The organism is Nonomuraea sp. NPDC004702, from assembly GCF_053601695.1.
This window is the reverse complement of the sequence record NZ_JBSGCE010000014.1, coordinates 77,093-187,629: the sequence shown is the minus strand read 5'-3', so window position 1 is coordinate 187,629 and position 110,537 is coordinate 77,093. Positions and strand designations below refer to the sequence as shown.

Here is a 110,537-nt window from a genome sequence, read left to right as displayed (position 1 = left end):
AGCAGGACCAGCCTGGCGCCCTGCCCCGGCAGCGCGACCGTCTGCCCGGCGGCCTTGACGTTGTCGGTCATGCCGTACGGGCGCGGGTGCCAGACGAAGCCGGCGCCGAGCACGTTCACGGTCCGGCCCGGCGTCAGGCCCGCCTTCTCCAGCGCCTGGCCTGAGTAGCTGCGGCCGCTGGTGGAGAAGCCACCGACGTTGGGGTTGAGGTCGGAGCTGACCGCGACGTTGTTGTACGCCTCCTCGACCGAGCCCGCCACGACCGGCGCGGTGGCCGGCCCGTTGTAGGCCCCGCGCGAGACCGTGCCGGCGACCGGGTTGCCGAAGTAGTCACGGTCGCCGAGACCGTCCACGACCGCGCCGGACGCGAGCGCGGGCGAGCCTTCGAGCAGCTTGTAGCCGTCCACGTCGGCGGCCCCGTCGGCGGTGCCGGGGGCGGCGAGCCCGGGGTCGGCGGTCACCGCTCGGGCGTCGGCCGCCGGCACGGCCACGCCGCCGTGGTAGACGTTGGAGTCGTAGCCGATGCCGGGGGCCGCGGGCAGCGTGCCGGACGGCGCGTAGAAGATGTTGTTGACGATCTTCGAGTTGCCGGTGGGCACGGCCACGTCGAGCTTCTGCGACGGGCAGAAGAAGGTGTTGTTGTACAGCCACAGCGGGCTCGTGTTGTCGCCGGAGGCGTTGCCCGCGATGCGGCAGTCGTCCTGGGCGATGTTGAACCGCAGGATGGCGGTGGCCTTGTAGTTGGGGAACTCGGTGCAGCTCTGGCAGCCGAGGTAGAAGCCGCCGGCGTTGTCGTGCGAGTAGTTGTACTGGTAGACGCACGAGCCCTTGATGCCGCCGTCGCAGTCCCAGGCGGTGGAGTCGAAGATGGTGGGCCGCTGCCGGGTCACCTCGTTGAACTGAAATACCGGGTCAACAGAGTTGATCGGCCACATTCCCGCGAAATTTCCGTCTACGTACGGATATTTCCCGGCGCCGCCCTCGTCGAACAGGTTCTGCTCCACCAGCGGCCGGTCCGAGGCGTGCACCACGATGCCGTCGCCGCCGACCGCGCGGATGGTGTTGCGGGCGATGAGCACGTTCCGGTGGTAGTCGGTGCCCTTGCGGCTGATCTTGATGCCGCCGCCGCCCGTGTCGTGCACGTAGTTGCCGGTGATCGTGATGCCGTCGAGGTAGCCGACCTTGCCCTCGGGCAGCGCCTGGACGCTGATGCCCGCCGAGTAGGCGAACCAGGAGCTGTTCGCCCCGGTCTTGTTGCCCCAGCCGGCGACGTCGGAGATCTCCAGGTCCCGCAGGACCAGCCCGGCCTTCGGCTCGGGGGTGGTGGAGTTGTACTGCACGCCGGTCCGCTTGGCCGTGGTGGCCGCCGGGTTGGTGATGTGCAGCTTCTCCAGCGTCACGTAGCTGTTGTCCACCAGGTGGACGGCCCACTCGCCGCCGTCGCCCTGGATGATCGGCTTGGGGCCCTCGCCGTAGGAGGTGAAGACGACGGGGTGCGCGGCCGTGCCGGAGCCGACGGGTTCGAGCCGGCCGGCGCAGACGGTCCCCGCCCTGAACTTGATCGTGTCCTTCTCGCGGAAGGTGATGGCGTTGACGGCGTCCAGGCTGTTCAGTGGCCCGGCGGCATTGCGCCCCGAGCCGCCGTCCGGCGCCTGGCAGTCGACGAAGAAGTTCCGGGCGGCGGCCGCTTCCGCGGGGGTGGCGACCAGTCCGGCCGCCACGACCAGGGCCGCGACTAACTGAAGGGGCATGTTTCCTCTCCGGGGGTGTTTCAGGCGAACTCTGAGCGGTTCAGAGCGGTTCAGAGGGGGCTTCAGGCGGACCGGGACAGCGTGCCGGGCTCGACGCCGTGCTCGAAGGGCAGGCCCTGCGCGTGCCGGGCCAGCTCGTCGAGCGCGAGGTCGGCCATCCTGGCCAGCTCGCCGCCCAGCGAGCCGGCGACGTGCGGCGTGACGAGCACGTTCGGCAGGTCGTAGAGGGGCGAGTCGGCGGGCAGGAACTCCGGCTCGGTGTGGTCGAGCACCGCGTACAGCCGTCCGGAGGTGAGCTCGGCGATCAGCGCGTCCTGGTCGACCAGGGCGGCCCTGGCCGTGTTGATCAGCGTGGCGCCGTCGCGCATGGCGGCCAGCCGGCCAGCGTCGATCAGGTGGCGGGTCTCGGGCAGGTCGGGCGCGTGCAGGCTGACCACGTCGGAGCGGGCGACCAGCTCGTCCAGCCCGACCCGGCGCGCCCCCAGCTCCTCCGTCAGGTACGGATCGCTGACCAGCACCTCGAAGTCGAACGGCCGCAGCAGCTCGATCACCCGCCGCCCGATCCTGGAGGCCCCGACGACGCCGACCACCCGCCGGTAGTTGCCGAAGCCGGGGAAGCGGGCGTCCCAGTCGTCGTTGGCCCGCCGCGCCCGGTAGGCGCGGGCGATGTCGATCACCCGCTTGTTCGCGAACAGGATCGCCGCGAGCGTGAACTCGGCCACCGGCTCGGCGTTGGCCGAGGCGGCCGAGGAGACCACGATGCCGCGCTCCCAGCAGGCGTCGGTGACGTGGTGCTTGACCGAGCCGGCCGCGTGCACGATCGCCCGCAGCCGGGGCGCGCGGGCCAGCACCTCGGCGGTCACCGGCGGGCAACCCCACGAGGTGAGCAGCACCTCGGCCTGCGACAGGTCGGCGTCGTCGAACGCGGCGACCTCGGCCCGGACGTCGGCCACCCGGGCCAGCCGGGCGCGCACCTCGCCGGTGAGCATGCGCCCGGCGACCTCGGCGGCCATGGCGACGACCGTCACCGGCTTGTTCATGTTCTCCCCCGAGAGCTCGTTCACTTGACGCTGCCCGCCGTCATCCCGGCCTTCCAGAACCGCTGCAGGGACACGAACACCAGCAGCAGGGGCACCACGGACAGCAGCGACCCGGTGATCACGAGGCTGTGGAACTCGGGGAAGGCGTTGCCCTGCTTCTCCCAGCCGTACAGGCCGAGGCTGAGCGGGTAGAGCCGCTGGTCGCTCAGCATGACCAGGGACAGGAAGAAGTTGTTCCAGATGGCGGTGAACTGGAACAGGAAGATCGTCACGTACGCGGGCAGCAGCATGGGCAGCGCCACGGACACGAACGTGCGCAGCTCGCCGGCCCCGTCGGACCTGGCCGCCTCCAGCACCTCGCCGGGCACGTACCCGGAGGAGAGCACCCGCGCCAGGTAGACGCCGAACGGATGCACCAGCACCGGCACGAACACCGACCAGAACGTGTTCACCACGCCGATCTTGGAGGCCAGCAGGTAGAGCGGCACGGCGGTGGCGGTGGTCGGCACCAGCACGCCGAGCAGCACCAGCCCGAACATCTTCTCCTTGGCGAACCAGGAGTACTTGTCGAAGGCGTAACCGCACATCACGGTGACGAACGAGCTGACCGCCGCGCCGGCCCCGGCGTACAGGACGCTGTTGAGGTACCAGCGGAAGAAGACGCCGTCGCCCTCCTGCGCGACCGCCCTGATGTTCTCGAACAGGTTGAAGCCGGCGAAGGAGAAGCCGGGCGTCGAGTACAGGTCGGACAGCGACTTGGTGGAGGCGAACAGCAGCCACGTCAGCGGCAGCAGCGTGTAGAGGGCGGAGATGATCAGCAGCACGTTGACCGTGGCGCGGGACATCCACTTCACCGGCGGTTCCCCCACTTCGTGACGGCGTAGGACAGCACGGCGGCGAGCAGCGCGAGCAGGATGGAGGCCGCGCCGGCCTGGCCGTAGTCGTTGTTGCCGAACGCCTCGTTGTAGGCGTACATGTTGGGCGTCCAGGTGCTGACGACGCCGTCGCTGACGTTGTCGAGCACCATCGGCTCGGTGAACAGCTGCAGCGAGCCGATGATCGTGAACAGCACGGTGGTGACCACGGCGCCGCGGATCAGCGGCACCTTGACCTGGAGGGCGACGCGCAGCGGGCCCGCGCCGTCCATCCTGGCCGCCTCGACGACCTCGGCCGGGATGGCCTGGAGCGCCGCGAAGTAGATGATCATGTTGTAGCCCACCCACTCCCACAGCGCGATGTTGACCACCGAGCCGAGCACGTGGTCGCCGCCGAGGAAGTCGACGTCACCGAGCAGGTCCACGATGGGGCTGATGCCGGGCAGGTACAGGTAGAGCCAGATCAGCCCGGCGATCACGCCCGGCACGATGTGCGGCATGAACAGCGCGAGCTGGAAGAACTTGGCCAGCCTGGCCAGCCCGGAGTCCAGCAGCAGCGCCAGCGTGAGCGCGCCGCCGATCATCAGCGGGATGTACAGCACGCAGTAGCCGAGGATGACCAGGAAGCCGTCGGTGAAGGCGGAGTCCTTCAGCGTGTCCAGGTAGTTGCCGAGCCCGACGAACACGGTCTCCGCGCCGCCGAAGCCGAGCCCCGACGACTTCTCGCTGAACAGGCTGAGGTAGACCGCGTAGGCCAGCGGGGCCACGATCACGGCCGCGAACAGCGCGAAGAACGGCCCGACGAACAGCAGGATCGCCCCCCGCCGCCGCCACCCCTCGCCGCCGCGACCGCTTCCTACTGGAGGAGTCACAAGCTGCCTTTCGGTGGGTCGCGGCGGAGCCGGCGCTCCGCCGCGAGCGTCGTGCTACTGCTGGGCGACGTTGAGGCCGCGGCTCTTGATCTCGCCGACGGTGGCCGTCTGGGCGGCGTCCAGCACGCCGGGGATGGTGGTGCCGCCGCTGGAGACCTTGCCGAGGGCGTCCTTGAACGTGGTCAGCGTCTGCACCATGCTCGGGCCCCACGTCCAGCCGGGCTGGACCGTCTTGTACGACTCCGCGAACAGCGCGTAGATGTCCTGGCCGCCGTAGAAGGAGGCGTCGAAGCTCTTGGCCGCGACCGGCACGAGGTCGGCGATGGCCGGGAAGCCGCTGGAGGTGCCCGAGGACAGGCGGGCGGTCCACGCCTCCTCCGAGCCGGTCAGCCACTTGACGACCTCGACGGCGGCCTTGGCGTTCTTCGACCCCTTGCTCACGCCGAACGTGGTGCCGCCGAGCATGCCGCTGGCCGGGGTGCCCCAGTTCGGGATCGGCGCGATGGCCCACTTGCCGGCCTGGCCGGCGTGGTTGCCCTTCATGACGCCCGCGCCCCAGTTGGCGCCGACGTAGCCCCAGAGGGTGTCGTCCTCGAAGGCGGCGTTCCACTCCTGGCTGAAGGACGGCTGGACCTTCAGCAGGTCGTCCTTGACCAGGCCCTGCCAGTACTCGGCGACCTTCTTGCTGGGCTCGTCGTTGATCGTCACCTTCCAGGCGTCGCCCTCGGTGCCGAACCACTTGCCGCCCGCCTGCCACGACAGCGCGGCCAGCACGCTCGGGTCGTCGGGGAAGAAGGTGGCGATGCGCGACTTGCCGTCGGCCTTCTTGACCTTCTCGGCGGCGGCGCGGAAGTCGTCCCAGGTCTTGGGGACCTCGATCTTGTTCTTCTCGAACAGGTCCTTGCGGTAGAAGAACACCTGCGGCGCGGCGTCCATGGGCAGCGCCCACGCCTTGCCGCCCAGCTCGACCAGGCCGAAGACCTCGGCCGGGTACTTGGACTTGACGTCGGCCACGTCGGCCGAGATGTCCTGGAGGGCGCCCTGGTTCACGAAGTCGGGCAGCTGCGGGTACTCCACGGACATGACGTCGGGGGCGTTGCCGGCCTTGACGGCGTTGGAGAACTTGGCGTAGCCGCCCGCGTTGCCCGAGGGGATCTCCTCGTACTTGATCTGGACGTCCTTGTGTGACTTGTTGAAGGCGTCCACGACCTGCTGGGTGCCCTTGGCCCAGCCCCAGAAGGTGACCTCGGCGGGCTTGCCCGCCTCGCCCGCGGGCTGCGCCGGCTCCGTGCTGCCGCACGCGGCGGCGAGCAGGCTCATACCGGCCAGCAGTCCGGCAATGCCGGCGCTCTTGCGTCCCATCGATGGCTCCTCATCGCTTTCGATCGATAAGGCATCATTCGCTCATACTCGATCGGTTGTCTAGAGAGAGGCCACAAATCGATCAATAACGAAATGGATGCGTAACGTCACGGACGTGGCGCGACCGTGGATTCCCGGACCCTCAGCTCGGGCAGCAGCGCCACGTGCTGGGCGGGGCGCCGCGGGCCCTCCTGGATCCGGCTCACCAGCAGGTCGACGGCACAGCGGCCGACCGCGGCCTTGGGGGGCGCGACGGCCGTGAGCGGGGGGTCGCTGAGCGCCGCCACCTCGTCATCGTAGGCGACCAGCGACACCTCTTCGGGAATGCGCACCCCGGCCGTCCGCAGGTGCTGGACCAGCAGCAACGTGTCCTCGTCGTTGTGCACCAGCATGGCGGTGACCCCGCCCCTGATCGCCGCGACCACGTCGGCCACCTGCTCGCGCGAGGGCCCCTCCTGGGCGACGTCGAGGTGGACGGGCTCGGCCAGCCCCAGGTCGCGGACGGCGGCGAGGAACCCGTGCCGCACCCGGGGGGCCGTCGGGCTGTCCCGCGAGACCATCGCCAGGCGCCGGTGCCCGAGCTCGGCCAGGTGCCGCGTGCCGAGGAAGGCCCCGTGGGCGTGGTGGGAGGCCGCCGCGTCCAGCAGCGAGGCGGGCCCGCCCAGCTCGGCCCGCCGTTCGACGAGCACCGCCGGCACGCCCAGCTCGGCCAGCCAGTCCTCGTGCGAGGCGTCCGGCTGCCTGCTCGGGGTGAGCAGCAGGCCCTCGATGCCGCCGTCCACGAGCTGCCTGACCTGGGTGCGGTCCTCCTCGTCGTCGTAGCGCGAGACGCCGAGGACGAGCCGCGCGCCCAGCCGTTCGGCCTGCTCGCGGGCGCCCCTGATGACCGCCGGGTAGTAGTAGGTGGCCGAGGGCACCAGCATGCCGAGGGTCAGGGAGCGCTCCCTGGCCGGGGCGGGCGCGGACTCGGGCCGGGTGATGCCGCCGTGCACGCGGTTGACCAGGCCCTGGCCGGCCAGGTGCTCGACGTCCCTGCGCAGGGTGACCATCGAGACGTTGAGCCGGTCGACCAGCTCGGCCAGGCGTACGGAACCGCGCTCGCGCACCTCGCGCAGGATCAGTTCATGACGTTGTTCGGCGAACACCGCGACTCCTTCTGACTCGACCCTACGATCCTAGCGGGAAGTGCTTTCGTTTTTGAACGGATGCTTTCGTTCGATCAGGATGCTAAGGTCCCGGCCGAGACCGGACGTCCCTTTGGAGTGCCGCATGTTCCCGCTTCCGCCGGAGGATCGAACGCTCAGCCCGTACACCGGCTGGACCCGCGCCCATTGGGAGGCGGTGGCCGACGGGCTGCTGGCCGCGGTGGAACCGTACCGCTCCGCGGACGGGGCCGTGATCACGTTGCCGGGACGCGAGAGCCGGTCGCGCTGCGACGGCCTGGAGGGGTACGCGCGCACCTTCCTGCTGGCCGCCTTCCGCGTGGCCGGCGGCGGCCCCGAGGAGCTGCTGGCCCCGTACGCGCGCGGCCTGGAGTCCGGCCCCGGCGTCTGGCAGCCGATCGAGGACCGCACCCAGCCCATGGTCGAAGCGGCCTCGATCGCCCTGTCGCTCTGGCTGACCCGCGAGCGCCTGTGGGACCGCCTGTCCCCCGCCACCCGCGAACGCGTCGCCGCGTACCTGGCCGGGGCGCTGCGCCACGAGCCGGTGGACAACAACTGGTGGCTGTTCCCCGCCATGGTGGGCGGCTTCCTGTCGGCCGCCGGCCTGCACGCCGAGGAGGCCGGCGCGGCGGTGGAGCGCGGCCTGGCCCGCATCGAGCCCTGGTACGCCGGCGACGGCTGGTACGCCGACGGCGACAACCGTTCCTTCGACCACTACAACGGCTGGGCCATGCACCTCTACCCGGCCCTGCTGGCCCACCTGGCGGGCCAGGGCTCCCCCGGGCCCCGCCTGCGCCGCTTCCTGGAGAGCTACGCCCTCACCTTCGACCAGGACGGCCGCATGCTCTACCAGGGCCGCTCCCTCACCTACCGCTTCGCCTCGGCGACCTCGCTCTTCGCCGGCGCCCTGCTGGAGGCCACCCCGCTCTCCCCCGGCCAGACCCGCCGCATCGCCTCCGGCGTCCTGCGCCGCTTCCTCGACGAGGGCGCGCTCTCCCCCGAGGGGCTGCTCACGCTGGGCTGGCACGGCCCGCACGAGCCCTCGCTGCAGTCCTACTCCGGCTCGGCGTCGCCGTACTGGGCGTCGAAGGCGTTCCTGGGGCTGCTGCTGCCGGCCGGCCATCCGGTGTGGACCGCGACCGAGGAGCCCGGCCCCACCGGCCTGGCCGCGCTGCCCGGTCCGGGACTGGTCGTCCAGCACACCGGCGACGTCGCCCGCCTGCTCAACCACGGCAGCCAGCACCACCCCGGCGACCCCCTGTACGACCGCTACGCCTACTCCACCCGCACCGCGCCGACGACGGGCGTCCCCGACAACCACTTCGGCGTGGTCGGCCCGGACGGCACGGTCGCCGGGCGCGGCACGATCACCCCTCGGGGGGCAGGCTCGGCGGGCGACCTGGCGTGGGCCGCGTCGGCGGGCGCCGGTGTGGAGAGCCTGAGCGTGATCAGGGGGGCCGTCGAGGTGCGCGTCCATCGGGTCGCGCCCGGCTCCGCGGTCCGGCAGAGCGGCTGGGCGCTCGTCGCGTCCGCCGACGCCGACCACGCCGACCACGCCGACCCGGCCGGCGGGCCCGGCGTCCGGGTCCGGGACGGCGACGGGCTGGTCTCCGAGCTGGTCGCGATGCGCGGCTACAGCCGGGCCTACGTCGCCGACGACCCCGAGGGCAGCGCCTTCGGGGCCCCGGCGGCCGTGCCGGTGCTGGAGGGGGTGGCGGCGGACGGCTGGGCGGTCAGCGCGGCCGTCCTGGACGGCGACCCGGCCGGGCCGCCGTCGGCGGCGGCGGCCGACGACATCACGCTGACGGTGCCGTCGGCGGCGGTGACGGCTGACGAGCTCACGCTGATCTGGCCCGACGGCACCCGCCACACCTTCCAGGTCCGCACCCCGGACACCGCCGCCTGACGACCCGCCCAGGCTGAGGCCCACGCGTCGGCCCTCCAGAAGGCGCTCAGGCCGGAAAGGCGCTCAGACCAACGCTCAGGCCCACGCTCAGGCCAGGAAGGCGCGCAGGAGGGCTGCCGTGCCCTCCAGGTGCTCGGCCATCGCCCGGCGGGCCGCGTCCGGGTCGCCGGCCAGGATGGCGTCCACGATGGCCCGGTGCTGGGCGGCCGCGTGCTCGATGTTCACCTGGAGCATCGGGATCGCGTTCAGCAGGTCGCTCACCCGGGAGCGGGCGTCGGCGCACGTCGCCGCGAGCAGCGTCGAGCCGGTCAGCTCGGCGATCGACAGGTGGAAGGCCGTGTCCAGGCGCCGGTAGTCCTCCAGGGGCGCCGCGTCCAGCTCGGCCAGCCGGCGCAGCAGCACCTCGCGCTGAGCCGGGGTCAGCTCGGCCGCGGCCAGCACCTGCGCCGCCCCGCACTCGACCGCCAGCCGGAACGTCAGCGCGTCCGACAGCTCGGCCATGCCCATGTCGGCCACCGCCTGCCGCAGGTCGCCCGCGTCGGGCCGCGGCGGGACATAGGTGACGAACGCGCCGCCGTACCGGCCGCGCCGCACGTCGAGGTAGCCCGCGTCCTGAAGGGCGCGGATGGCCTCGCGCAGGGTGACCCTGCTGATGCCCAGCCGCACGGCGAGCTCGCGCTCGGGCGGCAGCTTGTCGCCGTACGCCACCACGCCCAGTTTGATCGCCTGGAGCAGCCGTTCCACGGTCTCCTCGAAGGCGTTTCCCGCCTTCACCGGGCGCAGCACTGTCATCAAACGCGCCGAATCGTCCAAGGTGTCCTCAGGTCTTGACAAGCGATCCCGGCATGCACATCAATGGTCTGAGACTAGCCCAATCAACGGGAAAGCGCTTCAGAGCAGATCGGAGCGACCTAGGGTGAGCGAACCAGCGGGCAACGGATTCCTGTCCGTCGAGGAACTGCGGGGCGAGGTCGCCTCCGGCCGGATCGACACGGTGCTGCTCGCCGTCGCCGACATGCAGGGCAGGTTGCAGGGCAAACGGCTCTCCGCCCGCTACTTCCTGGACGAGGTGCTGCACCACGGCTCCGAGGGCTGCAACTACCTGCTCGCGGTCGACGTGGACATGAACACCGTCGCCGGCTACGACATGTCCTCCTGGGACCGGGGCTACGGCGACTTCGCGATGAAGCCCGACCTGTCCACCCTGCGCCGGGTCCCCTGGCAGGACGGCACCGCCCTGGTCATGGCCGACCTGGCCTGGGAGGAGGGCGGCGAGGTCACCGCCTCGCCGCGGCAGATCCTGCGCCGCCAGCTCGCCCGCCTGGCCGAGCGGGGCCTGGCCGCGTACGTGGGCACCGAGCTGGAGTTCGTCGTCTACGACGACAGTTACGAGGACGCCTGGCGGCGCGCCTACCGCGACCTGACCCCCGCCAACCTCTACAACGTCGACTACTCCCTCCTCGGCACCGCCCGCGTCGAGCCGCTGCTCCGGCGCATCAGGCGCGACATGGAGGGCGCCGGCATGTACGTCGAGTCGGCCAAGGGCGAGTGCAACCTGGGCCAGCACGAGATCGCCTTCCGCTACGACGAGGCCCTGCGCACCTGCGACAACCACTCGATCTACAAGAACGGCGCCAAGGAGATCGCCGCCCAGGAGGGCCGCTCGATCACCTTCATGGCCAAGCCGAACCAGCGCGAGGGCAACTCCTGCCACATCCACATCTCGCTGCGCGGCCTCGACGGCGGCCTGGCGATGGCGGGCGAGGGGCCGTACGGGCTCTCACAGCTCGGCGCGCGGTTCATCGCCGGGCAGCTCGCCCGCATGCGCGAGCTCACTTTGCTGTACGCCCCCAACGTCAACTCCTACAAGCGTTACGTGCCCGGTAGTTTCGCGCCGACCGCCGTCAAGTGGGGCGTGGACAACCGCACCTGCTCCCTGCGGCTGGTGGGCCACGGGCCGTCGCTGCGGGTGGAGAACCGGGTGCCGGGCGGGGACGTCAACCCCTACCTGGCGGTGTCGGCGCTGATCGCGGCCGGGCTGGACGGCATCGACCGGGAGCTGCCGCTGGAGGACGCCTTCGCGGGCAACGCCTACGACTCCGGCGCCGAGACCGTGCCCCACACGCTGCGGGACGCGCTCGCCCTGTTCGAGGGGTCGAAGCTGGCCAGGGAGGCGTTCGGCGAGGACGTGGTCGAGCACTACGCGAACAACGCGCGCGTGGAGCTGGCCGCCTTCGACGCGGCGGTGACGGACTGGGAGCTGTTCCGTGGTTTCGAGCGAATGTGACGGTAGGCATGAGGATCGTTAATCCGGCGACGGAAGAGGTCGTCGCCGAGGTCGAGATGGCCGACGCGGCCGAGGTCGACCGGGCGGTGGAGCGGGCCGCGAAGGCGTACCGAAGCTGGCGGGAGGTGGCGCCGGGCGACCGGGCCCGGCTGCTGCGCCGCTTCGCCGACCTGGTGGACGCCCACGGCGAGGAGCTGGCCCGGCTGGAGCTGGACAACGCCGGGCACCCGATCGGCAACGCGCGCTGGGCGGCCGGGGCCGTCCGCGACGTGCTGCACTTCTACGCCGCCGCCCCCGAGCGCAACCACGGCAAGCAGATCCCGGTGCCCGGCGGCGTGGACATCACGTTCCAGGAGCCGCTGGGCGTGGTGGGCGTCATCGTGCCGTGGAACTTCCCGATGCTGATCATGTCGTGGGGCGTCGCCCCGGCGCTGGCGGCGGGCAACACGGTGATCGTCAAGCCGGCGGAATGGACTCCGCTCACGGCGCTGCGGCTGGCCGAGCTGGCCCTGGCGGCGGGCCTCCCCGAGGGGGTGCTCCAGGTGCTGCCCGGGGCAGGGGAGGTCGCGGGGGCCCGGCTGGTCGAGCATCCCGGCGTGGCCAAGATCGTGTTCACCGGCTCGACGGAGGTGGGCAAGGAGATCGCCGCGAAGGCGGCGGCGCAGGTCAAGCGGGTGACGCTGGAGCTGGGCGGCAAGTCCGCGAACATCGTCTTCGCCGACTCGGATCTCGAAAAAGCAGCAAAAACCGCCCCTTATGCGGTCTTCGACAACTCCGGCCAGGACTGCTGCGCCCGCTCGCGCATCCTCGTCCAGGCCGAGGTGTACGACGAGTTCCTGGAACGCCTGTCGGCGGCGGTGCGCGGCGTCAAGGTCGGCGACCCGCTCGACGAGTCCACCGAGATGGGCCCGCTGATCAGCGCCGAGCACCTGGAACGCGTCCGCGGCTTCGTCGAGGGCACGCCCTACCTCCAGGGCGACTGCCCCCAGGGCAAGGGCTTCTGGTTCCCGCCGACGGTGCTCACCTCCAAGGTCACCGACCGCGCCTTCACCGAGGAGATCTTCGGCCCGGTCGTGTCGGTGGTGCCGTTCGCCGACGAGGCCGAGGCCGTGCGCATCGCCAACGACACCCCGTACGGGCTGAGCGGCTCCATCTGGACGCGCGACGTCGGGCGGGCGCTGCGGGTGGCCCGCGCGGTGGAGTCGGGCGCCCTGTCGGTGAACTCGCACTCCTCGGTGCGCTACTGGACCCCGTTCGGCGGCTTCAAGCAGTCCGGCCTCGGCCGTGAGCTCGGCCCCGACGCCTTGACGGCCTTCACCGAGACCAAGAACGTCTTCATCTCCTGGGAGTGACAGTGCAGCGTTTGCAGGACCGCGTGGCCGTGATCACCGGCGCGGGCAGCGGCATCGGGCTGGCCACGGCGCGCAGGTTCGCGCAGGAGGGCGCGAAGGTCGTCTGCGTCGACATCGACGAGGAGGCCGGGGCCAAGGCCGCGGGCGAGGTCGGCGGCCTCTTCGTCAAGGCCGACGTGACCAGCGAGGACGACGTCGTCCGGATGTTCGCCACGGCCCACGAGACCTACGGCAGCGTGGACGTCGCCTTCAACAACGCCGGCATCTCGCCGCCCGACGACGACTCGATCCTGGAGACCGGCCTCGACGCCTGGCGCCGCGTCCAGGAGGTGAACCTGACCAGCGTGTACCTGTGCTGCAAGCACGCCATCCCGTACATGCGGCGGCAGGGCAAGGGGTCGATCATCAACACCGCCTCGTTCGTGGCGGTGATGGGGTCGGCCACGTCGCAGATCTCGTACACGGCCTCCAAGGGCGGCGTGCTGGCGATGTCGCGCGAGCTGGGCGTGCAGTTCGCCCGCGAGGGCATCCGGGTCAACGCGCTGTGCCCGGGGCCGGTGAACACGCCGCTGCTGCAGGAGCTGTTCGCCAAGGACCCCGAGCGGGCCCAGCGGCGTCTGGTGCACATCCCGGTGGGCCGCTTCGCCGAGGCGTCGGAGATCGCCGCCGCCGTGGCGTTCCTGGCCAGCGACGACGCCTCCTTCATCACGGGGGCCGAGTTCCTGGTGGACGGCGGCATCTCCGGCGCGTACGTGACGCCGCTGTGACCCGTCCGGTCATCGGCGTCACGACGTACGTCGAGCCCGCCCGGTTCACCGTGTGGGACCTGCCCGTCGCGCTGCTGCCGTACATGTACGTCGAGAAGATCGTCCAGGCCGGCGGGCAGCCCGTGCTGCTGCCGCCGGCCGGCGATCCCGCCCAGGTCGTGGGGCGGCTCGACGGTCTCGTCCTGGCCGGCGGCGGCGACGTCGACCCGGCCAGGTACGGCCGGGCGGCGCACGAGCGCACCGGCTACGTCCGGGAGTTCCGGGACGAGGCCGAGTTCGCCCTCCTGGCGGCGGCCCTGGAGGCCGGGCTGCCGTTCCTGGGCATCTGCCGCGGCCTGCAGGTGCTCAACGTGCTGCTCGGCGGCACCCTGCACCAGCACCTGCCCGACGTGACCGGGCACACCGGCCACTCCCCCGCGCCCGGCGAGTTCGGCCACCTGCCGGTCACGCCCGTCCCCGGCAGCCGCCTGGCGAAGGTGCTCGGCACGGACCCGGTGGCGGTCCCGCACTACCACCACCAGGCCATCGACCGGCTCGGCCGGGGCCTCACGGTCACCGCCACGGCCGGCGACGGGACGATCGAGGCGGTGGAGCTCGACTCCGGCGGGTTCGCGGTGGCGGTCCAGTGGCACCCGGAGGCGGGCGAGGGACCGGCGCTCTTCGAGGCGTTCACGGCGGCCTGCTGAGACCGTTACTGGAAAGCTTCTTTACCTTTTCTGCGCCCTAAAATCCCGCGAAATCCCAGCTCAGGGGGCCATACCACCGCGTTATAGGAAACTTGTTGGGTACCGGGTCGCGCCATCCCGGTGTCACCCTGTGTTCATCCCCAGCCGGCCGGGGCTCTTCCACTCCACACCCCCCTGAGGAGCCAGAGAGTGAACCCCAAACTCAGGTTGGGGGCTGCCGCAATGCTCGCGCTAGCCCTGACCACCAGCTCGCTGGTGGGCGCCACGAGCGCCACAGCCCAAGCGTCGCAGGTGGCCGATCCTCCCAGCCCCGACGAGCGCAGGAACGCGATCGCCACCGCGCACAACGCGATCCTGGCCGACTCGGCGGCATTGCTGGCATCCGAGCAGGACACGTTCACGCTGACGTCGACCGTCGAAGGCGTCCGCGGCCTGCAGTACCTGACCTACGCCCGTAAGCACGCGGGCCTGCCCGTCTACGGCGGCGACGTGGTCGTCGCCACGGACGCCTCCGGCGCGGTGGTCGACACGGTCGCCACCGGGCAGCGCACGAAGATCGGGATCGGCACGAAGGCGAAGGTCACCGCGGCCCAGGCCGCCGTGACGGCCAGGGCCAAGGTGGCCAGGGTCGAGACCGTCGCCACGCCCGTGCTGTCCGTGCACGCCACCACGACGACCCCGCGGCTGGCCTGGGAGGTCCTCGTCACCGGCGCCACCGCCGCCGGTCACGAGACCAAGCTCCACGTCTACGTGGACGCCCTGACCGGCAAGGTCATCGACGACTGGGACGAGGTGCGCGACGGCACCGGCAACAGCTACTACGTCGGCACCGTCACCATCGACACCAGCCCCTCGTACACGATGCGCGACCCCCGCAGGAGCGGCGTCGCGTGCGGCGGCCAGAACGGCTCGCCGTACACGAAGACCACCGACACCTGGGGCAACGGCTCGGGCACGAACCTGGAGACTGCCTGCGTCGACGCGCTCTACGCCGCGCAGCGGGAATGGGACATGCTGAGCGCCTGGCTCGGCCGCAACGGCATCAACGGCCAGGGCGGCGGCTACCCGGCCCGCGTCGGCCTGGCCGACGTCAACGCCTACTGGAACGGCCAGTACGGCTCCTTCGGCCACAACTCCGCCAACTCCCAGCAGCTCACGTCGATGGACGTGGTCGGCCACGAGTTCGGCCACGGCATCTTCCAGTTCACCAGCGGCGGCTCGGGCAGCGGCAACGAGACCGGCGGCATGAACGAGTCCACCGGCGACATCTTCGGCGCGCTCACCGAGGCGTACGCCAACAACCCGAACGACCCGCCGGACTACCTGGTCGGCGAGGAGGTCAACCTCTCGGGGTCCGGGCCGATCCGCAACATGTACAACCCGTCGGCCCTCAGCCACCCGAACTGCTACAGCGCCTCCATCCCGAACACCGAGGTGCACGCGGCGGCCGGCCCGCAGAACCACTGGTTCTACCTGGTGGCCGAGGGCACCAACCCCTCGGGCAAGCCCGCCAGCACCCGCTGCGACAACGGCGCCGCGATCACCGGCATCGGCATCCGCAAGGCCGGTGAGGTGTTCATGTCCGCGCTGAACATGAAGACCCAGCCCTGGACGCACGCCAAGGCCAGGGTCGCCACCCTCCAGGCCGCCAAGACCCTGTACCCGGGCAGCTGCACCGAGTTCAACGTGGTCAAGAACGCCTGGGACGGCGTCAGCGTACGGGCCCAGTCCGGCGAGCCGACCTGCACCCAGGGCAGCAACGACTTCTCGGTCAACCTGAACCCCGCCTCAGGCAGCGTCACCCCCGGCCAGAGCACCACGACCACGGTGAGCACCACCGTGACCGGCGGCTCGGCGCAGTCGATCACCCTGCGGACCGGCACCCTGCCGGCCGGCGTGACGGCCTCGTTCAGCCCGGCCACCATCACCGCGGGGCAGAGCTCGACGCTGACGATCACCACCTCGGCGAGCAGCCCGCAGGGCAGCCACTCGATCGCCATCACGGCCGACGGCGCCGACGTGGACCGCCAGGCCACCTACAACCTGCAGATCGGGCAGAGCTCGCCGAACGACTACTCCTTCGGCGTGACCCCGTCGTCGGCCTCGGTGCAGGCCGGTCAGTCGGCCACCGCCACGGTCAGCACGCAGGTCACCGCCGGTCAGGCGCAGAGCATCGCCCTGGCGGCGAGCAACGTGCCCGCGGGCGTGACGGTCAGCTTCAGCCCGTCCACGATCACCGCCGGGCAGTCGTCCACGGTGACGTTCGCGACCACGAGCGGCGTGACGCCCAGCACGTACACGATCAGCCTGAACGCCGACGGCGCGAGCGCCGACCACTCGGCCTCCTTCAGCCTGACGGTGGGCGGCGGCCAGGGCACCACGTGGCAGACGTACACGGCCTACACGGCCGGACAGACCGTCACCTACCAGGGCACCAGCTACCGCTGCCTCCAGGCGCACACCAGCCTGCCGGGCTGGGAGCCGCCCAACACCCCTGCCCTCTGGCAGCCGGTCTAAGTCGCACGACCTGGGCGGCCACGCCGGGGTGGCCGCCCAACCCCCTTGAGGAGCCACAGATCGTGAACGCCATGCTCAGGCTGGGCGCCGCGGCCACCGCCGCGTTGGCCCTGACCCTCACCACGCCGGCCGGACCGGCCGGCGCCGCCGCCGACCCCGCGCCCGACATCCCCGTCGCGAACGTGACGGCGCATCTGAGCCAGTTGCAGTCCATCGCCACGAGCAACGGCGGCAACCGCGCCTCGGGCAGGCCGGGCTTCACCGCCTCGATGAACTACATCAAGGGCAAGCTGGACGCGGCCGGCTTCACCACCCGCGTGCAGAACTTCAGCGGCGGCAGCAACCTGATCGCCGACTGGCCGGGCGGCCCGGCCAACCAGACCGTGATGCTCGGCGCCCACCTCGACAGCGTCGCGGCCGGCCCCGGGATCAACGACAACGGTTCCGGCTCGGCCGCGCTCCTGGAGAACGCCCTCACCCTCGCCGCCCGCAAGCCCACCCTCACCAAGCACGTGCGGTTCGGCTGGTGGGGCGCCGAAGAGGCGGGCATGGTCGGGTCCAGGTACTACGTGCAGAACGGCGGCGCGAGCGGCGTCGAGGTGTACCTGAACTTCGACATGATCGCCTCGACCAACGCCGGTTACTTCGTCTACGACGACGACGCGGCGATCCAGCGCACCTTCAACGACTACTTCGCCACCATCGGCCTGCAGACCGAGGGCGACAGGGAGGGCGACGGCCGCAGCGACCACGCCTCGTTCAAGAGCGCGGGCGTCCGGGTCGGCGGCCTGGCCACGGGGGCCGGGGCGGTCAAGAGCTCGGCCCAGGCCGCCAAGTGGGGCGGCTCGGCCGGGCAGGCGTTCGACCGCTGCTACCACAGCGCCTGCGACAGCTACCCGAGCGCCATCAACACCACGGCGCTCGACCGCAACTCCGACGCCATCGCGTACGCCATATGGAAGCTCGCCGTGGGCACCAGCACGCCCACGGAGAACGACTACTCGATCTCGGTGACCCCGTCGTCGGCATCGGTCCAGGCCGGTCAGTCGGCTACCGCGGCGGTCAGTACCCAGGTCACGTCCGGCCAGGCGCAGAGCGTCGCGCTCTCCGCCGGGAACGTGCCGAGCGGGGTCACCGTCTCCTTCAGCCCGTCCACGGTTCAGGCGGGCCAGTCGTCCACCGTCACGATCGCCACCACCAGCGGCGTCGCGGCGGGGACGTACACCATAGGGATCAACGGCGACGGGGCGACGGCGGACCACTCCGCGTCCTTCACCCTGACCGTCGGAGGGGACGGCCAGGGCACCACCTGGACGGCTTACAAGTCGTACACGGCCGGAGACGTCGTCACCTACCAGGGGGTCAGCTACCGCTGCCTCCAGGCGCACACCAGCCTGCCGGGCTGGGAGCCGCCGAACGTGCCCGCCCTCTGGGCGCGGGCCTGACCTCAGGGCCTGTTGTCTGTAGGGCCTGATCCCGCGCGGGCCGGTCACCGCCGGCCCGCCCCGAGCTGCCGCGTGCGAGCTGACCTGCCATGACCGGCTCGCGCGCGGCCACCAACGCGGCCGCGACCCCGCCTCTCCGGGGCCGCGGCCGCTTTTCGCTGCGTGCGGGATGTCGCGGATGCCGCGGATGGTGGAGGGCGAAGCGCGACAACACCCCCATGACGGCACTAGGCTGACGGACATCACCGGCGAAACCGTGCGGGAGAGCACCCTGACAGCCGGTCAGGGTCCCTGAAGGAGCAAGCCCTCCCCGCGAACCTCTCAAGGCAAAGGACCGCGCGGCAGCCCTGTAAGGCGTTCTTACGGGGAGGTGACCTCTGGAAAGCAGGCCCTCGGGGCCTCGCCGAAGGTGAAAGTCCGGTAAAACTCGGGCGAAGCTCTCAGGCATCCATGACAGAGGGGGAGGATGCTGGCATCCAATCCTGTCCTGAGGTGCGACAAATGTCCCGACCTACGCCGCTACGAGACGTCCACGAGGCCCTAGGCGCCACGCTGACCGACTTCGCCGGCTGGCTCATGCCGCTCCGGTACGGCAGCGAGTCCGCGGAGCACAAAGCCGTCCGCGAGGCGGCCGGGCTGTTCGACCTCTCGCACATGGGCGAGATCTTCCTGACCGGTCCGCAGGCCGGAGAGGCCCTCGACTACGCGCTGGTCGGCCACCTGTCGGCGCTCGCGCCCGGCCGGGCCAGGTACACGATGATCGTGGACGAGCGCGGCGGGGTGCTCGACGACCTCATCGTCTACCGGCTGGCGGACGAGGAGTTCATGGTGGTGGCCAACGCCTCGAACTCCGACAAGGTCGCGGATGAGCTGAAAAATCGTACTAAGTCGTATGATGCGGCGGTCGATGACCGCTCCCAGCAGTACGCCCTCATCGCGATCCAGGGCCCGGAGGCCCAGGAGATCCTGGCCACGCTCACCGACGCCGACCTCGACGGTCTCAAGTACTACGCGGGCCTGCCCGGCGTGGTCGACGGCCGCCAGGCGCTCATCGCCCGTACCGGCTACACCGGCGAGGACGGCTTCGAGCTGTTCGTCGCCAACCAGGACGCCGTGCCGCTCTGGCGCGCCCTGGAGGCCGCGGGCGAGCCGCACGGGCTGCGCGCCGCCGGTCTGTCCAGCCGCGACACCCTCAGGCTGGAGGCCGGCATGCCGCTCTACGGCAACGAGCTGAGCTCCGACCTGACCCCGTTCGACGCGGGGCTGGGCAGAGTGGTGAAATTCGACAAGCCCGGTGACTTCGTCGGCAGGGCGGCACTGGAGGCGGTCAAGGACGACCAGCCCCGCCGCCGCCTCGTCGGCCTGGTCGCCCAGGGCCGCCGGGTGCCGCGTCACGGCTACCCGGTCACCCGCGACGGCGCCGTCGTCGGCGAGGTCACCAGCGGTGCGCCCTCCCAGACCCTGGGCAAGCCCATCGCGATGGCCTACGTGGACGCCGGGGCCGACACAGGTCTGGCCGTGGACATCCGGGGCAGCCATGAACCTATGGACCTGGTCGAGCTGCCCTTCTACAGGAGGAACAAGTGAGCAACATCCCTGACGACCTGAACTACACCAAGGAGCACGAGTGGGTGTCGGGCGTGGACGACGGCATCACCGTGACCGTCGGCATCACGGCCTTCGCCGCCGAGGCTCTTGGTGACGTCGTCTTCGTGCAGCTCCCCGAGGTCGGTTCGACCGTCGAGGCGGGTGACTCGGTCGGCGAGGTGGAGTCCACCAAGTCGGTGAGCGAGATCTACGCGCCCGTCGGCGGCGAGATCGTCGAGGTGAACTCGGCCGTGGCCGACGACCCGTCGCTGGCCAACAGCGACCCGTACGGCGACGGCTGGATGTTCCGCGTCCGCATGGAGGGCGACGCGGAGGACCTGCTGTCCGCCGAGGAGTACACGGCGCTCACCTCAGGCGAGTCCTGACACCAACGCCGGGGCCCGCCGCGGGCCCCGGCACTTCCTGAACTGAAGGGCGCCCATCAATGGCGATCAGCGTCTTCGACCTCTTCAAGATCGGCATCGGACCGTCCAGCTCCCACACGGGCGGCCCGATGGCCGCCGCGCACAAGTTCGCCCGCGGGCTGCACGACGACGGCCTGCTCCCCCGAGTGGCCCGCGTCGAGGTCATCCTGTACGGCTCGCTCGGCCTGACCGGCAAGGGCCACGGCAGCGACAAGGCGGTGCTGCTCGGCCTGTCCGGTGAGAAGCCGGAGCTGGTCGACGTCGACTCCGTCGACGCCCGCCTGGCCGAGATGCGCGCCGCGGGCACGGTCAAGCTCTACGGCGAGCACGAGATCCCCTTCGTCGTGGGCCAGGACCTCGTCTTCGAGCGCAAGATCTCCCTGCCCGAGCACCCCAACGGCATGCGCTTCACCGCCCGCGACGAGCAGGGCGAGACCGTGCGCGAGAAGGTCTACTTCTCCGTCGGCGGCGGCTTCGTCGTGGACGAGAAGGCCACCGGCGCCGACCGCATCAAGCCCGACGACACCGTCCTGCCCTACCCGTTCGCCTCGGGCGAGGAGCTGCTCAAGCACTGCTCGAACACCGGCCTGTCGATCTCCGCCCTGATGCTGGAGAACGAGAAGGCCTTCGGGCGCACCGAGGAGGAGATCCGCGCGGGCATCCTCAACCTGTGGCGGGTGATGTCGGAGTGCGTGCGGCGCGGCATCAGCAAGGAGGGCGTGCTGCCCGGCGGCCTGAAGGTCAAGCGCCGGGCCAACCAGCTCCACCGGCGGCTGCAGGCCGAGTCGGCCGAGAAGGACCCGCTGCAGGCGATGGACTGGGTGGCGCTGTTCGCCCTGGCCGTCAACGAGGAGAACGCCGCCGGCGGCCGCATCGTCACCGCCCCCACCAACGGCGCCGCGGGCATCATCCCGGCCGTGCTGACGTACTACACCAAGTTCGTCCCGAGCGCCGACGACGACGGCGTGGTGCGCTTCCTGCTCACGGCGGCCGCGATCGGCGTGCTGTTCAAGGAGAACGCCTCGATCTCCGGCGCCGAGGTCGGCTGCCAGGGCGAGGTGGGCTCGGCCTGCTCGATGGCCTCGGCCGGCCTGACCGAGGTCATGGGCGGCACCCCCGAGCAGGTGGAGAACGCCGCCGAGATCGGCATCGAGCACAACCTCGGGCTGACCTGCGACCCGATCGGCGGCCTGGTGCAGATCCCGTGCATCGAGCGCAACGCGGTGGCCTCCAACAAGGCCATCACGGCGGCCCGGATCGCCCTGCGCGGCGACGGCCGCCACTACGTGGCGCTGGACAAGGCCATCAAGACCATGCGCGACACCGGCCGCGACATGCTCGACAAGTACAAGGAGACCTCCCGCGGCGGCCTGGCCGTCAACGTCATCGAGTGCTGACCCGCCTCCGAGTGGTACCGTGAAGTTGTACCACTCGGAGGAGGCGACCATGTCCATCACCGCCAGCGAGGCTCGCCGTCGTCTGTTTCCCCTCATCGAAGAGGTCAACAACGACCGCACCGCCGTGGAGATCGTGTCCAAGAGCGGCAGCGCCTACCTGGTGGCCGCAGAGGAGTACGAAGCACTCCAGGAGACGGCCTACCTGCTACGTTCCCCGGCCAACGCCCGCCGGCTGATCGAGTCCTATCAGGAGGCGATCCAAGGGCGTCATGAGCGGCACGAACTGCTGGGCGACGAGGCTGCTCGGTGAAGGTGGCGTTCACCAGCCAGGGCTGGGAGGACTACGTCCACTGGCAGACGGCTGACCGGCAGGTGCTCAAGCGCATCAACCGGCTCGTCGAGGATGTCCTGCGCGATCCTTACGAGGGCATCGGCAAGCCCGGGCCCCTCAAGTACGCGTTGGCGGGCGCCTGGTCCCGGCGCATCACCGACGAGCATCGCCTGGTGTACCTCGTCCTGCACGACGAGATCGTCGTCCTGGAGGCTCGCTACCACTACGAGTAGACCCGCCCGGCCCCCTCCGCGTGGGAGAGGGCCGGGGGCCGGGGTTCAGGCGGATGAGCGGCAGATGACCGTGGTGGTGTGGCTGTCCACGCAGATCAGGCCGACCGCGGGGCTGAGGGCCTGGGCCAGCAGGCCGGGCAGGTGGTCCCCCACGCAGTGCATCTGGCCGTCTTCCCCGATCTTGCAGGGGATCAGCGGAAAGCCGTCGCCCGTCGCCGCGTGGGCGGCGGGCGCGGCGAGCGCGAGGGCGAGGGTTGCGGCGGCGAACGCGCCGATGATGCGGTGAATGACGACCTCCCGATCGGATTCGACGACGAAGGCGCCGAGTCGCGCCTTCTTCCTTCAGCTACGAGCAGCCGGCTGACTGGTCAGCGGCGCTCGGCCGGTTGGCGGCGGACGTGCACGCGGACGACCGCAGGCGTCTCGTCGTCGCGCACCTCACGGCGGATGCGGCCGACGATGTCCTGGTCGAGCTTGGTCACCACCGCGCCGACGTCCGCGTCGGAGGGGCAGGTCAGGGCGACGCGCAGGCCGTTGTCGGCGACCCGTACGCCCGCCCGGCCCAGGCCGTCCACGCCCTTGAGGCCCACGCACAGCATGGCCGTGCCGGTGCCGCTGGCCGCGCCCCGGCGTCCCCAGCCCAGGCTGAGCAGCAGCCAGCGCACGGCGAGCATGGCCAGGATCAGCATGGCGAAGGCCAGCAGCCACAACGTCCAGGGGTCGGCGGCCAGCGTGCGGGCGAACTCGGCGGGCAGCACCTTGGCGTTGCGCGGCAGGTCGAACAGCAGGCCCCGGCCGCGCAGCCAGCCGTAGCCGCCCACGGCGAGCAGGGCGAGGCCGACCAGGGCCAGGCCGACGCGGTTGCCCGTGTACTGCCGCATCACACGCCCTTCCTGCGCAGCCGGACGACGACCTCGCCGGTGCCGAGCGTGCCGACGCCGGCCAGCCGGTCGCCGACCGCCGTGCCGACCTGCCGGAGCATCGCGCCCGAGCTCTCCGGCCCGGTCACGACGGTGACCTCGATGGTGCGCCGGCGCAGCCGTACCCGGGCCCGGTCCACGCCGTTGACCTTCTGGGCGGCCGCGCGCAGGGTGCGCCGCAGCCCGGCGCGGGTGATGCCGATGACGATCAGCGGGTCGGACGTCTCGACCGGGACCGTCCTGGACCGTCCCGGCACGATCGCGAGCAGCAGCATCAGCAGCCCGGCCCCGGCGGTGAGCAGCGCGGCCGAGGAGACCTGCGGCCAGGTCCGCGCGCCGGCCAGCTCGACCGCCTCGTTCACCGGGACCCAGCCCAGCGGCTTGCCGAGCAGCGACGTCACCACCTCGGCGGTCGTCGCGCCGAGCACGGCGGCCAGGACGAGCGCGACGAGCGCGCCGGGCAGCGTGCGCGCCGGTCTGAGCGCCCGTCTCGCCCTGCGCAGCCCGGTGTGGTGCTGGGCGGTGATGGCTGCGGGCACCATCTGCTGAAGCGTGGTCATCACAACGACAGACGTACATGGGTGCGCGGGGGCCGCGACCGCGCCCTCGCCGCCCATTTGCCCGATCATTACGGCCGCACCAAGGAAAGTGAACCTCTCCCGCGCTCCGGAAAGGAATATGAACTTCACTCATATTCATTCGCCCGATATGCCGTTACCCTGCTGACATGGATGACCGCCGGCGCTACGACCGCGCCACCGCCGCGCTCGAACCGCCCTTCGCGATCCTCGACCTGGCGGCCATGCGGGCCAACGCGGCCGACCTGGTGCGCCGCGCCGCCGGCAAGCCGATCCGGGTGGCGAGCAAGTCCGTGCGCAGCCGCGCGGTCCTCGAACGCATCCTGGCCATGGACGGCTTCCGCGGCATCATGGCCTTCACCCTCCCCGAGGCCCTGTGGCTGGCCGGACAGGGTTTCACCGACATCCTGGTCGCCTACCCCACGGCCGACCGGCACGCGCTCGCCGCCCTGGCCGCCGACCCGCGGGCAGCCGCCGAGATCGCGATCACCGTCGACTCCCGCGAGCAGCTCGACTTCGTCGAGCAGGCCGTGTCGGACGTGCATCCCAGGGCCGAGCTGCGGCTCTCCCTCGACCTGGACGCCGGCTACGTCGCCCTCGGCGGCAAGTTCAGGGCCGGCGCGCTCCGCTCCCCCGTGCGCGAGCCCCACGAGGCCGCCGACCTGGCCACGGCCATCGCCAAGCGTCCGGGGCTGCGCCTGGTGGGGCTCATGGCCTACGAGGCGCAGATCGCCGGGGTGGGCGACGCCCCGCCGGGCAACGCCGCCTTCGCCCGCGTCGTCCGGGTCATGCAGGCCCGCTCGGCCCGCGAGCTGATCCTGCGCCGCGGCCGCGTCGTGAACGCCGTGCGCCAGGTCGCCGACCTGGAGTTCGTCAACGGCGGCGGCACGGGCTCGATCGAGACGACGGTCAGGGAGAAGGCGATCACGGAGGTCGCCGCCGGATCGGGCTTCTTCCACCCGCGGCTGTTCGACTTCTACCGGCGTTTCACCGGGCGTCCTGCGGCCCTGTTCGCGCTGCCGGTCGTCCGGCGGCCGGGGCCGGACACGGTGACGGTGCTGGGCGGCGGCTACCTCGCCTCCGGCCCTCCCGGGCCGAGCCGGCTGCCGCAGCCGTACCTGCCCGCCGGCCTGCGGTACGCGCAGGACGAGGGCGCGGGCGAGGTGCAGACCCCGCTGCTGGGCCAGGCGGCCCAGGAGCTGCGGGTCGGGGACCGGGTGTGGTTCCGGCACGCCAAGGCGGGCGAGATGTGCGAGCGCTTCGACACCCTCCACCTCGTGGACGGCGACACCCTGGCCGAGTCGGTGCCGACGTACCGGGGCGAGGGCCGGACGTTCCTGTGACCCCGGCCCCGGCCCCGGCACACCCGCTCAGCGCCGGCGGCGCCTGCGCCGGAACAGCACGATCGCGGCGCCGACGACCAGCACCGCGCCGACGCCGATGAGCACCGGCGCCAGGTTGGGCTGCTCGTCCTCCCACACCCCTTCGGGCTTGTCGCCGTAGTCGACCGGGCGGGCGGTCACCCCGAGGGCGTCCCCCACGGACGCCACGAAGTGGCCCGCCCGGGTCTTGACATCGGCGACCGTACGCTCGGCGACCCGCTTGGGGCTCACCCGGTCGGCGATGGCGTCGACCGTCTGCGCCAACTCCGCGCGCGTGCGCGCGATCCGCCGCTCCAACTCGTCGGGATCGGTGTCAGCCATGGCTCTCCTTTCGACCGTACGCGTGGTCGCGCCCGCTACGTTGTCCGTCGCGAGCTCCGTCCGTTCTGGTCGTGATCAGTCTGTCAGGTCGGCGTGCCGTACGGCACAGCGGCCGGGCCGGTAGGTTTGCCGGAGGAACTCAGGAGGGCCCATGACAGAGACCAAGCTCGCGCCCGGCGACGCCGCGCCCGAGTTCACGCTACCCACCGCCGACGGCGGCACCGTCTCCCTCGACAGCCTGCGCGGCAAGAGGGTGATCCTCTATTTCTACCCCGCCGCCATGACGCCCGGCTGCACCAAACAGGCCTGCGACTTCCGCGACAACCTCAGCCAGTTGACCGGCGAGGGTTTCGTCGTCCTCGGCGTGTCGAAGGACAAGCCGGAGAAGCTGGCCAAGTTCGTCGCCCGCGACGCCCTGACCTTCCCCTTGTTGTCGGACCCGGAGCTCGCCGTCCACCAGGCGTACGGCGCGTACGGCCCGAAGAAGCTCTACGGCAAGGAGATGATCGGCGTGATCCGCTCGACGTTCGTCATCGACGCCGACGGCAAGATCGAGCAGGCGCTCTACAACGTGAAGGCCACCGGCCACGTGGCCTCGCTCAAGAAGAAGCTCGGCCTGGCCTGACCCCGGCTCGCGGGCCCCGCCGACAGGGGGCCCGCGGTCGTCGCGGAAGGCTGCCCGGCCACGGCCGGAGCGCTAAGCTGTTCCCAGCCCGCCTCGGCGGGATCGCGGGCGTGGCGAAATGGCATACGCGGCAGGTTTAGGTCCTGTTGGTGGAGACACTGTGGGGGTTCGAGTCCCCCCGCCCGCACACGCGGCGGCTGCGCGGGCCGCGCCGTCCGGGAGGCCGGGTCGCGCGGTGCTTCCTCTTCACCGCGCGACCCGCGTCTCGATCATGATCCGCCATCACGATCTCCCTTTACTCGCCCGCGAGGGGCGCTCCCAGGTACCACCATGCCTGGTCCCCCGTAAGACCCATGTAAGACCTGGGTCGTAGGCGGACTTCCCCCTCCAGGCGGACAAACCCGCGGCGTGGCCTACATATCGTGATGATGTGTTCGGCAGGGTACGGGCGTGGTCGAGGCGCCACGGCGGGCTGGTGAGCGTCCTGCGGGTCGCCCCCCTCGCCGTCTTCAGCTTGCTTCTGGCGATCCCCTACGCCTCGCTCACCCCGGCGGGGGGCGGCCGGTACCTGGGCGTGGCGGGCTACGTCGCGCTCTCGGTGCTGCTGATCGCGCCGCTGCTGTGGCGGCGCAGGCCGCTGGCGGCGTACGCGGTGATCACGCTGGCCTCCTTCGGGCAGTGGCTGGCCCACGTCGACCCGCTGCCCGCCAACCTCGCGGTCATGGTGGCGTTGTGGACGGTCGCCTCCGAGTGCGCGTTCCGGTGGGCGCTGGCCGCCGGGCTGGTGGCCGAGCTGGGGATCTTCCTGGCGCTGGTGAACTGGTCCGTCGCCACCTTCGGCATGTTCTTCAGCGGCTCGATCTTCGTCGTCACCATCTGGCTGGCCGGCCTGTACGCCAACACCCGCCGGCGCTACCTCGAAGGGCTGGAGGAACGCGCCGAGCGGGCCGAGCGCGAACGCGACCAGCAGGCCAGGATGGCCGCGGCGGCCGAACGCACCAGGATCGCCAGGGAGCTGCACGACGTGGTGGCGCACAATGTCAGCGTGATGGTGGTGCAGGCCGACGGCGCGGGCTTCGCCCTCGACAGCGACCCCGAGCAGGCCCGGCTGGCCGTACGGAACATCTCCAAGACCGGGCGGGCGGCCCTGGCCGAGATGCGCAGGATGGTCGGCGTGCTGCGCGAGAACGAGGACGACGGCACCGACTACACCCCGCAGCCCGGCCTGGGCCAGCTCGAAGAGCTGGTACGCGGCGCCGGCGTGCCCGCCAGCCTGCGGATCGGCGGCGTGCCCGGCGAGCTTCCCGAAGGTCAGCAGCTCGCCGTCTACCGCATCGTCCAGGAGGCGCTGACGAACGCGCTCAAGCACGGCGGCCCGCACGTCCGGGCGCGGGTCGAGATCGACTACGGCGGGCCGGAGCTGGTCGTCCGGGTGACCGACGACGGGCGGGGCGCCGCCGCGCCGCGCAGCCCCGACGGGCACGGCCTGATCGGCATGCGCGAACGCGTCGGCATGTACGGCGGCGCGGTCTCGGCCGGTCCCCTGACCGGCGGCGGCTTCGAGGTGCTGGCCCGCCTCCCCACTGTCAGGGCGGCGTGATGATCAGGGTGATGCTGGTCGACGACCAGGAGCTGCTGCGGGCCGGGTTCAAGATGGTGCTCGGCGCCCAGCCCGACATCGACGTGGTGGCCGAGGCCGCCGACGGCGTCACGGCCCTGGAGCTGCTGGACCGCGTCGAGGTGGACGTCGTGCTCATGGACGTCCGCATGCCGCGCATGGACGGCGTCGAGGCGACCAGGCGCATCGACGGGCCGAAGGTGCTGATCCTGACCACGTTCGACCTCGACGAGTACGCCCTGGCCGCGATCAAAGCGGGCGCGGCCGGGTTCCTGCTGAAGGACGTGCCGCCGGCCGACCTGGTCAACGCCATCAGGCAGGTGCACGCGGGCGACGCCGTGGTCTCACCGCGCACGTTGCGCCGGATGCTGGACCGCTTCGCCGCCCAGTTGCCGGTGGAGGAGCTGCCGGCGGCGACCGAGCTGACCCCGCGCGAGCGGGAGGTGCTGCTCATGGTGGCCCGCGGCCTGTCGAACATGGAGATCGCGGGCCGCCTGGAGGTCGCCGAGGCCACGGTGAAGACGCATCTCGGCCGGGTGCTGGCCAAGCTGGGGCTGCGGGACCGGGCCCAGGTGGTCGTGTACGCCTACGAGGCGGGGCTCGTCGTGCCCTCGCATCGGCCGAAAGGCTGACGAGGGTCGTCTGAGGTCCTACACGAAGTCCCTCCTCAGGGCCCACAATTCCTGAAATTTCCACTCCTAACGTTGGTCGCGACGAGAAATTGCGACAAGGAGTGAAAGTGACCCTCACCGAGTCCTGGCGCGCGGCACCGCCCGCGGTGGTGGCCAAGGCCCTGACCAAGGTGTACGGCCAGGGCGACGCCCAGGTCCACGCCCTCCGCGGCGTGGACGTGGCCTTCGCCACCGGCGCCTTCACGGCGATCATGGGCCCGTCCGGCTCCGGGAAGTCGACGCTCATGCACTGCCTGGCCGGCCTGGACACCGCCACCTCGGGCACGGTGCACATCGGCGACGTCGAGCTGACCGGCCTGGCCGACCGGCAGCTCACGCTGCTGCGCCGGGAGCGGATCGGCTTCATCTTCCAGGCGTTCAACCTGCTGCCCACGCTGACCGCCGAGCAGAACATCAGGCTGCCCCTGGACATCGCCGCCCGGCAGGCGGACGAGGAGCTGTTCGCCCGGGTCATCGACACCGTCGGGCTGCGGAACCGGCTCGGGCACCGGCCGACCGAGCTGTCCGGCGGCCAGCAGCAGCGCGTGGCCGTGGCCAGGGCCCTGATCAGCAAGCCGCAGGTGATCTTCGCCGACGAGCCCACGGGCAACCTGGACTCGTGCAGCGGCTCGGAGATCCTGTCCTTCCTGCGCACCTCGGTCCGCGAGCTCGGCCAGACCATCGTCATGGTCACCCACGACCCGGTCGCGGCGGCCTACGCCGACCGGGTGGTGTTCCTGCGCGACGGCGAGCTGGTCACCGAGATCACCTCGCCGTCGCCGCAGGCCGTCCTGGACACGCTCGTGAAGCTGGAGGGCTGAGGTGCTGAAGACGGCGCTGGCCGGGCTGCGCGCGCACAAGCTCAGGCTGCTGCTCACCTCGCTGGCGATCACGCTCGGGGTGGGCTTCATCGCGGGCACGTTCGTGCTGAACGACACCATCCAGGCGGGCTTCTCCCAGCGCGTCACCGCCGACGCCGACAAGGTGGACGTGGCCGTCCTGCCCAAGGAGCGCGACGGCGTGCTGCCGGAGAAGGCCCTGGAACGGGTGCGCGCCCTCGCCGGCGTGACCGAGGCGCAGGGCCTGATCCGCGACCCCGCGCCGCTGCTCGGCAAGGACGGCAGGGCGGTCGGCAGCAGCCCGACCACGGCCCTGTCCATCGTCCCCGGCCCGCTGGACCGCACCGCGATCGTCGCGGGCACCGGCCCGGGCACCGACGACCAGGCGGCCGTGCTGGACAAGAACACCGCGAAGTCGCAGGGCCTGCGGCTCGGCGACACGATCACCGTGCTCGACCGCAAGCAGGCCCGCCACCAGTTCCGGCTGGTCGGCCTGCTCGACCCCGGGGTGGACCAGGAGCTCTCCTTCACCGGCGCGGTCGGCTTCACCGCGGCCACCGCGCAGCGCATGACCGGCGCCAAGGGCTACCGCGAGATCGACGTCGCCGGCTCGGCCCCCGGGCTGAAGCAGGCCGTGGCCGCGGCGCTCGGCGACGCGTACGAGGTCAAGTCCGGCACGGAGCTGGCCGACGACCTGGCGGCCTCGGCCGGGCTGTCGATGCGCACGCTGACCATCGGCCTGCTGCTGTTCGGGGCTGTGGCGATGATGGTGGCCGCGCTGGTCATCTACAACACCTTCACCATCCTGGTCGCGCAGCGCACCCGGGAGATGGCGCTGCTGCGCTGCATCGGCGCGACCCGCGGGCAGGTGTTCGGCTCGATCGTGCTGGAGTCGGTCGCGGTCGGGGTGCTCGCCTCCGCGCTCGGCCTGCTGGCCGGTTACGGGCTGGCCATGCTCGCCCTGACGCTGCTGGCCGCGTTCGACGCCCCCATGCCCACGGACGCGGCGGTCGCGCTGACGCCGGCCACCGTCGGGATCGGCCTGGCCGTCGGCCTGGTCGTCACCCTGTTCGCGGCCCTGCTGCCCGCGCGGGCGGCCACGCGCGTGCCGCCGGTCGCGGCGCTGCGCGCCCAGCCGGAGGAGCAGGACTTCCGCACCGGCCTGCTGCGCTCGGTGTTCGCGGGGCTGTTCCTGCTGGCCGGGGCGGGCCTGACCGCGTACGGCGTGGCGGGGCTGCCGGCGGGCGAGACGAGCACGCTGTTCGTCGTGATGGCGGGCGGCGCGCTGGTCTTCCTGGCCGTGCTGATCCTCGGGCCGGTGCTGGTCGGGCCGCTGAGCGCGGTGGTGGGCTGGGTCCCGGCCAAGCTGTTCGGCGTGCCCGGACGCCTGGCCCTGGACAACTCGGCCCGCAACCCCCGGCGTGCCGCGACCACCACGGTCGCGCTCACCATCGGCGTCACGCTGATGACGCTGATCTCGGTGCTCAGCGCCTCCACCCGGCTGACCGTGTGGAACAAGCTCGACGAGCAGTTCCCGGTCGACTACATGCTGGCCGGCCAGGTGCAGGACAGCGGGGTGCCGAGGTCGGTGGCCGAGAAGCTGCGCGGCCGTCCCGAGCTGGCCTCGGTGCTGCAGATCCGCGAGACCCCGGCCAAGGTGGGCGACCGGCGCTTCGACATCGGCACCTACCACGGGACCGTCACCCCGGAGGTACTGTCCGGCTCGATGGCGGGCCTGTCGGCCGGGCAGGTCGCGCTGCTCGACTACGCGGCCTCCGCCCTGGGCGTCAAGGTCGGCGACACGGTCACGGTGAAGACCGAGCTGGCCGGGTCCGTGCCGCTGAAGGTGGTCGCCGTCCTCGCCGGGACGAACTCCACCCTGCCGCCGCTCACCGTCGCCGAGCGGCCGTTCGACACCTACTACGACCGGGTGCCCGACTCCCGCGTGATGATCAACATCCGTGACGGCGTCGCGACCGACCAGGCCCGCCAGGTGGTCAAGGCCGCGATCGCGGCCCATCCCACCGTCCAAATGGCCAGCTCGACCGAGGTGCGCGGGCAGTTCGACGAGACCCTGGACATGCTGCTCATGATCGTGACCGGGCTGCTCGGGCTGGCGATCCTGATCTCGCTGCTCGGCATCGCCAACACCCTGTCGTTGTCGGTGCACGAGCGCACCAGGGAGTCGGCGCTGCTGCGGGCGCTCGGGCTGACCCGGCCGCAGCTGCGGCGGATGCTCTCGGTCGAGGCGCTGCTGCTCGGCCTGATCGGGGCGCTGGTCGGCGTGGTGCTCGGCGGCGTGTTCGGCTGGGCCGCGGTACGGGCGATGTTGCCCGGTGCGGTGTTCTCCGCGCCGCTCGGGCAGATCGCGCTGTTCGTGGTGCTCTCGGGGCTGGCGGGCGTGCTGGCCGCCGTGGTGCCGGCCCGGCGGGCGGCCAGGGCGTCGATCGTCGGCTCGCTGGCTACCGGTTAATCCCTGATAAAAGTGAATAAAAGCGAAAAATCAGGATAGAGGGTACGCGCAGGGGGCTGCGCGGCCTCATGGGACGGGTGTCGTGGGGGACGCCGAGGCCGCGCGGCCACATACGTGCCGCCAGACCAGAAGCCAGGTCGGGCGCCAGGTCGGACGCCCCATGGGGGGCGCGGCCACGTACGTGCCGCCAGGTCGGGCGCCCCATGGGGGCGGCGCCCGGCCCCGCGTGCGCCACGCGGTCAGCGCGGGGTGCGGCCCGGCCAGAGCTCGGCGACGGTCTCGGGGTCCAGCAGCGGCCGCACCACGACCTCCCCGGACGCCTTGTCGATCACGATGCACGCCCCGCCGACCGTGTCCGGCAGGGTGGCGGGGTCGTCGGGGTCGAGCTCCCGGATCCAGGCGACGTACCCGTCGTGGAAGCCGTACAGGCCCACCGACAGCGGCTCGTCCGGCGGACGCGTCCCGTTGACGTACTCCTCCGCCAGCGCCCTGGCCTGGTCCATGTTCATCGCGGCCGCCCCTGCCGGTCGAGGATCATGCAGAACACCCCCGTCACCGTCGCGTACGGCGGCTCGACCGACATGTGCCCGCGCTGGGCGTCGATCCAGATCACCTCGCTGCCGGAGTTGACCGCGTTCCAGACGTGCGATCCGCCGCCCGGCCAGCGCACCACGATGACGGCGCTCGCGCCGTGCCCGGCCTCCAGCAGCCGCCGGGCGATCATGGGGTAGGCGTGCCGCCCCTGGCCCGCATGCTGGAACCGCTGGCCGGTCCACCGCTCGATCCGGGCCGCTCCGCCCTTCTCGCCGGTCAGCAGCGGACGGCCGATCCCGTCGTACTCGGGGAGCCTGGGGGCGGCGGTGGCGGGCTCGCCGTGCCAGGTGGACAGCACGGCCAGGGCGCAGTCGGCGGCGTTGGAGGCCCGGAACGGGTCGTCCGCCGGGCCGCCGCCGTTGATCAGCCGGACCCAGGTGCCGCGCGGGTCGGGGAACCGGGTGCCGGGCTCCAGCGCCTGCCTCAGGTCCCGTTCCACCTGCGGGTCGGGCTGTGCCAGCCCGCCGGGCAGCCCGTACGGACGGCTGTCGGCCAGCCTCGGCGGCCGCCGCTCGCCCTCGAACCAGTCGACGGCGGCACGGTTCCTCGCCCGGTCGATCCGGGCCTCCAGCGGATGCCGTCCGTCCGCGCCACAGGCCCCGTCCCTCTCCCCGAACTCCAGCCGCCGCATCCCGCTGACCGCCGCCCCGAACCCCCGCGTCACCGCGCCCCCGGGTCTCTCCGGCCCGCCGGTCCCGCCCCCTGGGAACTCCCCCGGCTCCCGCGCGTCCAGCCCGGCTCCAGCCGGGCTGCCCTTGCCCGGACCGGCCGCACGCAGGCTGCCCGCGTCCGGACCGGCCGCACGCGGGCTGCCCGGCTCCGGGGCGGCTTCCCGCAGGTCGCTTCCGCGTGCCGCGCCTGCCTGCGGGGTGGCTCCGTTCAGGCCGATCTCGCGCGGGGCGGCCGGCGCGGGTGCGGCTCCGTGCGGATCGCGGGCCGGGTGAGCCGTCGTGCGCGACGCCGCCTCCTCCGGGAGCTCCCGCCCGTCGGGCGCGTCAGGACGTCCCTCCTGATGTCCGGACGTGCCGGTCCGACGTCCGGACGTGCCGGTCCGCGGCTCCCCGGCGTTCGGCACTTCTGTGGCGGCCTGCACGTCGGTCGCCGCGCCGACGTCGGCGTCGCAGCCGGTCGGCTCGGTGGAAGGCGGCGCCGGACCGTCCGGCACATCCGTCGGCGGCGGGCCGGGACGTGCGTCCTCCCGTTCGTCCGGGAGGGTGAGGCGGCTGAGGGTGTTCAAGCTGAACGTCAGGCCGTACGGCGTGCCGGCGCGGGCCGGGGCCGGGCGGGTGGCGAGACCGGTGAGCACGTCCAGGGCGGAGGCCACACCAGGGGCGGGGGCTGTGGCGGGCTGGGGGGACGGATGGGAAGGAGGAGGGGCCTGCGTACGGAGGCCGGGTGGCGGCGGCTCCTCGTCGGGGGCGCTGGAGGCGGCGGGCGTTAAAGGGGCCGAGCCCTCACGGGAGGAGGGGACCTCGGTCGTGGCGGGCGCTTCGCCGGGCACGTCCTCGGCGGCACGTTCGTAGTCGAGCCACCGGACCCCCTCCCCCACCACCGGGTTGTACTGCCCCTCCGGAAGGACCCCTCGGACGCTCGACTTGCGTTCGCGGACCACGTCCTGCCTCCTGTCCTGCTTGGACGACCGATCGTAGGGCCGCCGTCGCGTCCGAGAGGGGGAAGTGGGGAAGATTATCCGTCAGGGGGAACGGCTTTACCTGCGCAAACGTCCGCGAATCAGGCCACCTGGACCGTCACGGCCGGCCACCCGCTGGCGCCGTCGGGCGCGGGCGGCGCCTGCCGTTCGGTCTGGGTGTGACCCGCCGCGTCCGTGGCCCGCGCCTCGATCGTGTGCTCCCCGGGGGTGGCGTCCCAGTCGAGCGCCCACTGCCGCCAGGTGTCGGGCCCCGGCACGGCGGCCAGCCGCGCCTGCCGCCACTCGCCGCGATCGACCCGCACCTCGACGGCGTCCACCCCGGTGTGCTGGGCCCACGCCACCCCGGCGATGGTCGTGCGCCCGGCCTTGAGCGAGGCGCCGCTCTTCGGGACGTCGATGCGCGACTCCGTCTTGATCGGCCCCTTGGCGGCCCACCCGCGTGGCGTCCAGTACGCCTGGTCCCGGTCGAACCGGGTCACCTTCACGTCCACCACCCACTTGGTGGCCGACACGTACCCGTACAGGCCGGGCACCACCTGGCGGACGGGGAAACCGTGCTCGAACGGGAGCGCCTCGCCGTTCATGGCGATGGCGAAGAGGGCGTCGCGGCCGTCCATCACGACGTCCACGGGCGTGCCGCAGGTGAAGCCGTCGTCGGAGGTGGACAGCAGCATGTCGGCGCCCGGCTGGAGCCCGGCACGGCGCAGCAGGTCGGCCATGCGTACGCCGAGCCAGCGGGCGTTGCCGACGTACGGGCCGCCCACCTCGTTGGAGACGCAGGTCAGGGTGATGTCGGCCTCGGTGAGCGGCAGGTTCAGCAGCTGGGCGTAGGTGATCTCGACCGGCCTGTCCACCATGCCGTGGATGCGAAGCCGCCAGGCGCGCGGGTCCACCTGGGGGACGACGAGTGCCGTATCAACCCTGTAGAAGTCCTGATTTTTCGTGATGAAGGGGGACAGGCCGGGGATGCGGAGGTCCGTACCGGGGGGAAGGGGGCGGGCGGGCGTCGCGGGCCTGGGCAGCGCCAGGTTCACCCGCGTCGCAGCCAGCTCCCGCCGCCCGCCGAGCTGCCGGCCCAGCGCGGCCGACGCCCCCGCCACCACGATCCCGCCCGCCACCCCGGTGATCAGCCGCCGCCGGTCGAAACCGCGCTCCCCCGCCCCGGCCCGCATCACAGCCGGCCGCTCCACAGCCCCCTCACCCCCCGCACCGACCTCGGAGCCCGCACCGCCGCCCCCGCCGACACCGCCGACCCCAGGCGCCGCCTCGCCACCGGCCTCAGCGCCCGCGACCGGGCCACCGGCCTCAGCGCCCGCGACCGCGCCACCGACCTCGGAGCCCGCCGTGGCCGTACCGCGACCACCGCCCGCGCGCCGCAGCAGCCACCCCAGCGCCAGCCCCCCGCACAGGACCCCGGCCACCGTGGGCAGCACGTCCGCCGCCCCCGCCCCAGGACGGGTGAGCACCGCGGCCACCCCCACCACCCCGAACAGGGCCAGCCCCGCGTACCCGTACGCCAGCCGCCGCCGCGCCAGCACGCCGATGAGGGCCGCGATCCCGGCGAGCACCACGAGCACGCCCCCGATGAGGACGGTCTTGTCGTTCTCCCCGAACGTGTTGATCGCGAAATCCTTGACCGGCGCCGGCGTCAGGTCGACGGCGGCGTCCCCCACCGCCACCACCGGAAAGGTCTCAGGACCGGCGAGCCCGGCGACGAGCTGCGCGATCCCCAGCGCCAGCGCGCCCGCCGTGAGCCCCGCCAGGGCGCCGGCCCAGGCGGGCACCGTCTCGTTCTTCTGCACGGTACGACGTTACGTCGCCCGTGGTCAGCAGGTTCTTACGCGGTGGTTACGACCCGACGATGTCGCGCACGATCGGCGCCAGCGCGCGGAAGGCGCGGCCCCGGTGGCTGATGGCGTCCTTCTCGTCGGGGGACAGCTCGGCGGTGGTGCGGTCGTGGCCGAGCGGGACCAGGATCGGGTCGTAGCCGAAGCCGTTGGTGCCCCGCGGGGTGGTGATCAGGTGACCGGGCAGCGTGCCCTCCACCACCCGGTGCTCCCCGGACGGCAGCGCGAGCGCGGCGGCGCAGGCGAAGTGCGCCGACAGCTTCTCGGCGGGCACGTCGGAGAGCTGGGCGAGCAGCAGGTCGAGGTTGGCCTGGTCGTCGCCGTGGCGGCCGGACCAGCGGGCCGAGAAGACGCCGGGCATGCCGTTGAGCACGTCGACGCAGAGCCCGGAGTCGTCGGCCACGGCCGGCAGCCCGGAGCCATTGGCGACGGCGTGCGCCTTGAGCAGCGCGTTCTCCTCGAAGGTGACGCCGGTCTCGGCGACCTCGCCGATCTCGGGGAACTCCTCCAGGCCGACGATCTCGAACCCGGTGAGGATGCGCCGCAGCTCCGCGATCTTGCCCGGGTTGCGGGTGGCGAGCACGATCTTCATGCGCTCAGCGCCTCCTGCTGGATCAGGGTGAGCTCCTCGCACCCGGCGGCGGCCAGGTCGAGCAGCTGGTCGAGGGCCGCGCGGTCGAAGGGCACGCCCTCGGCGGTGCCCTGCACCTCGACGAAGGCGCCCTCGCCGGTCATCACGACGTTCATGTCGGTCTCGGCGGCGACGTCTTCGGTGTAGCACAGGTCGAGCATGGGGACCGAGCCCACGACCCCGACGGAGACGGCCGCGACCGAGCCGATCAGCGGGTCTCCCGGGCACATCTTGCGCGCCTTCATCCAGGCGACGGCGTCGGCGAGCGCGACGTAGGCGCCGGTGATCGCGGCGGTCCTGGTGCCGCCGTCGGCCTGGAGAACGTCGCAGTCGAGCACAATGGAGTTTTCGCCCAGAGCCTTGTAATCGACGCACGCGCGAAGTGATCTTCCGATCAACCGGGAAATCTCGTGCGTGCGCCCGCCGATTTTGCCGCGGACCGATTCCCGATCATTACGGGTATTGGTCGCCCGCGGCAGCATCGCGTATTCGGCCGTGACCCAGCCCTGCCCGCTGCCCCTGCGCCAGCGTGGCACGCTGTCCTGCACCGAGGCCGCGCAGAGCACCCGCGTGCCGCCGAACTCGACGAGGACCGAACCCTCGGCATGCGCCAGCCACTGCCGGGTGATGGTGATGGGGCGTAGCTGGTCGGGGTTGCGGCCATCCTGTCGGGACATGCAGATCACCCTATCTCCGCGGCACGACACTCTTGACCAAATGTGTCCGACACATGGATCCTTACGCAATGACAACGGGGGTGTTGCGAAACCCTGACTTCCTCCGGTTCCTGACGTCGCACGTGGGGAACGAACTGGGAGCGAATATCTCGCGCGTGGCCCTCCCGCTGGTGGCGGTCGTCACGCTGCACGCGCAGCCGGCCCAGGTGGCTCTGCTGTCCGCGCTGCAGACCGCCGCGTTCCTCATGCTCGGCCTGCCCGCGGGGGTGTGGGTCGACCGGATGCGCCGGCGCCGCGTGATGATGGTCACCGACCTGGCCAGGTTCGTGCTGCTGGCGAGCATTCCGCTGGCGGCGCACCTGGGCCTGCTGTCGATCGGGATGATGTTCGCGGTCGCCTTCCTGGCGGGTGCGGCGCAGGTGTTCAACGACGTCGCGGACCAGACGTACCTGCCCAGCCTGGTGAGCACGCGGCAGCTCAGCGACGGCAACTCCAAGCTGGAGGTGGTGCGCTCCGGCGGCTTCCTGGCCGGGCCGGGCATCGGCGGCCTGCTGGTGCAGCTCGTCGGCGCGCCGTTCACGATGTTCGCCACCGCGCTGGGCTCGCTGACGTCGGCGCTGTTCCTCAGCACCATCAAGACCCCGGACAAGCCACCGGCCGCGAGCGAGCCCGAGCCGTTGCTGCGCGGCATCGGCGTGGGGCTGCGCCACGTGTGGCGCGACCGCCTGCTGCGCATGTTCGCCGCGTCCTCGGTGCTGACGAACCTGACGGTCGGCGCGGTGCTCGGCCTGTCGGTGTTGTTCCTGGCCGATGAGGTGGGGCTGGCGCCCGGTCTCATCGGCGTGCTGCTCATGTCCGGCGGGTTCGGCGGCGTGGCCGCGGGCCTGCTCGGCGCGCTGCTGGCCAGGAAGGTCGGCACGGCCAGGATCACCTGGCTCTCCCTCACCGTTCCGGCGCCCTTCGCCCTGCTGCTGCCGATGACCCAGGCCGACTGGCGGGTGGCGTTCTTCGCCGTCACCTCGATCGCGTTGTCGTGGAGCGCGGCGCTGAGCACGGTCGGCCAGATCACCTACCGGCAGACGACGGTCCCCGAGCAGCTGCTGGGCCGGGTCAACGCCTCGTTCCGGTCGTTGATGTGGAGCTCGGTCCCGCTGGGCGCGCTGCTCGGCGGGATCGTCGCCCAGCAGTTCGGCGTGCGGACGGCCTTATGGGTGTTCATGATCGGCCGGGTCGTGTCGTTCGTGCCGCTGCTGTTCTCGCCGCTGCCCCGATTACGCGACTTCGACGACGTTCAGGCCAGGTCGTAGACCGCGCCGCTGCGGGCCAGCTCGATCGGCCCGGCGTAGCCGCCCCTCGACGCGTCCTGCAGCACTCTCGCGTTGTCGTTCCACGGCACCAGGTGGGTGAGCACCAGCTTGCCCGCGTTGGCCTTGGCCGCGTGCTCGGCCGCCTGACGACCGGTCAGGTGCAGGTCGGGCGGCAGATCGGGCCCCTCGACGAACGACGCCTCGCACAACATGAGGTCGGCCCCCGCGGCCAGCTTGACCAGCTCCGCCGACTCCCCGGTGTCCCCCGAGTACGCCATGCACACGTCGTCGCTGGCCACCCGGAACCCGTACGCCTCGACCGGATGGTTCACCAGGCCGGCGGTGACGACGAACGGCCCCACCTCGAACGAGCCGGGCGACAGCGGCGTGAAGTCGAAGGCGGTCTCCAGGCCGGGCTCGTCCGGCATCCCGTACGCGGCCGCGAGCCGGGCCGGCGCCCCCTCGGGCGCGTAGACCGGCACGGGCGGGTACGGCGCGTCGGGCCCGTACGTGCGGGCCACGTGGTAGCCGCAGACGTCGAGGCAGTGGTCGGCGTGCAGATGGGACAGGCAGATGGCGTCCACGTCGTAGAGGCCGATGTGGCGCTGGAGCGCGCCGAGCGACCCGTTGCCGAGGTCGAGCAGCATCCTGAACCCCTCGGCCTCGACGAGATAGCAGGACGCGGGGCTGTCGGGGCCGGGGTAGCTGCCCGAGCATCCGACGATGGTCACCTTCATGTGGGCCTCCCGCTAAAGGTAGTACCCCCCACTGGCGCGACTTCGACCACGTCGATCTCCGGGCCCAGGAACCGCCTGCCGAGGCGGGCGAAGAGCTGGGAGTCGCCGGTGGCGCGGAAGCGGTGCCGGGGGGTGGCCTCGCCTCCCGCCGCCAGTCCGCGGTCGTGCAGGATCCGGTAGACGTCCTTGGCCGTCTCGTCGGCGCTGGAGACCAGCGTGACCCCGTCGCCGACGACGTAGGAGATCGCGCCGGTGAGCAGCGGGTAGTGGGTGCAGCCGAGGATGAGCGTGTCGCAGCCGGCCGCCCTGATCGGCTCCAGGTAGTCGCGCAGGACGTCGATGAGCTCCTTGCTCATCGTCTCCCCGCGCTCGACGTACTCCACCAGCCGGGGCGCGGCCACGCCGGTGAGCTGCACGTCGGGGGCCGCGGTGAAGGCGTCGTGGTAGGCCAGCGACGTGATGGTGGCCTGGGTGGCGATCACGCCGACCCGGCCGGTGCGGGTGGCGCGCACCGCGCGCCTGGTGGCGGGCTGGATCACCTCGACGACCGGCACGTCGTAGCGTTCGCGGGCGTCGCGCAGCACGGCGGCGCTGGCGCTGTTGCACGCGATGACGAGCATCTTGACGTCCTGCTCGACGAGGTGGTCCATCACCTCAAGGGCGTAGGCGCGCAGCTCCGCGATGGGTTTCGGCCCGTACGGCTGGCGGGCCGTGTCGGCCACGTAGGTGATCGACTCGTGGGGGAGCTGGTCGATGATCGCGCGTGCGACCGTCAGGCCGCCCACCCCGCTGTCGAAGATCCCAATACTCTCGTCCGGCACGTTCTAGAGGGTAGGCGACCTGCTCGATCAACACCGCGTAAGAATGCTCACACCTGATGAAGGCGCGACTGTCGGGTTGCTCACATCAGCCCCTTCCGACCCTGGCGAGCTGGCGCGACTGGGCGACGAGCCGGCCCGCGGAGTCCCAGACCTCGACCTCCTCGTCGAACCAGCCGTCCGAAATGAGGCGGCCGCTCCCGATCAGGGTGAGCCAGCCGGGGGCGGGCAGGGCCCGCAGGTGCCAGGTGAGCTCGACGGTGGGCGCCCAGCCGCGGGCGCCGGCGGAGAACACCACGGGCGGCAGCGCGTCCACGGCCAGGGCCAGCACGTACGGGTCGGCGTCCTGCGGCTCGGCCATCCTGAAGTACGCCCGCGACTCCGGCCTGCCCGTCGGTTCGCCGGCCAGCCAGGCGATGGTGGGCGGGTCGAAGCGCATGTCCATCTGGGCGTTGAGGGTCATGTTGTTCTCGGGCTTGGGGTCGGGCAGCTTGACGCACTCCTCGACGGACGGCATGACGACCGAGGGCGCGTCGGTGTAGACGGGATCGGCGCCGCTCAGGGTGGCGGTGGTGATCAGGCTCTCGATCTGCGGCACGCCGTCCTGGACGAGGGTGGCCCTGGCGAAGGCGGCCGTGCGGCCCGACTTCAGCGGCTCGACCCGGACCTGGGCGGGGCCGGCGACCGGTGACTTGAGGAACTGCGAGGTGGTGCTCACCGGGTGCTCGAACGGCGAGGCGTCCACGGCGGCACGCAGGACGACGGCCATCAGGTAGCCGCCGTTGAGCGGGCCGCCGATGGAGTATCCGGGGTCGAGGCACACGTCATAGGTGGTCTCGTCGACCCTGATCGCCTGTGTGGCCTCGTCGAACTTGGTCATCCCGCCCTGCCTTCACCGTACGGAACTATATTCTAGTAGTCCCCCCACTTTACGCGGGGCTGCGGCCTTCGCACCACGCCGTTCCGACATCAGCGCGCCTACCTGCGGAAACACCACCCGGATGGGACAGTTCGATCATGGCAACTGTCACCGAACTCATCGGTCAGTCGGTGTGGGACTCCAACGGGATCTGGGTCGGTCACGTGGTCGACATCCGCGCGCACAAGCACAGGGGCGGCCTCCAGCAGAGCCAGACGGTCTACGGGCTGGTCGTCTCGGGACGGCGGGCGCCTGTGCTGCTCGGGCTCACCCGCGACCGTCAGGGTCGCTCGCCCTGGCTGTCCAAGACGCTGGCGCGGACGGTGTACGCCGGGTGCACATTCGTCCCCTGGGCCTGCGTGACGGACTGGACAGATGGCGAAGTCCACCTCGATGTGCTGAAAAAAGAGCTAAACCGGGCCTGATCCCGACTTCAGCACATTGCAAGCGGCCATCTAGCAACATCAGCTACCTTCTCTGTGGTCAAAAGTCCACATTGTGAGTTGAGTGATGTCTGCGAATAATCCCCCACCTGGCCAGGATCCTGAGCGCACCACGGCGTACCGAGGAGGCTGGGACCAGCCGCAGGAGCAGCAGCAGCCGTACCAGCCGCAGCAGCCGTACCAGCAGCCGTATGGTCAGCAGGCCCCGCAGCCGGGGCAGGGAGCTTCGTACGGGCAGCCGGCTTACAGCCCTCAATCCGCCTACGGCCAGCAGCCCGCCTACGGCGCCCCGTACGGCGGCCAGGCCCAGCAGGGCTGGCAACAGCAGCAACAACAACCGACCTGGCCGCAGCAGGACCAGCACGCCCAGCAACAGGGCTGGCAGCAGCAGGACCCCTACGCGCAGCAGCACCAGCAGCAGGGCTGGCAGCAGCAGGACCAGTACGGGCAGCAAGGTTGGCAGCAGCAGGGCCCCGAGGGCTTCGGCCCGCCCCAGCCGGCGAAGAAGGGCGGCCGCAAGGGCTGGCTGATCGCCGGCGCGGCCGCGCTCGCGGTGGTGCTGCTCGGCGGCGGCGCGGTGTGGGCCGTGGGCGCGATCGGCGGCGGCGGCACGCAGCCGAACGAGGTCCTGCCCGCCAACGCGATCGCCTACGCCCGCCTCGACCTCGACCCGGCCGCGAACCAGAAGCTGGCGCTGTTCCAGCTCGCCAGGAAGTTCACGGTCACCAAGGGCTCCTTCACCGGCGAGGACCCGCGCCAGGCCCTGTTCAACCTGGTCAACGACAGCGGCGAGAAGAAGGTCGACTTCGCCAAGGACGTGGACCCGTGGCTGGGCAGCAGGGTCGGCTTCGCCGCCGTGCCCTCCGGCAAGTCCGAGCCCGACTTCGCGGTGGCCGTGCAGGTCAAGGACCAGGCGCAGGCCAAGGCGGGCATCGCCAAGCTCATGGACGGCGACAAGTACGGCATCGCCTTCCGCGACGACTACGCGCTGCTGTCCTCGACCCAGGCGCTGGCCGACAAGTTCGCGAAGGGCGAGGCCACCCTCGCCGACAACAGCGAGTTCAACGACGACATGGGCGACGTCGGCGAGCAGGGCGTGTTGTCGTTCTGGGCGGACATGGGCGCGCTGGCCAAGCTCACCCCCATCCCCGCCGAGCAGGCCGCGAGCATCGAGCCCATCAAGGACGCCCGGTTCGCCGGCGCGCTGCGCTTCGACAGCGCCTACGTCGAGCTGGCCGGCCTGGTCAGGGGCGCCAAGGGCGTGACCTCGGACGACCTCCAGCCCGCCACCCTGGGCACGCTGCCCGCCGGCACCGCCGGGGCCCTGTCGGTCTCCGGCCTGGACCAGATGATCACCAGCCAGTGGGCCCAGATCCAGAAGTCGGCCGCGGCCGGCGGCGGCGCCGAGGTGCAGCAGCTCCTCGACCAGGCCAAGACCAAGTTCGGCCTCGACCTGCCCGGCGACCTCGCCACGGTGCTCGGCAAGAACTTCACGGTCGCGGTGGACAGCCAGGGCCTGGACGGCGACCAGATCAAGGCGGGCGTCCGCGTGGTCACCGACCCGGCCAAGGCCCAGGCGGTCGTCGGCAAGATCGAGAAGGCGCTGGCGGCCAGCGGGCAGCCCGCTCCGCAGCTCGCCAAGGTGCCCGGTGACGGCGTCTTCACGGCGGCGACGAGCGAGGAGTACGCCAAGAAGCTGGCCGAGGAGGGCACGCTGGGCGACTCCGAGACGTTCCAGACCGCGATCCCCGACGCCGGCGAGGCCACCTTCGCGCTCTTCGTGGACCTCGACAAGGTCGAGCACCTGTACCTGCAGAGCATGGAGGGCGACGAGAAGGCCAACGTGCAGGTCCTGCGGGCCGTCGGGCTGAGCGGCAAGCAGAGCGCCACCGAGGCGGACTTCTCGCTGCGGGTCCTGTTCAACTGACCGGGCAAGAAGGGGGGCGGCCGTCCCGGCCGCCCCCCTTCTTCATGTCCTCAGGCCCAGAGCTGGCCTTCGAGGCGGTCTTCCGCCTCCTCCAGGGTGCCTTCGTAGGCGCCCGTGGACAGGTACTTCCAGCCGCCGTCGGCCACCACGAAGACGACGTCGGCCCGTTCGCCCGCCTTGACGGCCTTCCCGGCCACGCCCAGCGCGGCGTGCAGCGCGGCGCCGGTCGAGACGCCGGCGAAGATGCCCTCGGCGGCCAGCAGCTCGCGGGTGCGCCGCAGCGCGTCGGCCGAGCCGACGGAGAAGCGGGTGGTCAGCACGGACTCGTCGTACAACTCGGGGATGAAGCCCTCGTCGACGTTGCGCAGGCCGTAGACCAGCTCGCCGTAGCGCGGCTCGGCGGCGACGATCTGCACGCCGGGCACCCGTTCCCGCAGGAACCGGCCGACGCCCATGAGCGTGCCCGTCGTGCCGAGCCCGGCCACGAAGTGGGTGACCGTGGGCAGGTCGGCCAGGATCTCCGGGCCGGTGGTCTCGTAGTGGGAGCGCCAGTTGGCCGGGTTCCCGTACTGGTAGAGCATCACCCAGGACGGGTTCTCCGCGGCCAGGCCCTTGGCCACGCGGACGGCCTCGTTGGAGCCGCCCGCGGCGGGCGAGGAGATGATCTCCGCGCCCCACATGCGCAGGAGCTGACGGCGTTCCTCGGAGGTGTTCTCCGGCATCACGCAGATCAGCCGGTAGCCCTTGAGCTTGGCCGACATCGCGAGCGAGATGCCGGTGTTGCCGCTGGTGGGCTCCAGGATCGTGCAGCCGGGCGTGAGCAGGCCGTCCTTCTCGGCCTGCTCGATCATCCACAGCGCCGGCCGGTCCTTGATCGACCCGGTCGGGTTGCGGTCCTCGAGCTTGGCCCAGACGCGCACCTCGGGCGAGGGCGACAGCCGGGGCAGCCCGACGAGCGGCGTGCGCCCGACCGAGTCGATCAGCGAGTCGAACCGCATGTCACCCGCCGGCGACGGCGGGCAGCACGGTCACCGTGTCGCCGTCGGACACCGGGGTGCCGAGGCCGCCGAGGAAGCGCACGTCTTCGTCGTTGAGGTAGACGTTGACGAAGCGGCGCAGGCTGCCCTGGTCGACCAGGCGGTCCTTGATGCCGGGGTGGCGCGACTCAAGGTTGCTGATCAGCTCGTCGAGGGTGGCGCCCTCGGCGTCGACGGCCTTGGCGCCGTCGGTGTAGGTGCGCAGGATGGTGGGAATGCGAACCTCGATGGCCATCGCGGTCATTCTCCTCTTATCTGGTCGTCGTCCCATCGGCGGCAACACCGATGGCTTGGTACGGATTCCAGATCAGCGACAGTCGTAGACGACGACGGCCGGGGTGTGCGCGAAGAGGTAGCTCTGCACCGGCCGGACCATCATGGGAGGAATCTTACCTCTTCCTCCTCGATCACTCCGTCGAGGATCCGGTAGGAGCGGAACTCGACCTCGTTCTCGTCCCTGGTCGAGACCAGGACGTAGTGGGCCTGCGGCTCGGAGGCGTAGGACACGTCGGTGCGCGACGGGTACGCCTCGGTGGCGGTGTGGGAGTGGTAGATCACGACGGGCTCCTCGTCGCGGTCGTCCATCTCCCGCCAGACGCGCAGTTGCTCCATGGAGTCGAACCGGTAGAAGGTGGGCGAACGCTCGGCGTTCTCCATCGGGACGAACCGCTCGGGCACGCCGTCGCGGCCCGCGATCACCCCGCACGCCTCGTCGGGATGGTCGGCCCGCGCGTGCGCGACGATCTTGTCCACCAGTTCCTGCGAGATCGTGAGCATGCCCGGAAGCTACCAGAGGGCGCGGACCAGGCTGTCTTGGAGGTAGGTCAGCCAATCGTAGGTGACGTAGGCCGGGTAGCGGGGGTCGTCCTCGGACATCATGGCGATCTCGTCGTGGACCTCCTCGGTCACGTCGAGCTTGGTGCCGAGCGTCAGGCGCACGTCGTTGAGCGAGCGCAGCCACGCCTGGGCCTGCTCCGGCGTCAGCTCGGCGCCGCCCGGTCGCGCGGTGTCCAGGACGGTCTGGGCGTCGGCGCGCTTGCCGTCGCGCAGCGTGGCCTCGGTGTAGCGGCGGAACTCCGAGGCCTCCTGCTCGTCCTCGTAGGCCGAGGGGAACAGCCGGGCCAGCACCGGGTCGGTGGGCGCCTGGGCCGCCCCGATGCCGAGCGCCCGCTCCAGCGGATCGTCGCTGGTCTCCCCCGGCGCGACCAGGCCGAGCAGCATCGAGACGAGCGAGCGCAACAGCGAGACCTCCGCGGCCTCGAACTGCGCGATGACCGAGCCGTTCCGCCCGGCCGAGAACCCCGAACTCACTGCCGCCGCCTCACTTGACCGAATCCGGCTGGACCGTCGCCCACAGGCCGTAGGAGTGAAGAATCTGCACATCGCGTTCCATCTCTTCGCGCGTGCCACTGGACACGACCGCCTTGCCCTTTTGGTGGACGTCCAGCATCAGTTTCTCCGCCTTCTCCTTGGTGTAGCCGAAGACGGTTTGGAAGACATAGGTCACGTAGGACATGAGGTTGACCGGGTCGTTCCAGACGATGGTCACCCATGGCAGATCGGGCCGGACGTCCGATGACGGACGCTCGACGGTGATTGGAGCGGTGCTACCCACATCCCCGAGTCTGCCCTATCTGGGTCGTAGTCTTCGAGTCGTGAGAATGACCATGAGCACTGCGTTGCTCACAGATCACTATGAGCTGACGATGCTCCAGGCGGCACTGCGCAGCGGCGCGGCGCACCGGCGCGCGGTCTTCGAGGTGTTCGCCAGACACCTGCCGGGCGGCCGCCGGTACGGGGTCGTGGCCGGCATCGGACGCGTCCTGGACGAGCTCGAACGCTTCCGTTTCGGTGACGAAGAACTCACCTTTCTCCGCGAGCAGGAGGTGGTCGACGAATCGACTCTGGCGTTTCTCGCCGATTACCGGTTTTCCGGGAACGTCTACGGCTACCGCGAGGGCGACCTGTACTTCCCCGCCTCCCCGATCATGATCGTCGAGGGCACCTTCGCCGAGGCCGTGCTGCTGGAGACGCTGACGCTGTCGATACTCAACCACGACTGCGCCATCGCCTCGGCGGCCTCCCGCATGACCAACGCCGCCGGCAAGCGCCCGCTCATCGAGATGGGCTCGCGCCGCACGCACGAGTACGCCGCCGTCGCCGCCGCCCGCGCCGCCTACATCGCCGGGTTCGCCTCCACCTCCAACCTCATGGCCGGCCACATGTACGGCGTCCCCACGGCGGGCACGGCCGCGCACGCGTTCACCCTGCTGCACGACTCCGAGCGGGACGCGTTCGAGGCCCAGATCGCCTCCCTCGGCGTGGGCACGACGCTGCTGGTGGACACCTACGACGTCGAGCAGGCGGTGCGCACGGCGGTCGAGCTGGCCGGCAACAAGCTGGGCGCGGTCCGCATCGACTCCGGCGACCTGGCCGCCGCCGCGCAGGAGGTGCGCGAGCTGCTCGACTCGCTCGGCGCCTTCGACACCCGCATCGTGGTCACCTCCGACCTCGACGAGTACGCCATCGCCGCGCTCGCCGCCGCCCCCGTGGACGGTTACGGCGTGGGCACCTCCCTGGTGACCGGGTCCGGCGTCCCCACGGCGGCCCTGGTGTACAAGCTGGTGGCGCGGGAGACCGGGGCGGGCCGGCTGGAGGCCGTGGCCAAGCGGTCGGTGGGCAAGCCGTCGCGCGGGGGGCGCAAGGAGGCGTACCGGCTGCTCGACGACGGCGGGCACGTCGAGACCGAGCTGATCACGACCGGCGGCGTCGTCCCCGACGGCGGCATCCCCCTGCTGCACGAGCTGGTGCGCGACGGCGAGGTCGTCGGCCGGGAGCCCCTGTCCGCCGCCCGTGACCGCCACGCCGCTGCCGTCGCGCTGCTCCCCCAGGAGGCGCTGCACCTCGGGAGGGGGTACGCGGCGATCCCCACGGAGTTCGTCTGACGTATCGTGCTCTTATGGGCACCGCGTTGATCATCGTCGATGTGCAGAACGACTTCTGCGAGGGTGGCAGCCTGGCCGTGGCAGGCGGCTCGGAGGTGGCCGCCGCGATCACCCGCCATCTCGGCGAGCACGGCTACGACCACGTCGTGGCCACCCGTGACCACCACGTCGACCCCGGCACCCACTTCTCGGACACCCCCGACTACGTCACGTCCTGGCCCGCCCACTGCGTGGCCGGCACCCCCGGCGCCGACTTCCATCCCTCCTTCGACGTCTCGGAGGTGGAGGAGGTCTTCAGCAAGGGCGCCCACGCGGCGGCCTACAGCGGCTTCGAGGGCGCCTCGGGCGACGGCGCGCCGCTGGCCGACTGGCTGCGCGAGCGCGGGGTGACGGAGGTCGACGTGGTGGGCATCGCCACCGACCACTGCGTGCGCGCGACGGCGCTCGACGCGGCGGCCAACGGGCTGGCCGTGCGGGTGCTGCTCGACCTCACCGCGGGCGTCTCCCCGGCGACCACGCAGTCGGCCATGGCCCAGATGGAGGCCGCGGGCGTGACGCTGGAGGGCACGCCCAAGGCGGGCTGACCGGCCCCGCCCGGGGACGACCCCCGGTTGTGCCGCACCCGAGCCTGATCACGGACGGTACACAGTGCGCAACCCTGCGGTCATGTGATATTCAAGGATGACCTAACCTCTCCGCAGTCGAAGTAGTACGTAGAGTCATATCTCTTCATCCTGTGCGAGGTTTCTCATGCTTGCCATCTCCCTGGGCGTGGCCTGGCTGCTGCTCGCCCCTCTCGCCCTCTGGGTGCTCGTCAAGGGCCGTCCGGGGGCGCGGGTGGGGGCGGTCGTGACGCTGGCGCTGCTGGAGGTCGCGACGGTCGCGATGGGCGACGTGCCCTCCGGCCGCGGCCCCGCCGTCGTGGCCCACGACATGCCGCCGGCGCCCGCGCTGCCCGCCTGCGACGAGCGCACCCCGATCCCCCAGTGGGCCAAGGTCGGGCGGCAGCTCGTGCTGTCGTGGTCGGCCGCGCCGCGCGAGTGCGCGACGGCCAAGGTGATCGCCCGCCCGGAGGGCCGCCGGCTGCTGGTGTGGGTGCACGAGGGGCCGCTCAACGGCGACCATCAGGGGGTGCGCACCCTTCCCGTCCGGGTCAAGGACGGCCGGGCGGCGCTGACCGTCCCGCTGCCGGGCGACGAGCGCTACATCCCGGTGGACGGCCGCTCCGGCAAGAGGATCCCGGCCCCCGCCGGCCTCTGAAGCCTCCTAGAGGGTCGCCACGGCCAGCCGCAGGGCGTCGTCGAACCTGACGAACACCTCGAACGCGTGCCGCAGCCCCGTGATCGACAACACCCGGGCCATCACCCCGTGCACCCCCGCGAGCAACAGCCTGGTGCCCCTCGACTCGCACCGCTGCATGACCTCGACGAGCTCGTTCATGCCCATCGAGTCGCAGAAGGCGACCGCGCCGAGGTCGAGGATCAGGAACGGCTTGGCCGGCAGCTCCCACACGCGCTGCATGTGCTCGCGCAGGATCGGGATCGCGTAGACGTCGAGCTCGCCTTCGAGCCGGATGATGACGGCGTTTCGGGAGAGGCCGGAAGCGACGGTGAGCGTCGACCTGCCGGGGGCCTCAGACGACATGGGCAAGATCCTTCTGGTATCCCAAGACAGCCAAGAGGGTTGTTGCCGTTCTGGCCGGCCTTCTAACGGAAGGTCACTGCTCTGTGTCCAAATGTGCAGGGTCCTCTGCCGGACCCGCGCCGGACCCCTTCGCCGGTTCGCGGGGAACCGGCGAAGGGGGCGCGGCTAGCGCCGCTGGGTGGCCCAGCGGCGGATGGCGTCGATGCGCTCCTGGATCTGCTCGGCCGTGGCCTGCGCGATCGGCGGGCCGCCGCACGTGCGGCGCAGCTCGGCGTGGATGACGCCGTGGGGCTGGCCCGTGCGGTGGTTCCAGGCGCCGACCAGGCCGTTGAGCTCGCGCCGGAGCTCGGCGATCTGCTCGTGCGGGGCGAGCGTCTCCTTGGGCTGCTCGGCCGGGCTCTGCCGGCGCTTGGCGGCCTGCTGGTCGGACTGGCGCTTGCGGAGCAGGGTGGCCACCTGGTCGGGCTCCAGGAGGCCGGGCAGGCCGAGGAAGTCCTCCTCCTCGGCCGAGCCGATCTCCGCGCCGGTGCCGAACTCGCCGCCGTCGAAGAGCACCCGGTCGAAGGTGGCCGAGGTCTCCATCGTCTCGAACGGCAGCTCGTCGCCCAGGACGTCGGGGTTGTCCTTCTGCCGGTTGGCCTGCTCCAGCAGGCTGTCGTCGAGGCCGTCCTCCGGGGGCTTCCTGTTGAGCACGTGGTCGCGCTCGACCTCCATCTCGTTGGCCAGCCCCATGAGGGTGGGCACCGAGGGGAGGAAGACCGAGGCGGTCTCGCCGCGCTTGCGGGCGCGCACGAACCGGCCCACGGCCTGGGCGAAGAAGAGGGGGGTGGAGGTCGAGGTGGCGTAGACGCCCACGCACAGGCGCGGGATGTCGACCCCCTCGGAGACCATGCGGACGGCCACCAGCCACCGGTCGTGGGAGGCGGCGAACTGCTTGATCTTCTTGGACGCCCCGGGGTCGTCGGACAGGACCACGGTCGCGCCCTCGCCGGTGATGTTGCGCAGGTGGCGGGCGTAGGCGCGGGCGGTCTCGTGGTCGGTGGCGATCACCAGGCCGCCCGCGTCGGGCACGCCCCGGCGGACCTCGGTCAGGCGGCGGTCGGCGGCCTGCATGACCTGGCGGATCCAGTCGCCCTTGGGGTCGAGCGCGGCCCGCCACGCCTGGGACAGCTGGTCCTTGGTGAGCGGGGTGCCGAGCGTCGCGGCGATCTCGTCGCCCGCGCGGGTGCGCCACTTCATCTCGCCGGAGTAGGCCAGGAAGATCACCGGACGGACGACGCCGTCGTCGAGCGCCGGGCCGTAGCCGTAGGAGAAGTCGGAGACGCTGCGCTTGACGCCCTCGGCGTCCTCCTCGTAGCCGACGAACGGGATCGGGTTGTCGTCGGACCTGAACGGCGTGCCGGTGAGCTGGAGCCGGCGGGTGGCGGGCTCGAACGCCTCGCGCACGCCGTCGCCCCACGACTTGGCGTCGCCCGCGTGGTGGATCTCGTCGAAGATGACCAGTGTCTTGCGGGCCTCGGTGCGCGCCCGGTGGAGCGCGGGGTGCATCGCGACCTGCGCGTAGGTCACCGCCACCCCGGTGTAGTCGCGCGAGGTCGTGCCCTGGCTGTTCTTGAACTCCGGGTCGATGCCGATGCCGACCCGGGCGGCGGCGTCGGCCCACTGGCGTTTGAGGTGCTCGGTGGGCGTGACGATGGTGACGGCCCTGATCACCCCGTTGGCCAGCAGCTCGCTGGCGATGCGCAGGGCGTAGGTCGTCTTGCCCGCGCCGGGGGTGGCCACGGTGAGGAAGTCACGCGGCTCGCGCCTGAAGTACAGGTCGAACGCCTGCTGCTGCCAGGCGCGCAGTTTGGGCGCGGTGCCCCACGCGGCGCGGTCTGGATAGGAAGGCGAAAGGTGGGACGCGGCGAAGGTGCTCACCGCATCACCTCTGGGGTTCGTGTGCTTCGCTCTCTCACAGTGACCCAAGAGTAATCGGGCTCACCGACAAGACGTGCCGTGCACCGAGGATTCTGGCCAAGGTCTTCCCTACGTGCTATGTGGCTTATCTGAAGCTCGTCATCACCGCGTCGAGCGCCTGTCTGCCGGTGGCCGCCTCGGGCTGGAGCAGGCCGACGAGCAGCACGGCGCGGCCCGCGCGAGTGAGAAGCATCACGCGCAGGAACGCGGGCCGGTTGACGACGTCCTGGTACTCGGCCCGCAGGGCCCGGGTGTGTCCCTGCGGGATGTCCCGGTCGTCCACGACCGTGACCTTGTCGCCCTTGAGCAGCAGCCTGGAGTACAGCTCGGCGGCCTCCCCCGCGGCCTTCTTGGCGTTCGGCACGGGCTCGGCGACCCGCCTGGCCATGACCAGCGCGCCGTTGCCGTCCCTGGCGACCGAGGTGAAGCCGGTGACGGGCGGGACCGTCCCGGCGCTCCAGCCGGGCGGCAGCCGCAGCGTCACGCCGGCCACGGCGTCGCTCAGCCGGTCGGGCCGCGGCGGCGGCGCGGTGAGCCGGGACGCCACCGCGCTCACCCCCGCGACCAGCCCCGCCACCGCCACCAGCGCGACCAGGACGCCGGCCAGCCGCCGTCCGCGCCGCGGCGCCTGCTCCAGCGGGCCGGGGTCGGCGGGGGTGCCGTAGAGGCGGGCCGAGGGCGGCAGCGGCTCGGAGGGGGTGGCGTGGCGGCGGGCCGAGGGCGGCAGCGGGCCGGCCGGTGGGTCGGCCGGCGGGTCGAACGGGACCGTCCTGCGGATCCGCGGGTTCCACGCCGTCCGCTCGTACGGGTCGCGCCCCCGGCGCGGCGGCCAGGGGGCCTCCTCGTCGCCGCCGTCGTCGTCGCCGTCGTCGCCGGTGTCGAGGTCGGGGTCGGGGTCGTCCGGGAAGTCCGCGTCCTGGGGAGGAGTGCGGCGGTGCCGGGGCCCGGAAGCGGGGGGCCAGACCCGGTGATCGTCCTCCATGACACCTCCTCGTCCCGTTGTCCTATCACTCCTCGGGACGAAGATCTGGCGATCCGTGATCGCTGTGGCGGGAGGGGCAGAATCACACGATCAGCGGGTGCGCGCGGCCAGGAACGTGGCGGCCAGCCCGATGAGCGCCATGAGGACCGAGATCACCACGAACCCGGTGGCGATCTGACCGGAGCCGTGCCCGATGAAGTTGATCACCGCGCCGCCCAGGCCCACGGTCAGGGCCGAGCCCAGCATGTCGGTGACCGACAGCGCGGCGGAGTTGGCGCCCTGCTCGCTGACCGGCGACTGCCTGAGCGCGGTCACGCTGACCGTGGTCATGCCGAGGCCCATGCCGAACCCGGCCGCGATCCAGGCCGGCACCGCGATCCAGCCGCTCACCGCGGGCAGCGCCGCGAACAGCGCGATCACGATCCCGGCCGTCACGCACACCGCCCCGAGCCTGATCCGCCGGTGCGGCTCGGCGGTCCGCCTGCTCTGCAGGAACGAGCCCGCCGACCAGCCGAGCGCGCCCGTGGTCAGCGCGATCCCGGCGGCCCTGGCGTCGAAGAGCTTGACCGACGTGAGCACCAGCGGGATGAAGGAGTTGACCCCGAAGAAGGCGGCCGAGAAGAACCCGCGCAGCAGCACGGTCGTGGGCAGCCCGCGCCCGAACCGCAGCGCGCCCGGCGGCAGCAGCCGCTGCAGGCCGTAGACGAGGAAGCCCAGCCCGCCGAGCGTGGCGGCCGTGCCGATCATCGGCTGCTTGTGCAGCTCGTCCACGCCCCACAGCAGCACGCCCGCGCCGCCGGCGGCGGACGTGGCGGCCAGCGTCATCGCCAGCGGCTGCGAACGCGGCCCGCGCGGGCTCTCGTCGGCCTCCCCCGGCGTGGCCATCCGGAGCGCGGGGACGAGCATCACCAGCGCGGGCACCACCAGCGGGATGATCCCGTAGAAGACGAAACGCCAGCCCCACTCCTTCGCGACGGCCCCCGCCACGGCGGGCCCGACCATCGAGGGCACGACCCAGGCGGCCGACAGCGCCGCGAAGACCTTGGGCCGCACGACCGCCGGGTAGACCCGGGCGATCATCACGTACAGCGCCACGATCGAGGAACCGGCGCCCAGCCCCTGGACGGCCCGCGCCACCAGGAACAGCTCCTTGGCGTTCGCCGCGCCGGCCAGCGCCATCCCGGCGACGAACAGCACCACCCCGACGAGGAACGGCAGCGGGTAGCCGCGCCGGTCCGACCAGAGCCCGGCGACCACGTTGGCGAACAGGCTGGCGATGAGGAAGGCGGAGAAGCTGATGCCGTAGAGGTTGAGCGCGTCGAGGTCGGCCGAGACCGCCGGCATGACGACGCCGACCGACATGCCCTCGAAGGCGATCAGCGTGACCACCAGAAGGATCCCCAAGGTGGCGGTGCGGTACTGGGGCCCGAGGATCGGGGGTGAGGTGTCGGGAGCGTCGATTGCCTTCGGTGCTGTCACCTACACATCGTAATTGCCCCCAAACTACGCATCTGCGCTGCGTCGGTAGGCCGTCCACATCTCGTGCATGCGGTCGGCCTGGCCCTGGGTGAACTCCGACATGCACCGGTCGTGGGTGTAGTCCATGTAGTTGCGCATCGGGTCGGAGCCGGCGTGGGCGCAGGTGTCCTTGCCCTCGGGGCAGCCCTCGGTCGCGCGAGCCTCGGGGGCGGTGTCGGCGATGCCGTCGCCCGGCTCGTCGCAGCCGTTCTCGAAGGTGTGGAACAGGCCGAGCCAGTGGCCGATCTCGTGGACGCCGGTGTAGCCCTTGTCGTAGTTGGTCATCGGGCCGCCGGGCAGGCTGCGCCAGTCGATCACGACGCCGTCGAGGGCGGGGGCGCCGGCGTACCAGTAGGGGTAGCTGGCGAAGCCCAGCATGAGCTCGCTGAGCTGGGCGATGTAGAGGTTGAGCGTCTGGGCGCCGCCCTGGTGCAGGCGGGTCTTCATGTCCTTCTCGCCGCCGACGGGGTCGGTGAACCAGCTGGCGTTCTCCTTGACGGAGACCGACTCCAGCTTGAAGCGCACGCCGGTGTCGACGCCTCCGTTGCGGCCGGCGTAGGCGGCGTTGAGCACGTCGATCTGGGCCTTGACCGCCTGCTCGGAGACCTTGCGGCGGCCGTCGGTGAGGACGACCACCCGGGTCGGCACGGTGATGTGCGCTGGCACGGCCACCCCGCGCAGCCGCACCTTCAGCTCGGCCATGACCTTGGCGACGTCCTCGGGGAGCGGCGAGCGCGGGCCGGTCGCCTTAGGCACGCCCGCGGTCGGGCGCGCGGCCGGGCGCGCGGTCGGACGCGCTGTCGGACGCGCGGTCGGGCGCGCGGTCGGGCGTGTGCTCAGGCGCGCGGCCGACGATCGGCAGGGCGACGTCGGGGTGGCGTCGAGCGGGAGCGGCGGGGCGAGCCCGGCCGCCAGCAGGCATGCCAACGAGACGGCGGTCGCGCGCCGGGCCATGCAATCCCCCCGTGACGGTATGGGCTGGTCAGATTACCGACCGTAGCCTTACCCGAGGGGATTGGGCTTCAGCAACACTCACTGCTTCTTGTCGTCACCCCCGCCGCCCGACGGAAGACCTTCGTAGATCTCCTTGCACTCGGGGCAGACCGGGTATTTCTTCGGGTCCCGGCTGGGCACCCAGACCTTGCCGCACAGGGCGCGGATGGGTGTGCCCGTCACCATGCTTTCGGTGATCTTGTGCTTGTCCGCGTAGTGGGCGAAGCGCTCGTGGTCGCCGTCACCGTGAGAGGTGCGCGGCGTGGTCTCCTGCTCTGGGAGGATCTTCGTGCTCACCCCATCGAGTTTATGCCCGCCGGCGAGCGGTCCCGCGTACCGCGCCGGCGTGGCAGCGCGGCGAGCCCGGGGAGCCAGCCGAGCACGATTCCCCAGATCAGCCCCACGGCCAGGCCGCCGCCGAGATAGCCCAGATAGGCGCCGATCCCGGCCTGGGCGACCGTGGCGAGCAGGGCCGCGCGCAGCAGGTTCACCACGACCGCGGCGGCCAGGAACCTGCCCCAGGTGCGCCAGAAGCCGCCGCGCGTGGCCGCCAGCGCGCCGACCAGGACGAGCGCCAGGACCGTGTCGGCGAGCGTGAGCAGCCACGTCGTCTCGCCGAGGGGGACGACGCGCAGGCCCGGCAGCGCGTACGGGGCCCCGACCGCGGACGGCACGGCCAGGTAGCCGACCCTCGTGACCAGGGCCGCGCCGAACAGACCGAACCCCAGGACGATCAAGAAGGCGACGATCGCCGGCAGGCTATTGCGAACAAGGCTCATGTTCGGCAGGCTAGCCGCGTCCATGATTCTGATGGAAGACCCCATTTCCCGGCATCCGCGGAGATCAGATGAAGCGTGCCAGGTTGCTCGCGACGACAGCCGTGCTCGTCCTGCTGGCCGGAGGCGCCGTCGCCGCCGCGACCAGGGACGCTCCCCCGTCCACGCCCCGCTACGTCACCGACGACCGGGGACGGGCGCTGATCCTGCACGGCTTCAACACGGCGGGCAGCGCCAAGGGCGCCCCCGACGCCCTGCCCGAGCTGACCCCGGACGACATCGACCGCGAGTACCGGGACATGGGCACCAACTTCGTGCGGTTCCTCATCCAGTGGCGGGCCGTGGAGCCCTCCCCCGGCACCTATGACACGAAATATCTGGACAAGGTGGCTGAGCGGGTGCGGTGGTACTCCGACCGCGGCTACCAGGTCATGCTCGACATGCACCAGGACCTGTGGGGCAACGGCATCACCCCCACCGGCGTCGCCGGCAACGGCGCGCCCGGCTGGGCCACCCACACCGACGGCCTGCCGGTGGCCACCGACCACTTCACCTGGGAGATGTACTACCTGGAACCCGGCGTCATCCGGGCCTTCGACCACTTCTGGAACACCACCGGTGAGCACCCCGAGCTGATGGACCACTACGCCAAGGCGTGGGCGGCGGTCGCGGCCCGCTTCAAGGACGTGCCGGGCGTTCTCGGGTACGACCTGATGAACGAGCCGTGGGGCGGCTCGGTCCAGGGCGCGGCGTTCGAGACCGGACCCCTGGCCACCCTGTACCGCAAGAGCATCGACCGGATCAGGGCGGTCGACCAGGACAGCTGGATCTTCCTGGAGCCGCAGGCCGTGGGCGTCAACTGGGGGCTGCCGTCGTCGCTGCCGCGCTTCGACGACCCGCGCGGCGGGCCGCCGCGCATCGCCTTCGCCCCGCACGTCTACCCGCTGCCGCTGGACCTCGGGGACGACTACGCCGCGGGCTCCAAGGAGTGGACCGACCGCACGCTGGGCTGGTGGCGCGAGAACATCGCGCGGACGGCCGAGCGCATGGGGGCGCCCGTCCTGCTGGGCGAGTTCGGGCTGGACATGACCCGGCCCGGCGCGTCCGACCTGGTGCGGAAGGTCCAGGGGCTGAGCGACGAGGTGGGCACCGGCATGGCCTACTGGTCGCGGGACGCCGACGCCTGGGGGCCGTACGACGTGAAGGGGAAGGCCACCGCGTTGCCGGGCGCGTACGTCAGGGCCTACCCGAGGGCGATCGGCGGCGTCCCGATCAGCGTGACCTACGGTGAGAACCGCCTCCAGGTGGTCTTCGACGCCAACGAGACCGGCCCCACCGAGATCTACCTGCCCGAGCGCGGCTTCCCCAACGGCGCCCGGGTGGACGGCGGCACCGCCGCCTGGAACGCCGCCAGGCGCATCCTGACGGTCACCACCAAGACCTCGGGCCGCGTCGTCCTGACCGTCACCCCCGCATAACGGGCCCCGGACAACCGTCACCCCGCACAACCGGCCCCGGACAACCGTCACCCCGCACAACCGGCCCCGGACAGCGGAACGGCCCCCGCCACGCAGGCGGGGGCCGTTCCGGCGGGACGCGGTCAGCCCATGTGGACCGGCGCGCCCTCGCTCTTCCGCCCGGCCTTGACGAACATCGTCAGCAGGGCCGTCAGCACCGCGACACCGGTGCTGACCAGGAAGGCGAGGTGCATGCCGTCCATGAACGAGTGGTGCACGGCGTCGGTGACCACCTGCGGCAGCCCGGGAGGCGCCGCGCCGAACGCGGCGGCCTTCTCCAGCAGCGGGAGCTGAGCGGGCGGGATCGCCTGCGCCGCCGGGCCGAGGTAGCCGGGCAGGGTGTCGGCGATCTCGCCGGCCATCACGGCGCCCAGGATCGCGGTGCCGAGCGCGCCGCCGACCTGCATGGCCGACTGCTGCACGCCGCCCGCGACGCCGCTCAGCTCGACCGGCGCGTTGCCCACGATGATCTCGGTCGCGCCGACGAACACCGGCGAGAGACCGAAGGCCAGCAGCACGAACGGCAGGCCGCTCTCGATGAACGAGGCGTCGATGCTGAGACGCGACATGAGGAACATCGAGCACGCGGTGATCAGCAGACCGGCGGCCATCGTGATCTTCGGCCCGAGCTTGCCGATCGCCATGCCGGCCAGCGGCGAGGCCACGATCATGCCCGCGCTCATCGGCAACATCCGCAGACCCGCCTCCAGCGGGGTCAGGCCGTGCACGCCCTGGAAGAAGAAGCCGAGGAAGAACATCGCGCCGAACATGGCGAACGCGACCATCATCATCAGCAGGGTGCCGATCGAGATCGAGGCGTTCTTGAACAGCGACAGCGGCACCAGCGGCTGCTTGGCCCTGCTCTGCCAGAAGATGAACGCGGCGATGAGCACCACGAACGCGCCGATGAAGGTCAGCGTCGTCGAGTCGCCCCAGCCCCACTCGGGGGCCTTGATGATCGTCCAGACCAGCGAGAACATCGCGCCCGACAGCAGCAGCACGCCGAGCCAGTCGATCCTGGCGAACGTCTGGACGCGGTTCTCCTTGATCAGGAAAATGCCCATGATCAGCGCGACGATGCCCACCGGGGCGTTGATGAAGAAGACCGACTCCCAGCTCACCTTCTCCACCAGCACGCCGCCCACGATCGGGCCGGCGGCGCTGGACAGGCCGATGATCGCACCCCAGGCGCCCATGGCCTGGTTCAGCTTCTCACCGGGGAAGGCGCCACGCAGCAGGGCCAGGGCGGCCGGCTGGAGCAGGGCGCCGAAGAGGCCCTGAAGCACCCGCAGGCCGATCAGCGCGCCGACCGGCGACACGCCGGGAACGATGTCGGCCAGTTCCTGGCTGAGACCGATGCCGATCGAGGACAGAGCGAAGCCGGTCACGCCGATCAGGAAGACGCGCTTGTGCCCGAACAGGTCGCCGAGCTTGCCCGCCGTGATCAGGAACACGGCCAGCGCGAGCAGGTAACCGCTGGTCACCCACTGCAGGTCGGACAGCGACGCCTTCAACTCCATCTGGATGACGGGGTTGGCGATGCCCACCACCGTGCCGTCCAGCATCACCATGATGACGCCGAGGCTGACCGCCAACAGCACCAGCCACGGGTTTCCGCCACCTGTCCCCGTCTTACCGAGGCCGGGCGACGACGGTTCGACGACCGCCTTCGCGTTAGCCATAAGGTCCCCCTCAGTCACATACCGCTCAACTGCGGCATAGGTCTCGTAAGCCTCAGGTAGGGTATGTCAGGCGATGACTTATGACAAACGATTTTAAAAAGACGCCGCATGACTTCTGGCACACTGTGACAGAAAGGTGGCGAAGGGGTGTCCGCTGTGGGTCTACGGGAACGCAAGAAGGAGAAGACGCGCCTCGCGCTCCTCGACGCGGCGCTCGACCTGTTCCTCGAACAAGGATACGAGTCCACCACGATCGAGCAGATAGCGGGGGTCGTCGAAGTCTCTCCCCGCACCTTCTTCCGCTACTTCACCAGCAAGGACCATCTCGTTCTGTGGTTCCACGACCACGGCGAGGAGATCCTGCTGGAGGAGTTCGCCGCTCGTCCCGCGGACGAGCCCCCGTTCACGTCGCTCATGCACGGCCTGCGGGCCATGGTGGACGACATGCAGGGGTCAACGCCGGAGGACACCGAGAGGTTCCTGAAGCTGCGGCAACTATTCGATAAATATCCACATCTGGTGGGACAGTCGGTGGCCCGGGGCGCCATGACGGAGACCCGGCTGGCCGAGGCCGTCGCCGCCCGCAGAGGGGTCGCCCCCGAGGACGATCAGCTGACGTACCTGATCGTGGCGTTCGCGATGTCCACCATGCGCATCGGCTTCGAGTGCCCCCGCAGGGAGACCACCATGCCGGAGATCGTCTCACGCATCTCCGAGGCGGTCGCGCTGGCCGAGGCGTCGCTGCGGCCCGGCTGGGACACCCGCCCGGCGGCCTAGTTCATCGTGGGGTCGTCGGGGCAGGTCGCCACGAAGGCCAGCTCGCCCGGCTGGCGCCGCAGCACGTGCCGCCAGAGCGAGCCGGGGTCGCCGTGGAAGGTGTCGCCGTCCTCGGAGTCGACGACGTACCAGGCGCCTTCGGCGATCTCGCTCTCCAGCTGGCCGGAGGTCCAGCCGGCGTACCCGGCGAAGATCCGCATCTGCGCGATCTCGCCCTGGAGGATCTCGGGGGGCGCGTCGAGGTCGACCGTGCCCAGGCGGGAGACGGCCGGGGTGCCGGCGTGGAGCCTGCGCCAGCCGAGCGGCTCCTCCCCGCTCGGGACCGCCGCGAGGGCGAGGGCGCTGTCGGTCTGCACGGGACCGCCTTCGAACAGCACCGGCGGCCCGGTCACCAGCGGGTCCCAGACCGGCAGCACCTGCGTGACCGAGATGTCGCTGGGCCGGTTGAGCACCACGCCGAGCGTGCCGCCGTCGTGGTCGTGTTCCAGGATCAGCACGACGCTACGCCGGAAGTTGGGGTCGTCAAGAAGCGGCGTCGCCACCAACAAACCGCCGACGTAGATCGCTTCCGCCATACCTCCATCATGAGGGGTGTGACGGACTTCCGCTCCCCCGGCTCGGCCATGTTACTTTCTGTGCGCTTATGGGCACGATCTGTGGCAAAGATCACGCTTGCGGGGCTCGGGAGGAGCACATGCGCATCGGTACACGCCTCGTCCTGGCCGCCCTTCCCGTGGGCGCGGCCGTGCTGCTCCCGTCGTCCGCGCAGGCGTGGCCGCTGCCCGACCGGGGTGATCCGTTCACGATGACGACCGACCGGATCGCGTGCGGCTCGGGGTCCGTACGGGTCACGCTGCGCAACCAGACCCCTCAGCTCGCCCGGTTCGACCTGCGGGTGGACGCGCGGAGCGTGGCGACCGGCTCGATCCCGGCCCGCAAGCAGGTGGTCAGGACGGTTCGGATCGACCGGGGCACCACCCGCGAGATCGAGGCGTTCTCGGTCACCGACACCCATCCCGACACGCTGCTCGACTCCACCCGGGTGCGCAACGACTGCGCCTGGGGGCGGGAGCGCAGGCACGGCCGCCTGCCGTACACGGGGCCGCCGTCCGACCTCTGGGGCAAGCTGGCGACGGCGGCCGGGCTCGTGGTGATGGGCGGGATCATGTGGTGGTACGGCTCCGTCTGGCCCCGTTCGGTCCCCGACGGCCCCCTGTGACCCCGCCCGTGACCCCGCCCGCGCGGGAGGCGCCGTCGTGCCGCGTCAGGCGTCCCGCGGGACGAACGCGCCCGCCCGCGCCGCGGCCAGCGTGCGCAGCGCCGCGTCCCGGGCGACCTCCAGGTCCACCGGCTCCTTGGTGACGAGCAGGCGGTAGTAGAGCGGCGCGGAGATCGCCCGGATCACCTCCATGCCGTCGGTGCCCTCGGGCAGCTCACCCCGTTTCACCGCGAGGTCGACGACCTTCGCCCACTCCTCGATGCGCCGCAGATAGAACGCGCGCAACGCCTGGACGGCCTGCGCGTCGGAGGTGCCCGCCGCGATCACCGCCTGGAACGTGGCCCCGAGCCGGTGGTCGGTGACCGCGCCCACGACGGCCCCGGCGTTGGCCAGCAGGTCGCCCTCGATGGATCCCGTGTCGGCGTGCGGTGACGACTGCTCGGCCAGCTCGGTCATCAGGTCCGTCACCAGCCCGGCCCTGCTGCCCCAGCGCCGGTAGACCGTGGTCTTGCCCACGCCGGCCCTGGCCGCCACCTGGTCCATGGTCAGCCCATGGAAACCGTGCTCGACCAGCTCGTCCTGAGTGGCCTCCAGCACGGCCGCGCGCACGCGCGCGGTGCGGCCCCCTGGCCGCACAGTCCCCGCCAAACGGGACTCTTGTTCCATTAATACCCCTTTCATGCTATCGTCGTGCCGCATCTTAACGGAACTAGTGTCCCATTAGGGGGATGGCATGACCGTGCTCGCCGATCGGCCCCGATCCGATCGCATGACGTCCGCGCAGCGGCTGGTTCTGGTGCTCCTGCTGGGGTCCCAGTTCATGCTCGCCGTGGACTTCTCCATTCTGAACGTGGCGCTGCCGGTGATCGGTTCAGGTCTCGGCTTCGCGCTGTCCGACCTCCAGTGGGTGGCCACGGCGTTCGCGTTGGCCGCCGCCGGGTTCACGTTGCTCTTCGGCAGGATCGCCGACCTGTTCGGGCGGCGCCGGCTGTTCCTGGCGGGCATGGTGCTGCTGGGGGTCTCCTCGCTGGCCGGCGGCCTGGCCGTCTCACCCGGCATGCTGCTGGTCGCCCGGGTCGCCCAGGGCCTGGCCACGGCCGTCGTCACGCCCGCCGGGCTCGCGCTGCTGACCACGTCGTTCCCCGAGGGGCCGCTGCGGGCCAGGGCGCTCGGCCTGAACGGCGCGCTGATGTCGGCCGGGTTCACCTCGGGCGCGATCCTGGGCGGGCTGCTGACCGAGTTGCTGAGCTGGCGGTGGGCCTTCTTCGTCAACGTGCCCGTCGCGCTGGCCGTGGTCGTCGCCGCGCCCGTGGTGCTGAAGGAGAGCCGTCCCGCCGAGCGGCCCGGGATGGACCTGCCCGGCGCGGTGAGCGTGACCGCCGGCCTGCTCGCGCTGGTCTTCGGCCTGACCAGGGCCGGCGAGCACGGCTTCGCCGACCCCCTCGGCCTCGGCGCGCTCGCCGCCGGCGCCGCCCTGCTCGTCGCCTTCTGGTACGTCGAGCGCAGAGCCGCCGCGCCCCTGGTGCCCGTCCCGATCCTGGCCCGGCCCAACGTCACCTGGGGCAACCTGGCCGGGCTGATCGCCTTCGCCACGGAGACGTCCCTCGTCTTCCTGATGACCCTCTACCTGCAGAAGGTGCTCGGCTACTCGGCCCTGGCGACCGGGCTGGCGTTCGGGGTGCTGGGGCTCGGCACCGTGCTCGGCGGCGTGCTCGCGCCCCGGGTCCTCGGCCGGCTCGGCAGGGGCCGGGCGCTGGCGGCCGGTTTCGGGCTCCAGGCCGTCGCGACGGCGTCGCTGGCGCTGCTGGGCACCGGTCCCGGATGGATCTGGCTGCTGCTGGCGGCCACGTTCGCGGGCGGGATCGGGAACATGGTGGCGATCGTCGGGTTCATGGTGACGGCCACGTCCGGTCTGCCGGACTCCGAGCAGGGCCTGGCCACCGGCCTGGCGACGATGACCCAGCAGGTCGGCATCACCATGGGCATCCCGGTCATGAGCGCCGTGGCCACGGCCGCGATGGGCACCGTGCTGCAAGGGGTGATCGTGGCGGTGCTCGTCAACGCCGCCCTCACGGTCGGCGGAGCACTGATTTCCCGCAAGCGTTCGGCAATGTCGAACTGATCTGCGCTAGGGTGGCCGCCGTGGGAGAGACGATTCAATCGGTGGAACGGGCGGCCGCGATCCTGCGGCTGCTCGCATCCGGCCCCCGCCAGCTCGGCGTGGCGGAGCTGGCCAGAGCGCTGGGCCTGCCCAAGGGCACGCTCCACGGCATCCTGCGCACGCTGGTCCGCGTCGGCTTCGTCGAGCAGGACGCCGCGACCGGCAAGTACCGGCTCGGGGCCACCCTGCTCCACCTGGGCAGCAGCTACCTCGACGTCAACGAGCTGCGCACCCGCTCGATCAACTGGGCCGACGCCCTGGCCGGGCGGAGCAGGGAGAGCGCCTGGATCGGCACCCTGCACGAGGGGCACGTGCTGGTGATCCACCACGTGTTCCGCCCGGACGACAGCATGCAGACCCTCCAGGTCGGCACCTACCTGCCGACGCACGCCAGCGCGCTCGGCAAGGTGCTGCTCGCCTACGACCCGTACGGGGAGTCGCTCGCGGCCCCGCCACTGCCGGCGTACACCGACCGGACGCTGGTCGACGCCGCCAAGCTGGAGGAGGACCTGGAGCAGGTCCGGGCCAGGGGATGGGCGGCCGAGATGGAGGAGCTCACCGAGGGCGAGGTCGCCATCGCCGCCCCGATCAAGGACCCGCGCGGCCTCGTGGTGGGCGCCATCGGCATCCGCGGCGCGGTCGAACGGCTGACCTCCGACGGCGCCCTGACCATGGAGTACGTCTCCTACGTCCGCGACGCCGCCCGCGCGATCACCCGCGATCTGGCCAGATGACCGGTTGAACAACACCGGGGCAAACACGTAACATCGCTCACATCGTTCGACAATGTCGAACCCCGACTCCCCAAGCGAGGAACCTCGTGCCTCGACCGCACTACATCGCAGCCATCGACCAGGGCACCACGTCCAGCCGGTGCATCGTCTTCGACCAGGCCGGCAACATCGTCACCGTCGCCCAGCGCGAGCACCGCCAGATCTTCCCCAAGCCGGGCTGGGTCGAGCACGACGCCGAGGAGATCTGGCAATCGGTCCGGACCGTCATGGCCGAGGCCACCGAGGGGCTCGACATCGCCGCGCTGGGCATCACCAACCAGCGCGAGACCACCGTCCTGTGGGACCGGGAGACCGGGCGTCCCGTCTGCCCCGCGATCGTGTGGCAGGACACCAGGACCGACGCGCTCACCCGCGCGCTCGCCGAGCACGCGGGGCTGTTCAAGGAGAAGGCCGGCCTGCCGCTGACCACGTACTTCTCCGGGCCGAAGATCCGCTGGCTGCTCGACGCGTACGACCTGCGCGAGCGGGCCGAGCGCGGCGAGGTGCTGTTCGGCACGATGGACAGCTGGCTGCTGTGGAACCTGACCGGCCGCCACCTGACCGACGTGACCAACGCCAGCCGCACGATGCTGATGAACATCCACACGCTGAGCTGGGACGACGACCTGCTCGCCGCCCTCGGCGTGCCGCGCGCGATGCTGCCGGAGATCCGCCCGTCCGCCGAGGTCTACGGCCACACCGCGGCCGGCGTGCCGGTGGCCTCCGCGCTCGGCGACCAGCAGGCGGCGCTGTTCGGCCAGACCTGCTTCGAGCCCGGCGAGACCAAGAGCACCTACGGCTCGGGCAGCTTCCTGCTGATGAACACCGGCCAGGACCCCGTCGTCTCCCGGCACGGCCTGCTGACCACCGTCGGCTACCAGATCGGCGACGGCCCGGCCACGTACGCGCTGGAGGGCGCGATCGCCGTCACCGGCTCGCTGGTGCAGTGGCTGCGCGACAACCTGGGCCTGATCTCCAGCGCCGCCGAGATCGAGACGCTGGCCAAGACCGTCGACGACAACGGCGGCTGCTACTTCGTCCCGGCCTTCTCGGGGCTGTTCGCACCTCACTGGCGCTCCGACGCGCGCGGCGTGATCGCCGGGCTGACCGGGTTCGTCACCAAGGGGCACATCGCGCGGGCCGTCCTGGAGGCCACCGCCTGGCAGACCCGCGAGGTCGTCGACGCGATGAACGCCGACTCCGGCCTCGACCTGACCACGCTGCGCGCCGACGGCGGCATGACGGCCGACAACCTGCTCATGCAGACGCTGGCCGACGTGCTGGCCGTCCCCGTGATCAGGCCGATGGTCGCCGAGACCACCGCGCTCGGCGCCGCGTACGCCGCCGGCCTGGCCACCGGCTACTGGCCCGACCTCGACAGCCTGCGCGCCAACTGGCACAAGGCGTCGGAGTGGCGGCCGGAGATCGACGAACAGGTCCGCGCGCGGGAGTACCGCAATTGGAAGAAGGCCGTGGCCCGCACCCTCGACTGGGTCGAACAGTAGGACTGGAGCACGTCATGAACATCGCCATCGGCGCCGACCGGGCCGAGATCCGGCACGAGCTCTCCCGCGCCACGTACGACCTGCTGGTGATCGGCGGCGGCATCCTCGGCACCTCCGTCACCTGGATGGCCGCGCAGGCCGGGCTGCGGGTGGCGATGGTCGAGGCGGGCGACTTCGCCGGGGCCACCTCCAGCGCGTCGTCCAAGCTGGTCCACGGCGGCCTGCGCTACCTGCAGACCGGCAACGTCAAGCTGGTCGCCGAGAACCACCGCGAACGCCGTGCCCTGGCCGCCGACATCGCGCCCCACCTGGTCAAACCGCTCAGCTTCCTGGTGCCGATCTACAAGGGCGGCCCGCACGGCGCGGCCAAGCTCGGCGCCGGCGTCTTCCTGTACTCCGCGCTGTCGGTGTTCGGCGACGGCATGGGCAAGGTCATCACGCCGCACCAGGCCATGACCCGCGTCCCCGCGCTGCGCAGCGAGGGACTGCGCGCCGCCGCCGTCTACGGCGACCACCAGATGAACGACAGCCGCGTCGCCGTCATGACCGTGCGCGCGGCCGTCGACGCGGGGGCGGTCGTGCTCAACCACGCCGAGGTCGTCGGACTGCGCAAATCGGGCGGCAACACGACCGGCAACGTGACCGGGGCCGAGCTGCGCGACCGTCTCGACGGCACCGAGTTCGGGGTGGACGCCCGGCTCGTCCTCAACGCCACCGGCCCGTGGGTGGACCACCTGCGCCGGATGGAGGACCCGCACGCCGCGCCGAGCATCAGGCTCTCCAAGGGCGCCCACCTGGTCATGCGCCGCCACGACCCGTGGAAGGCCGCGCTCACCACGCCGATCGACAAGTACCGGGTCTCCTTCGCCATCCCGTGGGAGGACCACCTGCTGCTCGGCACCACCGACGAGGCGTACGAGGGCGACCCGGCCGACGTGCGCGCCACCGACGCCGACATCGCCCAGATCCTCGACGAGGCCGGTCACGCCGTACGCGACTGCCAGCTCCGCCGTGAGGACATCACCTACGCCTTCGCCGGGCTGCGCGTGCTGCCCGGCGGACCTGGGCAGGTGTCGGCCGCCAAGCGGGAGACCGTGGTGACCAGGGGCGCGGGCGGCATGTTGTCGGTCGCGGGCGGCAAGTGGACCACCTACCGGCACATCGGCAGGCACGTCCTGGAGACCCTCTCCCGCCTGCCGGGCCGGCCGCTCGGCGACGACCTGGCCGACATCCTGCCCGCCGTGCCGCTGCCGGGCCTGGCCAGCCCGGACGCCGTCGCCATGCGCCTGTGGACCGAACGCGAGCCGGGCGCCCGCATGGACCCGCTGGTCGCCCGCAACCTGGCCACCCACTACGGCACGATCGCCTTCGACGTGGCCCGGCTCATCCGCGACGACCCCTCGCTCGGCGAGCGCATCCACCCCGACGGGCCCGACATCTGGGCCCAGGCCGTCTACGCCCGCGACCACGAGTGGGCGGCCACCGTCGACGACGTCGTGCGCCGCCGTACCACGCTCACCGTGCGCGGCCTCGACACACCCGACGTCCGCACCCGCATCGAGCAGCTCCTCGCCTGACCGTCACCCGGGCCGCGGCGGCGCCCCGCCGCCGCGACTGCGACGAACGTCACCGCAGTTCACAGGTTCGAAGCGGCCGGTACGGGGAATCCGAGATGGCGCATCCGCCGCCTCCCGCCGAGGCGGCGGGCCGCCTACCGGCCGAACCCTCTTCTGCCGCCCCTACGGAGGTGACGTCATGTCCGCCAAGTCCCGGCTGCACATCGCGATGGTGGCTCCCCCGAGGTTCGAGAACCCGCCCCGCTCGTACGGCGGTGTCAAGGTCATGATGGACGACCTCGCGCGGTCCCTGCTCAGACTGGGCCACCAGGTCACCCTGATCGGCGCGGGCCGGTCGGGCACGTCCCCGCACGTCCTGGCCGCCTACACCGAGCCGCCTTCCCACCCGCTCGACGAACCCGCCCCTAGGGCGGCGGTCCCCGACGTCCGGCCGGCGGACCTGGACGTGGACGTCGTCCACGACCACTCCCCGGCCGGCTCGGTGACCGCCCTGAACCCCCGGATCCCGACGGTGACGACCGTGCACGGCCCGGCCTCGGGCGAGCAGGCCGAGCGCTACCGCCGGCTCGGCGACTCCGTCGGCCTGGTGTCCACCTCGACGTTCCAGCGCATGCAGGCCCCCGACCTCAACTGGCTGGGCACCGTGCACAACGGCGTGGACCTGAAGAGCTTCCCCTTCCGCGAGCGCAAGGAGGACTACGCGCTCTTCCTCGGCCGGTTCAGCCCCGGCAAGGGCGCCCACCTGGCCATCGACGCCGCCCGGCGGGCCGGCCGGCGCATCGTGCTCGCCGGCCGGTTGAACGAGCCGTCCGAGCACGAGTACTTCGACCGCCACATCCGCCCCCGGCTCGGCGACGACGCCGTCTACGTCGGCGAGGCCGACGGCCCGCGCAAGCGCGAGCTGCTGGCCGACGCCCACTGCCTGCTCTTCCCCAGCCGCCGGGAGGAGGCGTTCGGCATGGTCATGATCGAGGCCATGGCGAGCGGCACCCCGGTGGTCGCGCTGCGCGGCGGCGCCGTGGGCGAGGTCCTCGTCGACGGCATCACCGGTTACGTCTGCGACGACCCCGCCGACCTGGCCGAGGCGGTCGAGGCCGCGGGCGGCCTGAACCCGGCCGACTGCCGCATGCACGTCAAGCGCAACTTCGACGCGCTCGGCATGGCCATGGGCTACGAGAAGATCTACGAGCTGAGCATCCGCGACCGGCGTCCGGCGCCGTTCGCCGCCTGACCGGCGCGTCCCCGTGCGGCGGATCGCCGCCGCACGGGGTGTCGCCCCCGTCCCGGGGGAAGGGGGTAGGCATGCGCACTGCCATGAACGAGGCTCTGATCAGGCATTTCACCGACCTGCGCGACGGCGTCCACGGCGGCGTCACCGCGCGGGAGGACAAGGAACGCCTGTTCGCCACGGCGGTCGAGCTGCTCGACCCGGTGGCGCGGGCGACGCTGGACGAGTTCAACGCCGACCTGCTCCTCGGCACGGGGCAGGTGGTGGCCAGCGGGCTCACCAGGTCTCAGGAGGGCGGGCTCAACGCCATGTGGTCGCTCACGTGGCCGGAGCAGCGCGACAAGGACATCCTGCCGATCGCGATCGTGGCCCACTACGGCGCCGATTTCCACCACCCGCACCTGCGCGGCAACACGGTCGGCGACTGGCCGCTGAACGTCTTCGACCACTCGGACGCGGCGGGCCAGCTCACCACCCTGCGCGCCATCGCCGCCGCCGACGCCCACAACCTGGTCTTCCAGGAAAGCTACCGCCTCATCCCCGCCGTCACCCGGTAGGCGGGAGCTTTCCCGTCTTCACGGCCCTTGCACGCTTTCCGTCTTCACGGCCCTTGCACGCTTTTCCGTCTTTACGGCTTCGCGTGGTCGAGCCACCCGCCGTACTCCGGCTGGCGGCCCTCCATGTCACGCCCGCTGACCCTTCACCGGCGCGCCGCCGTGACGGTGCGCTCTGTGGGCCGCCCGGGTGCGGGGCCGAGCCGCCGGGTCGGCCCCTGCGCGTCACGCCTCGGTGAAGCCTCTTGCCCGGCCGCCGGCGCTCTCGCGGACCGCGGCGGCCACCGCCGTCGCCACGTCGGGGTGGAAGACGCTCGGCACGATGTAGTTGGGGCCCAGCTCCTCCGGGGTCACCACGGCCGCCAGCGCGCCCGCCGCGGCCAGCAGCATCTCCTGCGTCACCCCACCGGCCTGCGCGTCGAGCAGGCCGCGGAACACGCCCGGGAAGGCCAGCACGTTGTTGATCTGGTTGGGGTAGTCGGAGCGGCCGGTCGCCACCACGGCGGCGTGCTCGCGCGCGTCGTCGGGCGAGACCTCGGGCTCGGGGTTGGCCAGCGCGAAGACCACGGAGTCCTTGGCCATCGTCGCGATGTCGTCGCCGGTCAGGATCCCGGGCGCGGACACGCCCACGAACACGTCGGCGTCCTTGACCGCGCCACGCAGGTCGCCCGCGTAGCCGTCGGCGTTGGTGTGCTCGGCGATCCAGCGCAGCGAGTCGTCGAGGTCGTCGCGGCCCTTGTGCACGGCGCCCAGGTAGTCACAGACCACCACGTTGCGGGCGCCGGCGGCCAGCAGCAGCCGCAGCACCGCGTTCCCGGCCGCGCCGGCGCCGGCCATCGTGATCCTGACGTTCTCGATGGACTTGTTCACCACGCGCAGCGCGTTGGTCAGCGCCGCCAGCACGCAGATCGCCGTGCCGTGCTGGTCGTCGTGGAAGACCGGGATGTCCAGCAGCTCGCGCAGCCGGCGCTCGACCTCGAAGCAGCGCGGCGCGCCGATGTCCTCCAGGTTGATGCCGCCGAACCCGGGCGCGATCAGCTGCACCGTGCGGACGATCTCGTCGACGTCCTGGGTGTCGAGGCAGATCGGCCAGGCGTCGATGCCCGCGAACCGCTTGAACAGGGCCGCCTTGCCCTCCATGACCGGCAGCGCGGCCTCCGGCCCGATGTTGCCCAGGCCCAGCACCGCCGACCCGTCGGTGACCACGGCCACCGAGTTGCGCTTGATCGTCAGGCGCCGCGCGTCCTCCTTGTTCCTGGCGATGGCCATCGACACGCGCGCCACGCCCGGGGTGTAGGCCATGGACAGCTCGTCGCGGTTGCGCAGCGGCACCTTCGACTTCATCTCGATCTTGCCGCCGAGGTGCATGAGGAACGTGCGGTCGGACACCTTGTGGATGACGACGCCCTCGACCGCCTCCAGCTGGTCGACGATGGCCTGCGCGTGGTCGGTGTCACGCGCGGCGCAGGTGACGTCGATGCGGAGCTTCTCGTGGCCCGCGTTGGTGACGTCGAGGGCGGTCACCACGCCTCCGGCCGACTCTACGGCGTGGGTGAGCTGGCTCACGGCCTTGCCGCCTGCGGGCACCTCGAGACGCACGGTTATGGAGTACGACACACTCGGGACGGTCGCCACGTCAATCGCTCCTTCGGGACTGACCAAGAAGTCATCCAAGGATAGGGGGCATCAGGTCAACCCAGTGCCGTCGCTGCGGTGACGATGAGATCGACACACGCGGGGACGGGAATCGTCGTGCTGTCGAGCACAAGGTGATAGTGGCACGGATCACCCGGATCCGCCCGGTAGAAGTGGCGGACGTAGGCCGTCCTGGCCCGGTCGTTGTCCTCGACGACGGCCCGCGCCTCCCGCTCGCTCGTGCCGCTCAGCGTGGCCGTCTGGCGGACCCGGCGCTTCAGCGGCGCGTCGAGCCTGACGTGCAGGGCGCCGGGATGGTCGGCCAGCACCAGGGCGCCGGCGCGGCCCAGGAAGACGCCTCCCTGGGCCAGGGCCATCTCCTTCATCATGCGCTCGGTGCGCCGGACGAACTCCTCGGGCGGCAGCGGCATCGCGCCGGGCACGTACATGTCCACGCCGCCGAAGGTGACCGTGGGCAGCCGGATGGCGCCCGACAGCAGCCTGCCCAGGCCGTGCTCGGCGCGGTCGTCGTGGGCCAGCGCCTCCTCCAGCGTGCAGCCGAGCTCCTTGGCCACGGCGCTGGGGATGGCACGGTCGACGAAGGGCACGCCGAGCCGTTCGGCGACGGCCGGGCCGATGTGGCTGCCGGCCGTGCCGTAGGCCGCGGAGATCGTGACGACCCGCATACCCCCAGGCTAGAACAGGGCGCTCGCCAATGCTCTACGCGCTTTCGCCAAAGATGGGTCGTCTGACGGCAACGCGTCGAAAAGTCCGAGCAAGTGCTTTCTGGCCCGGTCGCGGTCGTCGCCCGACGTGCGCTTGACCACGGCCACGACACGCTCGAACGCCTCGTCGACCGCGCCGGAGAGCATCTCCAGGTCGGCGGCCAGCAGCTGCGCGTCGATGTCGGACGGGTCCTGGAGGCGCCGCTGCACGTCGGCCGGGTCGGCCGCGGAGGTGCGCTTGATCAGGCCGACGCCCGCCAGGCCCATCTTGGCGTCCTCGTCGCCGGGGACGCGGGCCAGCAGGCGCTGGTAGGCCGCCTCGGCCGCGTCGAGGTCGCCCGCGTCGATGGCCTGCTCGGCCGCCACCAGGTCGGGGTCGGCGGGCGGCCCGGCGGGCTCCTGCGGCCCCTCCTCGGCCGCCGGCGGCCGGGCGTCGGGGTTGGCCTGGTAGAACTGCTCGACCGCGCCCATCAGCTCGTCGAGCCAGCGGCGCACCTCCTGCTCGGGCAGCACCTGCTGGAAGCCGGTGACGGCCTGCCCCTGGAAGATGGCCAGCACGGTCGGCACGGCCTGCACCCGCAGCGCCTGCGCGATCTGGGGGCTGGCGTCGACGTTGACCTTGGCCAGCACGGCCCGGCCACCCAGGTCGCCGATCACCTTCTCCAGCACCGGGCTGAGCTGGGCGCTGCCGGGCGCCCTCGGCGACCACAGGTCGAGCACCACCGGCACGGTCATCGACCGGTCGATGACGTCCGTCGTGAACGTCTCCTCGGTCACGTCGACGACCGAGGCCGAGGTGGCCCCCTGGGGACCGGCGGCCTCCCGCCGGGCCTGGGCCTCCAGTGCCTGTTTGCGCGCGCCCAGGTCCACAGCTCCGTAGAGCGACCCGGGCCTAGAGAAGTCCGCCATGCTCCTCATCTTGCCGCATGGACGGGCCCGCGAAGTCACCCGCCGCCACCCTCAGCGTGCGGAGCTGGTCGAAGATCTGGCGGAGTTCGTCCTCGGCGTACATCGTGAGGCCGAACTCGGCGGCCATCAGGTCGTCGGTGGCCCGGCGCACGACCTCCCTTCCCTTGGCGGTGATCTCGGCCAGCACGCCGCGTCCGTCGCGGGGGTTGGGCAGGCGGCAGACGAACCCGGACTTCTCCAGCCTGTCCACCGTGTTCGTGACGCTGGTGGGGTGGACCATGAGCCGTTCGCCGATCTTCCACAGCGGCAGCGAGCCGGTGTGGCTGAAGGTCAGCAGGACCAGGGCCTCGTAGCGGGCGAAGGTGAGGTCGTGGGGTTTCAGCAGCGAGTCGAGCTGCGACAGCAGGATCTGCTGCGCTCTCATGATCGAGGTGACCGCGGCCATCGCGGAGGAAGGCCCGAAGCGGGCACGCCAGCTCTCCGCGGCGCGGTCAATGGGATCGAACGGCAGATTGAGCGGCTTCGGCTGGGACACAGCGCTACGGTAGCGTGCCTCTCGTCCCGGTTTCGTCGGGCTACCTGGAGCGACAGGCTTCACCGCTTGACCAAGAATCCGACCGTCAATCATCACGCTCCGTTATGGTTCTCTCACGTAAGGTGACGCGGAAGCCAAGTCCATCTGCCGTGGGGACGGGTCTGGGCTGGCATTCTTCCGCTTTGCCGAGGGCACGGGGGGTGCTTGGTGAACATCAACGGGATACAGGGTGCGTGAGCACTCGGGCGTTACACGCGAGGAGCTGAAGCACAGCGCGGCCGTGACAGTGGCGGTGCTGCTCGCTCTCGGCCTGGTCGCGGCGTGGAACGTCCTGATACCCGGCGTCGACGCGTGGGAGAACATCCTGGCCGCGGTCATCGGCTCGCTGCGGATGACCGGGCCGGTGGCGGCCGCGTTCGCCGCGTGGGTGGCGTTGCGCAAGCGGCGCGCCCTGCGCGGTCGGTCGCTCACGACGTGGCGGGCGCTCAAGGCGCCGCTGGCGATCGTGGTGGTGGTGCTGGGCTCGTTCGGCGCGACGGTGCTGGTGCTGGCGGTCAAGACCGTGCTCACCGACCAGGCGGGGCGGCTCAGCCTGTCCGGCCTGGGCATGGGCATGGCGGGCCTGGCGCTCTACGCGGTGATCGGCTGGGTGGCCGGCTGGGTCGTGCCCAAGATGCTCACTCCGCCTATCACGGGGCTGGCCTGCTACGTCGCCTTCTCCTGGCTGGCCGACGACCGGGGGCTGGCCGACCGGCTGGTGCCGGGCACGGGCGAGCCGTACGACCTGTTCCAGGGGCTGGGCGGGGCGCCGTTCTTCGACCAGACGATCTGGCTGCTCGGCATCACCTGCGCGCTGCTGCTCGGCTGGGCGGCGCTGGTGACCAGGCAGGCCCTGGTGCTGGCGTGCGCGCTGCTGGCCGTCCTGGCTGCTGGCATGGGCGTGTCGCGGATGCTGGCCCACCCCAAGCCGGCCGCGGCCGAGGACATCGCCTACGCCTGCCAGGAGTGGCCGATCACGGTCTGCCTGCACCCCGGGATGCGGGCCGGGCAGACCGAGCTGGGCGCGGTGTTCACGCAGATCGCCTCGCGCCTGGCCGGCACGCCGGCCGCGTTCACGCGGGTGGAGCAGCGGCCGCTGGACGAGCCGCTGAAGCCCTCCAACGGCCTGGCGCCGATCCACGTGCCCGACCTGTCGGCGGGGTTCGCCGAGGAGGCGGCCTACGAGTACATCGACGCGCTGGCCGCCCGCTGCCCCGGCACGCCGGCCGACGGCTACCGGGAGATCGTGATGGCCTGGCTGCGCGGCGAGCCGCTGCCCGGCGGCCCGCTGCCCGAGCACCAGTACGCCGCGTCCTGGTTCTCCGGTCTCGACGAGCACCAGCGCAGGGAGTGGCTGCGCATGTTCTACAGCGACTTCCAGGCGTGCCGTCTGTCCAGCACGCACTTCGGCGGCGGTCCGGCCCCCACCTCCGTCATCACGCCCCCCACCGGCGCCACGCCCGAGAGCAGCCACGTCTACCCGGTCTATCCCGACCCCGGCACCCCGAGCACATCCGGCTGAGGACGAAGATGTCACCCTGCGGGTGGCACTGATGATCGCCGAGCGGGTAGTCATGCCCCATGACGACTTCCCAGACGACGCCGCCGGACCTGGCTCCCCGGCGGCGGCGCAGGTGGCGATATGCGGCCGGGTTCCTCGTCCTGGCGGTCCTGCTCGTGGTGGGCGGCCGGCTGGCCTGGACCTGGCTCAACCCGTTCGGAGAGCAGACCGTCGACCGCAGCCAGCCGGTGCTGCTGCAGTCCATCAAGGACCTCAGCCGGTTCGAGGCGGCCACGGGCACCTTCCAGGTCGTCGTCGACCTGGAGAAGGACGCCAACTTCCTGCCCGACGCGGTCAAGGGCACCCGCACGCTGTTCGTGGGCGCGGGCGGCGTCGACGCCTACGTCGACTTCTCGGCCATGGGGGCGGGCGCGGTGACCGTGAACAAGGAGCGCACCGAGGCCACCGTCCGCCTTCCGCGCGCCCAGTTGGAGAAGCCCAACCTGGACAACAGCCGCTCGTACGTGTTCGCCCAGCAGCGCGGCCTGCTCGACCGCGTCCAGGACTTCCTGTCGGGCTCCCCGGGCGACCAGCGCGAGCTCTACCTGCTGGCGGAGAAGAAGATCACCGAGGCGGCCGTGGCCAGCGACCTGCGGGCGCGGGCCGACGCCAACACCAGGTCGATGCTCACCGGCATGCTCAAGTCGCTCGGGTTCGCCAAGGTGACCGTGAAGTTCACCGACGAGCCCTGACGGGCGTCCTTACCCTGCCTGCGGGCCGCTCCACCTCGGGTGGGGCGGCCCGTCCGCGTTCCCGCCTAGGTATGCCGAGGCGTCCTTAGTCCATGGGCGCGTCTGCCTAAGTACCTCCCTACCTGCCCGAACCCCGGCAGATAGGACATCCGCCCGATGTGGCGGGAGGGGCCTTAGGAGGAGTCTTAAGAGTGCAGGGAACAAGGAAACACGAACAGCAGGAGCATCGGATGAACGCCGAACTCGAGTACTCCGTCATGCAGCACCACGCCGCCGAACTCCGTCAGGCCGCCGCCGAGCAGCGGCGCGTACGGGAAGCGCTGAAGGGACAGCGTTCCGAGCGTCGCCACCGCTCGGTCTTCGCCAAGTTCCTGGCTTCATGACCGTCCACAAGCAGCCCGGCCGCAACCTCCCTCGCGGCCGGGCTGAGATGCCCCCTTAGGGGGCGCGTCCGGCGCCGGATTCCTGGCCGGCCCGAGCGCAGCGTCACCGACACCCCGGTCCCGTTCCTGGTCGGACCGGGGTTTCGCGCGTTCACGCCGTACGTCGCGGGGGCTCGTACGGCGTGGGCAGGACACTGACGGAAGATGTCAGGGATCGGCGCATACCGTCCGGGCATGGACAACAGCTTCGACTTCTTCGTCGGCACCTGGACCTCACGGCAGCGGCGGCTGCGCAAGGCGCTGGCCGGCAGCGACGAATGGTACGAGTTCACCGGGCGCACCAGGTGCTGGAGCGTCCTGGACGGCGCCGGCAACATCGACGAGGTCACCTTCCCCAGCGAGGGCTCGGCCGGGGTGACCCTGCGCCTGTACGACAAGGCGGCCGGCACCTGGTCGCTCTACTGGGCCGGCAGCGCCACCGGCATGTCCCTGCCGCCCGTCGTGGGCCGCTTCGACGACACCGGGGTCGGCCTGTTCACCTGCGACGACGTGTACGACGGCAGGCCGATCAAGGTCGCCTACGTCTGGTCGGACATCACCGCCGAGTCGTGCCGATGGGAGCAGCGCTTCTCCCCCGACGGCGGGACGACCTGGGAGACCAACTGGACGGCGGAGTTCACCCGCGCCTCCTGAATCCTTTTCGGGGGTCGGCGCCTCTCATGTCCGTACAACGGAACGAGACAATGGGAGACCATCATGGTGATCGCCATCGCGGCCGGCGCTGCGGCCGTACTGATCTGCACGTGCGTCGTCGTACTGCGGCGAAGGAGCAAGGAACGTGGCTGACCCGCAGCGCCTCGGCACGTCCGCCGCGCCCGGCGCCCCGGCGCCGGCCGGCGGCGGGCGCGCCTGGTCGGACGAGCAGCTGATCAACGCGGCCCGGGCCGGCGACGCCGACTCGATCGCCGCGCTGGTGTCGGGCGCCCACCCGCACGTGCGGCGCTTCGCCCACACGCTGTGCGCCACGCCGGAGGACGCCGAGGACGCCGCCCAGGAGGCGCTGATCGTCCTGTACCGCAAGATCGGCACCCTGCGCGCGTCCGGAGCGCTGGCCTCGTGGATGTTCCGGATCATCCGCAACGAATGCATCAGGCGGGCCCGCCTGATGCTGCGTCCCGAACCGCCCGCGCCCTCCTCGGCCGCCGCGCAGTCGGCCGAGGAGGAGATGTTCGAACGGCTGGAGGCCGCGCGGGTGGCCGAGGCCATCGCGGCACTCCCCGCCGACCAGCGGCGGGTGCTCATCATGCGGGACGTCCAGGGGCTCAGCGGCCGCATGGTCGCCGACGCCCTCGGGCTGAGCGTCCCGGCGATGAAGTCCCGCCTGCACCGCGCCCGTGCGACCGTGCACGGCCTGCTGTCCCAAGGAGCCCTCCATGACTGAGCCCACCGCGGGGACGTCACTGCCCCGTCACCTGGCCCGCGGCGCGCTGGGCTTCGGCGCGCTGATCGCCGCGATCGCGCTGATCCCGTGGACCGGGCCGGTCAGCCTGGTGCTCGCCGTCCCCGGCGCGATCGCCCTGCGCGGGTGCCCGGCGTGCTGGGTGATGGCGCTGGTGCAGCTCGTCTCGATGGGACGCATGCAGCGTCAGTGCACCGACGGCGTGTGCGAGCTGGTCCCGGCGGGCGGGCGGCACACGGGCAAGGGCGCGGCTCATTGACCGCGCCCTGACCGGCGACCGCGCACGGGGGAAGGAGACAGGCCCACCCGACGACAACGACCGGGTGGGCCTGGACGGGTCAGGGCACGCGGATGATCAGCGCGTCGCCCTGCCCGCCGCCGCCGCACAGGCCGGCCGCCCCGAGGCCGCCGCCCCGCCGCTTCAGCTCGTACGCCAGCGTCAGCACGATCCGCGCCCCCGAGGCCCCGATCGGGTGCCCGAGCGCGATGCCGCCGCCGTTGACGTTCACCTTGTCCAGCGGCACGCCGAGCTCCTTGGCCGACTGCAGGACCACGCTCGCGAACGCCTCGTTGATCTCGATCAGGTCGAGGTCGTCGGCGGTCAGCCCCTGCTTGGACAGCGCGTGCTTGATGGCGTTGGCCGGCTGCGACTGCAGGGACGCGTCGGGCCCGGCCACGTTGCCGTGCCGGCCGATCTCCGCCAGCCACGGCAGCCCGAGCTCCTCGGCCTTGGCCTTCGACATGACCACCACGGCGCAGGCGCCGTCGGAGATCTGCGAGGCCGACCCGGCGGTGATGGTGCCGTCGGCGGCGAAGGCCGGGCGCAGCTTGGCCAGCGTCTCGGCGGTGGTGTCGCCGCGGATGCCCTCGTCCTCGCGGACGATCACCGGCTCGCCGCGGCGCTGCGGGATCTCGACCGGGACGATCTCCTCCTCGAAGACGCCGTTCTTGGTGGCGGCGGCGGCGAGCTGGTGGGAGCGGGCCGACAGGGCGTCCTGCTCGTCGCGGGCGATGCCGAGCCGGGCGTTGTGCCGCTCGGTCGACTCGCCCATCGCGCACTGGTCGAAGGCGCAGAACAGGCCGTCGTGGGCCATGGAGTCGACCACCTCGGAGCCGCCGTACTTGACGCCCTTGCGCAGCCCCGGCAGCAGGTGGGGGGCGTTGGTCATGGACTCCATGCCGCCCGCGACCACGATGTCGAACTCGCCGGCGCGGATGAGCTGGTCGGCCAGGGCGATGGCGTCGAGGCCCGACAGGCAGACCTTGTTGACGGTCAGCGAGGGCACGGTCATCGGGATGCCGGCCTTGACGGCGGCCTGGCGGGAGGGGATCTGGCCCGCGCCCGCCTGGAGCACCTGGCCCATGATCACGTACTCGACGGCCTCCGGGGCCACTCCGGCACGTTCCAGGGCGGCCTTGATGGCGATGCCACCCAGCTCCACGCCGGACAGCCCGGAGAGGGCGCCGAGCAACTTGCCGATGGGGGTACGAGCTCCGGCGACGATGACGGAACTGGACATTGGCGGCGGCCTCCTGTGCTCACGAGGGGTTCTTTGACACCATACCCACGAGTAGGAGCTCGCCCGCTATGGAGGTAGGCCACACAATGTTCATGCGCATCGACCACATCGGGATCGCCTGCCACGACCTGGAGGAGAAGATCGCGTTCTTCTCCGAGACGTTCGAGCTGACCGTCGTGGCCCGCGAGGTCAACGAGGCGCAGGGCGTCAAGGAGGCGATGCTGCACATCGCCGACGGCGAGGGCGGGGGCTCCTACATCCAGCTGCTGGAACCGCTCTCCGACGACTCGCCGGTGGGGAAATTCCTCGCCAAACGCGGCGAAGGTGTCCATCATGTGGCATTTGGGGTTTCCGACGTCGCCGAGGCCATGACTAAGATCAACGAGAAGGGCGTGAGGGTGCTGGACGAACGTCCGCGGCACGGTTCGATGGGGTCGCAGATCGCGTTCCTGCACCCCAAAGATGTGGGAGGAATGCTCACCGAGTTGGTCCAAGCGGCCTCGCGCTAGCAAACGGAAATTTCGTACATAAGTAACTAGTCACGCAGAAAGCTGGACGGGGCCCGAAGGTGGCACCAGCGGAGTACGCTGGCTTCCCACCGGACAGGGAGCCTGCCGCGAGGCACAGGCTCCTGGCTCGGCTGCCCCGAACCCCCCGTCCGGCCCGTGTAGCCGTCTCGACAACCCAGGATCGAGCCTCCATGCAGTCCGACATCGACGCCCAGCTCAACAACTTCTTCGAGGACGCCCCGGCACGCGAGTTCGACGTCGTGCTCAGGGGCTACGACCGGCACCAGGTGCACGACCACCTCAAGCAGCTCGACCTGGAGCTACGCCAGTCCAGGGAGCAGGTCACCAACCTGCAGCGCGATCTGTCCGACTCCCAGCGCCAGCTGCAGGAGCAGGAGCGTCCGACGTACTCCGGTCTCGGCGCCCGCATCGAGCAGTTGCTGCGCCTGGCCGAGGAGCAGGCCACCGAGCTCGTGCAGGCCGCCCGGACCGAGGCCAACGAGATCAAGGCCGCCGCCAAGGTCGAGGCCGCCGACCTGCGGGCCGCCGCCGAGGCCGAGGCCGCCGAGAAGCGGGCCCAGGCCACGCGGGAGAGCGACGACATGCGCTCCACCGCCGAGCGGGACGCCGAGGAGATCCGCTCCACCGCCCGCCGCGAGGCCGACGAGCTGACCAACACCACCGAGCGCGAGGCCGCCAAGCTGCGGGCCACCGCCGACCACGAGGTGGCCGAGAAGCGGGCCGACGCCGAGCGCGAGATCGCCAAGCTCCGCACCACCACCGAGCGCGAGGTGGCGCAGCTGCGCGCCTCGACCAAGCGCGAGCGCGACGAGGTGCTGACCACCGCCAAGCGGCAGGCCGACGAGATGCGCGCGCAGGCTCAGCGGGTGCTGGAGGAGTCGGAGGCCAAGCGGGCCCAGGACGAGGCGGAGTTCGAGATCCAGCTCGCCTCCCGCCGGGAGGAGGCCGAGCGCCAGGAGGCCGAGCGCCACGCCACCGCCCAGGCCAACACGCAGAAGATGGTCGCCGAGGCCGAGCAGCGGGCCGCCACGGCCGAGTCGCGCGCCACGAAGGCCACCCAGCAGGCCGAGCAGACGCGCCGCGAGGCCGACCTGCACGCCAAGCAGCTCGTCGCCAACGCCCGCAAGAGCGCCGAGACGATCATGTCGGAGGCCAAGACCAGCGCCGAGACGATCGTCACCGAGGCGAAGAACGACGCCGAGCGCACCCGCACCACGATGCAGCGCCAGGTCGACGAGCTGACCAGGCAGCGCGACAGCATCACCAGCCACCTGGCCCAGCTGCGCCAGCTGCTCGGCGGCGCCGCCCTGCCGGGCCTGGAGCCGGAGCCCGCGGTCGCCGCGGCCCCGGCCAAGCCGGCCATCGCCGCGCCGGCCGCCGAGCCGGTCGCGCCGCCCACGACGCCCGCTCCCAAGGTCGAGGCCAAGAGCGAGGACGACGCGGAGTGGTGGCAGGAGTGACGGCGGGCTAGACGGGAGACCGCACACGGGGGCAGCGAACGGCTGGAGAGAGAGCCTGGTGACCTTGGGTCGCTAGGCTCTCTTTCTGTTTCACCGACACCTCCCGTCCCCCTAGGAGCCCCCCGTGTCCGCAGAAGCCGAGCCCAGGACCGCCGAGGAGGCCGACGCGCCCCAGGAGCCCGGTCCCGCCGAGGAGCAGGGGCCCGCCGAGGAGCCGGCGCCGTACGGGCTGCCGGGCAAGCCGTTCGCCCGCGGGCCGTTCCTGTTCGGGCTGGTGGGCGGGCTGGGCGTGCTGACCGCCATCGCGCTCGCGCAGATGATCGAGAAGTCGCTCAGCACGATCATCCTCATCGTCGTGGCGATGTTCCTGGCCGTGGGCCTCAACCCGGCGGTCGAGGCGTTGCAGCGGCGCGGCCTGGGCAGGCGGCCGGCGATCTCGATCGTGTTCACCGGGGTGGTCGTGGCGTTCGCGCTGTTCGGCCTGGCCGTGGTGCCGCCGGTCAGCCAGCAGTTGTCGGAGTTCATCGCGGCCGTGCCCGGCTACATCACCGACCTGAGCAACCATCCGACGGTCCGCCAGATCGAGGCCGAGTACCACGTGCTGGCGCAGGTGCGCCAGTTCGTGACCAGCACGCTCGGGCCCGCGCTGGCCAGCGGCATCATGGGCGCGGGTCTGGTGGTGCTCAACGGCGTGTTCACCACGGTGACGCTGCTGGTGCTCATGCTGTACTTCCTCGGCTCGCTGCACACGATCAAGGAGTACCTGCTCAAGCTCGTCCCGGCCTCGCGCCGGCCGCGCACGTCGGCCATCACCGAGCAGATCCTCACCGGCATCGGCGGCTACGTCGCGGGCAACGTGCTCATCTCGGTCATCGCGGGCGTGCTGACCTGGATCTTCCTGTCGATCGCCGGGGTGCAGTACGCGCTCGCGCTCGCCCTCGTCGTGGCCCTGACCGACCTGATCCCGCTGGTGGGCGCCACGATCGGCGCGGTGCTGGTCACCGGGGTCGCGCTGCTGCAGTCGCTGCCCGCCGGCATCGCCTGCGCCATCTTCTTCGTGGTCTACCAGCAGATCGAGAACTACTTCATCTACCCCAGGGTGATGAAGCGCTCGGTGGACGTGACGCCCGCCGTGACGGTGATCGCCGCGCTGTTCGGCGGCGCCCTGCTCGGCATCGTCGGAGCGTTGCTGGCGATCCCGGTGGCCGCCGCCATCGCGCTGATCATCCGGGAGATCGTGCTGCCCCGCCAAGCTCGGTCCTGAGGAACTCGGCCACCGTCGCGTTGAACGCCTCCGGCTGCTCGACCGCGCTCAGGTGACCGGCCTTGGGGATGACCTCCAGCCTGCCCTCGGGCGCGGCCCGCGCCATGGCCTCGGCGTCGGCGGGCGGTGACAGCTCGTCCTCCTCCCCCACGACGATCAGCAGGGGCACCTTCAGCTCGCCCAGCGTGCCGAAGGAGTCGGGACGCGCGGCCATGGCCCGTTGCGCCCAGGCCACGGCCCCCGGCGGGGCCGACTGCACCAGGCCCTTGACCCGGCCGAACACCATGGCCCTGCGTTCCTTGGTCGTGGGCCCGATGAGCGCCGGCAGCACCTCGCTGACCAGCACCTCGCTCCCCTCGTCCAGCACGGCGCGGGCGATGCGTTCCCGGTTGTCCCTGGCGGCGGGCGGGTCAGGGCTGGCCTTGGTGTCGGCCAGGACCACGCCCAGCACCCGGTCGGGATGCCGGCGGCAGAACGCCATGGTCACGTAGCCGCCCATCGACAACCCGCCGACCACCGCCCGGTCGATGCCCTCGTCGTCGAGCAGCCGGGCGACGTCGTCGGCCATCAGATCCAGGGAGGGCTCGTCGTCGCCCAGCCGGGAGCCGCCGAACCCGCGCAGGTCGGGGGTGATGACCCGGCAGACCGTCGACAGCCCTTCGCGTTGGGCCAGCCACATCGCCGACGACAGCGGGAACGCGTGAAGCAGCACAACCGGGAGTCCGCTCCCGGCCGATCTCGTGTAGAGCTGCACGGACCACACGGTAGCCGGGTTCACGGAGACATTCACTTATTGACCTATGCCGGTATACCGGGATAAGCCCGACCGCTTCCGGACATTGCCCTGTGGCGGCCCCAGCACGCACAATCCAGGCGAGGTGATAGCGATGGCCGGAATTCGTCCCGCCCTCCCCGACGCCACCAACAACGCCTTCCTGCAGGAGGCGCTGAACGAGGTCAACGCCCACCGGGCCAAACACCACGCGCCCCCGCTCACGATGGACCCGCTGCTGGTGGGGTACGCCAGGTCCAGGGCCGCCTCGCGCTCCGAGCACGAGGGCCTGAGCGCCGGGCACGACGGCCTGCGCGCGGGCACCGGCGAGAGCCTCTTCTGGCACCCCGGTGACGCCACCGCCGGGGACGCCGTCGCCGCCTGGCACGACCGGGCGGCCGGTGACGGCAGGGCGGAGGCCGCCGGCGACTTCGGCCGGCTCGTCCGGGCGGGCACGACCAGGATGGGCGCCGGGCGCGTGGCGGGCAACGGCGGCCGGTCGTTCGAGACGTACGTCGTCTTCGTGTTCGAGCCGCCGGGCGACGGGGCCGTCTGAGGGCCCCGGCGCACGAGGGATCAGCCGATCGCGGTGGCCCCGCCGTCGACGAACAGCACCTGCCCGGTCATGTACGCCGACGCCTCCCCGGCCAGGAACACGGCCGGCTGGGCCATCTCCTCCGGCGTGCCCCAGCGCCGCATGGGCACGCCCGCGACCGTGGCCGCGGCGGCGGCCTCGTCCTGCCACAGGTTGCGGTTGAGGTCGGTGGCCGTCCAGCCGGGGCACAGGGCGTTGACCCGGACGCCCGCCGGCGCCCACTCGGCCGCGAGCGTCTTGGTCAGGGCCACCAGCCCGGCCTTGGCGGCGGCGTACGGGGCGAGCAGCGGAGCGCCGCGCGCCGCCACCGAGGCCACGTTGATCACCGAGCCGGAGCCGCGGCCCAGCAGGTGGGGCGCGACGGCGTGGCAGACGGCCATGGCGGAGTCGAGGTTGAGCCGCATCAGCTTGTCCCAGCCGGACAGGCGCAGGTCCTTGAACTCGACCAGGAAGTTCGAGCCGCCGGCGTTGTTGACGACGACGTCGAGGTGCCCGAGGCCGTCGATCGAGGCGGCGACGGCCGCGGCGGCCGCCTCGCGGTCGGTGAGGTCGGCCGGGATCACGACGGCCCGCCTGCCGAGCGCCTGGACCTCCTTGGCCACCTCGGCGAGGGGCTCGGCCGACCTGCTGACCAGGGCGACGTCGGCGCCCGCCGCGGCGTAGGCGAGCGCGATGGCCCGCCCGATGCCCTTCGACGCCCCGGTGACCAGAGCCGTCCTGCCGGACAGGTCGAACGCGCCCACACTGCCTCCTCGCTCGGAACCGAACAAGATTCTACAAATCTTGCCCGGCCCGCGCTATGCCCGTACCGCCCCAAATCACGACAGGACGGGCGCCGCGGGCGCGGCCGGAGCCTGCGGCGCGGCCGGCAGCCTCGCCCCTCGCGGCAGCAGCGACTCGCACGCCCTGACCGCCGCCCCGTACGTCGCCGACAGCGCGTCCACCCGCTCGCCGTCGATGCTGAGGTTGATCAGCCCGTCCTCGGAGACGGTGACCCCGGGGAAGTCCGGCAGCCCGTGCGCGCGCACGCAGGCGGTGAACGCCTTCCCGCCGTCGCCCGGCCCGCTCTCCCCGTACGACGCCGCCGCCCCGCCCGCCACGGCGGCGAAGACCAGGGCGGCCAGGGCCACCCGCCTGATGGTCGAACCCTTCATGATGACTCCTCCGTCTCGTCCGACGCTCCCAGCGAACCCCGCACCCGGTTACCGCCCGGGAACGACGGCGGTTACCCCGCTGTAACCCCGCTCTGGGCATGCTGGGCGGACCATGAGGGTGCTGATCGTCGAAGACCACGAGGAGCTCGCCCACACCGTGGCCGCCGGCCTGCGCCGCGAGGGCATGGCCGTCGACGTGGCGCTGGACGGGCCCGCCGGGCTGGAACGCACGTCCGTCAACGACTACGACGTGGTCGTGCTCGACCGCGACCTGCCCGGCCTGCACGGCGACGACGTGTGCCGCAGCCTGGCCGCCGGCGGCCATCCGGCGCGCGTGCTGATGCTCACCGCCGCCGGGACCATCGACGACCGGGTGAGCGGGCTGGGCATCGGCGCCGACGACTACCTGCCCAAGCCGTTCGCGTTCGCCGAGCTGGTGGCCAGGATCCGGGCGCTGGCCAGGCGGGCGCGTCCGGCGCTGCCCGCGGTGCTGGTCCACGGCGGGCTGCGGCTCGACCCGGCCACGCGGGTGGCCACCCGCGACGGGCGCCGGCTGCCGCTCAGCCCTAAGGAGTTCGCGGTGCTGGAACTGCTGCTGTCGGCGGGCGGCGCGGTCGTCTCGGCCGAGCAGCTGCTCGAACGCGGCTGGGACGAGTTCGCCGACCCGTTCACCCAGACCGTGAAGGTCACGGTCAGCCGGTTGCGCCGCAAGCTCGGCGAGCCGCCGCTGATCGAGACCGTGCCGCAGGCCGGGTACCGGATGGCCGGCCCCGCGCGGGCACCGGACCCGGACGGAGGTGTCCCGGCGTGCGGCGGACCGTACGGCTGCGGCTGACGCTGCTCTACAGCGGCCTGTTCCTGGCCGCCGGGCTGCTGCTGGTCGCCCTGATCTACCTGCTGGTCGCGCACTCGCCGTTCCCGGCCGCGCCGGTCGCGCCCGTCCTGCCCGGCGGGCCCGGTCAGGTGGTGCCGCAGCCGCGGGTGGACGTGGCGTACCTGGCCGAGCAGCAGGCGGCCGGGCTGCGCAGGCTGCTGGTCAACTCGGTGATCGCCCTGGTGGTCATGGCGTTCGCGTCGGCGCTGCTGGGCCGGTTGACGGCCGGGCGGGTGCTGCGCCCGTTGCGGGACATGACGGCGACCGTCCGGCGCATCACGGCCGACCGGCTCGACCGGCGGCTGGCCGCCTCCGGCCCGGACGACGAGCTGAAGGAGCTGGCCGACACCTTCGACGACCTGCTCGACCGGCTGGAGGCCGCCTTCACCGCGCAACGCCGGTTCGTGGCCAACGCCTCCCACGAGCTGCGCACCCCGCTGACCCTGCAACGCGCCATGGCCGAGGTCGCGCTGGCCGACCCGGACGCCGGCGCCGCCGAGCTGCGCCACGTCCTCGACCGCCTGCTGGCGGCCGGCCGGCACCAGGAACGGCTCATCGAGGCGCTGCTCGTCCTGGCCAGGAGTCAGCAGGGGCTGGACCACCGGGAGCCGCTGGACCTGGCGGCCGTCGCCGGGCAGGCGCTCGACCGGCGGCCGGACTCCCCGCTGCGCGTCGAGGCGGCGCTGCGGCCCGCGCCCGCCTCCGGTGACCGCGCCCTGCTCGAACGCCTGGTCGTGAACCTGCTGGACAACGCGACACGGCACAACGTGCCGGACGGCTGGATCACGGTGGCCACCGGCGTGCGGGCGGGCCTGGCCACGCTCAGCGTCGCCAACAGCGGCCCGGTGATCCCGCCCGACCGGGTCGCGACGCTGCTCCAGCCGTTCCAGCGGCTGGCGGGCGGCCGCCGGGCGGTCGGCGACGGGCTGGGGCTCGGCCTGTCGATCGTCGCCGCCGTCGTCCAGGCCCATCACGGCACGCTGGAGGTGGTCGCGCGGCCGCAGGGCGGGCTGGAGGTGACCGTCAGATGTCCGTCGGCAGCGGGTACGCCGCCGGATTGACCCGCCGGACGATCTCGTTCAGCACGATCCGGACATAGGGCTCGCCCACCCACAGGTGCTTGGCGCCGTCGACCCCGATGACCTCGGCCTGCGGCACCCTGGCGAAACGCCGCCGGGCCTCCTCAGGACGCAGGTAGTCGTCGAACTCGGGCACCATCGCCACCAGCGGCCGGCCGAACCGGGCCCAGGCGTCGAGGTCGTCGTCGGTGGCCCTGTGGAGCGGCGGCGAGAGCAGGATCGCCCCCTCGACCAGGGGGTCGTGGGCCCACTTCAGGGTCAGCTCGGTGCCGAAGGACCAGCCCACCACCCACACCCGCGGCAGGTCGTTGAACTCGGCGTACTCCAGCGCCGCCGCCACGTCGAACCGCTCGCCCTCGCCGCCGTCGAACGCGCCCCCGGAGGTGCCGCGCTCGGAGCTGGTGCCGCGCGTGTTGAAGCGCAGCACGGCGAGGTCGGCGAGCGCGGGCAGCCGGTTGGCGGCCTTCTTGTAGACGTGGCTGTCCATGAACCCGCCGTGGGTGGGCAGCGGGTGCAGGGTCACCAGGGTCGCCACGGGCGGCCGGTCGAGGGGCTGGGCCAGCTCGCCGACCAGGGTCAGGCCGTCGGCCGTCTGCAGCTCGATCGGTTCACGCCTGGCGGGCAGCACGGTGGCCGCGCGAATCTCCACGGGGGTCCTCCTAGTAGCGGCTGCGGCCGGGGCCGCGGTCGAGTCTCTTGCGCCAGCAGGCCGGGTGCCAGTGGCGGCGCTCCTCGTCGCCGCCCGGCCAGTCGGGCCAGGCGACCAGGTGCGGCCTGCCGCCCAGGATCTCCTGGTCGCAGCCGGGGCAGCGGTAGGTCTTGGTCGAGGACGCGCCCGTGAGCATGCGCACCTTCCAGTCGCCGTCCGGCCATTGCTCCACCTTGTCGTTGCCGGTGGGAAGGCCGAGAGGGCGGGAGTCGTCCCTCCGGCGGGCGCGGCGGGGGCTCATGAGCGGGGGAACTCGCTGACACCGGCCGTGACGAGCTGGTCGAGCAGGGGGGCGGGGGCGAAGGCGGGCTCGCGGTACTCGGCGTACAGGGCCCGCAGGCCGTCGCGGACCCTGGCCAGGCCGAGGTAGCCCAGCATCTCGAACGGGCCGGCCGGGTAGCCGCAGCCCAACCGCATGGCGGCGTCGATGTCGGCGATGGAGGCGTAGCCGGCGTCGTACATGCGGACGGCGTCGTTGAGGTAGGGGAACAGCAGGGCGTCGGCCACGAACCCGGCCCGGTCCTTGCACGAGACGGGCACCAGCCCGGCCACCCGCATCAGGTCGCGCGCCGCCTTGGCGGCCCCGGGCGAGGTGAGCGCGGTGCCGGCCAGCTCGGCCACCTTGTCGCCGACGACGTGCACGCCGACCATCCTGGTGGGGTCGGACAGGCGCACGGCGTGCTCGATCACCGGACGGTCGGTGCAGCGCAGCACGGTGTCGGGCGCGTCGGACGGCCCGAACCCGGAGGCCCGCAACCGCTCACCGAGCCCGTGGACGTCGGGCCCGTCGATGCCGAACGTGATGACCGTGGACTTCTCCGGCTCCTTGGGCGGCTCCTGCGGCCCGTAGAAGCCGTGGCCGCTCTTGCGGCCGAGCCGCCCGGCGGTGACCAGTTCGCGCAGCAGCGGCGAGGGCGCGTGCCGGCGGTCGCGCGTCTCGTCGAACAGCACCTCCATCACCTCGTACGCGGTGTCGAGCCCGATCAGGTCGAGCAGCGTGAACGGCCCCATCGGCAGCCCCACGCCCAGCCGCATCGCGTCGTCGATGCCGTCGCGCGTGGCGATGCCCAGCTCCAGCAGGACGGCGGCGTGGTTCAGATAGGGCAGCAGCAGCCGGTTGACCACGAACCCGGCCCGGTCGCCCGCAGGTACGGCGGTCTTGCCCAGCCGCCCGGCCAGCTCGCAGATCTCGGAGACCACTCCGGGCGCGGTCACCACCGTGCCCACCACCTCGACCAGCCGCATCACCGGCGCCGGGTTGAAGAAGTGCATGCCGACCACGCGCCCGGGCCGGCCCGTGGCGGCGGCGACGGCGGTGACCGGCAGCGAGGAGGTGTTGGTGGCCAGCACCGTCTCGGGCTTGCAGATCCGGTCGAGGTCCTGGAACAGCGAGATCTTCAGGTCGAGCACCTCGGGGATCGCCTCGATCACGAGGTCGGCCTCGCGCAGGTCCTCGCGCGAGGTGGTCAGCGTGATGCGCCCCAGGATCTCGGCCCGCTGCCCGTCCGTCAGCTTGCCCCGGTCGGCCGCCCTGGCCGTGGAGCGCTCGACGTGCCCGCGCCCTCTGGCCAGCGCCTCGACGTCGGCCTCGACGCCGATCACCCGGAGCCCGGCACGCGCGAAGACTTCGGCGATCCCGGCGCCCATCGTGCCGAGCCCGACAACTCCCACCGTTTCAAACGCCATGCGACCAGTTTTCCAGAGCCGCTAAGGTGGACCGTCATGCGGCTGGTCATCGCGCGGTGCAGCGTGGATTACATCGGACGGCTCACGGCGCATCTGCCGATGGCGCCGAGGCTCGTCCTCATCAAGGCGGACGGGAGCGTCAGCATCCACGCCGACGACCGCGCCTTCAAACCGCTCAACTGGATGAACCCTCCGTGCAAGCTCAAGGAGGACGGCGAGACCTGGACGGTCACCCACGGCAAGACCGGCGAGAAGCTGGTCCTGACCATGGCGGAGATCATCCACGACTCCAGCCACGAGCTGGGCGTCGACCCCGGCCTGATCAAGGACGGCGTGGAGGCCCACCTCCAGGAGCTGCTGGCCGAGCACATCACGACCCTGGGCGAGGGCTACTCGCTGATCCGCCGCGAGTACATGACGGCCATCGGGCCGGTCGACATCCTGTGCCGCGACGCGCTGGGCGCGACGGTGGCCATCGAGATCAAGCGGCGCGGCGAGATCGACGGCGTCGAGCAGCTCACCCGCTACCTGGAGCTGCTCAACCGCGATCCGCTGCTCGCGCCGGTGCGCGGGGTGTTCGCGGCGCAGGAGATCAAGCCGCAGGCGCGCGTGCTGGCCGCCGACCGGGGCATCGACTGCGTCACCCTCGACTACGCCGCCCTGCGCGGCATCGAGCCGGAGAACCCGACCCTCTTCTAGCTCCTCCCGGCCTCGTAGCGGGCCGGGACTTCCCATGGTCTGACATTCCTGTGTTGACACGTCTCTTCTGGACGTTCTAGTTTCGACCTATCGAGATTGGAGTGTTCATGGACGTTCCCGCGTATCTCAGCGGCGACCTGGCGCCCGTCCCCGACGAGATCGAGGCGCACGACCTGGAGGTCACGGGCGCGCTGCCCGCCGAGCTGACCGGGCGCTACTTCCGCAACGGGCCCAACCCGCGGCCGGGCGAGGATCCCGGCCACTGGTTCGCCGGGCACGGCATGCTGCACGGCGTCCGGCTGCGGGACGGGCGGGCCGAGTGGTACCGCAACCGGTGGGTGCGGACCAGCAAGTTCACCGACGACGCGCCGTTCGTCTCCGACACCGGCGTCGACCTCGCCGCGGTGACCGCCAACACGCACGTCGTCCGGCACGCCGGGCGCATCCTGGCGCTCGTGGAGAACGGCCTGCCGCACGAGGTGACGCCCGAGCTGGCCACCGTGGGCCCGTGCGACTTCGGCGGACGGCTGACCACCGCGATGACCGCCCACCCCAAGCACGACCCGCTCACCGGCGAGCTGCACTTCTTCGGCTACGGCTACTTCCCGCCGTTCCTCACCTACCACAGGCTCTCGGCCGCCGGCGAGCTGGTGGAGAGCAGGGAGATCGAGGTGCCTGGGCCGACGATGATGCACGACTTCGCCGTCACCGAGCACCACCTGCTCTGGCTGGACCTGCCGGTGGTGTTCGACCTGAACCGCCGCGGCATGCCGTACGCGTGGGAGGACGACTACGGCGCCAGGATCGGCGTCACCCCCCGGACGGGCGGCCCGACCCGCTGGTTCGACGTCGACCCCTGCTACGTCTTCCACGTCGGCAACGCCTGGGAGGACGAGCGGGGGCGCGTCGTCCTGAACGCCGCCCGCTACTCCCCCGGCGCGTGGTCGGCCGTCTGGAAGCAGATCGGCGGCGCCGCCGACCCGGCCCGGCACGCGGGCGCCGCCGGCGCGGCCGCCCTGCACCGCTGGACCCTCGACCCGGCCACCGGCACGGCCACGGAGGAGGCGCTGGACGACCGCGGCGTGGAGTTCCCCACCTTCAACGAGGACCTGCTCGGCCGGCCCAGCCGCCACCTGTACACCGTGGGCGCCGACGCCGTCGTCAAGTACGACCTGCGCGACGGCTCCGCCCAGGTGAGGAAGACCGGCGGCGCCACCGGCGAGGCCGTGTTCGTGCCGGCCGAGGGCGCCGCGGGCGAGGACGAGGGGTGGCTGCTGTCGATCGTCACCTCCGGGGAGTCGTCCGAGCTGCTGGTGCTGGACGCGAGCGACCTGTCCGGCGTCGCGTCGGTGCGGCTGCCCAGGCGGGTGCCGGCGGGCTTCCACGGCTCGTGGTTCGCGGAGGGCTGACCGGTGGAGATCAGGCAGTCCGACGACTTCGACGCCGCCGGCGACGCGCTGGCCAGGGCCTTCCACGACGATCCGGTGGTCGGCTGGCTGCTGCCCGGCGGCCGCGGCGCGGCGGGGATGTTCACCACGATCGCCCGTCACATGCACGCGTTCACCGACACGGCGCTCAGCGGGGGCGGCGCCGTGGCGGGGGCCGCGCTGTGGGACCCGCCGGGCCACCGGCCCGACACGGAGGCGGGCGTGCCCGGCCTGGTGGCGGCCATGGGCGACCGGGTGCGCCAGGGCCTGCTGCTGGAGGAGGAGTTCGCCCGGCACAAGCCGGAAGGTCCCTACTGGTACCTGGCCCAGCTCGGCACCGTGCCCGAGCTCCAGGGCACCGGCGTGGGCGGCGCGCTGCTGCGCGCGGGCCTGGCCAGGTGCGGCGGCCTGCCCGTCTACCTGGAGAGCAGCAAGGAGTCGAACGTGCCCTTCTACGAGCGGTTCGGGTTCGCGGTCACCGAGCGGTTCACCCTGCCGGACGGGCCGCCGGTGTGGGGGATGCTGCGCCCGCCCCGGAGCTAGTAAGCGACGGCTTACCGGTTTATCGTGACGCCATGACCACGCTGACGTTCGACTCACTGAACCCGGCTACCGGCGAGGTCGTCGGCAGTCATCCCAAGAACGACGCCCAGGCCGTACGCGAGGCCGTGACCAGGGCCGAGACGGCCGCGGAGTGGTGGGCGGCCCTGCCCGCGGGCGAGCGCAGGCGCCGCCTGCTCGACTACAAGGCGGTCCTCACGCGGCGCCTGCGGGAGCTGGCCGCGCTGGTGCACGAGGAGACCGGCAAGCCGGTGGGCGACGCCACGCTGGAGATCGTGCTGGCCGTCACGCACCTCGACTGGGCGGCCCGCAACGCCGCCAAGGTGCTGGGCCGCCGCCGCGTGGCGACCGGCATGCTGGGGCTCAACCTGGCCGCCACCCTGGAATACCTGCCACTCGGCGTGGTCGGCGTGATCGGCCCGTGGAACTACCCGGTGTTCACCCCCATGGGGTCCATCGCGTACGCGCTGGCCGCCGGCAACGCGGTCGTGTTCAAGCCCAGCGAGCTCACCCCGGGCGTGGGCGTACGGCTGGCGGAGCTGTTCGCCGAGTCGGTGCCCGAGCAGCCGGTGTTGCAGACGGTGACCGGGCTCGGCGAGACCGGCGCGGCGCTGGCCGCCGACCCCCGGGTGCGGAAGGTGGCCTTCACCGGCTCGACCGCCACCGCCAAGCGGGTCATGGCGGCGTGCGCGGAGAACCTCACGCCCCTCGTGGCCGAGTGCGGCGGCAAGGACGCCTTCATCGTGGACGCCGACGCCGACCTGCCCGCCGCGGCCGACGCCTGCCTGTGGGGCGCGATGTCGAACGCGGGCCAGACCTGCGCGGGCGTCGAGCGGGTCTACGTGGTGGACGCGGTGTACGAGCCGTTCATGCGGGAGCTGTCGGAGCGGGCCGCCGAGGTCAAGGCCGGCCAGGACTACGGCCCGATCACCATGCCCGCCCAGATCGACATCATCCGGCGGCACATCGACGACGCCACCAAGTCCGGAAAAGTAGTGACCGGCGGCCCCGGCTCGGTCCGGGCGCCGTTCGTCGACCCGGTCATCGTGGCGGACGTGCCCGAGGACTCCCCGGCCGTGCGCGAGGAGACGTTCGGGCCGACGATCACCGTCCGGCGCACCCGCGACGCGCAGGAGGCGCTGGAGCTGGCCAACGCCTCGGCGTACGGGCTGGCGGGCACGATCTTCTCGCGGGACGCGCGCCGGGCGACGCGGCTGGCGCGGGCGATGCGTACCGGGATGACCGCCGTCAACTCGGTCATCTCCTTCGCCGGGGTGCCCGCGCTGCCGTTCGGCGGGGTCGGCGACTCGGGGTTCGGCCGCATCCACGGAGCCGACGGCCTACGCGAGTTCACCAGGCCGAAGGCGGTCTCCCGGCAGCGCTTCGCCCTGCCCGGCATGAACCTGACCTCCTTCAGGAGGGGCCCCGACGAGCTTGAGCGACTGATCAGGCTTGTCACGTTCTTGCACGGACGACGTAAAAGATAATCATCGCACTCTTTCCCAAATCCGATCATCCGTCCATAATTGTGTGCTCTGGGGGCCACGATCATGTTGGACGGGTGGAATGTGAACCGGTCTTACCGGGGAATGTCGGCTGAGCAAAGGCTGGCGGACAGACGCGAGCGGCTGATGACGGCCGCCTACACGCTATACGCGAAACCAGGTTTCGCGGCGACGACCATCGAAAGATTGTGCTCGGAGGCGCGGATCTCCAACCGCGCCTTCTACGAATGTTTCGGCGGCCGCGAGGAGTTGCTCCAGGCGCTGCACGAGCGGTGCGTGGAGGAAAGCCTCGCGGTTGTGGCCAAAGCGTTACAGGAGGCGCCGGCCACGCTTGACGGGAGAGTCAAGGCGGGGATTCGCGCCTATATCGAGTTCGCCGCCGCCGACTGGCGGCGGGCCCGCATCATGCACCTGGAGGTGCGCAGGTCGGGTGACGTCCTGACAGCCTCGCGTCAGCGGGCGGTGGACTCCTTCGCCCGGCTCGTGGAGGAGGCGTCGGCGGATTTCCCGCAGGCCCGCTCGCTGAAACGGCGCCTGGTGGCACTTGGCGTAATTGGCGCGCTGCAAGAGCTGCTGATCGAATGGATACTGGCCGACCAGCAGCCCGCCATCGACGATCTGGTCGAGGTGGCGGTGCACATCTTCATCCGCAGCCTCAGTCCGTCGTGACCCGCCGATTACCCGCAGTGATGGGGTCACAGAATAATCACTTTCACAGTTCTTTCCGAGTGCCCACGCCCGTGATAGCGGGCCAGCCGAAATCTACATTCCTTCTATATTCGGCTCGTGAAAGGGCACGGGCGACGGCTGATCGGCGCCCGGCCCCGATATGTGACCTCAGGCCACCGCGGCCGCGGGAACCTCGACGAGCAGGACCCGATTCAGCCGGGTCACCGCCAGGATCCGCATGATCCGCGGGGGCACCCCCCGAAGAACGAGGCGGCGTTGCACGCTGATCGCGCGCCGATGCGCCCCGACCAGCACCCCGAGCCCGGTGGCGTCGATCATCTCCAGCTTGGAGAGGTCGAGGATGAGGTCGCCCTCGCCGGCGTCGAGCGCGGCGTGCAGCCGCTCGCGCACGCCGGCCGACGTGCCGGCGTCGAGCCGGGCACCGATCCGCACCGTCTGGCCTCGTGGATTGCGCCGGACGCGCATGCCACCTCCTCAATCACGCACACGGCGTGTGGTCGCCGGGATCGAAACCCCCGCTCTCCTCCCCTACCCATCTATCGGGAGTGACACGACAGCCGTCAGCAGGAACTGTCCGTCGCCGGTGGGACGGGCCGTCATGCGCCCGCCCACGGCGGCCAGCCGCTCGCCCATGCCGGTCAGCCCGCTGCCCAGGTCGTCGGCCTGCCTGCGGGCCACGCCGTCGTTGCGCACCGCCAGTTCCGCCTCCTGGTCGGTGAAGCGCAGGGTGATGTCGCAGAAGGTCGCGGCGCTGTGCTTCAGCACGTTCGTGACCGCCTCACGCACCGCGTAGGCGAACACCGGCGCGACCCCGTGGGGCAACTCGCGGTGCGGCAGGCGCACCTCGCAGCGGACGCCGGCCGCTTCGAGCACTCCCTTCACGCTATTCAGCTCAGCGGTCAAGTCAAGTTCGCGGTAGCCGCGCACGGCCTGGCGCAGCTCGCGCAGGGCCTTGCGGGTCAGCGCGTTCACCTCCGCCATCTCGTCCCTGGCGGCCTTGCCGTCGGCGTCGGCCAGGCGTACGGCCAGCTCGGTCTTGACGGCGATGGCGGACAACTGGTGGCCGACGAGGTCGTGCAGGTCCCTGGCGAAGCGCAGCCGCTCCTCGGCCAGCGCCAGCCGGGTGTGCGCCTCGCGGCCGTCGTGGGCCTGCACGGCCAGCGACCAGATCCAGGCCCACATCCTGTTCGTGCCGGGCAGCGCCGCGGCCCAGAAGACGTCGAGGACGGTGATGACGAGCAGCGAGACGAGGAAGGAGTCACCGTCCAGCGCCAGCAGGCTCGTCCCGGTCAGCATGGACAGCACGCCGAGCCCGACGCAGGCCGCGCACGTCGCCGCGCCCAGCGCCAGCGCCCGGCGCGCGGGCAGCCCGATCACCACCACCGACAGCCAGACCATGGGCACGAACCCCCAGCCCATCGGGTCGGCCCCGCCGAGCACCGCCGCCAGGAACGCCAGAGCGCCGGTCCACACGACCTCCCTCGTGGGATACCGGCGCTCCATGACCGCGGCGACGACGCGTACGTAGAGCCAGGTGAAGGCGAGCGCCGCGATCGTCGCGAGCAGCAGGCGCGGCCAGCCGGCCGCCCCCGAGCCGAGGCTGAACACCGTCGCCATGATCACGATCAGCCACATGATCACGAGCGTCGAGTTCAGCATCCCGCGGGCCAGCCGCCGCGCCCGCGTGATCGCGTCCATCTAGCCCGCGCGCAGCACGTCGCCGAGCTTCAGCCGGGCGCCCGTGCGCAGCACCGCCCGCTCGTAGACCTTGGCGCCGAACGACAACACCGCCAGCACGGCCACGGCCATCGCCGCCATGGACGCCGCCACCTGCCACATCGGCACGTCGGCCGCCGCCATCCGGACCGGCATGATCATCGAGGAGAACGGCGGGATGTAGGACATCACCGTGGCCAGCGTGCCCGTGGGATCGTTGGTGGCGTAGAAGGCCACGAAGTACGTGACCATGATGAGCATGGTCAGCGGCGACATCACGCTGCTCACCTCCTCCTGGCGGGAGACCAGCGACGCGAACGCGGCCGCGAGCGTGGCGAAGAAGGCGTACCCGAGCACGAACCAGACCAGGACGGCGACCACCAGCCCCGGCACGCCCGGCGGGAAGTCCGCGGCGAACCCCGACACCGACGTGGCGACCAGGCCGACGGCGAGGATGGTGAGCAGGTTGATCAGCCCGAGCACGCCCAGCCCGACGATCTTGCCGCCGAGCAGCTGCCACGGGCGCACCGCCGCGAGCAGGATCTCCACGATCCTGCTGCCCTTCTCCTCCACCACGCCCATCGCCACCATCATGACCTGGCCCATGAGCAACATGAACAGGACGAGCACCAGCACCACGGCGATGCCGGTCCTGGCCGCCTGGTAGCGGGTGTCCACGCCCACGGAGACCATCTGCAGCGGCGGGATCGTCACCCCGGCCGCGCCGAGCCGCATCTCCCGGTTGGTGCTCTGCATGAGCACGCCGAGCTTGCTGTCGATCTCGCCGTCGGTGAGCACCTTGTCGCCGTTGACCAGCACCGCGTCCACGTCACCGGCCAGCACGGCCTTCTTGGCCGCGGCCTCGTCGGGGAAGGAGCGCCACTCGAACTCGGCGTCCGGCGCGGCGGCCTTCAGCGGGAGCTGCTGGGAGTTGACCGTGCCCAGCGTGTACGAGTCGTTCCCGCCCATGATCTTCGGCGCGAAGGAGACGGCCGCCACCAGCAGCGCGGTCACCAGCAGGCCGACCAGGAACGTCTTCGTGCGCACCTGCGTGACGATCTCGCGGCGGGCGACCAGCATCAGTCCGTTCACGCCACGGCCTCCTTGAAGATCTCGGTGAGGGTCGGCTGCTCGACCCCGAAGTGCTCGACGCGGCCCGCCTTCATGGCGCGGCGCAGGATCTCCTGGTCGTCGCCCTCGGTCGTCCGCAGGGTGTGCAGGTCGCCGTGGACGGTCACCGTGCCCGGCAGGCCGTCGGCCCAGCCCGGGGCGGGGTCGCGGACCTCCACGCGCAACGTGTCGCCCTCGGCGGCGCGCAGCTCGGCCACCGTGCCCGTCGCGACCATTCGGCCGCCGGAGACGATGCCCACCGAGTCGCACAGCCGCTCCACCAGGTCGAGCTGGTGGCTGGAGAAGATCACCGGCACGCCGCTCCTGCAGCGTTCCTGGAGCGCCCCGGCCAGGGCGTCCACGGCGAGAGGGTCGAGCCCCGAGAACGGCTCGTCCAGGACCAGCGCCTCGGGGTCGTGCACCAGCGCCACGGCGAGCTGCACGCGCTGCTGGTTGCCCAGCGACAGCGTCTGCACCGCGTCGCCCCTGCGCTCGGTCAGCCCCAGCCGCTCGATGAGCTCGTCGGCGGCCTTCTTCGCCGCCGCCGGGGCGAGCCCGTGCAACCGGCCGAAGTACTCGATCTGCTCGCTGACCCGCATCTTCTGGTACAGCCCGCGCTCCTCGGGCATGTAACCGAACCGCGTGCGGTCGTCGTAGCCCAGCGCGCGGTCCCGCCAGCGCACCGAGCCGGAGTCGGCCTGGAGCACGCCCATGACGATGCGCATCGTCGTCGTCTTGCCCGCACCGTTCGCGCCCACGAAGCCGTACATCTCGCCCGGACGTACCGTGAAGCTGATCCCATCCAGGGCGACCTTGCCGCCGGGGTTGTCGGGACCGCCCGCGAAGCGCTTGCGCAGCTCGCTGATCTCGAGCATCAGGTCCTCTCTCTCGTCATGGGTAGATTGTGGCTTTGGCGGCGTTCGCCCTGGTAGTCGTGGAAATCATGGACGCGACATGGAAAGCGCGTCCCGTTCGGATGACATTTGTCATTACGCTGGGCTCATGACGCGTGCCGACAAGGACAAGCCCGTCGTCCTCTCCCGCATCTACACCCGTACGGGCGACGACGGCACCACGAACCTGAGCGACATGAGCCGCGCGGCCAAGACCGACACCCGGCTGGCCGCCTACGCCGACGTCGAGGAGGCCAACGCCTGCCTGGGCCTGGCCCTGTCCCACGGCACTCTGTCCGCCGACCTCGTGGCGCTCCTCGTGCGCATCCAGAACGAGCTGTTCGACGTGGGGGCCGACCTGGCCACACCGGTGGTGGAGGAGCCGGAGTTCCCGCCGCTGCGGGTGGAGCAGTCCTACATCGACCGGCTGGAGGAGCAGTGCGACCGGCTCAACGCCGAGCTCCAGCCGCTGCGCAGCTTCATCCTGCCCGGCGGCGACCCCGCCACGGCCGCGCTGCACCTGGCCCGGGTGACCGTACGCCGGGCCGAGCGCACCACGTGGGCGGCGCTTGAGGCCCACGACGACGTCAACCCGCTGACCGCCAAATACCTCAACAGGCTCTCCGACCTGCTCTTCATCGCCTGCCGGATCGCCCACGGCGGCAACGAGATCCTCTGGAAGCCCGGCGGCACCCGCTAGGCGACGTCGAGGTACGCGCTGGGCGGCGCCGACTCCAGCCAGGCGAGGAAGCCGGTGAGGGCGTCGGCGCTCATCGCCAGCGACAACCCGCGCGTCGTGCCGCCGCAGTCGACGGCGTAGAGGCCGCCGTCGATCTCACGACGGGCGGAAACGACGAGGCCGCGCCTCGCGATCGCGTGGCGCGGCCTCAGTCGGACGCCCATGAGCGGAATCCAGTGGAGCTCACCGTCGGCGTAGCGGGCCACCCCGCTCTGCCACCCTCGGCTGCCCACTTTCAGCCGGCAGGGTACGCTGCCGCGCGAACGGGCGAGCGTCACCCCTCGAAGGACCACGAGGGCGACCAGCAGCAACAACAAAACCGAAACCGTCGCCACCATGGCCGCCCCCCTGAATCCCGTTGTATGTATTAAACCTCTTCGCCCGCCGCGCGCAGCCGGGCCCTGGCCCGCTTCGCCTCGATCGCCGCGTCGGCGTCCTCCTGGTTGGCCTCGATCGAGGCCTGAGCCCGGTCGAGAGCGTCTCGGGCGGCCGCGACGTCGACCTCGGAACCGAGCTCGGCGACCTCGGCGAGCACCGACACCTCATCATCGGCCACGGAGATGAACCCCCCGTGAACGGCCGCGACGAGCTCGGGCTCACCTTCCCGCTTGACGCGCAGCACGCCGCCCTCGACGAGGACGCCGAGCACGGGTGCGTGTTGCGGCATAATACCGATCTCGCCGTCAACGGTCTTGGCAATCACCATGTCGGCCTCGCCCGACCAGATCTCACGCTCGGGTGAGACAACCCCTACGCGTAGCTTCGCCACTTCGTCAGGTTCCTTTCCGATCAGGTAGCGGCACGGGTTCTCCCACCCGTGCCGCTACCGTAGGGCGATCAGCGACGCTCGAGTTCCTTGGCCTTGGCCACGGCCTGGTCGATGCCGCCGACCATGAAGAACGCCTGCTCGGGCAGGTGGTCGTACTCGCCGGCGCACAGGCCCTTGAAGGAGGCGATCGTCTCGTCCAGCGGGACGTTCTCGCCCGGCTGGCCGGTGAACGCCTCGGCGGCGTACATCGGGTGCGACAGGAACCGCTCGATGCGACGGGCCCGCTGCACGGTGACCTTGTCCTCTTCGGACAGCTCGTCGATACCGAGGATCGCGATGATGTCCTGGAGCTCGCGGTACTTCTGCAGGATCCGCTTGGTCTCCTGGGCCACCCGGTAGTGCTCCTCGCCCACGACCTGCGGGTCGAGGATCCGGGAGGTGGAGTCGAGCGGGTCCACCGCGGGGTAGATGCCCTTCTCCGAGATCGGCCGGGACAGAACGGTCTGCGCGTCGAGGTGCGCGAACGCGTTGTGCGGGGCCGGGTCGGTGATGTCGTCGGCGGGCACGTAGATCGCCTGCATGGAGGTGATCGAGTGACCGCGCGTCGAGGTGATGCGCTCCTGGAGCACACCCATCTCGTCGGCCAGCGTCGGCTGGTAACCCACCGCGGACGGCATGCGGCCGAGGAGGGTGGAGACCTCCGAGCCCGCCTGCGTGAAGCGGAAGATGTTGTCGATGAACAGCAGCACGTCCTGCTTCTGCACGTCGCGGAAGTACTCCGCCATCGTCAGCGCGGACAGGGCCACCCGCAGACGGGTGCCCGGCGGCTCGTCCATCTGGCCGAAGACGAGGGCGGTGTCCTTGAGGACGTCCGCCTCCTCCATCTCCAGCCAGAGGTCGTTGCCCTCACGGGTGCGCTCGCCGACGCCGGCGAACACCGAGGTGCCACCGAAGTTGCGGGCGACACGGCGGATCATCTCCTGGATGAGAACCGTCTTGCCCACACCGGCGCCACCGAACAGGCCGATCTTGCCACCCTGCACGTACGGGGTGAGCAGGTCGATGACCTTGATACCCGTGACCAGCATCTCGGTACGGGACTCGAGCTGGTCGAAGGGCGGGGACGGCCGGTGGATGCCCCACTTCTCGGTGACCTGGAGCGACGCGGTCGGCACGTCGAGCGCCTCGCCGAGCGCGTTCCACACGTGACCCTTGACGACGTCGCCGACGGGCACCGAGATCGGGTGGCCGGAGTCGGTGACGGCCGTACCGCGGACCAGGCCGTCGGTGGGCTGCATGGAGATGGCGCGGACCAGGTTGTCACCCAGGTGCTGGGCGACCTCCATGGTCAGGGTCTTGGTCTCGCCGCCGAGGGTCACCTCGACGTTGAGCGCGTTGTAGATGTCGGGCATCGCCTCGACGGGGAACTCCACGTCGACGACGGGCCCCTTGACGCTGGCCACACGACCGGCACCGGCCGACGTGGGCTCAACAGTCTCAACAGCCTCTGCAGTCATTTCACTCTTTCCCCGCTGCGGCGTCAGCCAGCGCGTTGGCGCCACCGACGATCTCGCTGATTTCCTGGGTGATCTCGGCCTGGCGAGCCTGGTTCATCTGCATGGTGAACACGCGGATCAGCTCGTTGGCGTTGTCCGTGGCGGACTTCATGGCGCGGCGGCGCGCGGCCTCCTCCGAAGCAGCCGACTGCAGCAGCGCCGTGAAGATGCGGGACTCCACATAGCGCGGCAGCAGCGATTCGAGCACGTCGCCCGCGGTGGGCTCGAACTCGAAGTACGGCGGGATCGTCTCGCTGGCCGTCGCCTCGGTCTCCTCGACCTCCAGCGGCAGCACGCGCTTGACCACGACGTTCTGGGTCAGCATCGAGACGAACTCGGTCGAGACGATGTGGATCTCGTCGATCCCCGCCTCTTCCTTGAAGGAGTCGATCAGCGTCTGCGCGATCTCCTTGGCGTCGGCGTAGGCCGGCTTCCTGGAGAAGCCGACCCACTGGCCGCCCATCGTACGGTTGCGGAAGGTGTGCCAGGTGACACCCTTCCGGCCGGTGACGAACGGCACCACCGTCAGGCCGCGGCTCTCCAGCAGCCCGCGCAGGGCCTCGGCCTCGCGCAGGACGTTGGCGTTGAAGCCGCCACAGAACCCGCTGTCGCTGGTGACGATGAGGACGCCCGCCTTGGCGGGGTTCTCCTTCGCCACGGTCAACGGATGGTCGACGCTGGCCGCGTTGCTGACGACGCCGGTGACGGCGCGAGTGATCTCACGCTCGTACGGCAGCGCCGCCTGCATCCGCATCTGCGCCTTCACGATCCGCGAGGAGGCGATGAGCTCCTGGGCACGCGTGATCTTGGCGGTCGACTTGACCGACTTGATCCGCCGCCGCAGCAGCCTTAGCTGGGCACCCATGAGCTACTTCTCCGTCGCCGGACGGACGACCTTCTTGATCTTCTCCTGGCCGACCTCGCCGGCTTCGAGCGGCGCCACCGGCTCGTCCTTGACCAGGAGCTCGCCCGAGGAGGTGGTGAAGCCCTTCTTGAACTCCGTGACGGCGTCCTTGAGGCTGGTCACCGCGTCGTCCGACAGCTCGTTGGTCTCGCGGATGCTGTCGAAGATGCCCTTGTGGCTGCTCTGCAGGTAGTCGAGGAACTCCTGCTCGAAGCGGCGGATGTCCTCGACCGGAACCTCGTCGAGCTCACCCGTCGTGCCCGCCCACACCGACACGACCTGACGCTCCACGGGGAACGGCGAGTACTGCGGCTGGATGAGCAGCTCGGTCAGGCGCTGACCGCGCTCCAGCTGGGCGCGGGAGGCCGCGTCCAGGTCGGAGGCGAAGGCCGCGAAGGCCTCCAGGTCGCGGTACTGCGACAGCGACAGACGCAGCGTGCCGGCCACCTTGCGCATCGCCTTGATCTGCGCCGAGCCACCGACTCGGGAGACCGAGATACCGACGTTGATGGCGGGACGGATACCGGCGTTGAAGTAGTCGGTCTCCAGGAAGCACTGGCCGTCGGTGATGGAGATGACGTTGGTCGGGATGAACGCCGACACGTCGTTGCCCTTCGTCTCGATGATCGGAAGACCGGTCATCGAGCCGCCGCCCATGTCACTGGAGAGCTTGGCGCAGCGCTCCAGCAGGCGGGAGTGGAGGTAGAAGACGTCACCGGGGAACGCCTCGCGGCCCGGCGGGCGGCGAAGCAGCAGCGAGACGGCGCGGTAGGCGTCGGCCTGCTTGGTGAGGTCGTCGAAGATGATGAGGACGTGCTTGCCCTGGTACATCCAGTGCTGGCCGATGGCCGAACCGGTGTACGGGGAGATGTACTTGTAACCAGCCGGGTCGGAGGCCGGGGCGGCGACGATCGTGGTGTACTCCAGGGCGCCGGCCTCTTCGAGACGGGAACGCACCTGGGCGATCGTCGAGCCCTTCTGGCCGACCGCGACGTAGACGCAGCGCACCTGCTTCTCGGGGTCGCCCGAGAGCCAGTTGTCGCGCTGGTTGATGATCGTGTCCACGGCGACGGCCGTCTTGCCCGTGCCACGGTCACCGATGATCAGCTGGCGCTGGCCGCGGCCGATCGGCGTCATGGCGTCGATCGCCTTGATGCCGGTCTGCAGCGGCTGCTTCACCGGCTGCCGCTGGACGACCGAGGGGGCCTGCAGTTCGAGGGCGCGCAGGCCCTCGGCCTCGATCGCGCCCTTGCCGTCGAGGGGGTTGCCGAGCGGGTCGACCACGCGGCCGAGGAAGTTGTCGCCGACGGGCACGGACAGGACCTCGCCCGTCCGGCGGACCGTCTGGCCCTCCTCGATGTTGCTGAAGTCGCCCAGGACCACGACGCCGATCTCTCGGGGGTCGAGGTTCAGGGCCAGGCCGCGCGTGCCGTCCTCGAACTCGAGCAGCTCGTTCGCCATCGCCGAGGGAAGGCCGGAGACATGGGCAATGCCGTCGCCGGCGTCGACGACGGTCCCGATCTCCTCGCGCGCGGCGCCTTCCGGTTCGTACGCCTGGACGAAGCGCTCAAGCGCGTCCCGGATCTCGTCCGGCCGGATCGTAAGCTCCGCCATCTCTACTCTGTCTCCCTATTCATTCGGCGCTCACTGCGCCTCAGCCGGCCAACCGGCGGCGGACTTCTTCAATTCGTCCCACGATCGTGGTGTCGATCATCTCGTCGCCGATGCGGACCGAGAACCCACCGAGCACTCGCTTGTCCACCTCGACGTTCAGGTGCACGTCACGACCGTAGGAGGTGCGCAGCCAGTCGGCCAGTCGCTGCTTCTGCGCGTCGGACAGCTCGACCGCGCTGCGCACGACCGCCACCAGGCGCTGGCGCTGCTGGGCCACGAGCTGGCCGAACTCCTCCAAGCCCACTTCCAGGCTACGCCCTCGCGGGTGCACCGCCAGCTGCGTGATCAGGCGCTGGCTGGTGGGGGCCACCTTGCCACCGAGCAGGTCGCTCAGCAGCTGCCGCTTGCCCTCCGCGGGCGTGGCCGCGTCGGCGAGCGCGCGTCGGAGGTCGGGGTTGGCGGCGACGATACGGCCGAAGCGGAAGAGCTCGTCCTCGACGTCGTCGAGCCTGGACTGGCCCTCCGCCTCGGCGGCGGCGGCGACGACGCCGAGCCGTTCGAGCGAGTCGGCCAGGTCACCCGCGCGCGACCACCGGACCGAGACCGCGGCCTCGGTCGTGGCGAGGGCCGCCTCGGAGACCTTGCCGCCGAGCAGGGCACGGACGGTGCCCGCCTTCTGCTCGGCGGCCCTGGCCGGGTCGGACAGCGCGCGGCGCAGGCCGTGCTCGCGGTCGAGCAGATCCGCGACGGCGAACAACTCGTCGGAGAGCGCGCCGAGGTCGGCGCTGCCCGCGACCGCGTTGAAGCGCTCCTCGACCTCTGCCAACGAGGTCCTGCTCAGACCTCGCATTAGCGCACCGCCTGCGCGTTGCTGCTCTCAAGCTCGTCGAGGAACCTGTCCACGATCCGGCTCTGGCGGACCTCGTCCTCCAGGGACTCGCCGACGATGCGGCCGGCCAGCTCGGTGGACAGACGGCCGATCTCCGTGCGGAGCTGCGCGAACGCGGCGGCGCGGTCGGCCTCGATCTGGGCGTGCGCGGCCTCGACGAGACGACGGGCCTCGGCCTGCGCCTCCTCGCGGAGCTCCGCCTTGATCTGCGCGGCCTGCTCGCGAGCCTCTTCACGGAGCCGGCCGGCCTCGCGGCGGGCCTCCTCAAGCTGCTGCGCGTACTGCCGCTGGAGGTTCTGCGCCTCGGCCTGGGCCTCCTCAGCCCTCTTGATGCCACCCTCGATCGCGTCGGTCCGCTCGGCCAGAGTCTTCTGGATGCGCGGAACGAGAATCTTGCCGACGACGAGGAGGACGACGAGGAACGAGAAGATACCGACGACGAGCTCGAACGTGTGCGGAAGGAGCGGGTTCGCCCCTTCTTCCTGCGCGAGGAGCGTAGCTGCCTTAATCATGGGTGCAGCCTTTCGTCAGAATTCTTCTGGTCCTAGATGCCCGCGAAGATGAACGGCGCGACCAGACCGATCAGGGCGAGGGCCTCGGTGAGGACGAAGCCGAGGAGCATGTTCTGGCGGATCAGGCCGTAAGCCTCGGGCTGACGCGCGATGGCCTGCACGCCCTGACCGAAGATGATGCCGACGCCGATGCCGGGGCCGATGGCGGCGAGACCGTAACCGATGGCGGTGACGTTGCCGGAGACCTCAGCGAGAACGCTCATTGCTATTTCCTTTACTGGACGGCCGGTGAAGGGAGTCCCACCGGTCATGGATATTCCGGTATGTGGTTCTCAGTGATCCGGGTGCAGCGCGCCGCCGATGTACATCGACGCCAGCATTGCGAACAGGAAGGCCTGCAGGAACTGGATGAACATCTCGAACCCGGTCAGGATGATCGTCATGATCACGCCCACCACGCCGACGGGTGCGCCCAGGGGCGTCAGCTTCTCGAACAGGAACCAGAAACCGACCATGCTGAAGAACGCGAGCAGCATGTGACCGGCGAACATGTTCGCGAACAGTCGGACAGCGTGCGTGAACGGCGCGATGATCATGTTCGACAGGAACTCGATCGGCGCCAGAAGGAAGTAGATCGGCTTGGGCAGGCCGGGCGGGAACATCATGTTCTTGAAGTAACCGATGCCGCCCTGGTGCTTGACGCCCAGGTAGACCTTGATCGCGTAGATCGAGAGCGCGAGCACGGCCGGGAACGCGATGTGCGAGGCGACCGGGAACTGCGCGAGCGGGATCACGCCGAGGATGTTCCAGAACAGGACCAGGAAGAAGAGCGTGACCAGCAGGCCCATCCACCGATCGGCGTCCTTGCCGAGGAACGGCCGGGCGATCTGGTCACGGACGAACATGTAGCCGTACTCGACGACGTTCTGGGTGCCCCTCGGCACGAGCTTCGGCTTGGCGAAGGCCACCCAGCACACGGCGATCACCACGAGCGCGCTGAGCATCGCCAGCAGCACCGGCTTGGTGAACCAGGTCACCCCGGGGATGATCGGCGTGAACGAATTGAACAGCTCATCGGGCGATGGCGCCCGGAAGTTGTCTTCGGGGGCGAGGACCGTCAGCGCAATCACGCGGCGTTCCCTTCAACGTCGTAGTGGATCACAAGGGTTTCCTCAGCGAGGCGATCGCTGCGTCGGGTTAGCGACCGAACTTCCGGTAGACCGCGTAGCCGCCGAGCACGACCCCAAGGACCACGCCTATGGGGAAGAACGCGGACATGTCGAGCCACCGGTCCAGCAACCACCCGAGACCGCCATAGACCGCCATCCCGGCGAGCAGATAGCTGGGGACTGACCACATGGCATCGGAGAAGTCGCGACCGTCGTGTTCCGGCCGGCGTTCCTGTGCGCTCATCGCGGCCCCGACGATAGCAGGCGAGTGGAGGACTAGTCATATCGGACCCCATCCCTTTACCTGCCTCATGAGTCGCCCTTTCCGGGGACCGAGGCATCGGGGTCGACGTAGAGCATCTTGGTCTTCATGAACGCGCGGACCTCGAATCCGGTCCAGACGAGCGTGCATCCGACCACGGACCACGCGAAGGCCTGGGTGTTCCAGGCGGTGGTCTCACGGAAGGCGGACAGCACCACCATGATGGCGACGACTTTGACGAGGTAGCTGACCATCGCCGCGATCGCCATCATCTGCGGGGAGACGCGTGCGGCATAGGAGACCGCTACCACGCTGATGCTGAAGAAAACCCCGACGAGCAAGGTGCCGAGGGCCGCGCCGAGCGCTCCCTTGCCGCCCGCCAGGAGGAACGCCACGATGACCGCGACCACCCCGACCGCGAAGGTCGGAACAGCGGCGCTCTTGAGTACGCGCACGTCGTTGGCCTGCATCGGTGCTCCATCAGCATGTTGTCAAGCGAGCGTTTGCTACCTCCAGAACATGTGCGTCTGGAGGTCCCTGCTCGTGAAAGATATCACAAGCTCACGGAAGACCGCTTTTACCTGCCGTTTCTAGTTCCCGATCACGGACGGCTCGGAAATGCAGGAATGACCGGTTTGCCCTCGGCGCTCGCGCGTTCCTGCGCCGAAGGGCCGCCCTGCGGCGGCATCTGCCGCCTGACCTGGGTGTCCGGGCCGATCGGGGGCATCGGGCCGGTGGGCGGGCCGTCGTCGTCGGGCTGCTTGTCGCGCGTGGCGGCGTGCGCGCCGCCCCTCCCCCGCCACCGCGGCGCGGCCATCAGGACGAGCACCGCCAGCGCCAGCACGATGACCACCACGAACAGCAGCACCGGCACGCCCTCGCGGGACATCGCCACCAGGCCGAAGGCGAACAGGAACGCCCACGCGTACATGATCAGCACCGAACGGCGGTGCGAGTGGCCGATGTCCAGCAGCCGGTGGTGCAGGTGACCCCGGTCGGGCGCGAACGGCGACATGCCGTGGGACGTGCGCCGGACCACGGCGGTGATCAGGTCGATCAGCGGCAGGACCAGCACCGCCGCCGGCAGCATCAGCGGCAGCAGCACCGGGACCTTGTTCATGTCCTCGATGGCGGCCGGGTCGAGCGGCGTCACCGTGACGATCGAGGAGGCGAGCACCAGCCCGATCAGCATCGCCCCGGTGTCGCCCATGAAGATCTTGGCCGGATGGAAGTTGTGCGGCAGGAAGCCCAGGCACGTGCCGATGAGGACGGCCGCGATGGCCGCCGTCGTGGTGATGTTCCCCACGCTCATGCTCTGGGCCAGCAGGATCGAGTACGCCCACGTGGCCATGGCGGCGATGCACACGATGCCGGCCGCGAGCCCGTCGAGGCCGTCGACGAAGTTCACGGCGTTGATGGTGACCACCACGATCATGATGGTGATGATCGTGCTCAGCGTGTAGTCGAGGCTGGTGGAGCCGCCCCAGTCCTTCGGCAGCGGGATGTAGAGCAGCCGCAGGTCGAAGTAGACCAGCACGCCCGCCGCCGCGATCTGCCCGCCGAGCTTGATGAAGGCGTCCATGCCCCACCAGTCGTCGAGGAAGCCGGTGAGCGTGATCAGGCCGCCGGCGACGATCAACGCGGTGACGGCTTTGCCGTCGTACTCCGACAGCGCCGCGCCCGTGTGTTTCAGCTGGCTGGCGACCAGCAGGCCGACCACCAGGCCGCCGTACATGGCCAGGCCGCCGAGCCTCGGCGTCGGCGTGGTGTGCACGTCGCGCTCGCGAACCTCGGGCATGGCGCCGATGCGGATGGCGAAGCGGCGCACCAGCGGGACCAGCAGATACGTCACCGCTGCCGAGATGAGCGCCATGAACAGGTATTCGCGCACGGACCTAGTTTCCCGGATGCTCCGGCCAGCTGTGACCGGAAACCGACACAGACCAGCTTAATATTCGCTGAGATATGGCTGATGGATGGCGAGAAGCGCCGCCACTCTTTCCCTGACCTCGGGCGCTACGGCCGGATCGCGCACGGACATCGACAGCAGACTTCCCACCTCTTCCATCTCCCGCGGGCCCATGCCCTGCGTGGTCACGCACGCCGTGCCCACCCGGATCCCGGAGGTGACGGCCGCCGGCTCCGGATCGTAGGGGATGACGTTGCGGTTGAGCGTGATGCCGGCGGCCGCGCAGCGCCGTTCGGCCTCGGCGCCCGAGACGCCCAGCTCACGCAGGTCGATCAGGGCCAGGTGGGTGTCGGTGCCGCCGGTGACCGGACGCATGCCCGCCCCGTCCAGCGCGCCGGCGAGCGTGCGGGCGTTGGCGACGACGCGGCCCGCGTACTCGGCGAACTCCGGCCGCAGCGCCTCCCCGAACGCCACCGCCTTGGCCGCCACCGCGTGCATCAGCGGCCCGCCCTGCACGAACGGGAACACCGCCCGGTCGATCTTGCCGGCCAGCTCCTCCGTGCACAGGATCGCGCCGCCGCGCGGCCCGCGCAGCACCTTGTGCGTGGTCAGCGTCACGACGTCCGCGTACGGCACCGCCGACGGGATCACCCCGCCCGCCATCAGGCCGATCGGGTGCGCCACGTCGGCCAGCAACCACGCGCCCACCTCGTCGGCGATGCCGCGGAAGACCGAGAAGTCGATCAGCCTCGGGTACGCCGTCGCGCCGCACACGATCACCTTGGGCCGGCGTCGCAGCGCCAGGTCGCGCACCTCGTCGTAGTCGATGAGCTCGGTGTCGCGCCGCACGCCGTAGGAGGCGACGTCGAACCATCGTCCCGAGAAGTTCGCCTTCGAGCCGTGCGTGAGGTGGCCGCCGTGCGGGAGCGCCATGGCGAGCATGGTGTCGCCGGGCTGGAGCAGGGCGGCGTAGGCGGCCAGGTTGGCGCTCGCGCCGGAATGCGGCTGGACGTTGGCGTGCTCGGCCCCGAACAGCCTGCGCGCCCGCTCCACCGCCAGCCGTTCGGCGCGGTCGACGACCTCGCAGCCGCCGTAGTAGCGCTTGCCGGGGTAGCCCTCGGCGTACTTGTTGGTGAGGGTGGAGCCCAGGGCGGCCATGACCGCGGGGGAGGTGAAGTTCTCGCCGGCGATCAGCTGGAGGCCGGCGCGTTCGCGTTCGAGCTCGTCGAGCAGCACCTGCGCCAGCTCCGGATCCTGCCGCCGCAACCACCCGAAGTCGGGCCCGTAGTACGGCTCCCCACCCATTTCTCCACTGTACGACCGTGTGTCCGATTTGCCCAGATAACCGCGCTGCGAGGGCGGTCGCTTGCGAGGGCACGGGTTCCGTGTCGGTCAGAGCCATGAGGGCGTTCATCTGCGAAGGCCAGAGGGCGGCGACCGCGAAGCTCCGAGAGCGCGAAGCGCACGGACCGCGAAGCTTTGGGACCGCGCAACTCAGGGACCGTGATGTTCCGCGACCGGGAAGCACCGAGACCACGGGAACGACCGAGACCACGGAGGCACCGGGGCCACGGAGGCACCGGGGCCACGGAAGCACCGGAGCACGCAGCTCAAGGAGCGCGAAGCACCGGAACCGCGAAGCGCCGGGGAAGGCGGAGGTCAGGGGAAGGCGTGTGGTGCGCCGGTCTGGCTGGGGATCCACCTCGGGGTGTCGTCGGCCTGGTCGCTGATCGCCGTGAGCACGGCGTGACGGTAGAGAGCCAGCTTCGACCGCCATTCCCGGATGTCCTGCACATATCGATCGCCGACCGGCGCGTCCCAGGTCTGCGGGCTCTTGGCCAGCGCGTACGCCTTGTCGAGGGCCGTGCTGAGCTTCTCCAGCATGGGCATGACGGTGTTCCAGGCGGTGACCAGACGTTCGTAGTCGGGGTTGAACTCGTAGGCCAGCGGCTGGTTGTCCAGCGGGCCCGCGGCGGTGACGGGCGGCATCTCGTCCCTGCTCCTGGGCCTGGGGGCGGGCGGGTCGACGTACATCACACGCTCCTTCCCGGCGTCCCGGGATCGGCCTCACCCGATGGACCGTCCGGCCTGATGTCCCTGGGCGCCCAGTCGCCCTCGCCGTACTCACCGGGCGGAACCTCCACGGACGGCATGTCGAGCGGCTGAATGTCGCGGACGTCGTCGATCAAAGTCCTGATCGCCTCCGGCCCGGCCGCGGACACATCCACAGCCACAACCCCGTCCCCCTCACTCACCCACTTCCCACCGGCACCCCCGCCGTCCAAGCCCCGCGCCCCACCATCACCATGCCCCCCGACACCATGCCCCCCGCCGCCGTAAACAGCCGCACCATGACGCCCTGTATCACCACCACCAGCCGATACGTCCCCTCCAGCAGAAACGTCCCCTCCAGCGGAGACGGCCGCCCCTCCTCCAGGCGCCGTAGGCGGAATCCGCACCCCAGCAGACCCATCACCCCGCCCCGCCGCTCCACCGTCCGCACCGGCCCGACCAGCGTCCGCCACGCCACCATCAGCACGCCCTGCATCAGCGGCCCCATCGCCGGTCCCTACATCGACACGCCCGTTACCCGCGCCCCCGTCGGCACGCCCACCATCGCCGTACCCGCCACCGACGTCACGACCACCGTTCACAGCACCGCCATCAGCCCGACCAGCATCAGCGGCACCACCACCGGTCCCTACATCGACACGCCCGTTACCCGCGCCGCCATCGGCACGCCCACCATCGCCGTACCCGCCACCGACGTCACGACCACCGTTCACAGCACCGCCATCAGCCCGACCAGCATCAGCCGCACCACCACCGGTCCCCACGCCGCCACGCCCGCCGTTCGCGCGCCCATCGTCGGTGTTGCCGCCGGTGCCGCTGCCGGCGTCGCGGCTGCCGTTGGCGGTGTCCGCGTCGGTGCGGGTGCCGTTCGTGGCCTTGTCGTCGGCGCAGGCGGTGCCGTCAGTGCGGCCGGTGTCCGTGGTGCCACCGTCGGAGCGGCCGGTGTCGCTGTTCGCGCCGCCGCTGGAGCCGTCGGCCCGGCCTGTGCCGGTGTCCGTGTGGCCATTTGCGCCGTCGGCCCGGCCGGTGTCGCCGATGGGCTGGGTGCCGGTGCCTGTGGTGGCGTCGGGGCGGGTCGGGGTGGAGGAGATGCCGTCGGCGTGGGTTCCGTGGGTGTTGCCCGCGTTCCCTGGGATGCCCTGTTGGGCGCCTCTGTCCCCGGTGGGGCCGCCGTAGGCGTCTCCGGTGGTGCCGTTGTGGGTGGCCGTATCGCCTTGGGTGCCGTTGTGGGAGGTCGTGTCGCCTGCGGTGCCAAAGTGAGCACCCGTGCCTTCTGACGTGCCATAGGGGTGACCGGCGGCCGTTGCAGCGCCGTAGGGGTGACCGGTCGCGGTTGCGGTGCCGTACGGGTGGCCGGTGGCGGTTGTGGTGCCGGGGTGGTGGCCGGTGGTGGTGCCTGCGGTGGTCGTCGAGGGGTCGGTGCCGCCCTCTCCTGTCGGCACCGACAGCCCTTCGCCTCCGCCCGCCGCCGCCGCACCGCCGTCGGCGTGCACGGTCGGCATGTCGGCGGGCTGCACGTTGTCGACGTTCTTGAGCAGGGATTCCAGTTGTTCGGCCGTGGGCGGGTCGATGGGCACCTGGAGGACCTTCACGCCGTCGACCACCACGACCTGGGGCTTGTGCGGGTCGTCCGGCTGGTCCTTCGCGGGGACGTTGGCGGTGCCGGTGTCGGCCTCCGCTCCCCGGTCGCGTCTGCTGTCCTGGTCGGGGGCCTTGGGGTCGTCGGCGGCCGGGGTGTCGCCGGTGCTGCCGTCGCTGCGGCCGTCTGTGCGGTCGCCGGTCCGCTCACCGGTCCGGTCGTCGGTCCTGGCGTCGTTTCCGCTGGTCCCGGTGTCCTTGTCGGCGCCGTCGCACGCCTTCCCGTCGCCGTCGGCCTTGGCACCGTCGTCGCCGGTCTTGCTGTCGGGGTCCTTGGGCGTCGGCGGGTCCGTCGGCTTGGGGTCGTGGTCCCTCGACGCAGGCGGGTCCGTCGGCTTGGGGTCGTGGTCCCTCGACGCAGGCGGGTCCGTCGGCTTGGGGTCGTGGTCCCTCGACGCAGGCGGATCCGTCGGCTTGGGGTCGTGGTCCCTCGACGCAGGCGGATCCGTCGGCTTGGGGTCGTGGTCCCTCGACGCGGGCGGGTCCGTCGGCTTGGGGTC

The 110,537-nt window shown here is 71.3% G+C and carries 112 protein-coding genes, 1 tRNA gene, 2 pseudogenes and 2 riboswitches (1 of these 117 cut by a window edge); of the genes and pseudogenes, 52 read left to right on the top strand and 63 right to left on the bottom strand.

Features of this window, described 5'->3' with window-relative positions:
* The 6 genes from ACWEJ6_RS19945 to ACWEJ6_RS19920 all read right to left on the bottom strand — a co-directional run.
* Positions 1 to 1,751, bottom strand: the 5' portion of a protein-coding gene (locus tag ACWEJ6_RS19945; RefSeq protein WP_452425201.1) for a hypothetical protein. The gene continues 331 nt to the left of window position 1, outside the view; the window shows 1,751 of its 2,082 coding nt (coding positions 1-1,751); it begins with the start codon at positions 1,749 to 1,751; its stop codon lies off the left edge, out of view.
* 62 nt (positions 1,752 to 1,813) lie between these two features.
* Positions 1,814 to 2,815: a hydroxyacid dehydrogenase gene (locus tag ACWEJ6_RS19940; RefSeq protein ID WP_452425199.1), complete on the bottom strand. Its 1,002-nt coding sequence runs from the start codon at positions 2,813 to 2,815 to the stop codon at positions 1,814 to 1,816.
* A complete protein-coding gene (locus ACWEJ6_RS19935; protein ID WP_452425214.1) occupies positions 2,812 to 3,636 on the bottom strand; it encodes a carbohydrate ABC transporter permease in 825 nt (274 codons plus the stop codon). Before ACWEJ6_RS19935 ends, ACWEJ6_RS19940 begins: the two co-directional genes overlap by 4 nt.
* Before the next feature lie 5 nt (positions 3,637 to 3,641).
* Positions 3,642 to 4,538 (bottom strand): carbohydrate ABC transporter permease, encoded by an 897-nt coding sequence (locus ACWEJ6_RS19930; RefSeq protein WP_387667855.1) that lies wholly within the window; start codon positions 4,536 to 4,538, stop codon positions 3,642 to 3,644.
* Positions 4,539 to 4,592: 54 nt separating this feature from the next.
* Complete coding sequence (locus ACWEJ6_RS19925) at positions 4,593 to 5,900, bottom strand: ABC transporter substrate-binding protein (protein ID WP_352350182.1); 1,308 nt, start codon at positions 5,898 to 5,900, stop codon at positions 4,593 to 4,595.
* A gap of 107 nt (positions 5,901 to 6,007) precedes the next feature.
* Positions 6,008 to 7,045, bottom strand: a complete 1,038-nt coding sequence (locus ACWEJ6_RS19920; protein WP_387667859.1) for a substrate-binding domain-containing protein — start codon at positions 7,043 to 7,045, stop codon at positions 6,008 to 6,010.
* Between the two features lie 124 nt (positions 7,046 to 7,169).
* Here ACWEJ6_RS19920 and ACWEJ6_RS19915 point away from each other — a divergent pair, with 124 nt between their 5' ends.
* Positions 7,170 to 8,969 (top strand): DUF2264 domain-containing protein, encoded by a 1,800-nt coding sequence (locus tag ACWEJ6_RS19915; protein WP_452425196.1) that lies wholly within the window; start codon positions 7,170 to 7,172, stop codon positions 8,967 to 8,969.
* Between the two features lie 87 nt (positions 8,970 to 9,056).
* On the opposite strand, the gene ACWEJ6_RS19910 is transcribed toward ACWEJ6_RS19915, so the two are convergent.
* A complete protein-coding gene (locus ACWEJ6_RS19910) occupies positions 9,057 to 9,761 on the bottom strand; it encodes a FadR/GntR family transcriptional regulator (RefSeq protein ID WP_358283588.1) in 705 nt (234 codons plus the stop codon).
* A gap of 124 nt (positions 9,762 to 9,885) precedes the next feature.
* Between ACWEJ6_RS19910 and ACWEJ6_RS19905 the strand changes: the two genes are divergently transcribed.
* The 11 genes from ACWEJ6_RS19905 to ACWEJ6_RS19855 all read left to right on the top strand — a co-directional run bounded on the left by ACWEJ6_RS19905 (position 9,886) and on the right by ACWEJ6_RS19855 (position 21,996).
* Positions 9,886 to 11,256 (top strand): glutamine synthetase family protein, encoded by a 1,371-nt coding sequence (locus ACWEJ6_RS19905; RefSeq protein ID WP_387667863.1) that lies wholly within the window; start codon positions 9,886 to 9,888, stop codon positions 11,254 to 11,256.
* 8 nt (positions 11,257 to 11,264) lie between these two features.
* Positions 11,265 to 12,608 (top strand): aldehyde dehydrogenase family protein, encoded by a 1,344-nt coding sequence (locus ACWEJ6_RS19900; RefSeq protein WP_397162504.1) that lies wholly within the window; start codon positions 11,265 to 11,267, stop codon positions 12,606 to 12,608.
* 2 nt (positions 12,609 to 12,610) lie between these two features.
* Positions 12,611 to 13,375 carry a 3-oxoacyl-ACP reductase gene (locus ACWEJ6_RS19895; RefSeq protein WP_364324614.1) on the top strand — a complete coding sequence of 255 codons (765 nt, stop codon included), beginning with the start codon at positions 12,611 to 12,613 and terminating at the stop codon, positions 13,373 to 13,375.
* Positions 13,372 to 14,061: a gamma-glutamyl-gamma-aminobutyrate hydrolase family protein gene (locus ACWEJ6_RS19890; protein WP_364324617.1), complete on the top strand. Its 690-nt coding sequence runs from the start codon at positions 13,372 to 13,374 to the stop codon at positions 14,059 to 14,061. The genes ACWEJ6_RS19895 and ACWEJ6_RS19890 overlap by 4 nt, the downstream gene beginning before the upstream one ends.
* A gap of 222 nt (positions 14,062 to 14,283) precedes the next feature.
* Positions 14,284 to 16,578, top strand: coding sequence for a M4 family metallopeptidase (locus ACWEJ6_RS19885; RefSeq protein ID WP_452425192.1), 2,295 nt, complete (start codon positions 14,284 to 14,286; stop codon positions 16,576 to 16,578).
* 71 nt (positions 16,579 to 16,649) lie between these two features.
* Entirely contained in the window at positions 16,650 to 18,023 is a 1,374-nt protein-coding gene (locus ACWEJ6_RS19880) for a M28 family peptidase (protein ID WP_364326137.1), read from the top strand.
* Between the two features lie 249 nt (positions 18,024 to 18,272).
* A riboswitch (glycine riboswitch) is annotated at positions 18,273 to 18,370 on the top strand.
* 20 nt (positions 18,371 to 18,390) lie between these two features.
* Positions 18,391 to 18,490: riboswitch (glycine riboswitch) on the top strand.
* Positions 18,491 to 18,524: 34 nt separating this feature from the next.
* A complete protein-coding gene (gene gcvT, locus ACWEJ6_RS19875; protein WP_452425190.1) occupies positions 18,525 to 19,610 on the top strand; it encodes a glycine cleavage system aminomethyltransferase GcvT in 1,086 nt (361 codons plus the stop codon).
* On the top strand, positions 19,607 to 19,996 hold the full coding sequence (gene gcvH, locus ACWEJ6_RS19870; RefSeq protein ID WP_352324995.1) for a glycine cleavage system protein GcvH: 390 nt from the start codon (positions 19,607 to 19,609) through the stop codon (positions 19,994 to 19,996). The genes gcvT and gcvH overlap by 4 nt, the downstream gene beginning before the upstream one ends.
* Before the next feature lie 59 nt (positions 19,997 to 20,055).
* Positions 20,056 to 21,432 (top strand): L-serine ammonia-lyase, encoded by a 1,377-nt coding sequence (locus tag ACWEJ6_RS19865; protein ID WP_387667874.1) that lies wholly within the window; start codon positions 20,056 to 20,058, stop codon positions 21,430 to 21,432.
* A gap of 49 nt (positions 21,433 to 21,481) precedes the next feature.
* Positions 21,482 to 21,742: a type II toxin-antitoxin system Phd/YefM family antitoxin gene (locus tag ACWEJ6_RS19860; protein WP_352350160.1), complete on the top strand. Its 261-nt coding sequence runs from the start codon at positions 21,482 to 21,484 to the stop codon at positions 21,740 to 21,742.
* Positions 21,739 to 21,996 (top strand): Txe/YoeB family addiction module toxin, encoded by a 258-nt coding sequence (locus ACWEJ6_RS19855; RefSeq protein WP_452425187.1) that lies wholly within the window; start codon positions 21,739 to 21,741, stop codon positions 21,994 to 21,996. Before ACWEJ6_RS19860 ends, ACWEJ6_RS19855 begins: the two co-directional genes overlap by 4 nt.
* A 368-nt stretch (positions 21,997 to 22,364) precedes the next feature.
* Here ACWEJ6_RS19855 and ACWEJ6_RS19850 read toward each other — a convergent pair whose 3' ends face one another.
* Positions 22,365 to 22,877, bottom strand: coding sequence for a hypothetical protein (locus ACWEJ6_RS19850; protein ID WP_397169565.1), 513 nt, complete (start codon positions 22,875 to 22,877; stop codon positions 22,365 to 22,367).
* Complete coding sequence (locus tag ACWEJ6_RS19845) at positions 22,877 to 23,458, bottom strand: DUF6286 domain-containing protein (protein WP_352350154.1); 582 nt, start codon at positions 23,456 to 23,458, stop codon at positions 22,877 to 22,879. The genes ACWEJ6_RS19850 and ACWEJ6_RS19845 overlap by 1 nt, the downstream gene beginning before the upstream one ends.
* 185 nt (positions 23,459 to 23,643) lie before the next feature.
* Between ACWEJ6_RS19845 and ACWEJ6_RS19840 the strand changes: the two genes are divergently transcribed.
* Positions 23,644 to 24,837, top strand: coding sequence for an amino acid deaminase/aldolase (locus ACWEJ6_RS19840; protein ID WP_452425184.1), 1,194 nt, complete (start codon positions 23,644 to 23,646; stop codon positions 24,835 to 24,837).
* A gap of 27 nt (positions 24,838 to 24,864) precedes the next feature.
* Here the strand turns inward: ACWEJ6_RS19840 and ACWEJ6_RS19835 are convergent, their stop codons facing one another.
* Positions 24,865 to 25,197, bottom strand: a complete 333-nt coding sequence (locus ACWEJ6_RS19835) for a DUF3618 domain-containing protein (protein WP_352350150.1) — start codon at positions 25,195 to 25,197, stop codon at positions 24,865 to 24,867.
* A 151-nt stretch (positions 25,198 to 25,348) separates the two neighbouring features.
* On the opposite strand from ACWEJ6_RS19835, the gene bcp reads away from it, so the two are divergent.
* The 6 genes from bcp (at position 25,349) to ACWEJ6_RS19805 (ending at position 31,423) form a co-directional block, all read left to right on the top strand.
* Positions 25,349 to 25,822 (top strand): thioredoxin-dependent thiol peroxidase, encoded by a 474-nt coding sequence (gene bcp, locus ACWEJ6_RS19830; protein WP_352350148.1) that lies wholly within the window; start codon positions 25,349 to 25,351, stop codon positions 25,820 to 25,822.
* 104 nt (positions 25,823 to 25,926) lie between these two features.
* Positions 25,927 to 26,009 (top strand) — tRNA-Leu (locus ACWEJ6_RS19825).
* 243 nt (positions 26,010 to 26,252) lie between these two features.
* Entirely contained in the window at positions 26,253 to 27,422 is a 1,170-nt protein-coding gene (locus ACWEJ6_RS19820; protein ID WP_452425181.1) for a sensor histidine kinase, read from the top strand.
* The gene (locus ACWEJ6_RS19815; RefSeq protein ID WP_397162495.1) at positions 27,422 to 28,072 is read left to right on the top strand and encodes a response regulator transcription factor; all 651 of its coding nucleotides are present in this window, start codon (positions 27,422 to 27,424) and stop codon (positions 28,070 to 28,072) included. The genes ACWEJ6_RS19820 and ACWEJ6_RS19815 overlap by 1 nt, the downstream gene beginning before the upstream one ends.
* Positions 28,073 to 28,179: 107 nt before the next feature.
* The gene (locus tag ACWEJ6_RS19810) at positions 28,180 to 28,932 is read left to right on the top strand and encodes an ABC transporter ATP-binding protein (RefSeq protein WP_452425179.1); all 753 of its coding nucleotides are present in this window, start codon (positions 28,180 to 28,182) and stop codon (positions 28,930 to 28,932) included.
* 1 nt (position 28,933) lies between these two features.
* Positions 28,934 to 31,423 (top strand): ABC transporter permease, encoded by a 2,490-nt coding sequence (locus ACWEJ6_RS19805; RefSeq protein WP_452425177.1) that lies wholly within the window; start codon positions 28,934 to 28,936, stop codon positions 31,421 to 31,423.
* 239 nt (positions 31,424 to 31,662) lie between these two features.
* Here the strand turns inward: ACWEJ6_RS19805 and ACWEJ6_RS19800 are convergent, their stop codons facing one another.
* From ACWEJ6_RS19800 to rph, 5 genes are all read right to left on the bottom strand, one after another.
* Positions 31,663 to 31,932 carry a hypothetical protein gene (locus tag ACWEJ6_RS19800; RefSeq protein WP_452425174.1) on the bottom strand — a complete coding sequence of 90 codons (270 nt, stop codon included), beginning with the start codon at positions 31,930 to 31,932 and terminating at the stop codon, positions 31,663 to 31,665.
* Positions 31,929 to 33,629, bottom strand: coding sequence for a toxin glutamine deamidase domain-containing protein (locus tag ACWEJ6_RS19795; RefSeq protein WP_452425172.1), 1,701 nt, complete (start codon positions 33,627 to 33,629; stop codon positions 31,929 to 31,931). Before ACWEJ6_RS19795 ends, ACWEJ6_RS19800 begins: the two co-directional genes overlap by 4 nt.
* Before the next feature lie 119 nt (positions 33,630 to 33,748).
* Positions 33,749 to 35,470, bottom strand: coding sequence for a molybdopterin-dependent oxidoreductase (locus ACWEJ6_RS19790; protein ID WP_452425170.1), 1,722 nt, complete (start codon positions 35,468 to 35,470; stop codon positions 33,749 to 33,751).
* Between the two features lie 46 nt (positions 35,471 to 35,516).
* A complete protein-coding gene (gene rdgB / locus ACWEJ6_RS19785) occupies positions 35,517 to 36,107 on the bottom strand; it encodes an RdgB/HAM1 family non-canonical purine NTP pyrophosphatase (RefSeq protein ID WP_387667897.1) in 591 nt (196 codons plus the stop codon).
* Complete coding sequence (gene rph / locus ACWEJ6_RS19780) at positions 36,104 to 36,823, bottom strand: ribonuclease PH (protein WP_358283918.1); 720 nt, start codon at positions 36,821 to 36,823, stop codon at positions 36,104 to 36,106. Before rph ends, rdgB begins: the two co-directional genes overlap by 4 nt.
* 53 nt (positions 36,824 to 36,876) lie before the next feature.
* Here rph and ACWEJ6_RS19775 point away from each other — a divergent pair, with 53 nt between their 5' ends.
* Complete coding sequence (locus ACWEJ6_RS19775; protein ID WP_452425167.1) at positions 36,877 to 38,130, top strand: MFS transporter; 1,254 nt, start codon at positions 36,877 to 36,879, stop codon at positions 38,128 to 38,130.
* On the opposite strand, the gene ACWEJ6_RS19770 is transcribed toward ACWEJ6_RS19775, so the two are convergent.
* The 3 genes from ACWEJ6_RS19770 to ACWEJ6_RS19760 all read right to left on the bottom strand — a co-directional run bounded on the left by ACWEJ6_RS19770 (position 38,115) and on the right by ACWEJ6_RS19760 (position 40,565).
* Complete coding sequence (locus ACWEJ6_RS19770) at positions 38,115 to 38,867, bottom strand: MBL fold metallo-hydrolase (RefSeq protein ID WP_357971117.1); 753 nt, start codon at positions 38,865 to 38,867, stop codon at positions 38,115 to 38,117. The two genes, ACWEJ6_RS19775 and ACWEJ6_RS19770, sit on opposite strands and share 16 nt — an antisense overlap.
* On the bottom strand, positions 38,864 to 39,688 hold the full coding sequence (murI, locus tag ACWEJ6_RS19765; protein WP_387645872.1) for a glutamate racemase: 825 nt from the start codon (positions 39,686 to 39,688) through the stop codon (positions 38,864 to 38,866). The genes ACWEJ6_RS19770 and murI overlap by 4 nt, the downstream gene beginning before the upstream one ends.
* A gap of 85 nt (positions 39,689 to 39,773) precedes the next feature.
* The gene (locus ACWEJ6_RS19760) at positions 39,774 to 40,565 is read right to left on the bottom strand and encodes a thioesterase family protein (protein ID WP_387667905.1); all 792 of its coding nucleotides are present in this window, start codon (positions 40,563 to 40,565) and stop codon (positions 39,774 to 39,776) included.
* Positions 40,566 to 40,702: 137 nt separating this feature from the next.
* Between ACWEJ6_RS19760 and ACWEJ6_RS19755 the strand changes: the two genes are divergently transcribed.
* On the top strand, positions 40,703 to 41,029 hold the full coding sequence (locus ACWEJ6_RS19755) for a hypothetical protein (RefSeq protein WP_352350122.1): 327 nt from the start codon (positions 40,703 to 40,705) through the stop codon (positions 41,027 to 41,029).
* An 85-nt stretch (positions 41,030 to 41,114) separates the two neighbouring features.
* Positions 41,115 to 42,974 carry a DUF3352 domain-containing protein gene (locus ACWEJ6_RS19750; RefSeq protein WP_452425164.1) on the top strand — a complete coding sequence of 620 codons (1,860 nt, stop codon included), beginning with the start codon at positions 41,115 to 41,117 and terminating at the stop codon, positions 42,972 to 42,974.
* Between the two features lie 50 nt (positions 42,975 to 43,024).
* Here the strand turns inward: ACWEJ6_RS19750 and ACWEJ6_RS19745 are convergent, their stop codons facing one another.
* The 5 genes from ACWEJ6_RS19745 to clpS all read right to left on the bottom strand — a co-directional run bounded on the left by ACWEJ6_RS19745 (position 43,025) and on the right by clpS (position 45,626).
* Positions 43,025 to 43,972 (bottom strand): PLP-dependent cysteine synthase family protein, encoded by a 948-nt coding sequence (locus ACWEJ6_RS19745; protein ID WP_358283538.1) that lies wholly within the window; start codon positions 43,970 to 43,972, stop codon positions 43,025 to 43,027.
* Position 43,973: 1 nt separating this feature from the next.
* Positions 43,974 to 44,246: a MoaD/ThiS family protein gene (locus ACWEJ6_RS19740; RefSeq protein ID WP_352350116.1), complete on the bottom strand. Its 273-nt coding sequence runs from the start codon at positions 44,244 to 44,246 to the stop codon at positions 43,974 to 43,976.
* Between the two features lie 140 nt (positions 44,247 to 44,386).
* Positions 44,387 to 44,788, bottom strand: coding sequence for a M67 family metallopeptidase (locus ACWEJ6_RS19735; RefSeq protein WP_352327704.1), 402 nt, complete (start codon positions 44,786 to 44,788; stop codon positions 44,387 to 44,389).
* 9 nt (positions 44,789 to 44,797) lie between these two features.
* Positions 44,798 to 45,322, bottom strand: a complete 525-nt coding sequence (locus ACWEJ6_RS19730) for a DUF2017 domain-containing protein (protein WP_352350114.1) — start codon at positions 45,320 to 45,322, stop codon at positions 44,798 to 44,800.
* A gap of 10 nt (positions 45,323 to 45,332) precedes the next feature.
* Positions 45,333 to 45,626 carry an ATP-dependent Clp protease adapter ClpS gene (clpS, locus tag ACWEJ6_RS19725; protein WP_352350112.1) on the bottom strand — a complete coding sequence of 98 codons (294 nt, stop codon included), beginning with the start codon at positions 45,624 to 45,626 and terminating at the stop codon, positions 45,333 to 45,335.
* A gap of 46 nt (positions 45,627 to 45,672) precedes the next feature.
* Between clpS and ACWEJ6_RS19720 the strand changes: the two genes are divergently transcribed.
* The 3 genes from ACWEJ6_RS19720 (at position 45,673) to ACWEJ6_RS19710 (ending at position 48,216) form a co-directional block, all read left to right on the top strand.
* Entirely contained in the window at positions 45,673 to 46,956 is a 1,284-nt protein-coding gene (locus tag ACWEJ6_RS19720) for a nicotinate phosphoribosyltransferase (protein WP_397162489.1), read from the top strand.
* 14 nt (positions 46,957 to 46,970) lie between these two features.
* A complete protein-coding gene (locus ACWEJ6_RS19715) occupies positions 46,971 to 47,540 on the top strand; it encodes a nicotinamidase (protein WP_352327700.1) in 570 nt (189 codons plus the stop codon).
* A gap of 166 nt (positions 47,541 to 47,706) precedes the next feature.
* Positions 47,707 to 48,216, top strand: a complete 510-nt coding sequence (locus ACWEJ6_RS19710; RefSeq protein ID WP_452425160.1) for a hypothetical protein — start codon at positions 47,707 to 47,709, stop codon at positions 48,214 to 48,216.
* Positions 48,217 to 48,222: 6 nt separating this feature from the next.
* On the opposite strand, the gene ACWEJ6_RS19705 is transcribed toward ACWEJ6_RS19710, so the two are convergent.
* From ACWEJ6_RS19705 to ACWEJ6_RS19675, 7 genes are all read right to left on the bottom strand, one after another.
* Positions 48,223 to 48,600 carry an STAS domain-containing protein gene (locus ACWEJ6_RS19705; protein WP_452425158.1) on the bottom strand — a complete coding sequence of 126 codons (378 nt, stop codon included), beginning with the start codon at positions 48,598 to 48,600 and terminating at the stop codon, positions 48,223 to 48,225.
* A 165-nt stretch (positions 48,601 to 48,765) separates the two neighbouring features.
* Positions 48,766 to 50,520, bottom strand: coding sequence for a DEAD/DEAH box helicase (locus tag ACWEJ6_RS19700; protein WP_387667921.1), 1,755 nt, complete (start codon positions 50,518 to 50,520; stop codon positions 48,766 to 48,768).
* 124 nt (positions 50,521 to 50,644) lie between these two features.
* On the bottom strand, positions 50,645 to 51,541 hold the full coding sequence (locus tag ACWEJ6_RS19695; protein ID WP_452425156.1) for a hypothetical protein: 897 nt from the start codon (positions 51,539 to 51,541) through the stop codon (positions 50,645 to 50,647).
* Positions 51,542 to 51,631: 90 nt separating this feature from the next.
* The gene (locus ACWEJ6_RS19690; RefSeq protein ID WP_452425154.1) at positions 51,632 to 53,020 is read right to left on the bottom strand and encodes an MFS transporter; all 1,389 of its coding nucleotides are present in this window, start codon (positions 53,018 to 53,020) and stop codon (positions 51,632 to 51,634) included.
* 24 nt (positions 53,021 to 53,044) lie between these two features.
* On the bottom strand, positions 53,045 to 53,815 hold the full coding sequence (locus ACWEJ6_RS19685) for a zinc metalloprotease (protein WP_452425152.1): 771 nt from the start codon (positions 53,813 to 53,815) through the stop codon (positions 53,045 to 53,047).
* A 276-nt stretch (positions 53,816 to 54,091) separates the two neighbouring features.
* Positions 54,092 to 54,349 (bottom strand): DUF3039 domain-containing protein, encoded by a 258-nt coding sequence (locus ACWEJ6_RS19680; protein ID WP_358283521.1) that lies wholly within the window; start codon positions 54,347 to 54,349, stop codon positions 54,092 to 54,094.
* A complete protein-coding gene (locus tag ACWEJ6_RS19675) occupies positions 54,346 to 54,831 on the bottom strand; it encodes a hypothetical protein (protein WP_452425150.1) in 486 nt (161 codons plus the stop codon). The genes ACWEJ6_RS19680 and ACWEJ6_RS19675 overlap by 4 nt, the downstream gene beginning before the upstream one ends.
* 68 nt (positions 54,832 to 54,899) lie before the next feature.
* On the opposite strand from ACWEJ6_RS19675, the gene ACWEJ6_RS19670 reads away from it, so the two are divergent.
* Positions 54,900 to 56,306, top strand: coding sequence for a cellulase family glycosylhydrolase (locus tag ACWEJ6_RS19670; RefSeq protein WP_397162482.1), 1,407 nt, complete (start codon positions 54,900 to 54,902; stop codon positions 56,304 to 56,306).
* Positions 56,307 to 56,428: 122 nt separating this feature from the next.
* Here the strand turns inward: ACWEJ6_RS19670 and ACWEJ6_RS19665 are convergent, their stop codons facing one another.
* Positions 56,429 to 58,027 (bottom strand): MFS transporter, encoded by a 1,599-nt coding sequence (locus ACWEJ6_RS19665; protein ID WP_387667937.1) that lies wholly within the window; start codon positions 58,025 to 58,027, stop codon positions 56,429 to 56,431.
* Positions 58,028 to 58,174: 147 nt separating this feature from the next.
* Here ACWEJ6_RS19665 and ACWEJ6_RS19660 point away from each other — a divergent pair, with 147 nt between their 5' ends.
* Positions 58,175 to 58,804 (top strand): TetR family transcriptional regulator, encoded by a 630-nt coding sequence (locus ACWEJ6_RS19660; RefSeq protein WP_358283515.1) that lies wholly within the window; start codon positions 58,175 to 58,177, stop codon positions 58,802 to 58,804.
* Here ACWEJ6_RS19660 and ACWEJ6_RS19655 read toward each other — a convergent pair.
* On the bottom strand, positions 58,801 to 59,379 hold the full coding sequence (locus tag ACWEJ6_RS19655; RefSeq protein WP_358283513.1) for a YqgE/AlgH family protein: 579 nt from the start codon (positions 59,377 to 59,379) through the stop codon (positions 58,801 to 58,803). The two genes, ACWEJ6_RS19660 and ACWEJ6_RS19655, sit on opposite strands and share 4 nt — an antisense overlap.
* A gap of 119 nt (positions 59,380 to 59,498) precedes the next feature.
* On the opposite strand from ACWEJ6_RS19655, the gene ACWEJ6_RS19650 reads away from it, so the two are divergent.
* Entirely contained in the window at positions 59,499 to 60,023 is a 525-nt protein-coding gene (locus ACWEJ6_RS19650) for a hypothetical protein (RefSeq protein ID WP_358283512.1), read from the top strand.
* 45 nt (positions 60,024 to 60,068) lie between these two features.
* Here the strand turns inward: ACWEJ6_RS19650 and ACWEJ6_RS19645 are convergent, their stop codons facing one another.
* Entirely contained in the window at positions 60,069 to 60,689 is a 621-nt protein-coding gene (locus ACWEJ6_RS19645) for a TetR/AcrR family transcriptional regulator (protein WP_358283510.1), read from the bottom strand.
* A gap of 103 nt (positions 60,690 to 60,792) precedes the next feature.
* Between ACWEJ6_RS19645 and ACWEJ6_RS19640 the strand changes: the two genes are divergently transcribed.
* The 6 genes from ACWEJ6_RS19640 (at position 60,793) to ACWEJ6_RS19615 (ending at position 67,824) form a co-directional block, all read left to right on the top strand.
* On the top strand, positions 60,793 to 62,145 hold the full coding sequence (locus ACWEJ6_RS19640; RefSeq protein ID WP_397162480.1) for an MFS transporter: 1,353 nt from the start codon (positions 60,793 to 60,795) through the stop codon (positions 62,143 to 62,145).
* A gap of 20 nt (positions 62,146 to 62,165) precedes the next feature.
* The gene (locus ACWEJ6_RS19635) at positions 62,166 to 62,918 is read left to right on the top strand and encodes an IclR family transcriptional regulator (RefSeq protein ID WP_352350074.1); all 753 of its coding nucleotides are present in this window, start codon (positions 62,166 to 62,168) and stop codon (positions 62,916 to 62,918) included.
* 86 nt (positions 62,919 to 63,004) lie between these two features.
* Positions 63,005 to 64,462 carry a glycerol kinase GlpK gene (gene glpK / locus ACWEJ6_RS19630; RefSeq protein ID WP_452425145.1) on the top strand — a complete coding sequence of 486 codons (1,458 nt, stop codon included), beginning with the start codon at positions 63,005 to 63,007 and terminating at the stop codon, positions 64,460 to 64,462.
* 14 nt (positions 64,463 to 64,476) lie between these two features.
* Positions 64,477 to 66,039 carry an FAD-dependent oxidoreductase gene (locus ACWEJ6_RS19625; RefSeq protein WP_452425143.1) on the top strand — a complete coding sequence of 521 codons (1,563 nt, stop codon included), beginning with the start codon at positions 64,477 to 64,479 and terminating at the stop codon, positions 66,037 to 66,039.
* Positions 66,040 to 66,217: 178 nt separating this feature from the next.
* Positions 66,218 to 67,270, top strand: a complete 1,053-nt coding sequence (locus tag ACWEJ6_RS19620; RefSeq protein WP_387667950.1) for a glycosyltransferase family 4 protein — start codon at positions 66,218 to 66,220, stop codon at positions 67,268 to 67,270.
* Between the two features lie 71 nt (positions 67,271 to 67,341).
* On the top strand, positions 67,342 to 67,824 hold the full coding sequence (locus tag ACWEJ6_RS19615; RefSeq protein WP_352326153.1) for a hypothetical protein: 483 nt from the start codon (positions 67,342 to 67,344) through the stop codon (positions 67,822 to 67,824).
* A gap of 222 nt (positions 67,825 to 68,046) precedes the next feature.
* On the opposite strand, the gene ACWEJ6_RS19610 is transcribed toward ACWEJ6_RS19615, so the two are convergent.
* The 4 genes from ACWEJ6_RS19610 to ACWEJ6_RS19595 are packed head-to-tail and all read right to left on the bottom strand — an operon-like array spanning position 68,047 to position 71,625.
* Positions 68,047 to 69,456 carry an NAD-dependent malic enzyme gene (locus tag ACWEJ6_RS19610; protein WP_352326154.1) on the bottom strand — a complete coding sequence of 470 codons (1,410 nt, stop codon included), beginning with the start codon at positions 69,454 to 69,456 and terminating at the stop codon, positions 68,047 to 68,049.
* 56 nt (positions 69,457 to 69,512) lie between these two features.
* Positions 69,513 to 70,142, bottom strand: coding sequence for an AAA family ATPase (locus ACWEJ6_RS19605; protein WP_397162476.1), 630 nt, complete (start codon positions 70,140 to 70,142; stop codon positions 69,513 to 69,515).
* Between the two features lie 9 nt (positions 70,143 to 70,151).
* Positions 70,152 to 71,090, bottom strand: coding sequence for a tetratricopeptide repeat protein (locus ACWEJ6_RS19600; protein WP_358283494.1), 939 nt, complete (start codon positions 71,088 to 71,090; stop codon positions 70,152 to 70,154).
* Positions 71,074 to 71,625 (bottom strand): MarR family winged helix-turn-helix transcriptional regulator, encoded by a 552-nt coding sequence (locus ACWEJ6_RS19595; RefSeq protein ID WP_357971087.1) that lies wholly within the window; start codon positions 71,623 to 71,625, stop codon positions 71,074 to 71,076. Before ACWEJ6_RS19595 ends, ACWEJ6_RS19600 begins: the two co-directional genes overlap by 17 nt.
* 229 nt (positions 71,626 to 71,854) lie before the next feature.
* Here ACWEJ6_RS19595 and ACWEJ6_RS19590 point away from each other — a divergent pair, with 229 nt between their 5' ends.
* The 6 genes from ACWEJ6_RS19590 (at position 71,855) to ACWEJ6_RS19565 (ending at position 76,018) form a co-directional block, all read left to right on the top strand.
* Positions 71,855 to 73,186 carry a hypothetical protein gene (locus ACWEJ6_RS19590; protein ID WP_387667955.1) on the top strand — a complete coding sequence of 444 codons (1,332 nt, stop codon included), beginning with the start codon at positions 71,855 to 71,857 and terminating at the stop codon, positions 73,184 to 73,186.
* 59 nt (positions 73,187 to 73,245) lie between these two features.
* Positions 73,246 to 73,917 carry a DUF4230 domain-containing protein gene (locus tag ACWEJ6_RS19585; RefSeq protein ID WP_364324747.1) on the top strand — a complete coding sequence of 224 codons (672 nt, stop codon included), beginning with the start codon at positions 73,246 to 73,248 and terminating at the stop codon, positions 73,915 to 73,917.
* Between the two features lie 230 nt (positions 73,918 to 74,147).
* Positions 74,148 to 74,300 (top strand): hypothetical protein, encoded by a 153-nt coding sequence (locus ACWEJ6_RS19580; protein WP_189648914.1) that lies wholly within the window; start codon positions 74,148 to 74,150, stop codon positions 74,298 to 74,300.
* Between the two features lie 234 nt (positions 74,301 to 74,534).
* A complete protein-coding gene (locus ACWEJ6_RS19575; protein ID WP_452425138.1) occupies positions 74,535 to 74,993 on the top strand; it encodes a hypothetical protein in 459 nt (152 codons plus the stop codon).
* 145 nt (positions 74,994 to 75,138) lie between these two features.
* Positions 75,139 to 75,741 carry an RNA polymerase sigma factor gene (locus ACWEJ6_RS19570; protein WP_452425136.1) on the top strand — a complete coding sequence of 201 codons (603 nt, stop codon included), beginning with the start codon at positions 75,139 to 75,141 and terminating at the stop codon, positions 75,739 to 75,741.
* Positions 75,734 to 76,018 carry a hypothetical protein gene (locus tag ACWEJ6_RS19565; RefSeq protein WP_387667961.1) on the top strand — a complete coding sequence of 95 codons (285 nt, stop codon included), beginning with the start codon at positions 75,734 to 75,736 and terminating at the stop codon, positions 76,016 to 76,018. The genes ACWEJ6_RS19570 and ACWEJ6_RS19565 overlap by 8 nt, the downstream gene beginning before the upstream one ends.
* A gap of 79 nt (positions 76,019 to 76,097) precedes the next feature.
* Here ACWEJ6_RS19565 and ACWEJ6_RS19560 read toward each other — a convergent pair whose 3' ends face one another.
* Positions 76,098 to 77,279, bottom strand: coding sequence for an acetyl-CoA C-acetyltransferase (locus ACWEJ6_RS19560; RefSeq protein ID WP_358283483.1), 1,182 nt, complete (start codon positions 77,277 to 77,279; stop codon positions 76,098 to 76,100).
* Positions 77,280 to 77,365: 86 nt separating this feature from the next.
* On the opposite strand from ACWEJ6_RS19560, the gene mce reads away from it, so the two are divergent.
* The 3 genes from mce (at position 77,366) to ACWEJ6_RS19545 (ending at position 80,533) form a co-directional block, all read left to right on the top strand.
* Positions 77,366 to 77,788 (top strand): methylmalonyl-CoA epimerase, encoded by a 423-nt coding sequence (gene mce / locus ACWEJ6_RS19555; protein WP_352350044.1) that lies wholly within the window; start codon positions 77,366 to 77,368, stop codon positions 77,786 to 77,788.
* 191 nt (positions 77,789 to 77,979) lie between these two features.
* Positions 77,980 to 79,269, top strand: a complete 1,290-nt coding sequence (locus ACWEJ6_RS19550; RefSeq protein ID WP_352350042.1) for a DivIVA domain-containing protein — start codon at positions 77,980 to 77,982, stop codon at positions 79,267 to 79,269.
* Positions 79,270 to 79,393: 124 nt separating this feature from the next.
* Positions 79,394 to 80,533: an AI-2E family transporter gene (locus ACWEJ6_RS19545; protein WP_452425133.1), complete on the top strand. Its 1,140-nt coding sequence runs from the start codon at positions 79,394 to 79,396 to the stop codon at positions 80,531 to 80,533.
* On the opposite strand, the gene ACWEJ6_RS19540 is transcribed toward ACWEJ6_RS19545, so the two are convergent.
* Entirely contained in the window at positions 80,493 to 81,245 is a 753-nt protein-coding gene (locus ACWEJ6_RS19540) for an alpha/beta fold hydrolase (protein WP_452425131.1), read from the bottom strand. The two genes, ACWEJ6_RS19545 and ACWEJ6_RS19540, sit on opposite strands and share 41 nt — an antisense overlap.
* Positions 81,246 to 81,420: 175 nt before the next feature.
* Between ACWEJ6_RS19540 and ACWEJ6_RS19535 the strand changes: the two genes are divergently transcribed.
* Positions 81,421 to 81,861 (top strand): CAP domain-containing protein, encoded by a 441-nt coding sequence (locus ACWEJ6_RS19535; RefSeq protein ID WP_452425129.1) that lies wholly within the window; start codon positions 81,421 to 81,423, stop codon positions 81,859 to 81,861.
* Positions 81,862 to 81,881: 20 nt separating this feature from the next.
* Here ACWEJ6_RS19535 and ACWEJ6_RS19530 read toward each other — a convergent pair whose 3' ends face one another.
* Both ACWEJ6_RS19530 and ACWEJ6_RS19525 read right to left on the bottom strand, forming a co-directional pair.
* Positions 81,882 to 82,643 (bottom strand): SDR family NAD(P)-dependent oxidoreductase, encoded by a 762-nt coding sequence (locus ACWEJ6_RS19530; RefSeq protein WP_358283475.1) that lies wholly within the window; start codon positions 82,641 to 82,643, stop codon positions 81,882 to 81,884.
* A gap of 75 nt (positions 82,644 to 82,718) precedes the next feature.
* Positions 82,719 to 83,054 carry a hypothetical protein gene (locus ACWEJ6_RS19525; RefSeq protein ID WP_352350034.1) on the bottom strand — a complete coding sequence of 112 codons (336 nt, stop codon included), beginning with the start codon at positions 83,052 to 83,054 and terminating at the stop codon, positions 82,719 to 82,721.
* A gap of 112 nt (positions 83,055 to 83,166) precedes the next feature.
* Between ACWEJ6_RS19525 and ACWEJ6_RS19520 the strand changes: the two are divergent.
* Positions 83,167 to 83,817: pseudogene (locus ACWEJ6_RS19520) on the top strand (response regulator transcription factor); the annotation flags it as partial.
* Positions 83,818 to 83,861: 44 nt separating this feature from the next.
* On the top strand, positions 83,862 to 84,989 hold the full coding sequence (locus ACWEJ6_RS19515; RefSeq protein WP_452425126.1) for a sensor histidine kinase: 1,128 nt from the start codon (positions 83,862 to 83,864) through the stop codon (positions 84,987 to 84,989).
* Here the strand turns inward: ACWEJ6_RS19515 and ACWEJ6_RS19510 are convergent.
* From ACWEJ6_RS19510 to ACWEJ6_RS19500, 3 genes are read right to left on the bottom strand one after another with little or no spacing between them, the layout of a single operon-like run.
* Complete coding sequence (locus ACWEJ6_RS19510; protein ID WP_352324290.1) at positions 84,952 to 85,656, bottom strand: alpha/beta hydrolase; 705 nt, start codon at positions 85,654 to 85,656, stop codon at positions 84,952 to 84,954. The genes ACWEJ6_RS19515 and ACWEJ6_RS19510 overlap by 38 nt on opposite strands.
* A 10-nt stretch (positions 85,657 to 85,666) precedes the next feature.
* Positions 85,667 to 85,957, bottom strand: a complete 291-nt coding sequence (locus ACWEJ6_RS19505; RefSeq protein ID WP_387667978.1) for an ATP/GTP-binding protein — start codon at positions 85,955 to 85,957, stop codon at positions 85,667 to 85,669.
* A complete protein-coding gene (locus ACWEJ6_RS19500; protein WP_452425123.1) occupies positions 85,954 to 87,402 on the bottom strand; it encodes a 3-hydroxyacyl-CoA dehydrogenase family protein in 1,449 nt (482 codons plus the stop codon). The genes ACWEJ6_RS19505 and ACWEJ6_RS19500 overlap by 4 nt, the downstream gene beginning before the upstream one ends.
* Before the next feature lie 36 nt (positions 87,403 to 87,438).
* Between ACWEJ6_RS19500 and nucS the strand changes: the two genes are divergently transcribed.
* From nucS to ACWEJ6_RS19475, 5 genes are all read left to right on the top strand, one after another.
* The gene (gene nucS, locus ACWEJ6_RS19495; protein ID WP_358283463.1) at positions 87,439 to 88,101 is read left to right on the top strand and encodes an endonuclease NucS; all 663 of its coding nucleotides are present in this window, start codon (positions 87,439 to 87,441) and stop codon (positions 88,099 to 88,101) included.
* Between the two features lie 107 nt (positions 88,102 to 88,208).
* On the top strand, positions 88,209 to 89,510 hold the full coding sequence (locus tag ACWEJ6_RS19490; protein ID WP_452425121.1) for a carotenoid oxygenase family protein: 1,302 nt from the start codon (positions 88,209 to 88,211) through the stop codon (positions 89,508 to 89,510).
* Positions 89,511 to 89,513: 3 nt separating this feature from the next.
* Positions 89,514 to 90,071: a GNAT family N-acetyltransferase gene (locus ACWEJ6_RS19485; protein ID WP_452425119.1), complete on the top strand. Its 558-nt coding sequence runs from the start codon at positions 89,514 to 89,516 to the stop codon at positions 90,069 to 90,071.
* Between the two features lie 32 nt (positions 90,072 to 90,103).
* On the top strand, positions 90,104 to 91,576 hold the full coding sequence (locus tag ACWEJ6_RS19480) for an aldehyde dehydrogenase family protein (protein ID WP_387667993.1): 1,473 nt from the start codon (positions 90,104 to 90,106) through the stop codon (positions 91,574 to 91,576).
* A 144-nt stretch (positions 91,577 to 91,720) separates the two neighbouring features.
* Positions 91,721 to 92,263: a TetR/AcrR family transcriptional regulator gene (locus tag ACWEJ6_RS19475; RefSeq protein ID WP_387667996.1), complete on the top strand. Its 543-nt coding sequence runs from the start codon at positions 91,721 to 91,723 to the stop codon at positions 92,261 to 92,263.
* A gap of 168 nt (positions 92,264 to 92,431) precedes the next feature.
* Here the strand turns inward: ACWEJ6_RS19475 and ACWEJ6_RS19470 are convergent, their stop codons facing one another.
* From ACWEJ6_RS19470 to ACWEJ6_RS19455, 4 genes are all read right to left on the bottom strand, one after another.
* Positions 92,432 to 92,749, bottom strand: coding sequence for an STAS domain-containing protein (locus ACWEJ6_RS19470; RefSeq protein WP_352350014.1), 318 nt, complete (start codon positions 92,747 to 92,749; stop codon positions 92,432 to 92,434).
* A 63-nt stretch (positions 92,750 to 92,812) separates the two neighbouring features.
* Positions 92,813 to 93,982 carry a sensor histidine kinase gene (locus ACWEJ6_RS19465; protein WP_452425116.1) on the bottom strand — a complete coding sequence of 390 codons (1,170 nt, stop codon included), beginning with the start codon at positions 93,980 to 93,982 and terminating at the stop codon, positions 92,813 to 92,815.
* A complete protein-coding gene (locus ACWEJ6_RS19460) occupies positions 93,983 to 95,092 on the bottom strand; it encodes an ABC transporter permease (protein ID WP_397218612.1) in 1,110 nt (369 codons plus the stop codon).
* Positions 95,089 to 95,985: an ABC transporter ATP-binding protein gene (locus tag ACWEJ6_RS19455; RefSeq protein ID WP_352350010.1), complete on the bottom strand. Its 897-nt coding sequence runs from the start codon at positions 95,983 to 95,985 to the stop codon at positions 95,089 to 95,091. Before ACWEJ6_RS19455 ends, ACWEJ6_RS19460 begins: the two co-directional genes overlap by 4 nt.
* A gap of 127 nt (positions 95,986 to 96,112) precedes the next feature.
* On the opposite strand from ACWEJ6_RS19455, the gene ACWEJ6_RS19450 reads away from it, so the two are divergent.
* Positions 96,113 to 96,703 carry a cob(I)yrinic acid a,c-diamide adenosyltransferase gene (locus ACWEJ6_RS19450; protein ID WP_364324800.1) on the top strand — a complete coding sequence of 197 codons (591 nt, stop codon included), beginning with the start codon at positions 96,113 to 96,115 and terminating at the stop codon, positions 96,701 to 96,703.
* Here the strand turns inward: ACWEJ6_RS19450 and ACWEJ6_RS19445 are convergent.
* The 15 genes and pseudogenes from ACWEJ6_RS19445 to ACWEJ6_RS19375 all read right to left on the bottom strand — a co-directional run.
* Complete coding sequence (locus tag ACWEJ6_RS19445; protein WP_358283445.1) at positions 96,700 to 97,080, bottom strand: DUF2550 domain-containing protein; 381 nt, start codon at positions 97,078 to 97,080, stop codon at positions 96,700 to 96,702. The two genes, ACWEJ6_RS19450 and ACWEJ6_RS19445, sit on opposite strands and share 4 nt — an antisense overlap.
* Before the next feature lie 29 nt (positions 97,081 to 97,109).
* Positions 97,110 to 97,511 (bottom strand): F0F1 ATP synthase subunit epsilon, encoded by a 402-nt coding sequence (locus ACWEJ6_RS19440; RefSeq protein WP_080042501.1) that lies wholly within the window; start codon positions 97,509 to 97,511, stop codon positions 97,110 to 97,112.
* Positions 97,512 to 97,579: 68 nt separating this feature from the next.
* The gene (gene atpD, locus ACWEJ6_RS19435) at positions 97,580 to 99,028 is read right to left on the bottom strand and encodes a F0F1 ATP synthase subunit beta (protein ID WP_358283443.1); all 1,449 of its coding nucleotides are present in this window, start codon (positions 99,026 to 99,028) and stop codon (positions 97,580 to 97,582) included.
* A 1-nt stretch (position 99,029) separates the two neighbouring features.
* Positions 99,030 to 99,932: a F0F1 ATP synthase subunit gamma gene (locus ACWEJ6_RS19430; protein WP_358283441.1), complete on the bottom strand. Its 903-nt coding sequence runs from the start codon at positions 99,930 to 99,932 to the stop codon at positions 99,030 to 99,032.
* A gap of 3 nt (positions 99,933 to 99,935) precedes the next feature.
* Positions 99,936 to 101,585 carry a F0F1 ATP synthase subunit alpha gene (atpA, locus tag ACWEJ6_RS19425; protein ID WP_387668008.1) on the bottom strand — a complete coding sequence of 550 codons (1,650 nt, stop codon included), beginning with the start codon at positions 101,583 to 101,585 and terminating at the stop codon, positions 99,936 to 99,938.
* 40 nt (positions 101,586 to 101,625) lie between these two features.
* A complete protein-coding gene (locus tag ACWEJ6_RS19420) occupies positions 101,626 to 102,435 on the bottom strand; it encodes a F0F1 ATP synthase subunit delta (RefSeq protein ID WP_452425111.1) in 810 nt (269 codons plus the stop codon).
* The gene (locus ACWEJ6_RS19415; RefSeq protein ID WP_352320415.1) at positions 102,435 to 102,986 is read right to left on the bottom strand and encodes a F0F1 ATP synthase subunit B; all 552 of its coding nucleotides are present in this window, start codon (positions 102,984 to 102,986) and stop codon (positions 102,435 to 102,437) included. The genes ACWEJ6_RS19420 and ACWEJ6_RS19415 overlap by 1 nt, the downstream gene beginning before the upstream one ends.
* Before the next feature lie 32 nt (positions 102,987 to 103,018).
* Positions 103,019 to 103,249: an ATP synthase F0 subunit C gene (atpE, locus tag ACWEJ6_RS19410; RefSeq protein ID WP_188190622.1), complete on the bottom strand. Its 231-nt coding sequence runs from the start codon at positions 103,247 to 103,249 to the stop codon at positions 103,019 to 103,021.
* A gap of 69 nt (positions 103,250 to 103,318) precedes the next feature.
* Entirely contained in the window at positions 103,319 to 104,116 is a 798-nt protein-coding gene (gene atpB, locus ACWEJ6_RS19405; protein WP_352350001.1) for a F0F1 ATP synthase subunit A, read from the bottom strand.
* 67 nt (positions 104,117 to 104,183) lie between these two features.
* Positions 104,184 to 104,399: an AtpZ/AtpI family protein gene (locus ACWEJ6_RS19400; RefSeq protein WP_229824207.1), complete on the bottom strand. Its 216-nt coding sequence runs from the start codon at positions 104,397 to 104,399 to the stop codon at positions 104,184 to 104,186.
* 65 nt (positions 104,400 to 104,464) lie between these two features.
* Complete coding sequence (locus tag ACWEJ6_RS19395) at positions 104,465 to 104,887, bottom strand: hypothetical protein (RefSeq protein ID WP_387668012.1); 423 nt, start codon at positions 104,885 to 104,887, stop codon at positions 104,465 to 104,467.
* 131 nt (positions 104,888 to 105,018) lie between these two features.
* Complete coding sequence (locus ACWEJ6_RS19390; RefSeq protein ID WP_358283433.1) at positions 105,019 to 106,308, bottom strand: glycosyltransferase family 4 protein; 1,290 nt, start codon at positions 106,306 to 106,308, stop codon at positions 105,019 to 105,021.
* Positions 106,309 to 106,365: 57 nt separating this feature from the next.
* Complete coding sequence (locus ACWEJ6_RS19385; protein ID WP_452425107.1) at positions 106,366 to 107,631, bottom strand: serine hydroxymethyltransferase; 1,266 nt, start codon at positions 107,629 to 107,631, stop codon at positions 106,366 to 106,368.
* Between the two features lie 354 nt (positions 107,632 to 107,985).
* Positions 107,986 to 108,360 carry a hypothetical protein gene (locus tag ACWEJ6_RS19380; RefSeq protein ID WP_352349993.1) on the bottom strand — a complete coding sequence of 125 codons (375 nt, stop codon included), beginning with the start codon at positions 108,358 to 108,360 and terminating at the stop codon, positions 107,986 to 107,988.
* Positions 108,360 to 110,537: pseudogene (locus ACWEJ6_RS19375) on the bottom strand (hypothetical protein); the annotation flags it as partial. The gene ACWEJ6_RS19380 and the pseudogene ACWEJ6_RS19375, both read right to left, overlap by 1 nt.

Excerpts from the sequence above, each read along its gene's own strand:
- ACWEJ6_RS19935 (WP_452425214.1), bottom strand. The coding sequence starts at position 3,636 with ATGTCCCGCGCCACGGTCAACGTGCTGCTGATCATCTCCGCCCTCTAC.
- ACWEJ6_RS19925 (WP_352350182.1), bottom strand. The coding sequence starts at position 5,900 with ATGGGACGCAAGAGCGCCGGCATTGCCGGACTGCTGGCCGGTATGAGC.
- ACWEJ6_RS19915 (WP_452425196.1), top strand. The coding sequence starts at position 7,170 with ATGTTCCCGCTTCCGCCGGAGGATCGAACGCTCAGCCCGTACACCGGC.
- ACWEJ6_RS19910 (WP_358283588.1), bottom strand. The coding sequence starts at position 9,761 with ATGACAGTGCTGCGCCCGGTGAAGGCGGGAAACGCCTTCGAGGAGACC.
- ACWEJ6_RS19900 (WP_397162504.1), top strand. The coding sequence starts at position 11,265 with ATGAGGATCGTTAATCCGGCGACGGAAGAGGTCGTCGCCGAGGTCGAG.
- ACWEJ6_RS19885 (WP_452425192.1), top strand. The coding sequence starts at position 14,284 with ATGCTCGCGCTAGCCCTGACCACCAGCTCGCTGGTGGGCGCCACGAGC.
- ACWEJ6_RS19880 (WP_364326137.1), top strand. The coding sequence starts at position 16,650 with ATGCTCAGGCTGGGCGCCGCGGCCACCGCCGCGTTGGCCCTGACCCTC.
- gcvT (WP_452425190.1), top strand. The coding sequence starts at position 18,525 with ATGTCCCGACCTACGCCGCTACGAGACGTCCACGAGGCCCTAGGCGCC.
- ACWEJ6_RS19865 (WP_387667874.1), top strand. The coding sequence starts at position 20,056 with ATGGCGATCAGCGTCTTCGACCTCTTCAAGATCGGCATCGGACCGTCC.
- ACWEJ6_RS19860 (WP_352350160.1), top strand. The coding sequence starts at position 21,482 with ATGTCCATCACCGCCAGCGAGGCTCGCCGTCGTCTGTTTCCCCTCATC.
- ACWEJ6_RS19850 (WP_397169565.1), bottom strand. The coding sequence starts at position 22,877 with ATGCGGCAGTACACGGGCAACCGCGTCGGCCTGGCCCTGGTCGGCCTC.
- ACWEJ6_RS19845 (WP_352350154.1), bottom strand. The coding sequence starts at position 23,458 with ATGGTGCCCGCAGCCATCACCGCCCAGCACCACACCGGGCTGCGCAGG.
- ACWEJ6_RS19840 (WP_452425184.1), top strand. The coding sequence starts at position 23,644 with ATGGATGACCGCCGGCGCTACGACCGCGCCACCGCCGCGCTCGAACCG.
- ACWEJ6_RS19835 (WP_352350150.1), bottom strand. The coding sequence starts at position 25,197 with ATGGCTGACACCGATCCCGACGAGTTGGAGCGGCGGATCGCGCGCACG.
- bcp (WP_352350148.1), top strand. The coding sequence starts at position 25,349 with ATGACAGAGACCAAGCTCGCGCCCGGCGACGCCGCGCCCGAGTTCACG.
- ACWEJ6_RS19815 (WP_397162495.1), top strand. The coding sequence starts at position 27,422 with ATGATCAGGGTGATGCTGGTCGACGACCAGGAGCTGCTGCGGGCCGGG.
- ACWEJ6_RS19800 (WP_452425174.1), bottom strand. The coding sequence starts at position 31,932 with ATGAACATGGACCAGGCCAGGGCGCTGGCGGAGGAGTACGTCAACGGG.
- rdgB (WP_387667897.1), bottom strand. The coding sequence starts at position 36,107 with ATGAAGATCGTGCTCGCCACCCGCAACCCGGGCAAGATCGCGGAGCTG.
- rph (WP_358283918.1), bottom strand. The coding sequence starts at position 36,823 with ATGTCCCGACAGGATGGCCGCAACCCCGACCAGCTACGCCCCATCACC.
- ACWEJ6_RS19775 (WP_452425167.1), top strand. The coding sequence starts at position 36,877 with ATGGATCCTTACGCAATGACAACGGGGGTGTTGCGAAACCCTGACTTC.
- ACWEJ6_RS19770 (WP_357971117.1), bottom strand. The coding sequence starts at position 38,867 with ATGAAGGTGACCATCGTCGGATGCTCGGGCAGCTACCCCGGCCCCGAC.
- ACWEJ6_RS19760 (WP_387667905.1), bottom strand. The coding sequence starts at position 40,565 with ATGACCAAGTTCGACGAGGCCACACAGGCGATCAGGGTCGACGAGACC.
- ACWEJ6_RS19755 (WP_352350122.1), top strand. The coding sequence starts at position 40,703 with ATGGCAACTGTCACCGAACTCATCGGTCAGTCGGTGTGGGACTCCAAC.
- ACWEJ6_RS19750 (WP_452425164.1), top strand. The coding sequence starts at position 41,115 with ATGTCTGCGAATAATCCCCCACCTGGCCAGGATCCTGAGCGCACCACG.
- ACWEJ6_RS19745 (WP_358283538.1), bottom strand. The coding sequence starts at position 43,972 with ATGCGGTTCGACTCGCTGATCGACTCGGTCGGGCGCACGCCGCTCGTC.
- ACWEJ6_RS19740 (WP_352350116.1), bottom strand. The coding sequence starts at position 44,246 with ATGGCCATCGAGGTTCGCATTCCCACCATCCTGCGCACCTACACCGAC.
- ACWEJ6_RS19735 (WP_352327704.1), bottom strand. The coding sequence starts at position 44,788 with ATGCTCACGATCTCGCAGGAACTGGTGGACAAGATCGTCGCGCACGCG.
- ACWEJ6_RS19720 (WP_397162489.1), top strand. The coding sequence starts at position 45,673 with ATGACCATGAGCACTGCGTTGCTCACAGATCACTATGAGCTGACGATG.
- ACWEJ6_RS19715 (WP_352327700.1), top strand. The coding sequence starts at position 46,971 with ATGGGCACCGCGTTGATCATCGTCGATGTGCAGAACGACTTCTGCGAG.
- ACWEJ6_RS19710 (WP_452425160.1), top strand. The coding sequence starts at position 47,707 with ATGCTTGCCATCTCCCTGGGCGTGGCCTGGCTGCTGCTCGCCCCTCTC.
- ACWEJ6_RS19705 (WP_452425158.1), bottom strand. The coding sequence starts at position 48,600 with ATGTCGTCTGAGGCCCCCGGCAGGTCGACGCTCACCGTCGCTTCCGGC.
- ACWEJ6_RS19695 (WP_452425156.1), bottom strand. The coding sequence starts at position 51,541 with ATGGAGGACGATCACCGGGTCTGGCCCCCCGCTTCCGGGCCCCGGCAC.
- ACWEJ6_RS19675 (WP_452425150.1), bottom strand. The coding sequence starts at position 54,831 with ATGAGCCTTGTTCGCAATAGCCTGCCGGCGATCGTCGCCTTCTTGATC.
- ACWEJ6_RS19670 (WP_397162482.1), top strand. The coding sequence starts at position 54,900 with ATGAAGCGTGCCAGGTTGCTCGCGACGACAGCCGTGCTCGTCCTGCTG.
- ACWEJ6_RS19665 (WP_387667937.1), bottom strand. The coding sequence starts at position 58,027 with ATGGCTAACGCGAAGGCGGTCGTCGAACCGTCGTCGCCCGGCCTCGGT.
- ACWEJ6_RS19655 (WP_358283513.1), bottom strand. The coding sequence starts at position 59,379 with ATGGCGGAAGCGATCTACGTCGGCGGTTTGTTGGTGGCGACGCCGCTT.
- ACWEJ6_RS19650 (WP_358283512.1), top strand. The coding sequence starts at position 59,499 with ATGCGCATCGGTACACGCCTCGTCCTGGCCGCCCTTCCCGTGGGCGCG.
- ACWEJ6_RS19645 (WP_358283510.1), bottom strand. The coding sequence starts at position 60,689 with ATGGAACAAGAGTCCCGTTTGGCGGGGACTGTGCGGCCAGGGGGCCGC.
- ACWEJ6_RS19640 (WP_397162480.1), top strand. The coding sequence starts at position 60,793 with ATGACGTCCGCGCAGCGGCTGGTTCTGGTGCTCCTGCTGGGGTCCCAG.
- ACWEJ6_RS19625 (WP_452425143.1), top strand. The coding sequence starts at position 64,477 with ATGAACATCGCCATCGGCGCCGACCGGGCCGAGATCCGGCACGAGCTC.
- ACWEJ6_RS19620 (WP_387667950.1), top strand. The coding sequence starts at position 66,218 with ATGTCCGCCAAGTCCCGGCTGCACATCGCGATGGTGGCTCCCCCGAGG.
- ACWEJ6_RS19615 (WP_352326153.1), top strand. The coding sequence starts at position 67,342 with ATGCGCACTGCCATGAACGAGGCTCTGATCAGGCATTTCACCGACCTG.
- ACWEJ6_RS19605 (WP_397162476.1), bottom strand. The coding sequence starts at position 70,142 with ATGCGGGTCGTCACGATCTCCGCGGCCTACGGCACGGCCGGCAGCCAC.
- ACWEJ6_RS19600 (WP_358283494.1), bottom strand. The coding sequence starts at position 71,090 with ATGGCGGACTTCTCTAGGCCCGGGTCGCTCTACGGAGCTGTGGACCTG.
- ACWEJ6_RS19585 (WP_364324747.1), top strand. The coding sequence starts at position 73,246 with ATGACGACTTCCCAGACGACGCCGCCGGACCTGGCTCCCCGGCGGCGG.
- ACWEJ6_RS19580 (WP_189648914.1), top strand. The coding sequence starts at position 74,148 with ATGAACGCCGAACTCGAGTACTCCGTCATGCAGCACCACGCCGCCGAA.
- ACWEJ6_RS19575 (WP_452425138.1), top strand. The coding sequence starts at position 74,535 with ATGGACAACAGCTTCGACTTCTTCGTCGGCACCTGGACCTCACGGCAG.
- ACWEJ6_RS19565 (WP_387667961.1), top strand. The coding sequence starts at position 75,734 with ATGACTGAGCCCACCGCGGGGACGTCACTGCCCCGTCACCTGGCCCGC.
- ACWEJ6_RS19560 (WP_358283483.1), bottom strand. The coding sequence starts at position 77,279 with ATGTCCAGTTCCGTCATCGTCGCCGGAGCTCGTACCCCCATCGGCAAG.
- mce (WP_352350044.1), top strand. The coding sequence starts at position 77,366 with ATGTTCATGCGCATCGACCACATCGGGATCGCCTGCCACGACCTGGAG.
- ACWEJ6_RS19550 (WP_352350042.1), top strand. The coding sequence starts at position 77,980 with ATGCAGTCCGACATCGACGCCCAGCTCAACAACTTCTTCGAGGACGCC.
- ACWEJ6_RS19535 (WP_452425129.1), top strand. The coding sequence starts at position 81,421 with ATGGCCGGAATTCGTCCCGCCCTCCCCGACGCCACCAACAACGCCTTC.
- ACWEJ6_RS19525 (WP_352350034.1), bottom strand. The coding sequence starts at position 83,054 with ATGAAGGGTTCGACCATCAGGCGGGTGGCCCTGGCCGCCCTGGTCTTC.
- ACWEJ6_RS19505 (WP_387667978.1), bottom strand. The coding sequence starts at position 85,957 with ATGAGCCCCCGCCGCGCCCGCCGGAGGGACGACTCCCGCCCTCTCGGC.
- ACWEJ6_RS19500 (WP_452425123.1), bottom strand. The coding sequence starts at position 87,402 with ATGGCGTTTGAAACGGTGGGAGTTGTCGGGCTCGGCACGATGGGCGCC.
- nucS (WP_358283463.1), top strand. The coding sequence starts at position 87,439 with ATGCGGCTGGTCATCGCGCGGTGCAGCGTGGATTACATCGGACGGCTC.
- ACWEJ6_RS19490 (WP_452425121.1), top strand. The coding sequence starts at position 88,209 with ATGGACGTTCCCGCGTATCTCAGCGGCGACCTGGCGCCCGTCCCCGAC.
- ACWEJ6_RS19480 (WP_387667993.1), top strand. The coding sequence starts at position 90,104 with ATGACCACGCTGACGTTCGACTCACTGAACCCGGCTACCGGCGAGGTC.
- ACWEJ6_RS19475 (WP_387667996.1), top strand. The coding sequence starts at position 91,721 with ATGACGGCCGCCTACACGCTATACGCGAAACCAGGTTTCGCGGCGACG.
- ACWEJ6_RS19470 (WP_352350014.1), bottom strand. The coding sequence starts at position 92,749 with ATGCGCGTCCGGCGCAATCCACGAGGCCAGACGGTGCGGATCGGTGCC.
- ACWEJ6_RS19465 (WP_452425116.1), bottom strand. The coding sequence starts at position 93,982 with ATGGACGCGATCACGCGGGCGCGGCGGCTGGCCCGCGGGATGCTGAAC.
- ACWEJ6_RS19455 (WP_352350010.1), bottom strand. The coding sequence starts at position 95,985 with ATGCTCGAGATCAGCGAGCTGCGCAAGCGCTTCGCGGGCGGTCCCGAC.
- ACWEJ6_RS19450 (WP_364324800.1), top strand. The coding sequence starts at position 96,113 with ATGACGCGTGCCGACAAGGACAAGCCCGTCGTCCTCTCCCGCATCTAC.
- ACWEJ6_RS19445 (WP_358283445.1), bottom strand. The coding sequence starts at position 97,080 with ATGGTGGCGACGGTTTCGGTTTTGTTGTTGCTGCTGGTCGCCCTCGTG.
- atpD (WP_358283443.1), bottom strand. The coding sequence starts at position 99,028 with ATGACTGCAGAGGCTGTTGAGACTGTTGAGCCCACGTCGGCCGGTGCC.
- ACWEJ6_RS19430 (WP_358283441.1), bottom strand. The coding sequence starts at position 99,932 with ATGGGTGCCCAGCTAAGGCTGCTGCGGCGGCGGATCAAGTCGGTCAAG.
- atpA (WP_387668008.1), bottom strand. The coding sequence starts at position 101,585 with ATGGCGGAGCTTACGATCCGGCCGGACGAGATCCGGGACGCGCTTGAG.
- ACWEJ6_RS19420 (WP_452425111.1), bottom strand. The coding sequence starts at position 102,435 with ATGCGAGGTCTGAGCAGGACCTCGTTGGCAGAGGTCGAGGAGCGCTTC.
- ACWEJ6_RS19415 (WP_352320415.1), bottom strand. The coding sequence starts at position 102,986 with ATGATTAAGGCAGCTACGCTCCTCGCGCAGGAAGAAGGGGCGAACCCG.
- atpE (WP_188190622.1), bottom strand. The coding sequence starts at position 103,249 with ATGAGCGTTCTCGCTGAGGTCTCCGGCAACGTCACCGCCATCGGTTAC.
- ACWEJ6_RS19400 (WP_229824207.1), bottom strand. The coding sequence starts at position 104,399 with ATGAGCGCACAGGAACGCCGGCCGGAACACGACGGTCGCGACTTCTCC.
- ACWEJ6_RS19395 (WP_387668012.1), bottom strand. The coding sequence starts at position 104,887 with ATGCAGGCCAACGACGTGCGCGTACTCAAGAGCGCCGCTGTTCCGACC.
- ACWEJ6_RS19385 (WP_452425107.1), bottom strand. The coding sequence starts at position 107,631 with ATGGGTGGGGAGCCGTACTACGGGCCCGACTTCGGGTGGTTGCGGCGG.
- ACWEJ6_RS19380 (WP_352349993.1), bottom strand. The coding sequence starts at position 108,360 with ATGTACGTCGACCCGCCCGCCCCCAGGCCCAGGAGCAGGGACGAGATG.